Here is a 115,343-nt window from a genome sequence, read left to right as displayed (position 1 = left end):
AGCTGGCAACACCGGCTCGGCCAACGACTCGGGTGCCATCGACACCACTGCGCCGCTGATCACCGTCGATGCGCCTGCAATCAGCAACGACACGACGCCCATCATCACCGGCACGACCGATGCGCCGGTTGGCAGTACCGTTACGTTGACGGTTACCCAAGGCAGCACAGTTCTGACCACAACTGCGATCGTGGTAGCAGGCGGCACTTACTCGGTTGATGCACCGGCTGGCTTGGCTGAAGGCTCTTACACCGTCGACGCCACAGTTACCGACGCAGCCGGCAACACAGGCTCCGCTAATGACAGCGGCGCCATCGATACAACCGCTCCACTGATCACCGTTGATGCACCTGCCATCAGCAACGATACGACTCCAAACATCACCGGCACCACCGATGCGCCGGTTGGCAGCACGGTCACGTTGACGGTTACCCAGGGCAACGCGACCTTTACGGTCACTACACCAGTTTTGGCCGGCGGCACCTACAACGTCGAGCTGAATCAGCCATTGGCTGAGGGCCCGTATTCCGTTGATGCCACAGTCACCGACGCTGCCGGCAACACTGGCTCCGCTAACGACAGCGGTGCCATCGATACCACCGCCCCACTGATCACCGTCGATGCGCCTGCTATCAGCAACGACACGACGCCGACCATCACCGGCACGACCGATGCGCCAGTGGGCAGTACGGTCACGTTGACCATCACCCAAGGCGCTACCGTCCTGACCACGACAGCAATCGTGGTGGCAGGCGGCACTTACTCGGTTGATGCACCGGCTGGGCTGGCTGAGGGCTCTTACACTGTTGATGCTACCGTTACCGATGCTGCCGGCAACACAGGTTCGGCCAATGACTCGGGTGCCATCGACACCACCGCCCCACTGATCACTGTCGATGCGCCTGCCATCAGCAACGACACGACTCCAAACATCACCGGCACCACCGATGCGCCGGTTGGCAGCACGGTCACGTTGACGGTTACCCAGGGCAACACGACCTTTACGGTAACTACACCGGTTCTGGCCGGCGGCACCTACAACGTCGAGCTGAATCAGCCATTGGCTGAGGGTCCGTACTCCATTGATGCCACAGTTACCGACGCAGCGGGGAATACCGGTTCGGCTAATGACAGCGGCGCCATCGACACTACCGCGCCGCTGATCACTGTCGATGCGCCTGCCATCAGCAACGACACGACGCCGACCATCACCGGCACGACCGACGCGCCGGTTGGCAGCACAGTCACGCTGACCATCACCCAAGGCGCTACCGTCCTGACCACCACTGCGATCGTGGTGGCAGGCGGCACTTATTCGGTTGATACACCGGCTGGCTTGGCTGAAGGCTCTTACACCGTCGACGCCACAGTTACCGACGCGGCCGGCAACACAGGCTCCGCTAATGACAGCGGTGCCATCGATACCACCGCGCCGCTGATCACCGTTGATGCACCCGCAATCAGCAACGACACGACGCCGACCATTACCGGCACGACCGACGCGCCGGTTGGCAGCACGGTCACGTTGACGGTTACCCAGGGCAACACGACCTTTACGGTCACTACACCGGTTCTGGCCGGCGGCACCTACAACGTCGAGCTGAATCAGCCATTGGCTGAGGGCCCTTACACCGTTGATGCCATAGTCACCGATGCAGCCGGCAACACAGGTTCGGCCAACGATTCGGGTGCCATCGACACCACCGCCCCACTGATCACCGTTGATGCACCCGCAATCAGCAACGACACGACGCCGACCATCACCGGCACGACCGATGCGCCGGTTGGCAGCACGGTCACGTTGACGGTTACCCAGGGCAACACGACCTTTACGGTAACTACACCGGTTCTGGCCGGCGGCACCTACAACGTCGAGCTGAATCAGCCACTGGCTGAGGGGCCGTACTCCATTGATGCCGCCGTTACCGATGCTGCCGGCAATACCGGCTCGGCCAACGACTCGGGTGCCATCGACACCACTGCTCCGCTGATCACCGTCGATGCGCCTGCCATCAGCAACGATACGACGCCCATCATCACCGGCACCACCGATGCGCCAGTGGGCAGCACGGTCACGTTGACGGTTACCCAGGGCAATACCAGCTTTACCGTGACCACACCGGTTCTGGCCGGCGGCACCTACAACGTCGAGCTGAATCAGCCATTGGCTGAGGGGCCGTACTCCATTGATGCCACCGTTACCGATGCTGCTGGCAACACAGGCTCCGCTAACGACAGCGGTGCCATCGACACCACCGCCCCACTGATCACCGTCGATGCACCTGCCATCAGCAACGACACGACGCCGACCATTACCGGCACGACCGACGCGCCGGTTGGCAGCACGGTCACGTTGACCATCACCCAAGGCGCTACCGTCCTGACCACGACAGCAATCGTGGTGGCAGGCGGCACTTATACGGCTGATGCACCGGCTGGCCTGGCTGAGGGCTCTTACACTGTTGATGCTACCGTTACCGATGCTGCCGGCAACACAGGTTCGGCCAATGACTCGGGTGCCATCGACACCACCGCCCCACTGATCACTGTCGATGCGCCTGCCATCAGCAACGACACGACTCCAAACATCACCGGCACCACCGATGCGCCGGTTGGCAGCACGGTCACGTTGACGGTTACCCAGGGCAACACGACCTTTACGGTAACTACACCGGTTCTGGCCGGCGGCACCTACAACGTCGAGCTGAATCAGCCACTGGCTGAGGGGCCGTACTCCATTGATGCCGCCGTTACCGATGCTGCCGGCAATACCGGCTCGGCCAACGACTCGGGTGCCATCGACACCACCGCCCCGCTGATCACTGTCGATGCACCTGCAATCAGCAATGACACCACGCCCATCATCACCGGCACGACTAATGCGCCAGTTGGCAGCACGGTCACGCTTACGGTTACCCAGGGCAACACGACCTTCACGGTGACCACACCGGTACTCACTGGTGGCATCTACAACGTCGAACTGAATCAGCCATTGGCTGAGGGTCCGTACTCCATTGATGCCACAGTCACCGACGCAGCGGGCAATACCGGCTCGGCCAACGACTCGGGCGCCATCGACACCACTGCCCCACTGATCACCGTTGATGCACCCGCAATCAGCAACGACACGACGCCGACCATTACCGGCACGACCGATGCGCAGGTTGGCAGCACAGTCACGCTGACCATCACCCAAGGCGCTACCGTTCTTACCACCACTGCGATCGTGGTGGCAGGCGGCACTTATTCGGTTGATACACCGGCTGGCTTGGCTGAAGGCTCTTACACTGTCGACGCCACAGTTACCGACGCGGCCGGCAACACAGGCTCGGCCAACGACTCGGGTGCCATCGACACCACCGCCCCACTGATCACCGTCGATGCACCTGCCATCAGCAACGACACGACGCCGACCATTACCGGCACGACCGACGCGCCGGTTGGCAGCACGGTCACGTTGACGGTTACCCAGGGCAACACGACCTTTACGGTCACTACACCGGTTCTGGCCGGCGGCACCTACAACGTCGAGCTGAATCAGCCATTGGCTGAGGGCCCGTATTCCGTTGATGCCACAGTCACCGACGCAGCCGGCAATACCGGCTCGGCCAACGACTCGGGTGCCATCGACACCACCGCCCCACTGATCACCGTCGATGCGCCTGCCATCAGCAACGACACGACGCCCATCATCACCGGCACGACTAATGCGCCGGTTGGCAGCACGGTCACGCTTACGGTTACCCAGGGCAACACGACCTTTACGGTGACCACACCAGTTTTGGCCGGCGGCACCTACAACGTCGAGCTGAATCAGCCATTGGCTGAGGGGCCGTACTCCATTGATGCCACCGTTACCGACGCAGCCGGCAACACTGGCTCGGCCAACGACTCGGGTGCCATCGACACCACCGCGCCGCTGATCACTGTCGATGCGCCTGCCATCAGCAACGACACCACGCCCATCATCACCGGCACGACCGACGCGCCAGCGGGCAGCACGGTGACGCTGACCATCACCCAAGGGGCAACAGTTCTGACCACCACTGCGATCGTGGTGGCAGGCGGCACTTACTCGGTTGCTGCGCCGGCTGGCTTGGCTGAAGGCTCTTATACTGTTGATGCCACCGTTACCGATGCTGCTGGCAATACCGGCTCGGCCAACGACAGCGGCGCCATCGATACCACCGCCCCACTGATCACTGTCGATGCGCCTGCCATCAGCAACGACACGACTCCAAACATCACCGGCACCACCGATGCGCCGGTTGGCAGCACGGTCACGTTGACGGTTACCCAGGGCAACACGACCTTTACGGTCACTACACCGGTTCTGGCCGGCGGCACCTACAACGTCGAGCTGAATCAGCCACTGGCTGAGGGGCCGTACTCCATTGATGCCGCCGTTACCGATGCTGCCGGCAATACCGGCTCGGCCAACGACTCGGGTGCCATCGACACCACCGCCCCGCTGATCACTGTCGATGCACCTGCAATCAGCAATGACACCACGCCCATCATCACCGGCACGACTAATGCGCCAGTTGGCAGCACGGTCACGCTTACGGTTACCCAGGGCAACACGACCTTCACGGTGACCACACCGGTACTCACTGGTGGCATCTACAACGTCGAACTGAATCAGCCATTGGCTGAGGGTCCGTACTCCATTGATGCCACAGTCACCGACGCAGCGGGCAATACCGGCTCGGCCAACGACTCGGGCGCCATCGACACCACTGCCCCACTGATCACCGTTGATGCACCCGCAATCAGCAACGACACGACGCCGACCATCACCGGCACGACCGATGCGCCGGTTGGCAGCACAGTCACGCTGACCATCACCCAAGGCGCTACCGTTCTTACCACCACTGCGATCGTGGTGGCAGGCGGCACTTATTCGGTTGATACACCGGCTGGCTTGGCTGAAGGCTCTTACACCGTCGACGCCACAGTTACCGACGCGGCCGGCAACACAGGCTCCGCTAATGACAGCGGTGCCATCGATACCACCGCGCCGCTGATCACCGTTGATGCACCCGCAATCAGCAACGACACGACGCCGACCATTACCGGCACGACCGATGCGCCGGTTGGCAGCACGGTCACGTTGACGGTTACCCAGGGCAATACCAGCTTTACCGTGACCACACCGGTTCTGGCCGGCGGCACCTACAACGTCGAGCTGAATCAGCCATTGGCTGAGGGGCCGTACTCCATTGATGCCACCGTTACCGATGCTGCTGGCAACACAGGCTCCGCTAATGACAGCGGTGCCATCGATACCACCGCGCCGCTGATCACCGTTGATGCACCCGCAATCAGCAACGACACGACGCCGACCATCACCGGCACGACCGATGCGCCGGTTGGCAGCACGGTCACGTTGACGGTTACCCAGGGCAACACGACCTTTACGGTAACTACACCGGTTCTGGCCGGCGGCACCTACAACGTCGAGCTGAATCAGCCACTGGCTGAGGGGCCGTACTCCATTGATGCCGCCGTTACCGATGCTGCCGGCAATACCGGCTCGGCCAACGACTCGGGCGCTATCGACATTACCGCCCCGGTTCCGACCATCAACCTCGATGCCAACATTACGGCCGATGACGTGATCAACGGCACCGAAGCCGGGCAGCCGATCCCCGTAACCGGTACGGTCGGTGGCGATGCCAAGGTTGGTGATACCGTCACCTTGACCGTCAATGGCAACAGTTTCACCGGTCTGGTAGCAAACACCAGCGGCACCCTGGGTTTCAGCATCAATGTCCCCGGTGCAGACCTGATCGCCGATGCTGGCAAGACCATCACCGCCAGCATCAGCACGACCGACGCAGCAGGTAACATCGGCACAGGTTCAGACACTGAAGGCTACGGCGTCGACATCACGGCACCGACCATCACCGTCGATGCCCCAACCGTTAGCAACGACACTACCCCGAGCATTACCGGTACGACCGATGCGCCCGTTGGCAGTATCGTCACTCTGACCATTACCCAAAACGGTACGAGCTTCGCTTTCACTGCACCGGTTCTCGCTGACGGCACCTACACCGTTGATGTTCCACGAGCCCTGAGTGAAGGCCCATACGCCGTTGACGCTCAAGTTACGGATCCGGCCGGCAATACCGGTACTGCTACCGACACCGCCATCATCGACACCCTGGCCGGCACCACGGGTGCGGCTCCGGTCGTCACCATCACTGAAGATGCCAACAACGATGGTGTGATCAGCAGCGCTGAACTCAACGGTCCTATCGACGTACGCGTTGGCCTGCCGGCCGGTGCTGTCGCTGGCGACACCCTGATAATCACCAACGGCACCACGCCGCAGACCGTCACCCTGACTGCTGCGCAAATCACCGCTAGCTTCGTCACCACCACCTTCGCCAATCCTGGCGAAGGCAACAGCCTGACGGTGGAAGCCACGCTGCGCGATCAGTTCGGCAACACTTCCGAGAAAGGCACCGACAGCGCTCGCATCGACACCCTGGCCGGCACCACGGGTGCGGCTCCGGTCGTCACCATCACTGAAGATGCCAACAACGATGGTGTGATCAGCAGCGCTGAACTCAACGGTCCTATCGACGTACGCGTTGGCCTGCCGGCCGGTGCTGTCGCTGGCGACACCCTGATAATCACCAACGGCACCACGCCGCAGACCGTCACCCTGACTGCTGCGCAAATCACCGCTGGCTTCGTCACCACCAACTTCGCCAATCCTGGCGAAGGCAACAGCCTGACGGTGGAAGCCACGCTGCGCGATCAGTTCGGCAACACTTCCGAGAAAGGCACCGATAGCGCTCGCATCGACACCCTGGCCGGCACCACGGGTGCGGCTCCGGTCGTCACCATCACTGAAGATGCCAACAACGATGGTGTTATCAGCAGCGCTGAACTCAACGGCCCTATCGACGTACGTGTTGGCCTGCCGGCCGGTGCTGCCGCTGGCGACACCCTGGTAATCACCAACGGCGCCACGCCGCAGACCGTCACCCTGACTGCTGCGCAAATCACCGCTGGCTTCGTCACCACCACCTTCGCCAATCCTGGCGAAGGCAACAGCCTGACGGTGGAAGCCACGCTGCGCGATCAGTTCGGTAACACGTCGAACAAAGGCACCGACAGCGCTCGCATCGACACGCTGGCCGGGGCCACCGGGGCGGCTCCAACCGTAGAAATTCGTGAAGACATTAACAACGACGGCTTGATCGGGCAAAACGAGCTCAGCGGTGCTGTCGATGTACGGGTCGGGTTGCCGAACGGCTCTGCAGTCGGCGACACCATCCGCGTCACTGATGGCACGAGCACTCAGACCATCAAACTGACTGAAAATGACGTCAAGACGGGTCACATCGACACCACGTTCGCCAACCCGGGTGAAGGCAAGACCGTCACCGTCGAGGCGACGCTTCAGGATCAATTCGGCAACACGTCTGGCAAAGGCAGCGACCAGGCTCTGGTAAATACCGCACCTGTCGCCATCGACGATCCGGTTGGCAAAACCTACACCGTCAGCATCGGTGATCTGAATGCTGCCGGTTCACAGAGCAATAATTGGGCAGCGACAGACAGCAATAGCCTGAAAACCAGCATTGTGGCTCAAAACGGCAACGGTGAAAGTGCCGACTTGCTGCAACTGACGGTAGACCGCAACCAGAATGCGCTTGGCGTGGGCGGCACTCCACGGGCGCCGGGTTCACCAACCCCAGAGCAAATCGAATACTACAGCCAAACCGGCAAGAGCGAGTCAATCACGCTGAACTTCAGCGGCAACCTGAATCAGGCCGAGTTCACGGTCAGCCGACTCATTCCAGGAGAAGACGGTGGCGAGCAAGGCCGCTGGGTAGCGCTTTATCAAGGTGTGGAGGTGACCAGCGGCACCTTCCAGAATAGCGGTAACGGCACGGGCAAGTTTGCAATCGATACCGGGAACCAGATATTCGACAGCATTCGCTTCGAGGCCATCCCGACGGTCAACAACAGCACCGCCATCCAGGGAGACAGCTCTGACTACTTCCTGACCGGCTTCTCTGGCAGCGGTCCGGCGGCGGCCAACAGCACCTATGTCGTCAACGAGAGCCAGACGCTGACCATCAATCAGGGCAAAGGGTTGCTCAGCAACGACTCGGATAACGATACCGGGCAAACGCTGCAAGTCATCCAGATCAACGGCCAAAGCGTGCCTGCCAACGGCAAGGTGGCGCTGGCCACGGGCATGCTCACCATCAATGCCGACGGCAGCTTCAGCTTCGCGTCCAATGACAACAACCTGAAGTCTGGCGAGCTCAAGACCCAGACCTTCGAGTACACCGTAAGCGATGGCTATGGCGGCACCGCCACGGCGAAAGCCACCATCACCATTATCGGTACTGAAGTCGTCCCGACCATCGGCAGCGTCAGCGCAGCGGCCGACCCGCAAGGCCAGCAGGTCGACGAAAGCGATATTGCCGTCTTCACGGTCAAGCTCAGCAATGCCAGCAGCACGGCCACTACCTTCGACTTCGCGCTCAAAGCCGGTACGGCAACAGCTGGAACCGACTTCAGGACCGCTGCCGCGGATCTGCGGTTCAGCAATGGCGTCACTTACAACAGTGTCACTGGCAAGGTCACTGTGCCGGCTGGCGTCACCGAATTCACCGTAGGCGTTCCGACCATTGATGATGCCTCGAAAGAGCCGAACGAAGATTTCACGCTGACGGTCGGCGGTAAAGCCGGTACGGCGACCATCATCGACAATGACCTTGCCCCGACGATTACGCTGCACGCCAACATCACTGCCGATGACGTGATCAACAAGGCCGAATCGACTCAGGACATACCCGTTACCGGTACGGTAGGGGGCGATGCCAAGGTAGGCGACGCGGTCACGCTGACCGTCAATGGCAAGACCTTCACGGGCCTGGTCAGCGACACCAATGGCACGCTCGGCTTCAGCATCAAAGTGCCTGGCGCTGATCTGGCGGCCGATGCCGGTCGCACCATAAAGGCCAGCATCACCAGCAATGCTGACGGAAAAACAGGCACTGCCACGGTTACCGAAACCTACAGCGTCGACCTCACGCCTCCAGCGGCTGCAATTGATATCGTCAGAATCTCCGACGACACCGGCGCACCGGGAGACTTCATCACCCGCGACAGCAGCCTTACCGTAAGCGGCACCCTTGGTCCTCTGGGCTCTGGCGAGAAAGCCCAGATCAGCATTGATGGTGGCAAGACCTGGGTCGACTTGAGCGTCAACAACGGTGGGTGGAACTACGAAGACGGCCGCAGCTTGTCGTTGGGCGACCATACTTATCAAGTGCGGGTCATCGATGCGGCGGGCAACGTCGGTCAAACCGATACGCAGAAAGTTACCATCACCGCCAACCAGGATCCGCTTGCCGTGAACGATCCGGGCTCATCACTCGGGCTCACGGGGCAATATTATGCCTACCATGAAGGCGCGAATCTGGACGGCAGCAATCTCACGTCGCTGGCTCAGGTGCGTGCCTTTATCGGCACCCATTCGGCGGATGCGACATTCGTTGCGAATTCCATCAACTACAGCCTCGCAGAGGGTGACCTGGGGGGCGACAAGAATCTGCAAAAATTCCTTGGCTCCGATGCACCATCGCTGAATACCGACCCGGAAAACAGCAGCGATGCCATCATTCGCCTCAGCGGCACCGTTCAACTGCAGGCAGGTGAATACCAGTTCCAGGTGCGTGCAGACGATGGCTACAGCATTGCAATCGATGGCGTCGTCGTCGCCAAATTTGATGGCAACCAATCCCCCGCTGCTCGCGCAGGAGACAAATTCACCATCAGCGAAGCCGGCGCGCATACCATCGAGATCATTTATTGGGATCAGGGTGGCAATGCGGCTCTGCAACCGACGCTGAGCTTCAATGGCGGTGCCTACCAGCAACTGAGCAGCTTCTCTCCGGCACAGGCCAATCCGGCCCTGGTAACAGCCGAGGACCAAGCACTTACCATCTCGCCAAAAACACTGTTGGCCAATGACTCCGATGCCGATGGCGATAGCCTGAGCATCATCGCTGTCAGCAATGCCAAGCACGGCAGCGTGGCGCTGAACCCCGATGGAACCATCACGTTCACACCAACGGCTGATTACTTCGGCCCGGCATCGTTCAGCTATACGATCGCCGACGGCCATGGGGGAACCAGCACCGCAACCGTCAACCTGAATGTCACCGCCGTGAATGATGCACCTACGGTCATTGCCCGTGAGGTTCATGTCTCGGAGGAAGGCCTGCCAGGTGGGATTGCTGACGGCACGGGTGAAGTCGATACCACCGACGCACGAATCGTTTCCGGAAAAATGACCATTCAGGATGTCGACAGCACCAACCTGACGGTCACGTTGAGCGCCCCGACAAGCACCCTCACGTCTGGCGGGCAGAACATCACCTGGGTTGGCTCTGGCACCGCCCTGTTGATTGGTTACGTCGGCAGCGCCGCAGCGGGCAACGAGGCCGTTCGCGTCAACATCGACAACAGCGGCAACTACACGGTAACGCTGTCCAAACCGCTGGATCATGCCAGTGGCGGCGGTGAAAACCTGCTGAAACTGGGTGTCGGGGTAACCGTCAGCGACGGCGCCCTGTCCAGCTCTTCGACCCTGACCGTCAGCGTGGAAGATGACATGCCGAGCGGCGTGATATCGCGCACGCTGGACGTGCCCGTCGATACCATCGTCGTCAAGAATCTGCAAGGCGGCTGGATAAGCCCTGTGCTCGAATCAGGCTCTGCGATCACCGGTAGCAAGCTGGTCAATACCGATGGCGATAGCAAGATCGATGCGATCTACTGGGGAACCGACAGTAACAGCACCAGCTCTGGCTACACGCTGGTCGACAACCCGGCTCTGCTTGGCGGCCAGCAGGTTGCGGCGGGTTCTCTGTTCAAGATGGGCGACTTCACCCACATCAACAAACCGGTGTCGGGTTCGCCGCTGGACAAGGTCACCATGACCATGAACATGGACGTGGTCATCAATGGCACCCCCGTCAAGGTGGCATTCACCGTATTACTCGATCATACCGAAACACCGAACAGCAATGACGCAGTGGCCTCCCGAGACATCATCACCTTACCGAGCCAGGACATCACCGTCGAGCTGAACGGGCAAACGTATGTCTTCAGGCTGGAGGGGTTCAAAGACTCTAGCGGCAACATCGTCAACACCATTTATACCAACGAAAGCGCCAGCACCACTTACGAGCTGTACGGCAGCATCAACAGCACGCTGGTAATGCCAAGCGTTTCCGGTAGCGTGGCGCAAACCGCGGGTGCCGATGGCTTTGGCAGCGTCACCTGGGACAGTTTGAAAAATGATTACGGCACCCTGACCACCACCGCCGACGGGGGCTACAAATTCGTCCTCAACAAGGCAGGCTACGACCTGGTACAGGCTGGCAAACCGGTACCGAATCCCACCTTCAGCTATACCGTCAAGGACAAGGACGGTGATGCCTTCAACAGCACCCTGACCATCAAGCTGCAGGCCGACAAGAACTCGCTACCGGTGGCTAACGACAATTACGCTCAGGCGACGCTTGACGTGCAATACAGTAAAGAAAGCCAGGGTGCGGACCTTACCGTCACGGACCGTGGCGGCCTGTTCGCAGCGCCATCCAGCGGAACCCTCGGCTTTACCGTGTCGCAAGGCGGTATCGGCAAACTGACATTCAATGCAGCCTTCACCAGCGCCAGTGACAAACATACCTATACGCTTAAAGACGAGACCGGCAAGGATGTAGCCACGGGCGATCTGAAGAGCGGCAGCAACACCCTGGATAACCTGGCAGCGGGCAGATATAGCCTCGTGGTTGCGGTGCGCGATCAGACCGCCCTCAATTTCGCCGAGGCCAGCGCCGCGCTGAGAAACGTACTCATCACTACCACGCTGTTCACGCCGATCATCAATGCCGCCGCCGCAACCAGCGGCAATCTGCTCACCGATCCTAACAATCATGCCGGCAGCAGCAACGCCTGGGGCTCGGTAGACAGCCTCGGCCCGGAAGGCGCGATCATCAGCGCCATCGGTACTCATGGCGTGGCCAGCATTGGCGTGACAACGGTTCAGGGGCAATATGGCAGCCTGTCGATTTCGGCCAACGGCGCTTACACCTACACACCCACCTCGAGCCTGAGCGGTATTGGCAAGAGCGATGTGTTCACCTACACCCTGACCCAACCCGACGGCGATAGCGATAAAGCCACTCTGGTGATTGGCATCAGCGACAAGCCTTACGTTGCACCTACAGCCATTACCGGCAGCGGCTTGCTGAACGGCAGCGACGGCGACGACGTGATCATCGGCAGTGTCGGTTCCGACACGCTCAATGGCGGCGCTGGCAATGATCACCTGGAAGGCAAGTCAGGCAATGACACACTCAACGCAGGGGCTGGCAACGACATCCTGATTGGCGGTGAAGGCGATGACGTCCTTATTGGAGGCAGTGGCTCGGATACCTTCGTCTGGCATGCCGGTGATACGGGCAAGGATGTGATCAAGGACTTCACGCTCAAAGGTAACGAACGCGACACCATTGATCTGCGTGATCTGCTGCAGGGTGAAAACAGCACCAATATCACTGACTACCTGCGAGTGATCAGCACCGAAAAGGTGACCACGCTGGAAATCAGCAGCCAGGGAGAATTCGGCCATGGCGCTGCGGCCGATGTGACCATTACCCTGGAAAATAACGGTGCCCCGATAGACCTGTCCGGCTACGGCTCGAGCTCGTCGGACATGATCAACTCGCTGATCGCTCAAAGCGTTATCAAGGTCGACCAGTAATCGCTAAGCGCCCCGCCACACTTTCGTGGCGGGGCGCTAAGCTGTAGGCACAGGTTTCATCGGGAGAAGGTGCGTGTTCTATATAAAGCGTAATGCCGAAGGCGAGCTGCTGCGCGTGCAGCCCGAACCTTTCGAGGGAATGAACGGCGAGCTGCATGCCGACAGCGAGGAAGCCCGCGCCTGGTTTTCCAATCAGAACGTGGAAAACAGCCTGCTGCAGCTCAAGCAGAGCGACCTCGACATGATCCGCGTCCTTGAAGACCTGATCGATCTGCTGATCAAGAAAGGCGTGGTGCGCATCACCGACCTACCGGAAGCGGCCCAGAGCAAACTGATGGGCCGTAGCCGTGCGCGCGATGCGCTGGGCGGTGCCAACCGCCTGATCAATGAGGAGGAACGTGGCCTGATCTGATCAGGCCCAGGCCGCTGGCTCGCTGAACAGGCGGCCCTGCACGCCGCTGACCCCCATCGCCTGCAACACCTCCCATTCCCCACGGGTTTCCACCCGCTCCGCGATCAACGGCAGATCGATGCTGTTGGCCGCGCGCTGCATGGCTTCTATGAACAGGCGCTTGTCGCTTTCCTGGTCGATGCCGCGGATGAAGCTGCCATCCACTTTCAGGTAGGCAAGGCCCAACTTCGCCAGGTTGCCGATCATGCTGAAGCGGCCGCCAAAATGCTGCAGGCCGAGCTCCACGCCCAGACTGCGCAATTTGCGAGTGATCTCCTCGAGTTCGGCTGCCCCAGGCAGTTGCCCTTCATCAAGTTCCAGAATCAGGCGGCCGCTGACAGCCGGGTTCAGGCGTAAACGCTCGTAGATCTGCTGTAGCGCCTGCGGATCGCGCATGGTGATGCCCGAGAGGCTCAGCGCCAGCATCCCTTCGTGGTCAGGCAATTGCGCCAGCAAGGCATCGAGCATCACCAGGTCCAGGCGAGCGGTCCAACCGAAACGTTCCAGCCAGGGCAGGAAGCGCCCGGCGGCAATGGGTTCACCCTGCTCATCCAGCAAACGGGCCAGCACCTTGTTGTGCAACACCTGGGTCGGGTCCGCAGCGCTGACCACCGGCTGTACGTATTGCAGGAAGCGGCCCTGCTCGAGCGCGCTGTTCAGCAGGCGGTGCCAATCGTTGTGTTCATCACTCACGGCAGCCCGCTGGCGGTGCTCGACGAAGGCCCAGTGCGTGCGGCTCTGGCTGGTTGCCTCGGCGAGCGCCGCGTCAAGCGCGCTATAGAGCTCGCTGCTGGTAGCGCCGGCCGCAAAAGTGGTGATGCCGATATGGGCCACCGGGTGGCAATCACTGGCACCGGTCTGTTGCAACGAAAGCAGGCCGTTGCCCAGTTGCTCGGCCAACTGCTCGGCTTCCTGGCGATCGATACCTGCGGCCAGCAGCGCGAACTCGCCGCCACGGTTACGCGCCAGCAGGTAGCGCCCCTGGCTGACATGCTGCATTTGCTCGGCTACTGCTTTGAGGAGCTGATCGGTACGTTGCCCGCCAATGCGCTGGTTGAGGCCAATCAGATCATTGACCCGCAGCAGAAACAGCACGCCGCTGCTGGCGCGCTCGTCGCCCGTCAGGCGGGCCTGCAGGTCGAGGTCGAAATAACGTCGGTTGGCCAGGCCCGTCAAGCTGTCCTGATAGGCCTCGGCATGCAGCTTCTCGCTGCGCGACGCCTCCTCCTCGAACAACGCCTTGAGCTTCTCGACCATCTGGTTCATGGCATTGACCACGCGGCGAAACTCCGGCGTGCGTGGCAGGTTAGGTGCGCTGAGAAACTCCCGGCGAGCGATGGCATTGGACTGCTCGACCATATACTCCAGCGGCCGCAGCTGACGCCGCAGCAGCAGCACACCCAGGCCAATGCACAGCAGGCTGATCAGGGCCAGCCAGAGGAACGTGGCGTAGGCGGTCTGCCACAGCTTGGCGATGGCGAAATACGGATGGCTGACCACCTCCACCCGAGCCGCCTGGTTCCAGCCGTCGCTGACGATGGCATCGCCCTGGGCCGGCGCCAGATCCACCAGGCTGGCGAACCACTGGGGCGCACCGGCGTCAAGGTTAGCGCCGGTGCGCTCGGTCAGCACCTTCTCGTCCGTACCGATGACGCGAATACTCTCGAAATAGCCGCTGTCGAAAATCGAGCTGACCATCAGCTCAAGCATTGCAGGGTCGTCCAGGTACGAGCCGAGCGACAGGCCCAATGCCGTCGCGGCATCCTGGGCATGAGCGCGCAACTGGTTGACCTGCTGATCGCGCGAGCTCTCCACATTGACCACGACGCTTGCGGTGAAACTCACCAGCATCAGTACGCAGATAGCTACACACAACTGCTTGAACAGTGACATGAACGACTCCTCGCTACGCCTCAGGGAAACCCTTCGGCACGCATCTTCTTCAACAAATCCTGCCAGCGCGAAAGGCGCTTGCTGTCCCCTACCTGCTTGCCACCGGCTGGCCCCGGAACCCAAAGCCCTTCGGCATTGAAGGCATACACGGGCACCAGGTCACGCCGCTCGGTCGCCGGCTCGATGGCATCGATCAGGTTATCCAGCACCAGTGGCACGGAGGTGGGGGTCGGGTAATAGGTCAGTACCATGTGCGCCTGATTGAGGCGCACTGCCTTGACGTAGGTGATGCGCAGCTTTTCGCTCGGCACTCCCAGTTCACGCAGGCTGAAATACTTGGCGATGGCGTAATCCTCGCAATCACCAGCACCGCGCATCAGGGCTTCGACCGGGGTCGCCCAATAGTCGGCCACGCGCCAGATTTCCTGATCATCGCGAAAGCGCAGTTGCAGATTGAAGAACCGGTTGACGGCCTTTAGCTGCTCGGCCTCGCTGGCGTCGCGTTGCTCGTCGAGCAGCCGCTGCCAGGCGTCGATGCGCGGCTTGCCAGCGCCCAGTGGACCATAGAGCTGCTCGGCACGGGCGGCGATACGCTGGAAATCCCACTGTGCATGCAGACCGCCAGCCGCCAGTGACAGGGCGAGCAGGCACGCCACCAGCACGGGCCAGCGGTAACGGATAGAGGGAGCGCCAGAACCGCCGATGAGCACGACAATGCTTCCAGACAAGCAACCGCGTCATGGTGCGGCGCAACTGCCTAAAAAACAATTGCCCCGTGCCACCATGGCGGTTTTATAAACCTCGGAGTTGCAACCGAAGCAGGCACAAAAAACAGCCGAGAACCGCTATTCAGGGGGCTACGGATGGCCCAGGAGCCTGATTTTCACGCAGGGGACCGCCAAGCGATTGGTTGTCGACAGCGCCTCGAGGCGACGAATGACCTGATGCGCCGAAAGCGCATCAGGTACTGCACTCAACGCTCGCGGTTCCAGCCGCCGCCCTGGATGCGTTGGATACGCTGGGGCGCCTCACGCTGTTGCCACTGCAGCGGGGCGATACGCTGACGTTGTTGCTGCTGGTAATGATGGCGCTGGCCCTCCCAGCCGGGCCGCGGGGCCGGACGGTAATCGCGGCGATTGCGGTCATGGCGCTCGTGGTAGCGCGAATCATAACCGCCGTGCTGGTTGTAATAGCGAGGCGGCGGAGGTGGCGCGTAGTAACGCGGCTGGGAATGGTAGCGAGGCGGCGCATAGCGACGGTCGTAGCGGCGGTCTTCGTAAACGTAGACACGCGGCGCACCATAAACCTCGGTACGCTGCACGTGACCGCCGGGGTAGTACTGACGATCATAATCTCGATAACCACCGCCATAACCGCTGTCGCCGTAAGCGGCGCAACCGGTCAGCGAGAAACCCAACAACGCGACGAGCATGGATTTACGGATCATGGAGCGGCCTCCTTCGACCGCGAAACGCACATCGGCGGCTGCCGATGCCGGGACGAGTCCCAAACGATCAGACAATCTCGCGCGTGGCGAATCCACTCCACTCGTCGGTGAGTCGCTACAAATGATTTCAGACCACGGCCATCGGCCGGCACCACAGCAGTGCGCCGAAACCGCGCATCCTGGCTATCACGCGCACCATGAGAGCGCAGCTATCACCTGAGGAACTGCGGCGAACCACGACGTAGACGCCCTTCCACTCCCTGGCACGATCCTCGCTTATATCCCTCGGTGCAGGAACCCCTGGCAACGGCCAGGATAGCGGCATCACAATTTGCAATAGTCGACTAGGGTTCCGGTTCGCCAGCAGGCGGATGACTGGTCCGAGAGTTGACGACCTCCTCGAGGGGTTACACGGCGGGACAAAAGCCCGGGAGAACGCGCCCCCAGCGATGGGAGATGCCGCGCACTCCTGCCCGCCCTATCTCGAACTGGAGGTCTCCATGCGCAAGCCCCGTCTTTTCTCCGTTCTCGCCGCCGGTCTCGCGACTGTCCTTACCTTCAACAGCCAGGCAGCGCAGAAGGACAGCTTCAGCGTGTGCTGGACCATTTACGCCGGCTGGATGCCCTGGGAATACGCTGCCGCTGAAGGCATCGTCGACAAATGGGCGCAAAAGTACGGCATCAGCATCGACGTAGTTCAGATCAATGACTACGTGGAGTCGATCAACCAGTACAGCGCCGGCCAGTTCGACGGCTGCACCATGACCAACATGGATGCCCTGACCATTCCGGCCGCTGGCGGCGTAGACAGCACCGCGCTTATCGTCGGCGACTTTTCCAACGGCAACGACGGTATCGTGCTCAAGGGCGAGAAGAAAACCCTCGCCGACCTCAAGGGCCAGAACGTCAACCTGGTCGAGCTCTCGGTGTCGCACTACCTGCTGGCCCGCGGCCTGGAAAAAGCAGGGCTCAGCGAGCGTGACCTGAAGGTGGTCAACACCTCGGACGCCGACCTGGTAGCCGCCTTCACCACTGCGGATGTCACCGCTGTGACCACCTGGAACCCGCTGCTGGCGGAAATCGAAGCCACCCCCGGGGTGACCAAAGTCTTCGACTCCAGCCAGATCCCGGGCGAAATCATCGACCTCATGGTGGTCAACAGCGACACCCTCAAGGACAACCCGGCCCTCGGCAAGGCGTTGACCGGCGCCTGGTACGAAATCATGGCGACCATGGGCGACAGCGGTGCTGCCGGCAAGGCTGCTCGCGAGCACATGGCCAAGGCGTCCGGCACCGACTTGAAAGGCTACGAAGCGCAGCTCGCCACCACCAAGATGTTCTACAGCGCCAAGGAAGCCGTGGCGTTCACCAAGAGCCCGCGCCTGCCGGAAACCATGAGCAAGGTCGCCGCCTTCTCGTTCGACCATGGCCTGCTCGGCGAAGGCGCACAGAGCGCAGACGCCGTCGGCATGGCGTTCGCCAACGACGTGACCACCGGCGATCAGGGCAACCTCAAGCTGCGCTTCGACCCGACCTATATGCAGATGGCCGCCGACGGCCAGCTCTAGAAACGTGAGGCCGTCGAGGTGGGTGCCGGCTTCGCGCATCCACTCTCGCGTCACCCCGTGCTGTGCTCCACATACCGCATAACGAGATGCCCATGCGCCTGATCAACCGACATCCCGACCGTGCCGGCCGAATGCTGCTGGTGTTGCTGCCCTTCGCGCTGCTGCTGTTCGCCTACTTCATGGGCTCGGCGCAGCGCCTGGCGGACAACCCCAACGACAAGCTGCTGCCCAGCGCCAGCCAGATGATCGCTGCCGTCGACCGCCTGGCTTTCACCGAAGACAAGCGCACCGGCGGCTACGCCTTCTGGCAGGACACCGCCTCAAGCCTGACGCGCCTCGGCATGGGCATTGGCATCGCTGCAGCGGTCGGGCTATGCCTGGGCATCGCCGCCGGCATCCTGCCGCTGCTGAGGGCGCCGCTGTCACCGCTGCTCACCGTGCTGTCGATGGTGCCTCCGCTGGCGATACTGCCGATCCTGTTCATCGTATTCGGCCTGGGCGAGCTGTCCAAGGTGATGCTGATCGTCATCGGCATCACCCCGATCCTCGCCCGTGATCTGGAGCAGCGCGCCCGGGAGATTCCCCAGGAGCTGCTGATCAAGGCGCAGACCCTCGGCGCCAGCACCTGGACGCTGATCCTGCGGGTCGTACTGCCACAGTTGCTGCCACGCCTGCTGATCGCCCTGCGCCTGGTACTGGGCTCCGCGTGGCTGTTCCTGATCGCCGCGGAAGCCATCGCCAGCACCGATGGCCTGGGTTACCGCATATTCCTCGTGCGCCGCTACATGGCGATGGACGTGATCCTGCCCTACGTGGTGTGGATCACCCTGCTCGCCTGGCTGATGGACCTTGGTCTGCGTCAGCTGACGCGGCTGTGCTTCCCCTGGTACGAGGGGGCCAAGGCATGAGCGATAAAAAAAACAACGCCACAGACGCTTTCATCGAGGTGAAGAACGTCTGGCAACAGTACGGCGACCAGACCGTTCTGGAACGCCTGAACCTGTCCATCGCCGAAGGCGAGTTCTGTACGCTGGTCGGCGCTTCCGGCTGCGGTAAATCGACCTTCCTGCGCCTGCTGCTGGGCCAGGAACGCCCAAGCAAGGGCCAGATACTGCTCGACGGCCAGCCTCTGGCTGGCGAGCCAGATGCCAGCCGTGGCGTGGTGTTCCAGCGCTATTCGGTGTTCCCACACCTGAGCGTGCTGGACAACGTCGCCATCGGCCTGGAACTGCCCCGTGCGCCATTGCTCGGTCGCCTGTTCGGCGCAGCCAAGCGCGACGCACGCGAGCAGGCAGCTGCGATTCTCGGCAAGGTCGGCCTCGGCCATGCCCTGGACAAATACCCCAGCCAGCTATCCGGCGGCATGCAGCAGCGTCTGGCCATCGCCCAGGCGCTGATCATGAAACCTCGCGTGTTGCTGCTCGACGAGCCTTTTGGCGCACTCGACCCCGGCATCCGCAAAGACATGCACGCCCTGCTGCTCGAACTGTGGCGCGAAACCGGGCTGACGGTGTTCATGGTCACCCACGACCTGTCCGAAGGCTTCAGCCTCGGTACCCGCCTGATGGTGTTCGACAAGACCCGTATCGACCCTCACGCACCGAATGCCTTCGGTGCGCGCATCACCTACGACATCCCCCTGAATAGCGATCGCCGAAGCGCCATCGCAGCATTGCCGGCGCACCTTGCGCCTGCCCTGTAAGGAGACAGCAATGACAACTGCCCTCACCCTTCGCCCTACCCTTTATGAGGAAACCGTCCCCGGCGGTGGCCATACCTCGTTCGTCCTCAAGCGCGGCCAAGTGCTGCGCCTCACCGACATTGAAGGCGGCGCCAACGTCAGCCTGCTGCTGTTCAATGCCGCGGAGAAAAGCGAGCGCCTGAACCTGCCCGACACCCTGAAGGGCCAGCACACCGCCAAACTCACCGCTGGCCATTGCCTGTATTCGGACATGGGCAAGGTGTTGGCGGCCATCACCGCCGACACCTGCGGCTGGCATGACAGCTTCGGCGGCGTGCTCTCGGCCGATGAAGTTACCGAGAAATACGGCCAGGGCCGCTACCAGGAACTGCGCAACGGCTTCTTCCGCAACGGCGTGGACAATCTGCTGGTGGAAATGGGCAAGTGGAACCTGAACCTGCAAGACCTGCTGATGAACCTCAACCTGTTCAGCCGTGTGGACGTCGATGCCGACGGCGCCTTCCAGTTCCAGCCCGGCAACAGCCAGGCGGGCAGCTACATCGAGCTGTATGCGCCGATGGACACCCTGGTGGTGCTCACCGCCCTGCAACACCCGATGGACCCTAACCCTCAGTACGCACCCAAGCCGGTACAGCTGAGCTGGAGCAAGGTCGAGAGCGACGGTATCAGCGTGCTCTGCCGTACCTCGCGCCCGGAAAACGGCCGCGCCTTCCACAACACCGAACGCCACTACCTCTGAGGGTGCCGACATGAGCCTGATCGAAAGCAACCTGCATCCCGAGACCGCAGCGTTCCGCCACACCATCCCGGCGGGTGAGCCCTACCTGTTCGAGGTCAAGGCCGGGCAAACCCTGCGCCTGCACGACCTGGAGGGCAACCAGGCGATCGATACGCTGTTCTTCGCCGCCAGCAACCCGCGCGAACGCTTCGACCCGCAGCGCACCCTGCGCAAGCAGAACAACGTCTACCTCACCGCCGGCACGGTGCTCTATTCCAACCTCGGCAACCCACTGCTGACCATCGTCGCCGATACCTGCGGTCGCCACGACACCCTTGGCGGCGCCTGCGCCCAAGAGAGCAACACGGTGCGCTACGCGCTCGACAAGCGCTTCATGCACAGCTGCCGCGACAACTTCCTGCGTGCCAGCCTGCACGACGGTCGCCTGGAGAAGCGCGACATCGGCGCCAACATCAACTTCTTCATGAACGTACCGGTTACCCCGGACGGCGGGCTGACCTTCGAAGACGGCATCTCAGCGCCCGGCAAGTACGTCGAGCTGCGCGCCGAGACCGACGTGATCGTGCTGATCTCCAACTGCCCGCAGCTCAACAACCCCTGCAACGGTTGGAACCCGACCCCCGCGGAGGTGCTGGTATGGAACTGAGTCAACGCCTGCGCCGCTTCCTCCTGATGATCTGCCAGAGCCGCTCGGGGCAGTGCCTGGCAGCGCAGAACCGTAGGGCGGACGTCGCTCTTGACGTCCACCAAGACCGCGATACAGATCGGCCTACTTGAACAGCCAACGAACGACCTGATTCCAACCACGGACGACCGTGGCGCAGACCCATTACCGGCGGGACGGCCCGCCACGTTCAACGAGGCCGGAGCGCAGCAGCTTCGAACGGCCTCGGGAGCCGATATGTTCGAAAAACTTCTGATCGCCAACCGCGGCGCCATCGCCTGCCGCATTCTGCGGACCCTGCGCGAGCTCGATGTCAAAGGCGTCGCCGTCTACTCCGAGGCGGACGTAGCCAGTCTGCATATCCAGCAGGCCGACGAAGCTTTCTCCCTCGGTGACGGCCCGGCTGCACAGACCTATCTGGTGGTCGAGAAGATTCTCGCGGCCGCCAGAGCCTGCGGCGCGAAGGCCATCCACCCGGGCTACGGCTTTCTTTCCGAGAACGCCGCCTTCGCCGAGGCCTGCGAAAAAGCCGGCATCGCTTTCGTCGGCCCGACGCCCGAGCAGTTGCGCGTGTTCGGCCTCAAGCACACCGCTCGAGCGCTGGCCAAACAGCAGGGTGTGCCGATGCTCGAAGGCACCGATCTGCTGGAGAACCTCGAGGCCGCGCTGGTCGCAGGCGAGCAGGTCGGCTACCCCGTTATGCTCAAGAGCACCGCGGGCGGTGGCGGTATCGGGATGCGCGTGTGCCGCACGGGTGAGGAGCTGAGTGAGGCCTTCGAGGCGGTAAAGCGCCTCGGGCAGAACAACTTCAGCGACAGCGGCGTGTTCATCGAGAAATACATCCAGCGTGCCCGCCATCTGGAAGTGCAAGTCTTTGGCGACGGCCAGGGTGAGGTGATTGCCCTTGGCGTGCGCGACTGCTCGGTGCAGCGGCGCAACCAGAAGGTGCTGGAAGAAACCCCGGCACCCAACCTGCCAGCCGGCATGGCCGACGAGCTGTGCGCGGCGGCGATCAAACTGGCCAAGGCGGTCAGCTACCGCAGCGCCGGCACCGTCGAGTTCGTCTACGACAGCGAGGCGCAACGCTTCTACTTCCTCGAAGTGAACACCCGCCTGCAGGTCGAGCACGGCGTCACCGAGCAGGTGTGGGGTGTCGACCTGGTGCGCTGGATGATCGAGCTGGCGGCCGGCGAGCTGGCGCCGTTGAGCGAACTGGCCCAAGGGCTGGCGCCCAGCGGCCACGCCATCCAGGCGCGGCTGTATGCCGAAGACCCGGGCCGCGACTTCCAGCCCAGCCCCGGCCTGCTCACTGCCGTGCAGTTTCCCCCGGCTGACGGCCAGGCGCTGCGCATCGACACCTGGGTGGAAGCCGGCTGCGAGATTCCGCCGTACTTCGACCCGATGATCGCCAAGCTGATTGCCTGGGCGCCCACCCGTGACGAGGCCAGCGCCGCGCTGGATACCGCTCTGGCCGAGTCGGTGCTGTATGGCGTCGAGTCGAACCGCGACTACCTGCGCCAGATCCTCGCCGACGCTCCCTTTGCCAGCGGCTCGCCATGGACGCGTTGCCTGGAGCAACTGGTCTATCAGGCCAGCACCTTCGAGGTGCTGGCCGCCGGCACCCAGACCACCGTGCAGGACTTTCCCGGCCGTGTCGGTTACTGGGCCGTCGGCGTGCCGCCGTCCGGACCGATGGACAGCCGCGCCCTGCGCCTGGGCAATCGCCTGCTCGACAATGCCGAGGGCACCGCCGCACTGGAAATCACCATGAGCGGCCCGACCTTGCGCTTCAATACCGATGCGCTGGTGGCCATTACCGGCGCCGAGATCCCCGTGACCCTCGACGGCGTGATCCAGCCGCTAGATACCACGCTGCTGGTCAATGCCGGCAGCACCCTCGCCCTTGGCACCATTGCCGGCGCAGGGGCGCGCAGCTACCTGAGCGTGCGCGGTGGCGTGCAGGTACCCGACTACCTGGGCAGCAAGAGCACCTTCACCCTCGGCCAATTTGGCGGCCATGGCGGCCGCGCCCTGCGTGCCGGCGACGTGCTGCACCTGCTGCCGCTCGACAGCAGGCATGCTGGTACACAATTGCCCCGGGAGCTGTGCAGCGCACTGCCCATGGTGCGCACCATCCGCGTGATCTATGGCCCCCACGGCGCGCCGGAGTATTTTACCCCCGCCTATATCGACACTTTCCTGGGCACCGACTGGGAAGTGCACTTCAACTCCAGCCGAACCGGTGTGCGGCTGATCGGCCCCAAGCCCGAATGGGTACGCGAGAGTGGCGGTGAAGCGGGCCTGCATCCGTCCAACATCCACGACAATCCCTATGCCATCGGCGCGGTGGATTTCACCGGCGACATGCCAGTCATCCTCGGCCCCGACGGCCCCAGCCTGGGTGGTTTCGTGTGCCCGGTAACGATCATCGAAGCCGACCTCTGGCAGCTTGGTCAGCTCAAGGCCGGCGACAAGGTGCGCTTCGTGCCGGTGACCCTCACCGCCGCGCGCGAACTGGCCGGGGCAGGCAACCGCGAGTGTGCCGAGCTACGTGCCCAGCCGCCTGGCGAGGCGGTCGCGACGCCCGGCCTTGCCGCCGAGCTCGTTTCACCCGTGGTGCTGGATATCGGCGATGGCGACAAGCGCCTGGTCGCCCGTCTGTCCGGCGATACCCATCTGCTACTGGAGATCGGCCAGCCTGAGCTCGATCTGGTGCTGCGCTTTCGCGGCCACGCGCTGATGCAGGCGCTGGAGGCCAAACAGCTGAATGGCGTGGTCGACCTCACGCCCGGCATTCGTTCGCTGCAGGTGCACTACCAACCGGAAACCCTGCCGCTGCAGCGCCTGCTCGCCATCGTCGCTGGCGAGTGGGACGCCGTATGCGCCACCGGCGACCTCAAGGTACCGTCGCGGATCGTTCACCTGCCGCTGTCCTGGGATGACCCGGCCTGCCAGCTGGCCATCGACAAGTACATGACCACCGTGCGCAAGGACGCGCCCTGGTGCCCGAGCAACCTGGAATTCATCCGCCGCATCAACGACCTGGCCAACCTCGACGAGGTGTACCGCACGGTATTCGACGCCAGCTACCTGGTAATGGGCCTGGGCGACGTTTACCTCGGCGCGCCGGTGGCCACCCCACTCGACCCACGCCACCGCCTGGTCACCACCAAGTACAACCCGGCGCGCACCTGGACGGCAGAAAACTCGGTGGGCATCGGCGGCGCCTATATGTGCGTCTACGGCATGGAAGGCCCCGGCGGCTACCAATTCGTCGGCCGTACGCTGCAGATGTGGAACCGCTACAGGGAAGTCGCTGCCTTCGACGGCAAACCATGGCTGTTGCGCTTCTTCGACCAGATCCGCTTCTACCCGGTCAGCGCAGACGAGCTGCTGCGCATCCGTCGCGACTTTCCTCTGGGGCGCTTCGAACTGCGCATCGAAGACAGCGAACTCGCGCTGGCCGACTACCAAGGGTTTCTCAACGACGAAGCCGATGGCATCGCCGCCTTTCGTGACCAGCAGCGCAGCGCCTTCGCTGCCGAGCGGCAGCGCTGGATCGACTCCGGCCAGGCGCATTTCGAAAGTGACGAGGGCGCGACGGAGCCCACCGAAAACACGCCACTGGGCGACGGCCAGCACGGTGTCGACAGCCATATCGCGGGCAATCTCTGGCAGGTCCAGGTTCAGGAAGGGGCAACCGTGGCCGCTGGCGACGTGCTGGTGATTCTCGAATCGATGAAGATGGAAATCCCGCTCACCGCACCACTGTCCGGCGTCGTCCGCGAGGTGCTCGTGCAACCGGGCGCTGCGGTGCGTGCAGGCCAGCGCGTGGTGGTTATCGAGCAGGCCTGAAGCAAACCGTGGGGCGGTGGCTGACCGCCCCACAAGCGGGCATTTCCACCTGCCCACACGGCCCTGCTTGCGCCTCGACCGCACGCCCCATAGCATGGCGAGATTCCTAAAAGCAGCCAGCACGATGCCCTCACCTTCGCCCAAAACCGCCAGCCCTCGCTCGCTGGTGTTTCTTCTGCTCGTGCTGCTCGGCTGCGGTTTTATCGCCACTTCGCTGGCCAGCTACTACGCGGCCCTGGACTCGATCCGCGACGGCATCGTCAACAACGAGCTGCCGCTGACCTCGGACAACGTCTACTCGGAAATCCAGAAGGACCTGGTACGGCCCATCCTCATTTCCTCGATGATGTCCCGCGATACCTTCCTGCGCGACTGGGTGCTCGGCGGCGAGCAGAATGCCGAGCCCATGACTCGCTACCTGCAGGAAGTGCAGAGCCACTACGGCGCCGTCACCAGTTTTTTCGTCTCCGAACAGAGCAAGACCTATTACCAGGCCAAAGGCGTGCTGAAGAAGATCGACCAGCAGGCCGATCGTGACGCCTGGTACTACCGACTGCGCGACAGGCAGGAGCCCTACGAGATCAATGTCGATATCGACATGGCCAACGGCGACCGCATGACGGTCTTCATAAACTACAAGGTCTTCGACTATCAGCAGCGCTTCATCGGGGCCACCGGCGTCGGCCTGACGGTCGATGCCGTGGTGCAACTGATCGACGAGTATCAACAGCGCTATAACCGCCGCGTTTACTTCGTCGATGCCAACGGCCGCATCGTGCTCACGGGCGCCAACGGCGGGCCGCTGGGGGCGCGTATCGGTGACCAGTTGAGCGAGGTGCACGGCCTCGAAGGCCTGAACAGCAAACTGTCACACCCGCAAAGCGGCGACTTCTCCTATCAGGACCATGGCCACGGCCATTACCTCAACGTGCGCTTCATTCCCGAGCTGGACTGGTACCTGTTCGTCGAGACGCACGAGCATGGCGCACTGGCCAGCATCCGCCAGTCGCTGTACCTCAACCTGGCCATCTGGGCCGTGGTCACGCTGGTAGTGCTGCTGCTGGTGAGCCTGGTGCTGCGCCGCTATCAGGCTCGCATCACACTACTGGCGACCACCGACTCGCTGACCGAACTGCCAAACCGCCGCGGTTTCGAGCTGCTCGCCAACCAGGCCATCCAGGAAGCACGGCGCAGCCAAAGCCCCCTGTGTGCCCTGCTTCTGGACCTGGACGGTTTCAAGCAGCTCAACGACAGCCATGGCCACCTGGCAGGCGACGCCGTGCTGCGTGGCTTCGCCCAGCAATTGCGAGAGCGCCTGCGTCAGTCCGACATCACCTGTCGCTGGGGCGGTGAGGAATTCATCCTGCTGTTGAAAGACACCCCGCTCGACGCCGCCCGCCAACTGGGCGAGAAGATCCGCCAGCAAACCGAAAGCAGCACCTTCGAGTTCGCCGGCCAGACGCTGCACACCTCGACCAGCATTGGCCTCGCAGCGCTGCGCGACGGCGACGACCTGCAAGCACTGATCGCCCGTGCCGACCGCGCCCTGTACCGAGCCAAGCAGACAGGCCGCAACCGTCTGTGCGAAGAACCCCAATGAACAGCAGCCTTTGCCCTGTCTGCGGCCAGGCCAATAGCTGCGCGCAGGCCGCCAGCGATAGCCAGGTCGCGCATTGTTGGTGCTTCGAGGTAGAGATCACGCCACAGGCGCTAGACGATCTGCCTCCTGAAGCGCTGGATCTCGCCTGCCTCTGCCCTCGCTGCGCACAGGCGCGGCCAGCCCGGGAGCGCTGACTCACCATGCGCATCGACCGCCTGCTCGGCAACCTGCCACGTTTCAATCGCCAACATGCTCGCCGGCTGCTGGCTGAAGGCCGTGTACGCATCGACGCCCAGGTATGCCGCGACAGCCGCTACGACGTGCGCGTGTTCGATCGCGTAGAGGTCGATGGCGAAGTGGTGCAGGCGGGCAAGCCAGCGCGCTATTTCATGCTGCACAAACCGGTCGGCGTGGTCAGTGCCACCAGCCATCCCGAGCATCGCACGGTACTCGACCTGCTGGACGAGCCAGACAGGCACGAGTTGCACCTGGCGGGCCGGCTGGACCTCAACACCAGCGGCCTGCTGCTGATCACCAACGACGGCCTCTGGTCACGCCGCGCCACCGCGCCGGACGGCAGCCACGCCAAGGTCTATCGCGTCGAGACCGAGCAAGTCATCGACCCGGCGGCCGTCGAGGTGTTCGCCCAAGGTCTGTACTTCGCTTATGAAGACCTGACCACCCGCCCCGCCCTGCTGGAAATCCAGGCGCCGCACCATGCCAGACTGACGCTGCACGAAGGCCGCTACCACCAGATAAAACGCATGTTCGGCCACTTCCAGAACAAGGTCATCGGCCTGCACCGCCAGAGCCTGGGCGCCATCGTGCTAGACCCCGCCTTACCGCCCGGCGCCTATCGCACGCTCACCGATGCGGAAATCGCCAGCGTCTGACCAGCAATTGTCACTCGTGGCAAACGCCGCCAGCCACGCCACACACGCGATGCCTGCGCTTGCTGCGCAAAAGCGCCCACGCCCGGGAATCTTTCGATCCTGGCTTCCACCGCATCCGCTGATCACCAGATTCGCCAGCCGACATTGATTTGTCATGTCCAGGCGCTTTGCTAACCATTCGACATGCCCAGCTTGCGCCCTCGACCGTGCGCCGCATAACGCCAAATGCGCCAGGAGCAAAGACAGATGAAGCCTGCGACCGCTATCGTCAACGTCCACAACAGGTATAAGGTCTATACCGAGTTCCATGCCAACCCGGCGGCCAGGAAGACCATCGTTCTGGTCAATGGCTCGCTGGCAACCACCGCCTCCTTCGCACAAACCGTCAAGTACCTGGGCACCCGGTTCAACGTGGTGCTGTTCGACCAGCCCTACGCGGGCCAGTCCAGACCGCACAACCAGAACGATCACTGCATCGGCAAGGAAGACGAAGCGGCGATCCTGTTCGAACTGATCGCGCATTTCGACGCTCAGTACCTGATGTCCTTTTCCTGGGGTGGCATCGGCAGCATGCTGGCGCTGGTCGAACGCCCGGCCAGCCTGGAAAAGGCCGTGTTCGCCTCGTTTTCACCCATTCTCAACGAGCCCATGCTCGACTACCTGGGCCGCGCGCTGGTGTGTCTCAATCAGGGTGATGGCGACAAAATCGGCCACTTGGTCAACGACACCATCGGCCATTACCTGCCGTCGCTTTTCAAGCGCTACAATCACAAGCACATCAGCCGGCTCACGAGCCACGAATACCGGCAGATGCACGCCCACATCCAGCAGGTACTGCGCATGGGCGGCCACTGCCAGATGGCGAGCCTGGGCAGCATCGACATCCCGCTGCTGTTCATCAACGGCGAGCATGACGCCCACACCTCGCCCGCCGATGCCCGGCTGCTCGAACGGCACATTCGTGCCTGTCAGTTCGTCACGGTCGACAACGCAGGGCACTTCATCGACATCGAGCACAAGAGCGCCTGGCTACAAACCCAGAACGCCCTGTTCCGCTTCCTGCAGAGCAGTGGCAGCAGCCATACGCGCCAGAGCCGCCATCCCGACCTGCAGCACGCCATTGCCGTATGAGCACTGTAAAAAAGCGGGCCCGCGCCACTGCCCTGACATTTCTGACCGACGCGGGCTTCAATTTCCAGGCGACTTCCGGTATAAAGACGCACGCAAAAGCGGGCTTCGTATAATGGCATTACCTGAGCTTCCCAAGCTCATGACGAGGGTTCGATTCCCTTAGCCCGCTCCAGATCAGAAACATCAAAGCCCTGTTTTTACAGGGCTTTTTTGTGGGCGATTAAGAGTGTTAAGTGTTACGGCGTCGAGGTTCGCGGCAGATCATCCCGCTGGCTCGGCGCTCGCCCGTCTCCATCAGCCGTGGTTCTCCAGGGCCTGCGCCCGCTTCCAGCTTTCCAGAGCCGTCAGGCGCTGCAGGTAGGCCGCCACATTGGGATAGCGTTCACCCAGGCCCAGTTGCTGCACGACGGTGATCGCCACGAAGGCCAGCATGAAGTCAGCCCCGGACAGTGCGTCGCCAAGCACGAAGCGCCTGTCGGCCAGAAAGCTATCCAGATGCCCCAGCACCTTGTCGCACTCGGCCTGGGTATAGCCGTCCAGGAAAGACAGCTGGGTGCCGGTGCCCTGTTCGATCTGGGTGAAGATTTTCAGCAGCACCGGCACCATCGCCGAGCTTTCCGAAAAGTGCAGCCACTGCAGATAAGAAAGGTAATCGGGCGAGCTGAAATCAGGCTCCAGGCGCCGCGCGTAGCGGCGGATCAAGTATTCGACTATCGCCCCGGACTCAACCAGCAGCTGCCCGTCGATCTCGATGATCGGCGATTTACCCAGTGCGTGGATCCGCTTGAGAGAGTCCGGCGCCAGGTGGGTACTGGGGTTGCGCTGATAGCGAACCAGTTCGTAGGGCTCGGCAATCTCCTCCAGCAGCCACAGTATGCGCAATGAGCGTGAGGCGTTGAGGTGGTGCAGCGTGATCATGGGATGTCCTTTTTCAGGAAGCGGGCACCAGACGCAGACGGCTGAGCCACCTCAACGCGCCAGAAGACGCTACAAGAGGTTCAGCCGTACGCGGGTTACTGCAGTTGCGCCAGCAGTGCCTTGGCTGCAGCTTCGGAACTGGCAGGATTCTGCCCGGTGACCAGCTTGCCATCTTCGACCAGGTAAGACGCCCAATCAGGGCCCTTTTCATACTGGCCGCCGAGTGCCTGGAACTCGTCTTCGATCAGAAAGGGAACGACGTCGGTCAGTTCCACCGCAGCTTCTTCACTGTTTGAAAAGCCGGTGACGCGACGGCCCTTGACCAGCGGCGAACCGTCGGCGGCCTTGACGTGGCGTAGCACGCCCGGTGCATGACAGACAAAACCGATCGGCTTGCCGGCACGCTCGAAGGCTTCGATCAGGCTGATCGAGCGAGCCGACTCGGCCAGATCCCACAGCGGGCCGTGGCCACCCGGGTAGAACAGGGTATCGAAGTCGCCCTCGCTGACGCCGTCCAGTTTGACGGTGTTGGCCAGGGCCTGCTGCGCGGCCGGGTCGGCCTTGAAGCGCTGGGTATGCTCGGTCTGGGCGTCCGGCTGGTCGCTTTTCGGGTCCAGCGGCGGTTGGCCACCGGCGGGCGAGGCCAGCACCACCTCGGCGCCTGCGTCCTTGAACACGTAGTAAGGCGCGGCAAATTCCTCGAGCCAGAAGCCGGTTTTCTTGCCGGTGTTGCCAAGCTGATCGTGGGAAGTCAGCACCATCAATACTTTCATGTCGTTCCTGCCTGTGGCGTTAGTGTTCTGGTTAGTGGGCTAAAAAGGCCGGGAGTGCCCCAAGCTTTTCACGATGCGCGCAACGCAACGTATGGCGTAGCGTTCTGACGCAGACGTGTAGGCAATAACGGGCACGGGTCCGGCCGGCCGCTGGCATCGATTACCTGCCACCGAAACGAAAATGGGGCAGCTACCTTCGTAGCTGCCCCATTTGTCTGTCATTACCTGGCGGGCTCGTTCCCGCCAGGTAGTTGGCAGCTCATCGCCCGCCTCGCCTGCCAATCAGCGCTTGTCCTTGCGCTTCTTGTCGGCCTTCTTGTGGTGACTCATCAGACGGCGCTTCTTGTTCACCTGCCGATCGGTGAGGGTGTTCTTGTTGCCCTCATACGGGTTTTCGCCGCCTTTGAACTCGATACGAATCGGCGTGCCGACCAGCTTGAGTACGCGCCGGTAGGTGTTTTCCAGGTAGCGGATATAAGACTTGGGCACCGCATCGACCTGATTGCCATGAATCACGATCAACGGCGGGTTGGCACCACCCAGGTGGGCGTAGCGCAGCTTGATACGACGGTTGTTGACCATGGGCGGTGCATGCTCACGCACGGCATCTTCGAGGATCTGCGTCAGGCGGTTGGTCGGCCAGCGGGTGATCGCCGACTGGAACGAGGCCTGTACCGACTTGTACAAATGGCCGACGCCGGTGCCATGCAGCGCGGAGATGAAGTGGATGTCGGCGAAGTCGACGAAGAACAACCGGCGTTGCAGCTCGGTCTTCACGTAGTCGCGCTCGCTGGGCTCCATGCCATCCCACTTGTTCAACGCGATGACCAGGGCGCGACCGCTTTCGAGCACGAAACCGAGCAGGTTGAGATCATGGTCGACCACACCTTCACGGGCGTCCATGACGAACACCACGACGTTGGAGTCCTGGATGGCCTGCAGCGTCTTGACCACCGAGAACTTCTCCACTGCCTCGAAGATCTTGCCGCGGCGGCGTACACCGGCGGTGTCGATCAGCGTGTACTTCTCGTCGTCACGCTCGAACGGGATGTAGATGCTGTCACGAGTGGTACCGGCCTGGTCATAGACGATGACCCGGTCTTCACCGAGCATGCGGTTGACCAGGGTCGACTTGCCAACGTTGGGCCGGCCGATGATCGCCAGCTTGATGCCGTCCTTTTCGCTCGGGCCGGGAATACGCTTGGGTTCTTCGCCCTCGGCAACAATTTCGGGCTCTTCGCCGTCTTCCGGCTCGCCGGCATCCTTGGGGAAGCTGCCCAGCGCCGCTTCGAGCATCTGGGTGATGCCACGGCCATGGGCGCCGGCGATAGGCAGGGCTTCGCCCATGCCCAGTGGTGAGAATTCGGCGCGGGCCAAATCAGGGTCGAGGTTGTCGACCTTGTTGACCACCAGGAAGCTGCGCTTGTTGCGCTTGCGCAGGTGCTCGCCAATCATCTGGTCGGAGGCGGACAGCCCGGCACGGGCGTCGACCAAAAACAGCACGGCGTCGGCTTCCTCGATGGCCTGCAGGGACTGCTCGGCCATCTTCGCATCGATGCCTTCTTCGTCACCGGAGATGCCACCGGTGTCGATCACGATATAGGTACGCCCCTGCCATTTGGCCTCGCCGTACTGGCGGTCGCGGGTCAGACCCGAAAGGTCACCGACGATCGCGTCGCGGGTGCGGGTCAGGCGGTTGAACAGGGTGGATTTGCCGACGTTCGGCCGACCCACCAGGGCAATTACGGGAACCATTCGGCTCTCCACTTCGTTATTTCAGAAAATACAAAAGCCGCTGCACAGGCAGCGGCCACAAATCGTGCACTGGCAAAAGCGGGCGCTCGGCGATACCGAGCGCCCGCCTCCGCGGCTTACTTGATGGTCAGCGCCACCAGTTTGCCGCCGTTGCCAAAGGCATACAGCCAGTCGCCGACGACCAGCGGACGGGCACGCAGCCCATCGCTGTCAATACGGGTGCGACCGACGAAGCGACCGTCAACCTGGCTGATCAAGTGCAGATAGCCCTCGAAATCGCCAAAGGCGACGTAGCTGGAGAACACAGCGGGAGCCGACAGTTGGCGACGCGCCAGGGCATCATTGGTCCACAGGGCGGAGGCCGAGCGTTCGTCGACGCTTTCCACGGTGCCGCTGGCCAGGGTCACGTAAACGTTGCCGAAGCCCTGGGCGACGCCCATGGAGCTGGAGGCTTCGCGCTGCCACAGCACGCGGCCGCTTTCCAGATCCAGGGAAGCCACACGCCCCTGGTAGGTCACTACATACAACTGGCCACCGGAAAGCAGCAGACCGCCGTCGATGTCGACGATACGGTCCAGCTCGGAACGCCCTTGCGGAATGGCGACACGTTGTTCCCAGACCGGAATGCCACGCTGAGCATCCAGGGCGATCACCTTGCCACTGGACAAGCCGGCGATGGCCAACTGGTTGGTCAGTACCGGGCTGCCGGTGCCGCGCAGGGTCAGTACCGCCGGGGTGTTTTCGAAGATCCAGCGTTGCTGGCCGCTGTAGGCGTCCAGAGCAACCAGGGTGTCGTCCTGGGTCTGCACCAGCACGGTGTCGCTGCTGATGGCCGGCGCCGACAGCACTTCGCTCGGCACCCTGGCGCGCCATTTTTCTTCACCGCTGGACGAATCCAGAGCGATCACTTCACCCTTGAGGGTGCCGATCACGACCATGCCGTAACCAGCCGCGACGGCGCCGGAAACCGGTACTTCGAGCTCTTTCTTCCAGGACACGTCACCGGTGGTGCGCTCCATGGAAACGATCAAGCCATTGATATCCGCGGCAAAGATCTGCTCGCCGTCGACCACAGGCTCGAGCATGTTGTAGATCTCGCCCTGCCCGTCACCAATCGAACGGCTCCACTCCTTTTGCAGCTTCACCTCTTCCTTGAAGTCGGGCAGCTCGGCTGGCGGCAGTTCTTTCTTGCTGTTGCTGCTGCAACCGACGACCAGAACGGCCAGGGCCAGCAGTGCGGCATTCTTCCAACGCATCACGTCATGCATCCCCTTTGGCCAAGTCGTCGATCTTCATCTGCAAGCCGCCCACGGCGGCCTCCTCAGACAACGCACCCTTGGCTTTTACGTAAGCAGCGTGGGCGTCGTCGGTGCGGCCCAGCTTGGCCAGCAGATCGCCTTTGAGTTCTTCGCGGCTGGCCAGGTAGGCCTGGTCGGCGTCGCCATCAAGCAGCTTCAGGCCTTCCTCGGCCTTGTCCTGAGCGGCCAGCACACGGGCCAGGCGCTGGCGAGCGAGCTCGCCGAGGGTGTCGTTGGCAGGCTTGTCGACCACGCTGCGCAGTTCAGCGGCGGCGTCATCGAGCTTGCCGGTCTCGACCGCGACCTTGGCCACGAACAGGCTGCCGTACTGTGCGTACTGGGTGCCGCCGAAATCGTTCTTCAACTGCCCGGCCAGCGTTGCCACTTTGGCTGCATCGGGCTGACCGCTCGGGGTCAGGGCCGCTTCGAGCAATTGCTGATAGACGATCGAAGCGCCCTCGGCCTGATTGCTCTGGTACTTCTGCCAGGCCTGCCAACCGAACACGGCGATCAGCGCCAGAGCACCACCAGCCAACAGCGGCTTGCCGTTACGCTGCCACCAGTCTTTCAGGCCGGCCAGTTCATCATCATCGCTATTCAACGCCACCCCAGATACTCCTTAATCGCTAAATCGCTCAAGCCTGCTTGATGCAGGACGCCAGATGGCCGGCCAGATCCGACCAGGCAATGCTTTGTTGTTCGCTGTCATCGCGCAAAGGTTTGCAACCTACCACGCGCTTGGCCAGTTCGTCCTCACCCAGAATCAGAGCATACAGGGCTCCGCTCTTGTCGGCCTTCTTGAACTGGCTCTTGAAACTGCCACCACCGGCATTGACCAGCAGGCGCAGCCCCGGCACTTCATTGCGCAGGTTCTCCGCCAGGGTCAGTGCCGCCAGCTCGGCAGCCTCGCCAAAGGCGCAGATGAAAGCGTCTGCCGGGCGATTCAATTGCGCGGGTACGCGCTGCAGGGTCTCCAGCAGCAACACCAGACGCTCGACACCCATGGCGAAGCCGACACCCGGCGTCGGCTTGCCGCCGAACTGGGTGATCAGGCCGTCGTAGCGGCCGCCGGCACAGACAGTGCCCTGGGAGCCGAGCTTGTCGGTGACCCACTCGAACACCGTACGGCCATAGTAATCCAGGCCGCGTACCAGCTTTGGGTTGATCTCGTAGGCGATGCCGACCGCATCGAGACGAGCCTTGAGGCCCTCGAAGTGCAGCCGGGATTCTTCGTCCAGGTAATCGTGCAGCGTCGGTGCGTCGGCAAGCAGCGCCTGGGTGGTCGCCACTTTGCTGTCGAGGATGCGCAGCGGGTTGGTGGTCAGGCGCCGCTGGCTGTCTTCGTCGAGCTGGTCGAAACGTTCTTGCAGATAGGCCACCAGGGCCTCGCGATACACCGCACGGGCTTCGCTGGAGCCCAGGCTGTTGAGCTGCAGGGTGACTGCGTCGCTCAGGCCCAGTTGCTTCCACAGACGCCAGGTCAGGGTGATCAGTTCGGCATCGATGTCTGGCCCAGGCAGGTTGAAGACTTCAACGCCGATCTGGTGAAACTGCCGATAGCGGCCCTTCTGCGGCTTCTCGTAGCGGAACATCGGGCCCGCGTACCACAGCTTCTGCACCTGGCCGCCGCCGGTCATGCCGTGTTCGAGCACCGCACGCACGCAGCCAGCAGTACCTTCCGGGCGCAGAGTCAGGGATTCGTTGTTGCGGTCGAGGAAGGTGTACATCTCCTTGTCGACCACATCGGTGCCTTCGCCGATACCACGGGCGAACAGTTCGGTGAACTCGAGGATCGGCAGGCGTATTTCCTGGTAGCCGTAGCTGTCGAGCAGCGTTGCCAGGGTAGTTTCCAGGTAACGCCAGGCCGGGGTCTGCTGCGGCAGAATATCGTTCATGCCACGAATGGCTTGCAGGGACTTGCTCACTTGTTTTCCTTAGGCACGGATCAGCCGCGCACGATCACTGCCGCGTCGGCTGCGACCTTCTCGGCCGCCCTGGCACGAATCAGCCTTTCCAGCTCATCGACCAGGTTGGTGTTGGTCAGCTTCGAGACAGGCTTGCCATCGATATAGACCAGGTTGTTCGGGCTGCCGCCGGTGAGGCCGATGTGCGCCTCCTTGGCCTCGCCGGGGCCGTTGACCACGCAGCCGATCACCGCGACGTCCAGCGGCACCAACAGGTCCTCGACGCGGGTCTCAAGCTCGTTCATGGTCTTGACCACGTCGAAGTTCTGGCGCGAGCAACTCGGGCAGGCGATGAAGTTGATGCCCCGCGAACGCAGGCGCAGCGATTTGAGAATATCGAAGCCGACCTTGATCTCTTCCACCGGATCGGCCGCCAACGAGATACGGATGGTGTCGCCGATACCATCGGCGAGCAACATGCCCAGTCCCACCGAAGACTTCACGGTACCGGAGCGCAGGCCGCCGGCTTCGGTGATGCCCAAATGCAGCGGTTGCTCGATCTGTTTGGCCAGCAGGCGGTAGGCCTCCACGGCCATGAACACGTCGGAGGCCTTCACGCTGACCTTGAAGTCAGGAAAGTTCAGGCGGTCGAGGTGTTCCACGTGACGCAACGCCGATTCGACCAGCGCTTCCGGGGTCGGCTCGCCGTATTTCTTCTGCAGGTCTTTTTCCAGCGAGCCGGCGTTGACGCCGATGCGGATCGGGATGCCCTTGTCGCGGGCGGCCTCGACCACCGCCTTGACGCGGTCTTCACGGCCAATGTTGCCAGGGTTGATGCGCAGGCAATCCACCCCCAGTTCGGCCACGCGCAGAGCGATCTGGTAGTCGAAGTGAATATCCGCCACCAGTGGCAGGTTGACCTGTTGCTTGATCCGCCCGAAGGCCTCGGCAGCGTCCATGTCCGGCACGGACACGCGGACGATGTCGGCACCGGCGGCTTCGAGACGGCGAATCTGCTCGACGGTAGCGGCGACATCGTTCGTGTCGGTGTTGGTCATGCTCTGCACGGCGATGGGCGCATCGCCCCCGACCGGAACCGAGCCGACCCAGATTTTGCGGGACAGACGACGTTTGATTGGCGATTCACCGTGCATATTACTGTCCACCTAACTTCAAGCGTGCGGTCTCACCGGAGATGTGCGGCGTCACGTCGACCGCAGCGCCGTTGTAGCTGACCTGCGCACCACGGGCAAAGCCCAGGCGCAGCTCGAGTGGAGCGCGGCCCCGTGCGTCGAGGCTGTCGCCGGCGCGTTTCAGGCCGCTGGCAATGACTTTGCCGGTAGCATCGGTGACCTGAACCCAGCAGTCGGCCGTGAACCTCAGGCTTAGCAGGCCCTCACCGGCGGCAACCGGTGCCTGAGGCTGAGCGGTCGCGGCAGGTGCCTGGACCGCAGGCGCAGCCGGCACTGCAGGTGTGGCTGGCATGTTTGGCGCCGCGGGCTGGGCAGGCGTGGCGGCCGGGTCAACCGGAGCCGCCTGGCCGGCCGGCGGGTTCTGCTCCAGCAATTCACTGGCGGTGGCTTCCGGCGCGCTGCTGGCGACATTGCCAGACTGCTCGGCCGGTACGTTAGGCAGCGGCAATTCGGTGCCCTGGCTCTGGGCTTCCGCCACGGCCTGATCTTCCGGCTCGTCGAGCGGGTGGATCTGCGTGCTGCCGTCGGCGCCATCGACTTCGACGTGACCCATGCCGACATTCTTCAGGTCGTCGAGCTGCCAGCCCTGATCCTGCCACCAGTAGAAGCAGGCTCCACCAACACCGAGCAGCAGCAGGAAGCTGACCAGCCGCAGAATACTCTGCGAGTAACGCGTCGGCTCTTCGATGCGGCCAAGGGCGTGCACACTGCTGCCGGTGGCATTGCTGCCGGTGAACTGATCGAAATCGGCAACCAGAGGCGCCTGCTCCAGGCCCAGCAGTTTTGCGTAGGCACGGATGTAGCCGCGGGCGAAGGTATTGCCCGGTAGCTTGTCGAACTCGCCGGCCTCCAGTTGGGTCAGGCGGGTAGGCGTAAGATTGAGCTGGGTCGCCACTTCGGCGACCGACCAGCCCCTGCTCTCGCGCGCAGCACGCAGCGCTTCACCAGGATTGACGCGATGAGCTGCTGCAACTTCAGGTTGGGCCGCTTTCATCTTTGCTCCGACAGATATTGCTGATATTCCGGCGTACCGGGATAAAGACGTTTCAACTGCAAGCCGATGCTGGCGGCGCGGTCACGATCCTCGAAAATCGTCGCCAGGCGCGCACCAAGCAGCAGGCTTCGCGCGTTTTGTTCGGCGATGGCGCTGTAGGCATCGTAATAACTACGTGCCGGCACGTACTGCCTATCTTCGTAGGACAGGTTGGCCATTTCCAGCAGCGCACGCGGCTGACGGCTGTTGAGGCGCAGCGAACGTTCGAAATAGGTTTTCGCCTGCTCGCGCTGCTTGAGCATCATGGCGGTCATGCCCATGTTCTCGAAGACCCGCGCACGCTCGGGATAGAGGCTGTCCTCGGCGGCCAGGCTGTAGCGCTCCATCGCTTCCTTGTAGCGTTTCTGCTCGAACAGGAAACCGCCGTAGTTGTTCAGCAGGCGGGCGTCCCTGGGATTGCTCGACAATGACTTGCGAAAATGCTCGTCGGCCAGTTTCGGCTCCATCTCACGCTGGAATACGAGGGCCAGTACGGCATGCGCGTCAGGAGCGGAAGAGTCGATGTCCAGGGCGTTTTTCAACGGCACCTTGGCCGGTCCCGTTTCACCCTGCTGCAGGTAACCAATGCCGAGCTGGACGAAAGAGTCGTAAGCCTTCTTGCGGCCTTCGGACGTTTTCATCGGGTCGACATCACCGGTCGAGACACAGCCGGTGAGCAGACTGACACTCAGCAGAAACAGCAGGGAACGCAGCACGGTCATGGAGATCCTCTCAGGTACGGCTGGCGGTGGGACGCGGTGCATCCGCGTCGCCGCTCAGTTGGCGCACGGCGATGTAACGCTCGCTGCGGCGGGTACGGTCCATGACCTGGCCAACCAGTTGCCCGCACGCCGCGTCGATATCTTCACCACGAGTGGTGCGCACCGTGACGTTATGCCCGGCTTTTTGCAACAGTTCCTGGAAGCGGCGAATGGCGTTGTTGCTCGGGCGCTCGTAACCGGAGTGGGGGAACGGGTTGAACGGAATCAGGTTGATCTTGCAGGGGATGTTCGCCAGCAGCGCGACCATTTGCTCGGCATGCTCGAGTTTATCGTTCACGTCCTTGAGCAGGGTGTACTCGATTGTCAGCACACGTTTCTCGCCCAGGCCTGACACGTAGCGCTTGCAGGCAGCCAGCAGCATGTCCAGCGGGTACTTCTTGTTGATCGGCACCAACTGGCTGCGCAGCTCGTCATTGGGTGCGTGCAGCGACAGCGCCAGGGACACGTCGATCACCTCGGCCAGCTTGTCGATCATCGGCACCACACCGGAGGTCGACAGGGTCACCTTGCGCTTGGAGATGCCGTAGCCGAGGTCGTCCATCATGATTTTCATGGCGGCGACGACGTTGTCGAAGTTCAGCAGCGGCTCGCCCATGCCCATCATCACCACATTGGTGACGGCGCGGTCGATCTTCGCCGGCACGCTGCCGAACGATTTGCAGGCGATCCACACCTGGCCGATGATCTCGGCCGCGGTAAGGTCGCTGTTGAAACCCTGCTTGCCCGTGGAGCAGAAGCTGCAGTCCAGAGCACAACCGGCTTGCGAGGAAACGCACAGGGTGCCACGCCCGCCCTGGGGGATGTACACGGTTTCCACGCAACTGCCCGATGCCACGCGTACGACCCACTTGCGCGTGCCATCGGTAGAAATATCTTCGCTGACCACTTCTGGCCCGCGAATGTAGGCAGCGGCCTCGAGCTTCTCGCGCAAGGCCTTGCCAACGTTGGTCATGGCGGCGAAATCATCGACGCCAAAGTGGTGAATCCACTTCATGACCTGACCGGCACGGAAGCGCTTTTCCCCGATGCTGTCGAAGAATTGCTCCATTTCCGGCTGGGTCAGGCCCAGCAGGTTGATTTTGCCGTTCGTGTCGGTCATGACGTCACCTTCGCACGCTTCGCCTTAGCGAATGCGGGCGTTTACCTCAGTAGCGGAGAAGAAGTAAGCGATTTCGCGAGCAGCGGACGCTTCCGAGTCGGAACCGTGAACGGCATTCTCGTCGATGGAAACGGCGAAGTCGGCGCGGATGGTGCCGGCAGCCGCTTCTTTCGGGTTGGTAGCGCCCATCAGCTCACGGTTCTTGGCGATGGCGTTTTCGCCTTCCAGTACCTGGACGATAACCGGACCGGACGTCATGAATGCAACCAGGTCCTTGAAGAAGCCGCGCTCGCTGTGCTCAGCGTAGAAGCCGGCCGCTTCACGCTCGGACAGTTGCAGTTGCTTGGAGGCAACGATGCGCAGGCCGGCTTTCTCGAAACGAGTGGTGATCTCGCCGATGACGTTTTTAGCGACGGCATCAGGCTTGATGATGGAGAAGGTACGTTGAACAGCCATGTGAAACTCCAGAAACGGTGATTAAAGCCAAAAATTAAACCCGCGAATTATACGCGGGTTCCAGTCAAAAGCATAAGAGCGGAGCCACTGTTACAGCCCCTCTTTGCACGCCCGGGCCGCCAGTAGCCGCCCGGAATGATCATTGCGCTTCTTCGATCCAGGCAGCCTGAATGGCTTCCAGCACCTTTTCGCCACCACGCTGAGGGTCGTCGGAAAACTCCGGCAGCTCGACCACCCAGCGGTGCAGCTGGACAAAATTCACGTAACGAGGGTCGACATCCGGCTTGCTGTCGGCGAGCTGGATGGCGATTTCGAGAACATCAACCCATTTCAGGCTCATGCTGGGCTTCCTGATCAGTGCGGCGCTTCGGCGGCATGGTTGAGCGAATACTTGGGAATTTCGACCGTGATGTCATGCTCACCGACGATCGCCTGACAGGCCAGGCGCGACTGCGCTTCCAGACCCCAGGCCTTGTCGAGGTAGTCTTCCTCGAGCTCGTCGGCTTCGTTCAAGGAATCGAAGCCCTTGCGCACGATGCAGTGGCACGTGGTGCAGGCGCACACACCACCACAGGCACTTTCCATCTCGATATGGTGCTCGTGGGCCAGCTCCAGAATCGACGTACCGGCCTGCGCCTCGACCGCCAGCCCCTGCGGGCAGAATTTCTCGTGAGGCAGAAAAGTTACCACGGGCATCAGTTATTCCTCGATCTCATTCAGGCTACGCCCGGCCAGCGCGGCTTTTACCGTCGAATTCATGCGCCGGGCTGCAAAGGCATCGGTCACCTGCGACAGACGCTTGGTCTGCTGCTCGATGGCCAGGCCATCGGTGCCCGTCAATAATTTACGCAACTCCTGCATCTGCAGATCGATCACCAGGCGCTCTTCGGCATCCAGCAGCCGCTCACCGTCGACCTGCAACGCACCTTCCACGGCCTCGAGCAAACGCTGCGCGTCGACCTGCTGCTCGCGCAGGACACGGGCTGCCTTGTCGCCACCGGCGTGCTGGAAGGAGTCTTGCAGCATGCGCGCCACCTCACCATCGGTGAGGCCGTACGAGGGCTTGACCTGAATACTGGCTTCAACGCCGGAGGCCAGCTCGCGGGCGCTGACGCTCAGCAGGCCGTCGGCGTCCACCTGGAAGGTCACGCGAATCTTCGCCGCCCCGGCCACCATCGGCGGAATGCCACGCAGCTCGAAACGCGCCAGGGAGCGGCAATCGCTGATCAGCTCGCGCTCACCCTGCAGCACATGGATCATCATGGCGCTCTGGCCATCTTTGTACGTCGTGAATTCCTGCGCACGGGCCACCGGAATCGTGGTGTTGCGCGGAATCACCTTCTCCATCAGCCCGCCCATGGTTTCCAACCCCAGGGACAGCGGAATGACGTCCAGCAACAGCAATTCTTCACCATCGGCGCGGCGGTTGCCGGCCAGGGCATCGGCCTGAATGGCGGCGCCGATGGCGACCACTTGATCAGGGTCGATATCGGTCAGCGGCTGGCGCCCGAAAAGTTCGCCGACAGCCTCACGCACACGGGGTACGCGTGTCGACCCACCGACCATGACCACGGCGCCCACTTCATCGAGCTCGATACCCGAGTCACGCACCGCACGGCGGCAGGCTTTCAGGCTGCGCGCCACCATGGGTTCGATAAGCGCCTGGAACTCGGCACGGGACAACACACCACGCCATTCGCCATGAGCAACCTCGATGCTCTCGGCATCGGTGAGTGCTTCCTTCGCGGCGCAAGCCGTCTGCAGCAAGCTGCGCTGGGCTCCTGGCTCGATATCGGCAGACAGGCCGGCCTGCTCGACGATCCAGCCGGCAATGGCGTGATCGAAATCATCGCCCCCCAGGGCGCTGTCGCCGCCGGTAGCCAATACCTCGAATACCCCGCCGGTCAGGCGCAGGATGGAAATGTCGAAGGTGCCGCCGCCCAGGTCATAGATCGCCACCACGCCTTCGGCGTTCTGATCGAGCCCATAGGCAACCGCAGCAGCAGTGGGTTCGTTCAGCAGACGCAGCACGCTCAGACCGGCCAGACGCGCGGCGTCCTTGGTGGCTTGGCGCTGGGAGTCGTCGAAATAGGCCGGCACGGTTATCACCGCGCCAACCAGCTCACCACCCAACGTGGCCTCCGCGCGCTGGCGCAATACCCGCAGAATATCGGCGGACACTTCCACGGGGCTCTTCAACCCCTGCACGGTGTCGATGAACGGCATATGCGACTCGCCGGCGACGAAGCGGTAAGGCAACTGCTCACCCAATTGCTTGACGTCAGCAAGGCCGCGCCCCATCAGGCGCTTGACCGAGAGGATGCTGTTGAAGGGGTCGCTGGCAGCGTCGCGCCGGGCCGCTTCACCAACCTCGACACGATCAGCGTGGTAGCGCACGGCCGAAGGCAGAATCAGGCGCCCCTCACTGTCCGGCAGCGGCTCGCTGACGCCGCTGCGCACGGCCGCGACGAGGGAATTGGTGGTGCCCAGGTCAATGCCGACAGCCAGACGACGCTGGTGGGGTTGTGGGCTCTGTCCGGGCTCAGCAATCTGCAATAAAGCCATAGGTAGTCGGTGCTTATCTGGGTATCAGGCACGGCCACGGCAGCCGTACGTGCATTAATCGTCGAGGCGCTCTTCCAGCTGGCGCACCTCGTGGGAAAGCTTGTCGAGGAACTGCATGCGGCGCATCAGGCGTTCAGCCTCTTCTCGGCGCGCATTGTCCTCCCAAGCCTCGGCAAAACGTTCGTTCAGCTCCTGCTGGGCGATCTTCAGGCGGCCCTTGAAAGCGGCCACACCAGCCAGATCGGCCTCGTCCTGCAGGTCTTCGAGCTCCTCACGCCACTGCATCTGCTGAAGCAGAAAGTCAGAATCCTGCACAGTGACTTCCAACGGCAGCTCCGGGCCTCGCATCGCCAACAGGTAACGCGCCCGCTGCGAATCGCTCTTGAGCGTGCGATAGGCCTCGTTGAGGCTCGCCGAGCGCTCCAGCGCCAGGCGCTGTTCACGCTCGGAGGCATCGGCGAAGCGATCCGGATGGACGCTACGAGCCAGCTCGCGATAACGCGTGGCCAACTGATCGAGATCCAGGCGAAAGCTCGGCTGCAACTCGAACAGGGCGAAATGGCACGGACCGGAACTGTTCATCAGATGTTGAAGCTTTCGCCACAGCCACATTCGCCACGGACATTAGGGTTGTTGAACTTGAAGCCCTCATTCAACCCTTCCTTGACGAAATCCAGCTCTGTGCCATCGAGGTACACCAGGCTCTTGGGATCGATGATCACCTTGACGCCATGGCTCTCGAACACCTGGTCTTCGCCGGCGGTTTCGTCGACGAACTCCAACACGTAGGCCAGACCGGAACAGCCCGTGGTGCGGACACCCAGGCGGATACCCTCACCCTTTCCGCGCCCATCCAGGGAACGCTGAATATGCTGGGCGGCAGCCTGAGTCATGCTGATAGCCATCGACCAACCTCCTTAAAGCAGACCTTTCTTCTGTTTGTAATCGCGCACCGCCGCCTTGATGGCGTCTTCGGCGAGAACGGAACAGTGAATTTTCACAGGCGGCAGAGCCAGTTCTTCGGCAAGCTGGGTATTGCTGATGGTGACAGCCTCGTCCAGGGTCTTGCCTTTCATCCACTCAGTCGCCAGAGAGCTGGAGGCGATGGCGGAGCCACAACCGTAAGTCTTGAACTTGGCGTCTTCGATAACGCCAGCGTCGCTGACCTTGATCTGCAGACGCATCACGTCGCCGCAAGCCGGCGCGCCGACCATGCCGGTGCCGACGTCAGGATCTTCCGCGTTCATCTTGCCGACGTTGCGCGGGTTCTCGTAGTGGTCGATGACCTTTTCGCTGTAAGCCATGTTATCAATCCTCTTTCATCAGGCGCCGCTCACTGGCAGCTTTTAGTGTGCTGCCCATTCCACCTTGGAAATGTCGACACCTTCTTTGAACATATCCCAGAGCGGCGACAGTTCGCGCAGCTTGGTGACGGCCTCGCGTACTTTCTCCGCGGCGTAGTCGACTTCCTCTTCGGTGCTGAAGCGGCCGAAGGTGAAGCGAATCGAGCTGTGTGCCAGTTCGTCATTGCGACCCAGGGCGCGCAGCACGTAGGAAGGCTCCAGGGACGCCGAGGTACAGGCCGAACCGGACGACACCGCCAGGTCCTTGAGGGCCATGATCAGCGACTCGCCTTCCACGTAGTTGAAGCTGAGGTTCAGGTTGTGCGGCACACGGGCAGTCATGCTGCCGTTGACGTACAGCTCTTCCAGGTCCTCGACGTGTTTGAAGAAGCGGTCGCGCAGAGCCGTAACCTTGGCGTTCTCCGCAGCCATTTCTTCTTTGGCGATACGGAAAGCTTCACCCATGCCGACGCACTGGTGAGTCGCCAGAGTGCCGGAACGCATGCCACGTTCGTGGCCACCACCGTGGGTCTGCGCCTCAAGGCGAATGCGCGGCTTGCGGCGCACGTACAGAGCGCCGACGCCTTTCGGGCCGTAGGTCTTGTGCGCCGAGAAGGACATCAGGTCGACCTTGAGGTTTTGCAGGTCAATCTCCACCTTGCCGGTCGACTGGGCGGCGTCGACGTGGAAGAACACACCTCGGGCACGCAGCATCTCACCGATCGCGCCGATGTCGTTGACCGTACCGATTTCATTGTTGACGTGCATGATCGACACCAGCGTGGTGTCTTCGCGCAACGCAGCCTCGACCATCGCCGGGGTAATGAGGCCATCTTCACGGGGATCGATGTAGGTGACTTCGAAGCCTTCACGCTCGAGCTGACGCATGGTGTCGAGCACCGCCTTGTGCTCGATCTTCGAGGTGATCAGGTGCTTGCCTTTGCTTGCATAGAAGCTGGCAACGCCCTTGATGGCGAGATTGTCGGATTCGGTGGCACCGGACGTCCAGACGATTTCGCGCGGGTCTGCATTGACCAACTCGGCGACCTGACGACGGGCGTTTTCCACCGCCTCCTCGGCTTTCCAGCCAAAGACGTGGGAACGCGAAGCCGGGTTGCCGAAGTTGCCTTCATTGGTCAGGCATTCGATCATTTTTTGCGCAACGCGTGGGTCGACCGGCGTTGTCGCGGAGTAATCCATGTAGATCGGCAATTTCATTTCGGTATCTCCTAATCAGGTATCAGGCCGGCGCCTTGCGTACTCAATCGACGGTGGACGCTTCAATCTTATCCAGTTGGTGCACCCTGCCATTGCTGTTGCAGCGACGCTGGTCCTGGCGCTGCGCGACCTCCTGCACCTCGCTGCGCGTGACCAGGTCGGCCAGGCTGATGCCGCTGAGGAACTCGTGGATCTGCTGGCTCAGGTCACACCACAAATGGTGGGTCAGGCAGATATCACCGGAGTGGCAACCGCCCTGCCCCTGGCAACGCGTGGCGTCGACGGATTCGTTGACCGCATCGATCACTTCGGCGACCTGGATGCCCTGCATGTTGCGCGACAGCTGATAACCACCACCCGGACCGCGCACACTGGACACCAGGCTGCCACGGCGCAGCTTGGCGAAAAGCTGCTCGAGATAGGAAAGAGAGATGCCCTGGCGCTCTGAAATATCGGCGAGGGATACCGGCCCGTTCTGGGCATGCAGAGCCAGATCGAGCATGGCAGTCACGGCATACCGGCCTTTGGTAGTCAGTCGCATGAAGGGTTACCAAGCAATCACAATGTGCCGCGATTATCCTATTTCCGAGTATTTGAGTCAACTATAAGACCGAGTAAAACACTCAGGTTTAGGTGTCGCGACGGGCTGGAGCGGCGCCGGATCATAGCAAAGCCATAGCCGGCACGCATCAGGCGGCCGGCTTGCCGCCCTGCCCCTTGCAAACCCCGTCGAAGTCCTCGGCACGCAACTCGGGCAGATCCTTGGCGCAGTAATCGCTGCCGAGTGCGCCCAGCGCCTCGCACATGCCCTCCAGGCGGTGGTCGACCGCATGCAGATGATCGAGCAATTGCGCGATTGCCCGCGCCACCGGATCGGGCATGTCCTGGCTGACGCCGTAGGCATCGAAGCCGAGCTTGTCCGCCATCGCCTGGCGCTGCGCCTCGAGCGCACTGTCGTCCTTGACGATGATTTTGGCCGGAATGCCGACCGCCGTCGCGCCGGCCGGCACCGCCTTGGTGACCACGGCGTTGGATCCGATCTTGGCACCCGCACCGACGGTGAACGGGCCAAGCACCTTGGCACCGGCACCTACCACCACGCCGTCTTCGAGCGTCGGGTGACGCTTGCCCTTGTTCCAACTGGTGCCCCCCAGGGTCACACCCTGATAGAGCGTCACGTCGTCGCCGATCTCCGCGGTTTCGCCAATGACGATACCCATACCGTGATCGATGAAGAAGCGCCGGCCGATCACCGCACCCGGGTGGATTTCGATGCCCGTCAGCCAACGACTGAAGTTCGACACGCTGCGCGCCAGCCACTTCCAGCCGGCGCCCCACAACACGTGAGCGGCGCGGTGCAACCAGATCGCATGCAGACCGGGGTAACAGGTGACCACCTCGAACGCATTGCGCGCCGCCGGATCACGGTGGAAAACCCCCTGGATATCTTCCCGCATGCGCTCAAACATCAGTTTTTCCCCGCTTATGGTGCTCGCCGCGCGCCGCCTTGAGGGTTTCGGTCAAAACGCCGCGCAAGATATTCATTTCCAACCTGGTCACGCTGCTGCGCCCATACAGGCGACGCAGGCGACTCATCAGATGACGCGGATTGGCCGGATCGAGAAAACCGATCTCGACCAGCGATTTTTCCAGGTGCCCATAGAACGACTCCATTTCGTCGGCGGTGACCGGCTGCTCACCGTCGTCGGCAGCGACCTCCGGGCGCGGCGCCGCAAGCGGCGCATTGTCCAGCGCCAGGGCGCTCATCCGAACTTCGTAAGTCAGCACCTGTACGGCAGCAGCCAGGTTCAGCGAGCTGAATGCCGGGTCAGAGGGAATATGCACATGGAACTGGCAACGCTGCAGCTCTTCATTGGTGAGGCCGGCATGCTCGCGGCCGAACACCAGCGCCACCTCGGCCCCCTCGAGCACCTTGCTCACGGCCGCCACGCCACACTCGCGCGGATCGATCAGCGGCCAGGGAATGCGTCGCTCACGGGCACTGGTCCCGAACACCAGACTGCAACCGATCAAAGCATCCTCAAGGCACGACACCACTTGGGCGCCGTCCAGGATATCCGTGGCACCGGACGCACGCACCACCGCTTCCTCGCTGGGAAACTGCCGCGGCTCCACCAGCACCAGCCGCGACAGGCCCATGTTCTTCATGGCACGTGCCGCGCCGCCGATATTGCCGGGATGACTGGTATTGACCAGTACCACTCGAATGTTCTGCAGCAAGAGGACACGCCCGCATCGGATAAATAAGGTGACAAATCTTACAGAAGCCCCCTGCTTTATGCCACGCGGGCACCGACGGCACTTCAAGCGAGATGCTTTTCTGCTAGAATGGCCGGCTTTATTACGACCCCAGGTGAACTTCCATGCAGCCCATGCTGAATATCGCGCTGCGCGCAGCCCGTAGCGCCGGTGAAATGATCTTCCGCTCAATCGAACGCCTGGACGTCATCTCCGTAGATGAAAAGGACGCCAAGGACTACGTTACCGAGATCGACCGCTCTGCCGAGCTGATGATCATCCAGGCCTTGCGCAAGGCCTACCCGACCCACGGCTTCCTCGGCGAGGAAGGCGGACTGCTCGAGGGCAGCGGCGAGGGCGCCGACTATCAGTGGATCATCGACCCGCTCGATGGCACCACCAACTTCATTCGCGGCGTCCCGCATTTTGCCGTCAGTGTGGCCTGCAAATACCGCGGCCGCCTTGAACATGCGGTCATCATCGACCCGGTGCGCCAGGAAGAATTCACCGCCAGCCGCGGCCGCGGCGCGGCCCTGAACGGACGCCGCCTGCGTGTAAGCAACCGCAAAAGCCTGGAAGGCGCCCTGCTGGGCACCGGCTTCCCGTTCCGCGACAGCCAACTGGACAACCTGGAGAATTATCTGGGCATGTTCCGCAGCCTGGTCGGCCAGACCGCAGGCGTGCGCCGCGCCGGCGCAGCCAGCCTGGACCTCGCCTACGTGGCCGCAGGCCGTTTCGACGCCTTCTGGGAGTTCGGCTTGTCCGAATGGGACATGGCTGCTGGCGCCCTGCTGATCCAGGAAGCAGGCGGCCTGGTCAGCGACTTCAGCGGTGGCCATGAATTCCTCGAGAAGGGCCAGATCGTGGCCGGCAACACCAAGTGCTTCAAGGCCGTGCTGACAGCGATCCAGCCGCACCTCTCGGCCTCGCTCAAGCGTTAATAGCGACGCCCTCGAGAAACCGGCCTGGCGCCGGTTTTTTATTGCCCATAAAAAAGGCGCTCCGCAGAGCGCCTTTTCTACATCCGCCTCACGGATTACTCACTCGCCTCGGAATCGGCCAATACCAGCTTACCGTCGCGAACCGGGATCTTGCTGCCGGGCTCTTCATCCATGCGAACCTTGCCGACCTTGCCATCCAGATCGTACTTCACGTCATAGCCAACGATCTTCTCGCTGGAGTCGGTGACGGTCTTGCAACGCGTCTCTGTGGTGCTGTAGGTATCGCGGCCCTGCATACCTTCCTGCACCTTGTTGCCGGCATAGCCGCCACCCACGGCGCCTGCGACGGTAGCGATCTTCTTGCCATTGCCGCCGCCCACCTGGTTGCCGAGAAGGCCACCGACTACCGCACCGATCGCTGTACCGGCGATCTGGTGCTGGTCCTGAACCGGACGCTGGCGGGTAACGGCCACTTCACGACACTCTTCGCGTGGCGTTTTGATGGTTTCGGTCACTGGTTTGACCGCCAGCACCTCTGCATACTGAGGTCCGCCGCCGACCAAACTGTAGGTCGCAACAGCGCCACCCGCAGTGACACCAACAGCACCCAACACAGCTCCAACCAACAACGACTTGTTCATGCGAACCTCCTGATCACAACTGCAGCGCCCTTGCGCTTTACTCCCTGCCTTGGAAACGCAAAACGGGCGACAAGTTCCCTTGTCGCCCGTCTATATCCACTGCAAACGCGCCGTGCGCCACACCCTCACGGGCGGTCGTCGGCACCCTCGGCGGTGGCCACTGGAGGAATCAGATCCTCGCTGGTCAGCTTCAGCCAGATCAGCACCGGAGCACTGATGTAGACCGACGAATAAGTCCCCACCACCACGCCGATAAGCAGCGTCAGTGCGAAGCCGCCGAGGCTGTCGCCACCAAAGATCAGCAATGCGATCAACGCCATGGCGGTCGACAACGAAGTGGCCATGGTGCGCAGCAAGGTCTGGGTAACCGACACGTCGATGTTCTCGACAATGTCGGCCTTGCGCAGCACGCGGAAGTTCTCGCGGATACGGTCATAAATGATGATCGTGTCGTTGAGGGAGTAGCCGATCATGGCCAGCACCGCCGCGAGCACCGTCAAGTCGAACGGCACCTGGAAGAACGCCAGGATACCCAGCGTCACGATGATGTCGTGCGCCAGCGAGCCGACGGCGCCGATGCCGAACTTCCACTGAAAGCGAAAGGCCAGGTAAAGCAGGATGCCGCCGAGCGCCAGCAGCATGGCCAGGCCACCCTGATCACGCAGCTCTTCACCCACTTGCGGGCCGACGAACTCGACACGCTTGACCTCGAAGGAAGTGGTGTCGATCTTGCGCAGCGCGGCTGCCACTTCATTGCCCAGATCGGCCGAATCACCAGCCAGGCGCACCAGCACATCGGTGGTCGAGCCGAAACTCTGCACCACGGCGTCGGTGTAGCCCGCCTGACCCAGCTCACGCTTGATCAGCTCGAGATCTGCCGGCTGCTCGTAGGACAGCTCGATCAAGGTACCGCCGGTGAAGTCGAGGCCGAAGTTCAGCCCGTGCTTGAACAGGCTGCCAAGGCCAATGAGGCTGATGACTACAGTGATGGCGAACGCAAGGTTGCGTATCGCCATGAAAGGAATGCGAGATGGTAACTTCATGTTCTCACCTTAAATCCACAGTTTCTTGAAGTTACGGCCACCGAAAATCAGGTTGACCATACCGCGGGTGAACATGATCGCGGTAAACATCGAGGTGATGATGCCCAGCGACATCGTCACCGCAAACCCTTTCACGGGCCCGGTTCCCAGTGCGAACAGAATTGCACCGACCAGCAACGTGGTCAGGTTACTGTCGAGAATCGCCGAGTAGGCACGGTCAAAACCTTCGTGGATGGCACGCTGCACCGAAAGGCCGTTGGCCAGTTCCTCGCGTATTCGAGAGAAGATCAGCACGTTGGCGTCCACAGCCATGCCCAGCGTCAACACGATGCCGGCAATCCCCGGCAGGGTCAGCGTCGCACCGATGACCGACATCAGGCCTACCAGCAAGACCAGGTTGAACGCCAGGGCCACGGTTGCCAGCACACCGAAGAAGCGGTAGATGGCGATGATGAACAGCGACACGAAGACCATCGCCCACTCGGTGGACTCGATACCCTTGACGATGTTCTCGGCACCCAGGCTCGGGCCGATGGTGCGCTCTTCGGCAAAGTACATAGGCGCGGCCAGGCCACCGGCGCGCAGCAGCAGCGCCAGCTCGGACGACTCGCCCTGGCCGTTCAGACCGGTGATACGGAACTGACTTCCCAGTGGCGACTGGATGGTCGCCAGGCTGATGATCTGCTTCTCTTCCTGGAACGAATCGAGGCGCACTTCCTGCTCGACACCGTCGACCATCTGTTTGACATAGCGAGTCACCGGCCGTTGCTCGATGAAGATCACCGCCATGCTGCGCCCGACATTGCTGCGAGTCGCGCGATTCATCAGGTCGCCGCCGTGGCCATCCAGACGAATATTCACCTGTGGACGGCCATTTTCGTCGAAGCTGGCCTGAGCGTCGGTAACCTGGTCACCGGTGATGATCAGCTCGCGCTCGAGCCCCACTGGTGGACGACCTTCCTCACGGAAACCGAACTGCTCGGTGGTGCCGCGCGGCGCGTTCGGATCGGCCGCCAGGCGGAATTCGAGGTTGGCGGTCTTGCCGAGAATACGCTTGGCTTCGGCCGTATCCTGCACGCCCGGCAGCTCGACCACGATGCGGTTGGCGCCCTGGCGCTGGACCAGCGGCTCGGCAACGCCAAGCTCGTTGACCCGGTTGCGCACGGTGGTCAGATTCTGGCGGATCGAGTATTCGCGAATCTCGGCGATCTTGGCTGCCGTCAAGGTCACGCGCAACACCTGCTGGCCGCCACGTTCCTGGGCATTCAATTCGAAATCGGTGAAATCCTTGCGGATCAGTTGCTGGGCCTTCTCCAGGGTTTCGCTGTCGGCGAAGCCCAGCTGAATGGCATCGCCCTGCTGCGGCATGCTGCGATAGCGTACGCGCTCCTTGCGCAGCAGGCTCTTGAGCTCGCCTTCATAGACCTGGCGGCGCACGTCCAGGGCCTTGTCCATATCGACTTCAAGCAGGAAGTGCACACCGCCGGACAGGTCGAGGCCAAGCTTCATCGGGCTGGCACCCAGGCTGCGCAGCCAATCGGGGGTAGTCTGCGCCAGGTTGAGCGCGACCACGTAGTTGTCGCCTAGCGTCCTGCGCACGACGTCCTTGGCCGGCAGCTGGTCGCCCTGCCTGGTCAGGCGCACGAGGCCGCTACGACCTTGCTCGCCAACGCTCGCGGCCTTGACCTCGATACCGGCATCGCTCAGCGCCTTGCTGACGCGATCGAGATCAGCCTGTTCGATGGCCTGCGCCGAGCTGGCCCCACTGATCTGAATGGCCGGATCATCAGGGTAGAGATTGGGTGCGGAATAAATCAGGCTGATGCCGAGTACGGCCGCGATCAGCAGGTATTTCCACAGAGGGTATTTGTTGAGCATGAATGACGCCGCCCGCTTATGACGCGGGGCGCAATCTGCGCCCCGCGGGATGGATAAAACTGGAACAGAGACTTAGCAGAGCACTGAAAAACCTAGGCGAGGCAACCAGCACAAGGCCGATGGCGGCCCGACAGATACAGGCGAGGATGCGGAGTTTACGGATGTAAATGAGCATTCCGAGCCTGTATCCAACGCAGCGATGGCAACGCAGGTAGTTCTTCAACCGTTATCAGATGGCTTTCAGCGTGCCCTTGGGCAGGGTGGCCGCAACGGCTGCTTTCTGGATCTTCAGCTCGACGGTGTCGGACACCTCGATCACCACGAAATCGTCGCTGACCTTGGAAACCTTGCCAGCGATGCCACCGGAGGTCACGACTTCGTCACCCTTCTGCAGATTGCCGAGCAGGTTCTTGTGCTCCTTGGCGCGCTTGGCCTGGGGGCGCCAGATCATCAGGTAGAAGATGACCAGGAAGCCGACCAGGAAGATCCACTCGAAACCGGTACCAGCCGGGCCGGCAGCACCAGCGGCATCAGCGTAGGCAGCGGGAATAAAAAAGCTCATTTGACACTCCTGTTGGAAGTTCTTTTAACGATCGGAAAATCAATTCAGCGGCGGCGTTGGCAGGCCGCGCCGAGCATAGAAGGCATCGACAAAGGCGGCCAATGTACCTTGTTGAATTGCCTCGCGCAAACCAGCCATAAGGCGCTGGTAATGACGCAAGTTGTGGATTGTATTCAACATGCTGCCCAGCATTTCGCCGCACTTGTCCAAATGATGCAGATAAGCACGCGAGAAATGTTTGCAGGTGTAACAGTCGCAGGTCGGATCCAGCGGCGAGTCGTCATGACGGTGAAACGCGTTGCGGATCTTCAACACGCCCGTATCGACAAACAGGTGGCCATTGCGCGCATTGCGCGTCGGCATTACGCAGTCGAACATGTCCACGCCACGGCGCACACCCTCGACCAGGTCTTCCGGCTTGCCGACGCCCATCAGGTAGCGCGGCTTGTCTACAGGCATCTGCCCGGGCAGGTAATCGAGCACCTTGATCATTTCTTCCTTCGGCTCGCCCACCGACAGCCCGCCGATGGCCAGGCCATCGAAATCCAGTTCGCTCAAACCTTCCAGCGAGCGCATGCGCAGGGTTTCGTGCATGCCACCCTGGACGATGCCGAAGAGCGCCGCAGTGCTTTCGCCATGGGCGACCTTGGAGCGCTTGGCCCAGCGCAGCGACAGCTCCATAGAGGTCTTGGCGACGTCGAGCTCGGCCGGATACGGCGTGCACTCGTCGAAGATCATCACGATGTCGGAACCCAGGTCGCGCTGCACCTGCATCGACTCTTCAGGCCCCATGAACACCTTGGAGCCGTCGACCGGCGAGGCGAAGGTAACGCCCTCCTCCTTGATCTTGCGCATCGCGCCCAGACTGAATACCTGGAAGCCGCCGGAGTCGGTGAGGATTGGCCCCTGCCACTGCATGAAGTCATGCAGGTCGCCGTGACGCTTGATGACTTCGGTGCCAGGGCGCAGCCACAGGTGAAAGGTGTTGCCCAGGATAATCTGTGCACCAATGGCTTCGATGTCGCGTGGCAACATGCCTTTTACCGTGCCATAGGTACCGACCGGCATGAAGGCCGGCGTCTCGACCACCCCACGGGGAAAGGTCAGGCGGCCACGACGGGCCTTGCCATCGGCGGCCAGCAGTTCGAAGGACATGCGGCAACTGCGCGTCATAGGTGTTCCTCGGGCCCGCGCGGCGCGGGATTGCGGGTGATGAACATGGCATCACCGTAACTGAAGAAGCGATAACCCTCGGCCACCGCCTGGGCGTAGGCTGCCATGGTTTCCGCATAGCCGGCGAAGGCCGACACCAGCATCAGCAGGGTCGACTCGGGCAGATGGAAGTTGGTCACCAGAGCATCGACCACGTGCAGGGGCCGGCCGGGGTAGATGAAGATGTCGGTATCACCACTGAACGGGCGCAGCTCACCATCGCGCGCGGCGCTCTCCAGCGCCCGCACACTGGTGGTGCCAACCGCGACCACGCGCCCGCCACGTGCCCGACAGGCAGCCACGGCGTCGACCACGGCAGCGTCCACCTGCAGCCATTCGCTGTGCATCACGTGGTCTTCGATACGCTCGACGCGTACCGGCTGAAAGGTACCGGCGCCGACATGCAGGGTGACGAATGCGGACTCGATGCCCTTCTCGGCGATAGCGGCCAGCAACTCGCGGTCGAAGTGCAGGCCGGCAGTGGGCGCCGCTACCGCACCGGCATGCTGGGCGTAGACGGTCTGATAACGCTCGCGATCGGAGGCTTCATCAGCGCGGTCTATATAAGGAGGCAACGGCATGTGGCCGACACGCTCGAGCAAGGGCAACACCGCCTCGTCGAAGCGCAGCTCGAACAGCGCATCGTGACGCGCCACCATCTGCGCCCGGGCACCGCCATCGAGGAGAAGGGTCGAGCCAGGCTTCGGCGATTTGCTGGCGCGCACATGCGCCAACACCCGGTAATCATCGAGCACTCGCTCGACCAGCACTTCGAGCTTGCCGCCCGAGGCTTTCTGGCCAAACAGCCGCGCGGGAATCACCCGGGTGTTGTTGAACACCATCAGGTCACCGGGGCGCAGGTATTCGAGCAGATCGGCGAAGTGCCGGTGAGCGAGCGCACCGCTGGCGCCGTCGAGAATCAACAGCCGACTGGCGCGGCGCTCGGCAAGAGGATGGCGGGCGATCTGTTCATCGGGCAGATCGAAATGAAAGTCGGCAACGCGCATGGTGGAAAAGGTGTCATCTTGCAGGGCGGAGCAGCTTACCGGATTTCCCTTACGCTGACCACGCAAGTGCATTGACCAATGGCAACTTGCTCCCTATACTGCGCCGCCATTGTGCCCCGGTGGCGGAACCGGTAGACGCGGCGGATTCAAAATCCGTTTTCGAAAGAAGTGGGAGTTCGAGTCTCCCCCGGGGCACCATATATCCTTCAACTGTTACCTACTTGTGACAGTTCGCACCAAAGCTGTGCTGCGCGCCGCCTCTTCGCGCAATCAATTAGCCATTATAAAAACCAACTTGGAACTCGCCTTAAAGCCTCACGAATCCTACGTGGGATTATGCGTGCCCGAGGGGTTGGCATTTGCTTCAGAGTTAGCGTAGAGTTCATTCACTGTGTTTGCATGGGTCGCCGAGAATCGTGACCTGATGCAGTAGATCGCTCAAGATCCGCTACATCCCGTTCGACTTCCAACACTCCTTGCAACCAGTCTTCAGTCCTCTACACATGGAGGCTGTCATCAACTCTAGTTCCAAGGAAAAGAGACATGTCGAATCGTCAGAACGGTACCGTCAAGTGGTTTAACGACGAGAAAGGTTTTGGTTTTATCACTCCAGAAAGCGGTCCGGATCTGTTCGTACACTTCCGCGCTATCGAAGGTAACGGCTTCAAGAGCCTGAAAGAAGGCCAGAAAGTTAGCTTCGTTGCTGTACAAGGTCAAAAAGGCATGCAGGCTGACCAGGTTCAAGTCCAGGAATAAGCCGCTGCTTTTAAAAACCCCTGATGCTTATCAGGGGTTTTTTTATGCCTGCAATTTATTATCGCCCGGTTATCTCTTTTGATCGCGAGCCACCCATGCCGAGACACGCACTGCGCCCGCCAGGCACCTTCCCCACCGCCGGCCTGAGTCGCCGCCTGGCGGCCATGCTCTATGACAGCTTCCTGTGTATCGCCCTGCTGATCGTGGTCACCTTCATCTACAAGCTGGTGCAAATGGGCATTTATGGCGAAGCGCAACTGCGCCAGTGGTCGGAAGCAGGTGCGCTGGATGGCGATCCACTGCTGTCCACAGTACTGCTGCTCAGCCTGTTCGGCTTCTTTGCCAAGTTCTGGACCCACAGCGGTCAGACGCTGGGCATGCAGGTGTGGGGCATACGCGTGCAGAATGCAGACGGTACCGCGATCAGCCTCTGGCAGGCGCTGCTGCGCTTTCTGATCGCAATCGTCTCATGGTTGCTACTGGGCGCAGGCTACCTGTGGATACTCCTCGACAAACAGAAACGCAGCTGGCACGACTGCTATTCAGACAGCCGTATCGTGCAGCTACCGAAAAACGTCCATCGCCCGTAACGCCGGCCTGAACCAGCGCCGCAGCCCGGGAAGGAGAAGGATAGCGCCTCTCGCCAGGCGAGAGGCGTGCCTGGTCAGCCCGCCCGGCGCAGCAGCCAGACACCCGCTACCGCACAGATACCCGCCGGTATCAGCACCGCGAACAGCGGCGAGAAGCCGAATACCAGGCTAGAAGGCCCAAGCAGATCCTGGGCGATGCGAAAGACGAAACCAACCAGCACGCCCGTGAAAACGCGCTGACCCAGGGTCACCGAACGCAGCGGCCCGAAGATGAAGGAAATTGCCATCAACACCAGCGCAGCCGTCACCAGCGGTTGCAACACCTTGGTCCAGAAGGCCAGCCAGTACTGACCATTATTGAGCCCCTGCTCCTTCAGGTAGTGGATGTAGCGCCACAGGCCGGTCACAGAAAGCGCCTCCGGCTCAAGCACCACGGTGCCGAGCAACTGCGGATTGAGCTCGATATCCCAGCGCTCGCTCGGCTGCTTGAGCACCTCGGTACGGCGTTCGAGAAAACGCGTGGTGGCGACATCTTCCAGCTGCCAGTAACTGCCCTGGTAGGTGGCACGACGAGCGAAGCTGGACGATTCAAGGCGACGCTGGTCATCGAAACGGTATCGCGTCACGCCGAATAGCACGCCATCGGGCTGCACCGCGTTGATGTGCACGAACTCCTGGCCCTGGCGGTGCCACATGCCCCGCCTGGCTGTTTGCGCCTCGCCGCCGCCCTGAGCCATGGCACGACCGGCCTGGGCCTGATTCTCGCTCCAGGGCGCCACGTACTCGCCAATCAGGATGCCGACCAGCATCAGCGCCAGCATGGGCTTCATCACACCCCAGACGATACGCCCGATGGACACGCCAGCAGCGCGCATGATGGTCAGCTCGCTGTTGCTGGCCAGGGTACCCAGGCCGATCAGGCAGCCGACCAGTGCCGCCATCGGCAGCATGTCGTAGATACGCCGTGGCGCGGTAAGGAACACGTACCACAGGGCGTCGCCCAGGCCGTAATTGCCCTCTATGTCACCCAGCTCGTCGATGAAGGCGAACAGCAGGGCTAGGCCGACGATGATGCCCAGTACAGCCAGGATGGCGAACAGCACCTGAGCGCCAATGTAACGATCCAGCTTAACCACGAGCACTCTCCCGACGACTTACCAGCTTCAGCCGCATCGGCTCCCAGTACAGCAGGGCCAGGCCGATCAGCAGGAACAACAGATGCACGCCCCACAGCCCGACCACGGGCGGGATGCGCCCCTTGTCGAGCGCGCTGCGCGCCGCAACCAGCAAGCCAAGGTAGGTCATGTACAGCAAGATCGCCGGCAGCAGCTTGAGGAACCGGCCCTGACGCGGATTGACCCGCGACAGCGGCACCGCCATCAGCGTGACGATGAATACCAGCAAGGGAATGGACAAGCGCCACTGCAGTTCCGACTGCAGCCGCGGATCGTCGCTGCCGAACAGCTGCGAGGTGGGGATAGCCTCCCGCTCGCTGATATCGGCGGTAACCGATGGTTTGGGCAGCAACACCCCATAGGTGTCGTACTGCACCACGCGGTAATCGGCCTGACCGGGGTTGCCGTCATAGCGATAGCCGTTTTCCAGGATCAGGTAACGGCTGCCGTCGGCATGCAATTCCTGGCGCCCTGTCTCGGCCACCAGCACGGTGATGCCGCGCTCCTTGTCGCCATCACGCGACAGGCGCTTGTCGGAAATGAAGATGCCGCCCAGTTCAGTGCGGTCTTCCGAAAGCTCCTGGGTATAGGTGACCCGCGAGCCGTTGCGCATGGACTGGAAACGCCCCGGTACCAGGGTGTCGAATTCGGTCAGCGCATCCTGCTCGTTGAAGATCTTGGCAACCTGGGAGACCCCCTGGGGCGCCAGGCCCATGCTCAGCCAGGCCACCAGCAGCGCCACCACGGTGGCCGGTGCCAGGCTGTAGATGAACAGTCGCTGCTGGCTCATGCCGGTGGCCGACAGCACTGTCATCTCGCTGTCGAGGTACAGCCGCCCATAGGCCAGCAGGAACCCCAGGAACAGCCCCAGGGGCAGGATCAGCTGCAGGAAACCAGGCAGGCGAAAGCCCATGATCAGGAACAGCACCCCCGGATCGAGTATGCCTTGGGCCGCCTGCGCCAGGTACTTGATGAAGCGACCGCTCATGATGATCACCAGCAGCACGGCACTGACCGCGCTCAGGGTAACCAGAACCTCTCGGGACAAATATCGGAAGACAATCAAACAGACACTCCAGGGTTGTCAGGCTCAGGCGGCTGTGCTCAAACTAGCCGCACTGCATGCTGGCACGCGAATCAAGCGAACCGGCCGAAAAATTGTCGTCATTATCCTGTATTCGCGACTCGTTGTCTTGGGGACACCACGCATGGAATTTATTGTCAAAAGCGCTCGCCCGGAAACATTGAAAACCGCCACGCTGGTCATTCCCGTCGGTGAGGGAGCAACCCTCGGCGCAACCGCCAAGGCGGTCGATGCCGTAAGCGGCGGTGCCATCAGCACCCTGCTCAAGCGCGGCGACCTGACCGGCAAGGCAGGCCAGACCCTGCTGGCGCACAGCCTACCGAACCTCAAGGCCGAGCGCGTGCTGCTGGTCGGCATCGGCAAGGAGGCCGAACTGTCTGACCGCCAACTGCGCAAAATGATCGCCGCCGTTTATGGCGTACTGAAGAATCTCGGTGGCAGCGATGCCCTGCTCGCTCTGCAGGACGTCTTGGTAAAGAACCGCGACGCTTACGGGACTGCCCGCCTGGTGGTGGAAAGCCTGGCCGACGCCGGCTACCAGTTCGACCGATTCAAGAGCCAGAAGGCCACGCCGGGCGCCTTGAAGAAAATCACCCTGATCACCGACAAGGCCGACACTGCCGCCGTCGAGCGTGCCACCCGCGAGGCGCGTGCCATCGCCATCGGCATGGCGCTGACCAAGGACCTCGGCAACCTGCCACCGAACATCTGCCACCCCAGCTACCTCGCCGAGCAGGCAAGGGAGCTGGGCAAGGCGCACAAGAACCTCAAGGTCGAAATTCTCGATGAGAAGAAGCTCCAGGCGCTTGGCGCCGGGGCCTTCCTTGCCGTAGGCCAGGGCAGCGACCAACCCCCACGAATGATCGTGATGCAGTACAACGGCGGCAAGAAGGGCGACAAGCCACACGCCCTGGTGGGCAAGGGCATCACTTTCGACACCGGCGGCATCAGCATCAAGCCGGCTGCCGGCATGGATGAAATGAAGTACGACATGGGCGGCGCCGCCAGCGTGTTCGGCACCCTGCGTGCCGTACTGGAGCTGCAACTGCCGATCAACCTGGTGTGCCTGCTGGCCTGTGCCGAAAACATGCCCAGTGGCGGAGCAACACGCCCCGGCGATATCGTCACCACCATGAGCGGGCAGACCGTGGAAATCCTCAACACCGACGCCGAAGGCCGCCTGGTGCTGTGCGACACCCTGACTTACGCCGAACGCTTCAAACCGCAGTCGGTGATCGATATCGCTACCCTCACCGGCGCCTGCATCGTCGCCCTGGGCAGCAACGTCTCGGGCCTGATGGGCAACGACGACGAACTGGTCAACCAGCTTCTGGCCGCCGGCCGCCAGGCCGATGACCGCGCCTGGCAACTGCCGCTGTACGACGAATACCAGGAACAGCTGGACAGCCCGTTCGCCGATATCGCCAACATCGGCGGGCCGAAAGCCGGCACCATCACCGCCGGCTGTTTCCTGTCGCGCTTCACCAAATCCTACAAGTGGGCGCACCTGGATATCGCCGGCACGGCCTGGGTCAGCGGCGGCAAGGACAAAGGCTCCACCGGCCGCCCCGTGCCCCTGCTCACGCAGTACCTGCTCGATCGCGTACAAGCCTGACCCCGGCTGGATCCGATGGCGGCCCCTCGGCCGCCATCGGCAATCGCGGTGAGCGCACCTCGATTGCTGCCGCTCACATCGCTTTTCGCTTGAAGCTTGCCGCTTGAAGCCCGACACTTCGCCTATGCCCCGAATCGAATTTTATGTCCTGTCGTCAGCCACCCCGGCCGAACGTCTGCGTACTGCCTGTCAGCTCGCCGGCAAAGCCTGGCGCCATGGCCTGCCGGTATTCCTGCGCGCCAGTGACGCCGCCCAGTGCAACGAGCTCGATGAGCTGCTGTGGCGCGCTCGCCCGGAAAGCTTCATCCCCCATGATCTGCATCAGCACGAGCCGAAATCCCCGGTGGTGATCGGTGTCGATGACGTGCCCGCAACCGCGCAGGGTGTGTTGATCAACCTCGGCAGCACGCTCAGCCCGCACATCGAACACTTCAGCCGGGTGATCGAGATCGTCAATCAGGAACCCGCCCTGCTGACCGCCTGCCGGGAGAACTTCCGCAGCTACCGTCAACGGGGCTATGATCCCAAACGTGTCGAACTGTAAAACGCCCCCATGGACAACCTGACCCCACCGCACAAGCCCGGCGCCCTGCTGAACGATCTCGAGTCGATTCGCGAGTTGCTGGATGACGACCTCGATCCGCCTCTGCTGACCGAAAAATTCGATGCCGACGATATTCCCCTGCTCTGCGAAGTAGTGGCTGACGCGGCACCCGTCCCCAGCCTGCAGCCGGTCGCTGCCACGGCGGCGGTTGCCGGCATGGCCTCGGAGCACGAGTTGCGCCAGACCGTGCAGCGCGCCATCGGCCGGGACAACGAGATCAACCGCCTCGACAGTGAACTGCGCGCCGCAGCGCAATTGTTGCTGCAGGATGTGATCGATGATTTCGTGCCGCAGATCGAAGCCGAACTCAAGCGCCGCTTGCAGGCCCGCCTGCACCGCCTGCTGCCCCCGCGCCGCTGATCGCGGCTTGCCCTGACGCCATTTTCCCGCTCGACCGATAGCCGCGAGAGCGGAGGAAAACTGCACGGCGGTTGGTTATACTGCTCGGCTTTTCCGATCAGACGCCAGAAGGGTCCCGCCGCGCATGGACAAGACCTACCAGCCCCACGCCATCGAAACCGCCCTGTACGAAAACTGGGAGGCGAACGGCTACTTCGCTCCGCAGGGTTCCGGTGAGCCCTACACCATCATGATCCCGCCGCCCAACGTGACCGGCAGCCTGCACATGGGCCACGGCTTCAACAACGCGATCATGGATGCGCTGATCCGCTTCCGCCGCATGCAGGGTCGCAACACCCTGTGGCAACCGGGCACCGATCACGCCGGCATCGCCACGCAGATGGTGGTAGAGCGCCAACTGGGCGCCCAGGGTATCGATCGTCATGATCTGGGCCGTGAGAAATTCCTCGACAAGGTCTGGGAATGGAAAGCCGAGTCCGGCGGCACCATTACCCGGCAGATCCGCCGCCTGGGCTCGTCGGTGGACTGGTCGCGCGAGCGCTTCACCATGGATGAAGGCCTGTCCGAAGCGGTCAAGGAAGCCTTCGTGCGCCTGCACGAGGACGGCCTGATCTACCGCGGCAAGCGTCTGGTCAACTGGGACACCAAATTCCACACCGCCATTTCCGACCTGGAAGTGGAAAGCCACGACGAGAAAGGCCACCTGTGGAACCTGCGCTACCCCCTGGCCGACGGCAACAAGACCGCCGAGGGCAATGATTATCTGATCGTTGCCACCACCCGCCCGGAAACCGCACTGGGCGATGCCGCCGTCGCCGTGAACCCACAAGACGAGCGCTACAAGGCGCTGATCGGCACCTACGTCGAGCTGCCATTGGTAGGCCGCCGCATCCCGATCATCGCAGACGATTACTGCGACCCGGAATTCGGCACCGGCTGCGTGAAGATCACCCCGGCTCACGATTTCAACGACTACGAAGTCGGCAAGCGCCACAACCTGCCGCTGATCAACATCTTCGACCATGACGCCAAGGTGCTGGCCGGCGCGCAGATCTTCAACATCGACGGCAGCGTCAACGCCCTGCTCGATGCCAGCCTGCCTGCCGAATACGCCGGCCTGGATCGCTTCGAAGCGCGCAAGCAGATCGTCGCCGCGTTCGACGCCCTGGGCCTGCTGCAAAGCATCGACGACCACGCCCTGAAAGTGCCGAAAGGCGACCGCTCCGGCACCATCATCGAGCCATGGCTGACCGATCAATGGTACGTGTCCACCAAGCCGCTGGCCGAAAAAGCCATCGCGGTGGTCGAGAACGGTGACATTCAGTTCGTGCCCAAGCAGTACGAGAACATGTACTTCAGCTGGATGCGCGACATCCAGGACTGGTGCATCAGCCGCCAGTTGTGGTGGGGCCATCGCATTCCGGCCTGGTACGACCAGGCAGGCAACGTGTACGTCGGCCGCGACGAGGCCGAAGTTCGCGCCAAGCATAACCTCGGCGACCTGCCGCTGCGCCAGGACGACGACGTGCTCGACACCTGGTTCAGCTCCGGCCTGTGGACCTTCTCGACTCTCGGTTGGCCCGAGCAGACCGACTTCCTGAAGACCCATCACCCGACCGACGTGCTGGTCACCGGTTTCGACATCATCTTCTTCTGGGTCGCCCGGATGATCATGCTGTCGACCCACCTGACCGGACAGATCCCGTTCAAGACCGTCTATGTACATGGCCTGGTGCGCGACGGCCAGGGCCAGAAGATGTCCAAGTCCAAGGGCAACGTCCTTGACCCACTGGATATCGTTGACGGCATCGACCTCGAAACCCTGCTGGCCAAACGCACCAGCGGCATGATGCAGCCCAAGCTCGCCGAGAAGATCGCCAAGCAGACCAAGGCCGAGTTCCCGGAAGGCATCGCCAGCTACGGCACCGACGCCCTGCGCTTCACCTTCTGCTCGCTGGCCACCACGGGCCGTGACGTGAAATTCGACATGGGCCGTGTCGAGGGCTATCGCAATTTCTGCAACAAGCTGTGGAACGCCGCGAACTTCGTCATCGAGAACACCGATGACCAGGACACCGGCATCAACGGCGAAGCCGTTGACCTGTCGCCGGTCGATCGCTGGATCATCTCCGCCCTGCAGCGTTGCGAACAAGACGTCACCCGTCACCTTGACGCCTTCCGCTTCGACCTGGCCACTCAAGCCCTGTACGAATTCGTCTGGGACGAGTACTGCGCCTGGTACCTGGAACTGGTCAAGCCGGTGCTGTGGGACGAGAACGCCCCGCTCGAACGCCAGCGCGGTACTCGCCGCACCCTGGTGCGCGTGCTGGAAGTGATCCTGCGTCTGGCGCACCCGTTCATGCCGTTCATTACCGAAGAAATCTGGCAGCGTATCAAGGGCAAGGCCGGCGTCAGCGGCGAAACGCTGATGCTGCAACCCTGGCCGGTGGCCAATGAAAGCCGCATCGACGCGGCGGCCGAGGGCGACATCGAGTGGGTCAAGCAGTTGATGCTTGGCGTGCGACAGATCCGTGGCGAGATGAAGATCTCCATGGCCAAGCGCATCGACGTGATCCTCGCCAACGCCAATGGCGAAGACCTGCGTCGCCTCAACGACAACGCCCCGCTGCTCAACAAGCTGGCCAAGTTCGAGTCGGTAAAGGTACTGACAGCCGGTGAACAAGCGCCGATGTCTGCCACCGCTCTGGTCGGCGACATGCAAGTACTGGTGCCGATGGCCGGGCTGATCGACAAGGAAGCCGAACTGGCGCGCCTGGACAAGGAAATCCAGCGTCTGGAAGGTGAAGCCAAGCGAGTCGGTGGCAAGCTGGCCAACGAAGGCTTCGTCGCCAAGGCGCCGGCCGAAGTACTGGAGAAGGAACGCGCCAAGCTGGCCGAAGCCGAACAGGCGCTGGCCAACCTGGTGGAGCAGCGCGGCAAGATCGCCAGCCTGTAACAGGCTGCTGGAAGCTAGCTCGGCGTTGGCTTCCTGCGTCGCGCACTAAAGAGAACGGCCCGCCGCGGTGAAACCCGGCGGGCCGTTTTCGTTTATGGGCATGCCGACGGGGTTCAGGCAGTATGCTCGCGACTCCTTACCTGATCGGGCGATGCAAATGGACGTGAGCAAGACCAAGACCAGTTTCTACCGCCGCCTTTACGTAGCCTGGCTGATCGACAGTGGCGCCGCCGATAGCGTGCCGGCCCTGATGGCCGCCACCGGCATGCCGCGGCGTACCGCTCAGGACACCCTGAACGCGCTGGAGGAGCTGGATATCGACTGCCGGTTCCAGCAGCAGGATGGTGAGCGCAACAACGCGGGCCATTACATGATCCGCGACTGGGGCGCCATCGACAAACGCTGGATCGCCGCCAACCTGCAGCAGATCAAGGCGGTGCTTGGCTATCCCTGAGAGACTATCCATTACCCGGGCACAGCCCTCTGCTGGCTGCCGGGCCAGTACGGAACATCAGGGCAAGGAGCCTGAATGAACATTGAACTGCTGATGGTGCTCGGCCTGCTATTCACCGCCGTGGTGCTGTTCGTCATCAATAAACCGCGCATGGACGTGGTCGCGCTGATGATGCTCGTGGCACTGCCGCTGACCGGCGTACTGAGCATTCAGGAAACCCTGGCCGGCTTCGCCGACCCCAGTGTGATCCTCATCGCCGCGTTGTTCGTGATCGGCGAAGGCCTGGTGCGCACCGGCATCGCCTATCGCCTCGGCGACTGGCTGGTGAGCAGAGCTGGTAGCAGCGAAACGCGCCTGCTGGTACTGCTGATGGTGGCAGTCGCCGGGCTCGGCTCGGTGATGAGTTCGACCGGCGTGGTGGCGATCTTCATCCCGGTGGTGCTTGGTGTGGCCGCGCGCCTGAAGATTGCTCCCGGCCGGCTGATGATGCCGCTGGCGTTCGCCGGGCTGATCAGCGGCATGCTGACCCTGGTCGCCACGCCGCCGAACATGGTGGTGCACAGCGAACTGCTGCGCGCCGGTCTGCCGGGCTTCGATTTTTTCAGCTTCACCCCCATTGGCCTGACCATCCTGGTACTCGGCGTGCTGTACATGCTCGCCACCCGGCGCTGGCTGCAACGTGACGATAGCGGTGACGAGACGGCCCCGCCGCGCCTGACCCTGGCCGATCTGGCCCAGAGTTACCGGCTCAGTGAGCGCGAACGGCGCTTGCAGGTGCGCGCCGACTCCCCACTGGCCAATCAGGCCCTGGATGAACTGAAACTGCGTTCGCAATACGGCATCAACGTGATCGCCGTGGAGCGCCAGCGGCAGTTTCGCACCCTGCTGCTGATGGCCACCGGCAATACCCAGTTGCAGCCCGGTGACGTGCTGCTGGTCGACCTGGCCAGCCCGGCCATCGCCCTGCTCGGCGCCTATGACGAGCTCGGACTCGAAGCCCTGCCGCTGGGTAACTCCTACTACGGCGTGCACTCCCACGAGCTGGGCTTGGCCGAAGTGGCCTTACCGCCGGAGTCGCACCTGCCGGGCAAGACCATCCAGGAGCTCGGCCTGCGCAGCCGCTACAAGCTCAACGTGGTCGGCCTGCGCCGCCATGGCGAGGCGCTGGAGGGTGTGCTGGTCGACGAGAAACTGACCCACGCCGATACGCTCCTGGTGGCCGGCAGCTGGAAGCAGATTCATCACCTGCAGAGCCTCAACCGTGATTTTCTGGTCCTCAGCCTGCCGGCCGAGGTCGACGAGGTGGCGCCCGCCGCGCGCAAGGCGCCCTATGCGCTACTGAGTCTGGCGGTGATGGTTGGGCTGATGGTCAGCGGCCTGGTGCCCAACGTCATGGCCGCGCTGATCGGTTGCCTGCTGATGGGCGCCTTCCGCTGCATCGACATGCCCAGCGCCTACCGGTCGATTCACTGGCCGAGCCTGATCCTCATCGTCGGCATGCTGCCCTTCGCCCTGGCCCTGCAGAAAACCGGTGGTATCGACCTGGCGGTCAACGGCCTGGTCGGTGCGCTGGGGGAGTCCGGGCCGCGGGTGATCCTGGCCAGCCTGTTCGCGGTCACCGCGCTGATCGGCCTGTTCATCTCCAACACCGCCACAGCGGTGCTGATGGCCCCGGTGGCGATCGCCACCGCTCAGGCATTGGGTGCCTCCCCCGTCCCGTTCGCGATGACCGTGGCCCTGGCCGCCTCGGCTGCCTTCATGACACCGATCTCCTCACCCGTGAACACCCTGGTGCTGGGGCCGGGCCAATATCGCTTCGGGGATTTCGTGCGCATCGGCGTGCCGTTCACCGTGCTGGTGATGATCGTCAGCGTGGTGATGGTGCCGTGGATATTCCCGCTGTAGTTCAATGTGAGGAACAACGGCGGGTTCGTGGCGAGCGCAGACGTAGGGTGGATGACGCTCTTTTCATCCACCATTGCGATCGGTGGACGGGTCGGGCCGCGTAGGTGAGGCGTCGTCCACCCTACGACTGTGGGAGCGGGCCGTGCCCGCGAATAATCACGGGCATGGCCCGTTCCCACAATGAATCACCGAACGTCTGCTTTTGCCTTGAAACGCCCGCTATGCCGCTCGAAAGAAGCGCCGCTTGGCTCGGTTCAACCAGCCGTCTTCGGTCTTGTCGGCGGCCAGCTTACGCAGGTTTTCGGTAACGGCAGCCACGTAGTTCTGGTCATCGTTGCGGATATGGCCGAACAGCCAACGACCGAGCAGGCTGCGCAACTCGTCAGAGACGTCCTCGCCCTGTTTGAAGCGCGTGCGGTAGTCGTCGACCCGATTGATGAATACCTGGTGCACCCGCTTGTGGGCCTTGGTGAATACGTAGCCGGCCTCCTCGAGCATCGCCTCCTCGAAGGCGAAGTGCGAGGTGGTGTAGTCCATGAGCTCTTCGATCACCTGCCCCACGCCCTCGCCCGTACCTTGCTGTTGCGCTTCGTACAGCTCGTTGATCATATCGACGATGCGCCGGTGCTGGCCGTCGATCACGGCGATCCCGGTGTTCAGGTCATCGCTCCAATGGAGATAGGCCATCTGCGGCCTCCCTGTGATATCCCTAGATGACGTCAGTCTAGGGCTGTCCAGGTGGCGCGACCTTGATCTGGGTCAGTGCGCCTCCGAACGCCAACCGTTGGCCGGCTGCTGCTTTCAGTGCGCCGCAGCAAGCCGGCAAGCACGCCACCGGCGGCTGTGGGAAAATGCCCCACCGCCCTTTGTGTGATCCATCAGCATGCCAGCCAAACGCCCGCCGAAACCGCCTGCCTCGCCAACTGACAAAGCTCAGCTGCACCCGCGCAACCGCCACCAGGGGCGTTACGATTTCCCGGCGTTGATCAAAGCCAGCCCCGAGCTGGCGGCGTTCGTGATCATCAACCCGTACGGTAACCAGAGTATCGACTTCGCCAACCCGGCGGCGGTGAAGGTCTTCAACCGCGCCCTGCTCAAGCAGTTCTACGGCATCGCTCACTGGGACATCCCGGCGGACTACCTGTGCCCGCCGATTCCCGGGCGTGCGGACTATTTGCACTACCTGGCGGATCTGCTGGCCAGCGACAACGGCGGTGAAATTCCCAGGGGCGCAGCGGTACAGGCGCTGGACATCGGCGTGGGCGCCAACTGCATTTACCCGCTGCTGGGTACCTGTGAATACGGCTGGCGGTTCGTCGGTGCAGACATCGCGCCGCCGGCCATCGCGTCGGCCAGGGCCATCGTGCAATCCAATCCTGGCCTGAGCGAGCAGATCGAACTGCGCCTGCAGCCCGACGCGGGACATATTTTCGCGGGGTTGCTGCAGCCTGGAGAGCGCTTCGAAGTAACGGTGTGCAACCCGCCCTTTCACGCCTCGGCTGACGAAGCCACCAGCGGCAGCAAACGCAAATGGCGCAATCTGGGCAAGCTCGATCCCAAGCGCAAGTTGCCGGTGCTGAACTTCGGCGGCCAGGCAGCCGAGCTGTGGTGCCCCGGCGGTGAAGCGGCGTTCGTCGCCCGACTGATTCGGGAGAGCGCCGAGCACGCTGGACAGGTGCTGTGGTTCAGCACGCTGATTTCCAAATCCGGCAACCTGCCGGGCGTGTACGCCGCACTCAAGAAGGCAGGCGCGCTGGAAACCCGTACGGTGGAAATGAGCCAGGGCCAGAAGCAGAGCCGCTTCGTGGCCTGGACCTTTCTGAATAGCGAGCAGCGTCAGGCGTGGTTGGGCAATCGCTAAATACGTTCGCGCCGCAACAACATCAGCGCCAGCGCAGCCACCCATAGAAGCGATGCACCGTAATTGATGCGTTGGTAAAGGCCGAATCCATGGCCGCTTTCCAGCGCCCCGGCCATCAACGGCAAGGTGCCGAGTACCAGCAACGTGCACAGCAGCGATAGCCAGGAAAAACCGCGTGAGCCGAGCAGACGACGTCCCAGGTAAACCCACAGCGCACTGGCCAGCAGCAGGCTGAGCGCCATGGCCAGCCCTGCGAGGTTATGCAGATTCTGGCTGGCCGACGGCGCCTCGGGAGCGCAGCCTGCATCACAGGAAAAGTAACCAGTACCGAAGCTGCCCAGGCCATGCACGACGATCAGCATGCCACTCAACCGCGCCCAGCGAGTGTCGAAACTCAGCGCAACGGCGACGCCGAAGACCATGAACAACGCGCCCAGCGGGAAGTTATTGATCAGCGGTGACAGGCTCTGGGTAGGTGCACCGTGAGCACCAAGCAGGCTCATGGCGTGGTCTAGATGGCTATAGCCGGGATAGAGCGCACCGGCCAAGGCCACGCCCAACGTCAGCCAGAGCGGTGTGATGAGGCCAGCCAGATAGCCGATGGAAAGCATCCTTTGCGATTGCATGCGAGAGTCCTTTGCGCCGGTGAGGTCTGGCAATGACGCACCTGATCCGACAAGTGACACACCTCATCTCGGCTCTGCCCGTCGACTGCGCAGCCCGAACTGCAGCCTCGTGCGGATTTTTCGTCCATAATCGCCGCCCTCGAAAAGCTGCCGGGTGACCTCCGGCCCTGAAAGGTAGACCGACATGCTGCGCATCACCGAACTGAAACTGCCCCTCGACCACGCGGACGATGCCATTCGCCCTGCCCTCGTAGAGCGCCTGGGTATCGAGGACAGCGAGCTGCTCGAACTCAGCGTGTTCAAGCGCAGCTACGATGCCCGCAAGAAGTTCGGTGACATGCCCTTCATCTACACCCTCGATTTCAGCGTGCGTGACGAAGCCGCGCTGCTGGCGCGCCTGAGTAATGACCGCAACCTTGGCATCGCCCCGGATGTGCGCTACAAGCCGCTGACCATCGCTGCCGAGCAGCAGCCGGCACAGCGCCCGCTGGTGATCGGCTTCGGCCCGTGCGGCATTTTCGCCGCCCTGCTGCTGGCGCAGATGGGCCTCAAGCCGATCGTGCTGGAACGAGGCAAGGAAGTGCGCCAGCGCACCAAGGACACCTGGGGCCTGTGGCGCAAGAACGTGCTCGACCCTGAGTCCAACGTGCAGTTCGGCGAGGGCGGCGCGGGGACCTTTTCCGATGGCAAGCTGTACAGCCAGATCAAGGACCCCAACCACTACGGCCGCAAGGTGCTGGAAGAATTCGTCAAGGCCGGCGCGCCGGAGGAAATCCTCTACGTCAGCAAACCGCACATCGGCACCTTCCGCCTGACCGGCGTGGTCGCCACCATGCGCGAGGAAATCAAGGCGCTGGGCGGTGAAGTGCGTTTCCAGCAGCGCGTCAGCGATGTGCTCATCGAAGACGGCCAACTGGTAGGCGTGGAACTGGAAAGCGGCGAGCAGATCCACAGCCGCCACGTCATTCTGGCCCTCGGCCACAGCTCCCGCGACACCTTCCGCGCGTTACACAAGCGCGGCGTGTTCATGGAAGCCAAGCCGTTCTCGGTGGGTTTCCGTATCGAGCATCCGCAATCGCTGATCGACCGTGCGCGTCTCGGCAAGTACGCCGGGCACCCGAAGATCGGCGCCGCCGACTACAAGCTGGTGCACCACGCCAAGAACGGTCGCTCGGTGTACAGCTTCTGCATGTGCCCAGGCGGCACCGTGGTCGCCGCCACCAGCGAGCCGCACCGCGTGGTGACCAATGGTATGAGCCAGTACTCGCGCAATGAGCGTAACGCCAACGCCGGTATCGTCGTCGGCATCACGCCCGAGCAGGACTACCCCGGCGGCCCGCTGGCGGGTGTCGAGTTGCAGGAACGCCTGGAATCCCATGCCTACGTGCTGGGTGGCAGCAACTACGAGGCGCCCGGGCAACTGGTCGGCGATTTCATCGCCGGCACGCCGAGCACCGCGCTGGGCAGTGTCGAACCGTCCTATAAACCGGGCATCCGCCTGGGCGATCTGGCGCCAGCGCTGCCCGACTTCGCCATCGAGGCTATCCGTGAGGCACTGCCGGCCTTCGGCAAGCAGATCAAGGGCTTCGACCTGCACGATGCGGTACTGACCGGCATCGAGACGCGTACCTCCTCGCCGTTGCGCATCACCCGAGGCGAAGACCTGCAAAGCCTCAACGTGCGCGGACTGTTTCCTGCCGGGGAAGGTGCGGGCTATGCCGGCGGCATTCTGTCCGCGGGTGTCGACGGAATTCGCGTCGCAGAAGGGCTGGCCCGCGCGTTACGCGAGCAGCAACCTGGCTGACCGAGCGCCAACCGCGCTCGGCATCGTCGCCGAGGCGGCTTTCGGCGATGCAGCGCTGCCTGCCGCAATTTCCTGCCCTATGGCTTCAGTACACCGGCCAACGTCGGCAGCGGTTGAAATCTGGCCTGGCTCCGTGAGTTGTATGGCCAGCGGCTGGAGCGCCGGCAAAGCGGCTCAGCCGCCACGGCGGCAGCCGGCAGCCGGCTTCAGGACTCCCAGGGCCGCCCGCGGGTACGACGCACCAGTTTGACCTTTTCCTGCATCGCCGATTTGGCGAGCATGTGGGCGCTGACCGGCGCCGTGATGAACAGGAACATGACGATCAACAGCTCGTGCAAGCTGAGACCCTCCTCATGGTTGCCGAAGAAAATCATCGACGCCACGATCATGCTGCCGACCCCCAGGGTCGTGGCCTTGGTCGGGCCATGCAGACGCGTGAAGAAGTCCGGTAGGCGGTACAACCCGATGGCGCCGATCAGGGCAAAGGAAGAACCTACCAGCAGAAAAAATGCGACCAGTGCTTCGATCCAGAATGGCATTGCAACTCTCCTGTTCAGTCGATGATTTCGCCGTGCATCAGATGTTTGCCCACCGCTACGGTACCGACGAAACCCATCACCGCGATCAGTAGCGCCGCCTCGAAAAACAGATCCGACTTAAGCCAGATGCCGAAAATAACGATCAGGGCCAGCGCGTTGATGTACAGCGTATCCAGGGCCAACACCCGATCCGGCATATCCGGACCGCGTACCAGGGTGATGACGTTCAACGCCGTGGCAAGCCCCATCATTGCCAGGCACAGCAGGATCACGTAGCCGAGCATGCAAATATCTCCATCAACGGCGCCTCATAGCGACTTTTCACCTGAGCGACCAGAGAGTCCTCATCGGCAACGTCCAAACCATGCAGCAACAGGGTTTTGTGGTCCGGGCTGAGCCCCGAAGACACCGTACCCGGTGTCAGCGAGAGGATGCAGGCCAGCACCGAAAGTACGAACTCGTCTTCGATCTCCATCGGCACCTCGACGAAGGCCGGCCGCAGTTTCTCGGTAGAGCCGAGCACCAGGCGCGCGACGTGCAGGTTGGCGACCAGAATGTCCCAGAGCACCATCAGCATGTAGCGGCACAGCAGACCGGGCCGGCGCACACGTGGCACGTCGAGCATGAAGCCGCTGCACAGCAGGGCGATGCCCCAGCCAAGGAATGCGCCCAGCACGAGATGACCGACGCTTGGCGCATTGACCAGCAACAACCACATCACCGTCAGCAGCACACTGAGCATGGGGTGTGGGAACAACCGGGACAGGCTCATGCACCACCTCCTCTGACGATCTGCAGATAGCTGTCGACGTCCAGCAACTGCTGGGCCGTCGCCTGTGCATAGGCGGCTATGGGCTGCGCAGCGACCACCAGCAATGGCCCGCACGCCAGCAGGGCAATGGCGGCCACCGTGCGAATCCAGTCGAACTCAGCGCTCGGCGCAGGCGTTGCCGAGCAGCGCCAGAACAAGGTCGTACCGGCGCGCGTCAGGGCGATGATCATGCCCAGCCCGCCGAACAGTACTGCGGGCCACAGGACCCAGGCCTGCCAGACGGTCTCCACCGAACGCAAGAGCATCAGCTTGCCCAGGAACCCCGAAAAGGGCGGCAGCCCGGCCACCGAAATGGCGCCAATGAAAAACAGTGCGCTGAGCAGCTTGGGTGTCAACAGCGGCGGTCCTTTGCGAAGTTTCAGGCCCAGTTCACCGCGTTGCCGCGCCACCAGATCAGCCAGCAGAAACAGCCCTCCGCAGACCCAGGTGCTGTGCACCAGGTAATACAACGCCGCACTCATGCTCTGCACGGTACCGATGGCAACACCCGCGAGCAACGTACCGACCGAGACGATAACCAGGTAGCCGATCAACCGACCCAGGGTTCGCGCTGCCAGGGCGCCGATCACGCCGAGCCCCAGGGTGAGCGCTGCCAGTGGCCACAACAGGTGGTCGACCAGCTTCGCCAGTTCGCCCGCCTCGTTTCCGAACACCAGAGTGAAGAAGCGGATCACCGCGTACAGCCCGACCTTGGTCATGATCGCGAACAGTGCCGCCACCGGCGCGGTGGCCGCTGAGTAGGCGTTGGGCAGCCAAAAGTACAAGGGCAGAATCGCGCCTTTGAGCGCGAATACGATCAACAGCATGTAGCCGGCAGCGGCGAGCAAGGGCTGACTGTCAGCTTCGACCAGCGACACCTTCAGCGCCAGGTCGGCCATGTTCAGAGTGCCAAGCAGGCCATACAGGATGCCTATGCCGATCAGGAAGAACGACGAGGCGACCAGGTTGAGCACCACATAGTGCAGGCCCGCCTTGATGCGCTTCGGCCCGCCGCCATAGACCAGCAGCGAGTAAGAGGCGATCAGCAGGATCTCGAAGAATACGAACAGGTTGAACAAGTCACCGGTGAGGAACGCACCGTTGATGCCCAAAAGCTGGAACTGCATCAGGGCATGGAAATTAGGCCCACGCTCGTCATCGCCGCGTATTGCATAGAGCACCGCAAAACCGGCCAGCACCGCGGTCACCAACAGCATCATCGCCGCCAGGCGATCGAGCAGCAGCACGATGCCGAACGGCGCCTGCCAATTGCCCAGCGCATAGACCTGCAGCGCACCCGAGTCGGCCTGCAGCACCAGCCAGACGCTCAGCGGCAGCAGCGCCCAAGTGGCCAGCATGGAGATCCAGCGCTTGGCGGTCAGCGACAGTTGCGAGCTGATCAGCAGCAGACTGCCGGTGAACATCGGTATCAGGATGGGCAGGATCAACGCATGATTCATCAGCGCGGCTCCTCGCCATCGACATGATCGGTACGCAGATCACCCAATGCGCGTAATGACAACACCACCACGAAGGCGGTCATGGCGAAGCCGATGACGATGGCGGTCAGCACCAGCGCCTGGGGAAGCGGATCGCCGTGTTCGGCACTCTTGCCGATCACGGCCGGCACGCCGGTGCCCAGACGCCCCATGGCGAACAGGAACAGGTTGACCCCGTAGGAAATGAGGGTGAGCCCCATCACCACCGGAAAGATGCGTGCGCGCATCAACAGGTACACACCTGTAGCGACCAGTACACCAAGGGTTATCGCGAACAGAGCTTCCATCAAAGTACCTCCTTGCTCGATTCGTCCTGACTCACGTGGCCGATATTGGAGAGGATCAGCAGCGTGGAACCGACGACCGCCAGATACACGCCCAAGTCGAACAGCAGCGCGGTGGCCAGCTCGAACTTGCCGATCAGTGGCAGGTGAAAATAGTCGAAAGCGGTGGTCAGGAACGGCGCACCGAACGCCAGGCTACCAAGACCGGTAAGCAAGGCGATCATCACCCCGAGGCCGGCGATGCTGTGGAAACTCCACGGTATGCGCCGCTGTGTCCACTCCACCCCGTGCGCCACGTACTGCAGGATCAGGGCAATCGCCGTGATCAGGCCGGCGATGAACCCACCGCCCGGCAGGTTGTGCCCGCGCAAGAAGATGAATGCCGACACCAGCAGCGCCATCGGCAACAGCACGCGCGCGATGTTGTCGAGAATCATCGGGTGGCTGTCTTGCGACCACAGCTTGCCGTTGGGATCGGTATGCGGGTGTGGCAGGTGCAGCCCTGAAAGCAGCCCGTAGATGCCCACAGCCGCGATCGCAAGCACCGCGATTTCTCCCAGCGTATCGAAGCCGCGGAAGTCGACCAGGATCACATTGACCACATTGGTCCCGCCGCCGCCACTGACGCTGTTCTCAAGGAAGAACGAGGAGATGCTGTCGTACGGCCGGGTCATCACTGCATAGGCCAGCAGCGCCACCACGATACCCGCGCCCCCAGCCAGCAAGACATCGCGCAGACCGCGCAGGCTGCTGGACTCCATGGGCGTGCGATCCGGCATGAAGAACAGCGCGAGCACCAACAGGATGATGGTCACCACCTCGACCGAGAGCTGGGTCAATGCCAGATCTGGTGCGGAATAGCGGGCGAAGGCCAGCGCCACCATCAACCCTGCGCAGCTCAGGGTCATCAGCGCCTTCAGACGGTTGCGGTGGAACACCACGGTAAGCACCGCCATCAGCCAAAGCACCACCATACCCAGCACGGTCAGGCCATCCAGAGGTGACAGTGGCACGTCCCCGCCCAGCGAGTCCATGGACGACAGCGCCACGGTCACAAGCACCAATACGCTGCATAGCAAAAATGCGATATAGCGCTGCAGCGACCCGCTCTCGAGCAGCCTGGTGATCCAGCGTGCTCCCTTGACCAAACGGCTGACGAGGAGCTCGAACATTTCCTTGGCGTCGACCTCGGGCATGCCGTTGTACCAGCGGTACAGCGGCTCGCGGCAGGCGTAGACGATGATGCCGCCAATCAGGGCGATCACGCTCATGCCCAGCGGCAGGTTGAAACCGTGCCAGATCGACAGGCTGTAAGAAGGAAGCTCGCCGCCCAGCGTGGCCGTGGCTGCAGATGCCAGCAATGGCGCCACGGTGTAGGCCGGCACCATCCCCACCAGGAGGCAGAGGAACACCAGTACCTCCACGGGAATCTTCATGTAGCGCGGCGGTTCATGCGGCGGGTACTTGGGCAGATCCTTCGGCTCGCCATTGAAGAACACGTCGTGGATGAAGCGCAGTGAATAGGCGACCGAGAACACCCCGGCCAACGTCGCGGCGGCGGGAATCATCCAGTTGAAGATGCCAAGCAGATCCTGGTTGAGCGTCTCGGTGAAGAACATCTCCTTGCTCAGGAAACCGTTCAACAGCGGCACCCCGGCCATTGCCGACGCCGCCACCATGGCCAATACCGCGGTGTGGGGCATGTATTTCCACAACCCGGCGATGCGCCGCATGTCGCGGCTGCCGGTTTCATGGTCGATGATACCCGCGGCCATGAACAGCGAGGCTTTGAACGTCGCATGGTTGATGATGTGGAACACCGCCGCCACGGTGGCGAGCTCGGTATCGAGGCCGAACAGCAGGGTAATCAGGCCAAGATGGCTGATCGTCGAATAGGCCAGCAGCCCTTTGAGATCGTGCTGGAACAACGCCATGATCGCCCCGAATACCAGGGTTGCCATGCCGGTCATGCTGACCAGGTAGAACCACAAGTCGGTACCGGCGAGCGCGGGATAGAAACGTGCCAGCAAAAACACCCCGGCCTTGACCATGGTGGCCGAGTGTAGATAGGCCGACACCGGCGTAGGCGCCGACATCGCCTGCGGCAGCCAGAAATGGAAGGGGAATTGCGCCGACTTGGTGAAGACACCGATCAGAATCAGGACCAGGGTCAATGGATACAGCGCATGGCCGCGAATCACATCACCGGCGGCCAGCACCTGAGTCAGCTCAAAGCTGCCGGCGATATTGCCGAGCAGCAGAATACCGGCCAGCAGCGCCAGGCCGCCGCCGCCGGTTACGGTCAGCGCCATGCGCGAGCCGCGTCGGGCATCCGAGCTGCCGCTCCAGAAACCGATCAGCAGGAAAGACGACAGGCTGGTCAGTTCCCAGAACACCAGCATCAGCAGCATGTTTTCCGACAGTACCACGCCCAGCATGGCGCCCATGAACAGCAGCAGGTATGCGAAGAAGCGCCCCATCGGCTCCTGTTTGCCCAGGTAATAGCGGGCATAGAGAATCACCAGCAGGCCGATGCCGAGGATCAACAGCGCGAACAGGAAACCAAGACCATCCAGGCGCAGGCTCAGGTCCAGGCCCAGATCGGAGAGCCACGGGTAGCGAACCACCTGCAATTCGCCGGCGAATACCGCCGGCTGTTCCAGCCACAGCAGAACCAGCGCCGCGGCCGGGGCGATCGCAGCGGCCAGCGCGCAGAGCGAGCGCCCCATGCGGTCCGCCAGCAATGGTAAACAGATGCCTAAAAATGGTAAGGCGATAATCAGCGCAAGCGCCATACACTAAACCCCTTGTACAACCCCGCCTTGTAGCCAGACGGCCAGTTAGTGTGTGCCAGAATGCCGGCCGTGATAAGCGCCGGCCGATCCCTGCGATGGTGTGCGTGATGCCAACCCGGCAGGCGGAGTAGCCGCCCTTGGTAGTCGGACCCCAACTCAATGGCGTCACCGTAATCAGGTGCCAGCGTAGTGCGGCACGCTGTAACTGACTGGCGAAACCCGCGCGGCGTTCGACTTGTTTTCAGCGTGAACTGCCGCAGCGCCCGCGCCGGAAAATGCAGGCGCGATTGTGCTTAACTATCGACTCGACGTCATGGATAGAATTATTACTAAAACTATCTTGCGCACCGGTTGCACATAGCCGTCGCAGGCGCTCTAGAACGGCCCATGCGCAACGACGTGCATTAAAAAGGCCGAATCGGTAAGCCGATTCGGCCATTGTGGCATCGCACTTAACGACGCAACGCGTCGTCGGCGAATTTACTAGTGGGTTACCCGGCTAGTGCCATTGACGGTCAGGATGCGCACACGCTCGCCAACGCGGAAGATCTGATTTTCCTCAACGGCCTGGACATAGGCGCGCATGCTGCCATCGTCTTCACGCACGGTGATCTCGACACCCTGCGTACGGGTGATACCTTCCTCGGCAGCAGCGCCCAGCAAGCCACCTGCCACGGCGCCAATCACCGCTGCCACCGCCGAGCCACGGCCGCCGCCGACGCCACTGCCGGCAACGCCACCGATCACGGCACCAGCGCCGCCACCGATGGGCGTCTTGGTACCTTCGATCTTCACCGGGCGCAGGGATTCGATGGTGCCCATACGCACGGTCTGCACCGCACGCGCTTCATCGCGTGAATAGCTGTCGCCGGTCAGGCTCGATGCACAACCGCCAAGAGTGAGCGTCGCTGCAGCCAACAGGACAACGAAAATACCAGGTTTATGCATGACGATTCTCCAGACGGGGACTGATAACGCTATGACAGCACAGTCGCCAGGACGCTCACTGTGATTGTCGACAAATTGCGTCCTTCGTTCAGCAACGGTACAGGGTCACTAAAGGGCAAAATGCCGAGCGAAATGCGCGTGCAAACCGCGACCGGAGGGATTGTCACCGCCCCGCCATGGTGCGCGCAAGACTCATGCGCATCACCGGGCCTTCGAGAATCAGCGCCGTGCCGCTTGTGCGAGGCGCCAGAAGCGCGCCAGATCGGTAGCGCGCGCCTCCAGTTCCTCGGCGGCGTGGGCACAGGCATGCGCCAGGCTGATCGGCCCGGGCGCCAGGCTGAACGCCGCCTCGATCCCTGCCTCGCGCACCTGCTGATAGCCCTCACCTAGGCTGCCGGCCAGGGCGATGACCGGGACATCCTGTGCCCGCGCTATCCGCGCGACACCAACCGGCGTCTTGCCGTGCAGGCTCTGGGCATCTAGCCGGCCCTCGCCGGTAATCACCAGATCGGCGCCGGTGACGGCTTCTGCCAATCCCGACAATTCGGCCACCAGCTCGATACCGGGCCGAAAGCGCGCGTCGAAGAATGCCCTGGCAGCAAAACCAAGCCCACCGGCCGCGCCCACGCCAGGTAGCTCACTGAAGTCTTCGCCCAATGCCTCGCCCACCACTTCGGCCATGCGCGCCAATGCCGCATCCAGTTCTCTGACCTGCTCGGGGCTGGCGCCCTTCTGCGGTCCGAAGACCGCCGATGCCCCACGCGGCCCGCACAGAGGATTGTCCACATCCGCCGCCACGTCGACCTGCACGTCCTGCAGCCGCCTGTCGAGGGCACTGAGATCGACACGCTGCAAGGTGGCCAGTGCCGCACCGCCAGGCCGCAATTCATTGCCACCGGCATCGAGAAAACGTGCACCAAGCGCGCGCAGCAGCCCGCTGCCACCATCATTGGTGGCGCTGCCGCCGAGGCCAAGAATGATCCGCGTGGCACCAGCATCCAGCGCGGCGCGAATCAACTCGCCGGTGCCGTAGCTGCTGGTCACCCGGGCGTCGCGCTGCGCGCTGGGTACCCAGTGCAAGCCGCTGGCTGCAGCCATCTCGATGACTGCAGTGCCGTCACCCAGCCATCCCCAGTGGGCCTGCACGGGTGTGGCGAGAGGGCCTTGCACCGTCAGTTCGCGGCGCTCGCCGCCAGTGGCTGCCAGCACGGCGTCCACTGTGCCCTCGCCGCCATCGGCCATGGGGCATAGCGCGATCTCGGCGTCCGGGTAGACAGCGAGCCAGCCGCGGGCGATGGCCTGGGCAACCTCGGGCGCACTCAGGCTCTCCTTGAAAGAATCAGGAGCAATGACGATTTTCATGGAGATAACCTCGAAAACGGCGGGACGCCCGAAGGCGCCCCGGAGGGAGACGACTTACAGCAGCACCAGGCTGAGTAGCCACACGGTGAGCATGCCGACCACGCCCTGGATCAACGTAGCGACGGTTTGCGCGCGATAAGCCACAGCCACCGGCATGCGGCTGAATTGGGTAACCACCCAGAAAAAACTGTCGTTGGCGTGCGACACGGTCATCGCACCCGAGCCGATCGCCATGACGGTCAGCACACGCCCCATTTCGCTATCCAGGCCAAGCTGCGGCAGCAGCGGAGCGACCATTGCAGAGGTGGTCACCAGGGCCACGGTGCTCGATCCCTGGGCAGTCTTAAGCGCAGCCGCGACGAGGAACGGCATGAACAGCCCGACGCCCAGCGCCGACAGCGTGCTACCCAGATAAGCGCCGAGTGGCGATGCACTCAATACCGCGCCAAACGCGCCCCCGGCACCGGTAATCAGCAGGATCGGAGCGGCAGACACGATACCTTCGGCGACGCGGTCATGCAGATTCTGACGCTTGCCGTTGCCCTTGAGCAGCGTGCAGGCCAGCGCCAGGCCGATCAACAGCGCGATTACCGGCTGACCACAGAAGCGCAGCAGGGTCAGAATTTCACCCTCACCGAACGGCTTGCTCGGAAACACCGCGATAGAGCCCAGGCAGATCAGCAGAATCGGTACGAAAATGGGTGCGAATGCCTGCGCAGCGCTGGGCAACTTGCCATATTTGGCGCGCAGGTCGGCAAAGTCCTCGGCGCTGGGCAGCGGCGTGCCGTCGTCCACCAGGGCGATGTCCTTGTCAACGAAGCGATTCGCCCACCACATGCCCGCCAGAGCGGTCACCATGGCGACGAACAGGCCGACGGCGATCACCAGCCCCAGGCTCGACTCCAGCCCCAGGTTGCCAGCAGCGGCAATCGGCCCTGGCGTCGGCGGCACGAAGGTGTGGGTGGCATAAAGACCGGTCGCCAGCGCCACGCTCATGGCTACCACCGAGACCTTCATACGCGCGGCCAGGGCGTTCTTCAGCGAATTGAGGATGACATAGCCGGAATCGCAGAACACCGGAATCGATACCAGGTAACCGATGATCGACATGGTCAGCGTCGGAAAGCGCTCGCCGAGCAGCTTGATCACCGTCTCGGCCATGGTGATCGCCGCACCGCTGCGCTCGAGAATCACCCCGATGATGGTGCCCAGGACGATAACGATACCGATGTTGCCGAGGATGCCGCCAAAGCCGGTGGCAATGGTCTTGACGATATCCTGATGGGGCAGCTGATAGGCGAAACCCGCGATCAGGGCTGCCGCCAACAGGGCGAGAAAAGGATGCAGTTTCAGACGGGTAGTCGAGAGCACGATGAACGCGATCAATGCGACCAGGATCAGAACCAGAGCCATGCCGGTGTCCTCATTGTTGTTATGGTTGGGTGCCGCTGCTGCGCATTGTCACCCAGCGGCGCATGCCGACACCCTGTTCACCCGCACAATAAGCCTGGCGCCAGGCTGAACATTTATTGTGCAGACGCCACATGAGTATGCCTAGGCAGTTGCCTCTATCAGGCCCAGCCCCAGGGACAGCTGCAAGCGCCGATCGAGTCGCGTCAGTTCCACGCCGCTCAGCTCGGCGATACGCTCGAGGCGATAGCGCAAGGTGTTGCGATGAATACCCAGCGCCGCCGCGCAGCTCTGCACCTGACCATCATGCAGGCACCAGGCTTCCAGGGTCTGGCGCAGCACGCCGTTGCCGTCGTGGGCCAATACCTGCTTCAACGGCGCCAGCCAGCCCTGCAACAACCAGCTGTTGCGCTGGGCGTGAAGCAGCGTTGGCAGGCGATGCTCCTCCAGCGAGACCAGGCGCAGCGCCGGATGACGCGCCCGTGCGAACGCCTGCAGATCGCGCAGCGCCAGGCAAGCCTGGCGCAGTTGCCCGAGCGAGTGCACCGGGTCGCTGACCAGCAGACGAGCGACGCCCCAGCCGCGCTCGTCGGCGCTTTCGAGCCAGTGGGCATCAACACGGCCCGCCAGCGGGCGGCACCAGAGCAGCTCGCGCATGCCCAGGGGCGCGCACAGGTGCTCGTGCTTGCCAGCCAGGGCGCCGAGCAGGCGCGCCTGCTGCGCCAGCGGTTCCCCCTGCTCCTGCAGTTCCAGCAGGCACACCTGACGCGGCCAGCCGAGCGCCAACCCCTGGCGCTCGGCATCCGCAGCCAGAGTACCGAGCGGCACTGCCGGGTCGAACAGCAGGCGCAACCAGGCATCTAGTTGATGCCGCTGCCAATGCCGCTCGGCCTGCAACTGGCGCTGCTCGACAAGCATCTCCGCAGCCATGCGCACCAGCTCGGCGTAGGGGCGCACCACTTCCGGTGCTCCGGTGATGCCGAGCACGCCGATCAGGTCATCGTCATACAACAGAGGCAGGTTGACCCCAGGGCGAACGCCGCGCAGACAGGTGGCGGCCTGTTCGTCGATCTCCACCACACGGCGGTTGGCCAGCACCAGTTGCGCGCCTTCATGGCGGGTATGCAGCCGCGCTGCATCACCACTGCCGATGATCATGCCCTGGGCATCCATCACGTTGATGTTATAGGGGAGGATCGCCATGGCCCGGTCAACGATGTGCTGGGCCAGGGTGGAATCAAGTTCGAGCATGCTACGGCCTCCGCGAAGGAAGCCGCCATTGTAGGCGCAACGAAGAGGCCCACGACATGCACGCGTGGCAATGGGCGACCGTCAGGGTGCCAGGCGCTGGCGCAGCCAGGTGTCACCTTCGTGGAGGTAGGCGAGACGGTCGTGCAGCCGGCTGGCACGGCCCTGCCAGAACTCGATGCGCTCGGGCAGCAACCGGTATCCGCCCCAGTGCGGCGGGCACTCGGGAGCCTGGTCGGCGAAGCGCTTTTCGGCCTCGGCCAGCAGCCCTTCAAGCTCGCCGCGGTCACGGATCACCCGGCTTTGTGGTGAGGCCCAGGCGCCCAGGCGGCTGCCCAGTGGGCGCACCTGGAAGTAGGCATTGGATTCGGCAGCCGACACCCGCTCTACCCGCCCCTCGATCCGTACCTGGCGCTCCAGCGTCGGCCAGAAAAAGGTCATCGCCGCAAACGGGTTGGCCTGCAACTGCTCGCCCTTGGCGCTCTGGTAATTGCTGAAAAAGGTGAAACCCTGCTCGTCGAGCCCCTTGAGGAGCAGCACGCGGCAGTGCGGCCGGCCGTCGGCATCAACGGTGGCAAGGGTCATGGCGTTGGGTTCTACGGGAAGCTGCTCGGTGCTCACCGCGTCGGCGAACCAGCTCTTGAATAGCGAGAGAGGCTCCAGGGGAGCCTGCTCCTCGCTCAGGCCGTCACGGGTGTAGTCACGGCGCATGTCAGCCAGGGTCTGAGTCATGAGAAAGCTCTCGGAAGCGACAAAGGCCCTAGCTTAACGGGGTAACGCTTATTTGGCTTGATCCGCGGCAACCACTTTCTTGGCATCGGCAAGCTTGGTGGCGCCTTTTGCGGCAGGTTTCTCGGCGGATTTGGCGACGGCCTTGGCAGCAGGTTTGGCTGCCGGCTTGGCGGAAGCCTTGGCCACTGCCTTGGCAGCAGGCTTGTCGGCTACGGCGACCGCGGTGGCTTCGGCGGCTGCCGGTGCAGGCTGGCTGTACTGCGCGATCAGGGCCTTCAATGTGTCCTGGCGGGTCAGCAGAATTTCCACGCGGCGATTGAGCTCACGGCCATTGGCACTGTCGTTGGCAGCGCGCGGCATGTCCGGGCCCATGCCCTTGACCATCAGACGATCCTGCTTGAGGCCGCTGAGGCGAAAGATCGCCGTGAAGGCACGGGCGCGCTCGTGGCTCAGCTCACGGTTGGTTTCCAGCGCACCGCTGCTGTCGGCGTGCCCCAAGACCAGGACGCCGACCTTGGCGTCTTTTTCCAGGACTTTGGCGACGCGCGTGATAGGGCCCAGGGTAACCGGCAGTAACATGCCAGGGCGATCAGGGTTGAAGGAACCCTTGACCGGCGCGGTGACGACCAGCAGGTTCTCGCGACGCTCCATTTCGAAGTTGCTGCCCTTGATGGCTTCGCGCACCAGTGGCTCGTATTCGTCCAGCCAGGCCTGGGTCACCTCGGGGGGCGGCATCGGGGCCGGTTTCGGGTCTTCCTTCTTCTCGAACAGGGAGCAACCTGTCAGCAATACGCAAAGCGCCAGTGCGCAAGTCTTGTAGGAAAGCATCGGTCATCCACATCCAATCAGTCGAAGTCGCCCGGGTGATCCGGAGTCAAAAGCTAAAAGCCATAGTGCGCAACAGTTTAGCGGCGGTTCTTAGAAACACTCACATAAGATACCTGCAAGTTTCTGTGCCCGCGGATCCATTAAGACGAACGGCCCCAGGTTATTGGTAACGAAACCTACCGCCACATCACGTTGTGGGTCGGCAAAGCCGGTCGAGCCTCCCGCGCCAGGGTGGCCAAAGGCACCCGGCCCCATGCCATAGGTGGCATTGGTCACGGCGGGCTGATCGAGCATGCAGCCGAGGCCAAAACGCGTCGATGTCAGCAGCGTCCTGTCCTCACCGACACTGTGCTCGCGTGTGAGTTCAGCCAGCAGCTCGCTGTCGAGCAGGCTGCCGTCGAGCAGGCCCGTGTAGAAACCGGCCAGGCTGCGGGCATTGCCGTGCCCGTTGGCTGCGGGCTGCTGCATGCGCCGCCACTCCGGTTTATTGGTGCTGGTCATGATCGACGGCGGATTGGTGAAAGCCCGTGTACTCAGCGCCTGGGCGTCGCTCATCATGGTCTTGAGCAGACGCTGGGCGGCGGCATCACCCACATTGCCCTTGCCCCGGCTGATGGTCGCGACGCGGTGAAACTCCTCATCGGCCAGGCCAACGTGAAAGTCCAGGCCGAGAGGCCTGGCGGTGCGGGCAACGATCGACTCGCCCGGGCCACGCCCTTCGACACGTCGTAACAGTTCCCCGACCAGCCAGCCGTAGGTGATCGGCGCGTAACCGTGCCCATCTCCCAGGGCCCACCAGGGCGCTTCGGCCGCCAGCGCGGTCGTCATGGCCTGCCAGTCATAAAGGGCTTCGGCCGGCAGGCTCCCGCGTATCGCTGGCAGGCCGGCCTGATGGCTGAGCAGGTGACGCAGGGTGATGCGCTCCTTGCCGGCAGCGGCGAACTCGGGCCAGTAGCGCGCCACGGGGGCGTCGAGTTCGAGCTTGCCTTCGGCCACCAACTGCAGGGCCGTCACGGCGGTAAAGGGTTTGGTGCAGGAAAACAGATTGAGGATGGTATCGCTGTGCCAGGCCTGCTGGCCGTCCCGGTCGGCGACACCGGCCCAGATGTCCACCACGGTCTCCCCACCCACCTGAACGCAGAGCGCTGCACCGCGCTCCTGGGGATCATCGAAAAACGCGGCAAAGGCATCCTTGACAGCTTCGAACTTGAGGTCGAAGTAACCCTGAATCTGCACACGCTGCTCCTGTTGAGGCGGCGCCAGGCAGGCCTGGCGCCGAGAGTTTAGGGCTTGGCCGCCGCGCCGGGCTGAGGCGCTGCTTCGGCCGGTGTTTCGCTGGCCGGTTCGTCGCCGGCAGGTGCGGCTGGGCTGGGGGCGTCCTTGGCTGCGTCCTTCAGTACCAGGGGCGGTACGCCCAGGTTGGCCTGGCGCACCGCCTTGACGAAACCGTCCCAGGGGCGGTCAGTGATGCCCACCAGGCCGAGGTGACCGTTCTCGCCGTCGAGCAGGCGACCGGTTACCGGCTGATCGAGGAACTGGAACCAGTGCACGCCGACGATCTGTGGCTCTTCCAGGGCTTTTTCCAGGAAATGCGCGTACGCCGGGCCGCGTTCCTCTTCCTTGTAGACCTCGGCAACGCCACCCCAGAACGGACCGCGGTCACGAGAACCGAAGTGAAATTCGGTGACCAGCATCGGCTTGTCGAGCTGGCGCAGGGTCTCGAAGTCATACCCGTGCTGCGGCTCGCGGGTGTAGAAGTTGAAGCTCAGCACGTCGCAATACTCGGCGCAGGCTTCCACGGCTTCGGGAATGCTCGCGGAGAAACGACCGCCCAGCAGCAGGTGGTTGGGCGTGTGCCAATCGAGCGAATCGGCGATGGTCTTGAAATAGGTATCGGCAAACAGGCGCAGAAAACGCTTCATGTCGTTTTCGATCGCCGGGTAAGCCGGATTGATCGGCGGCGCCTGGAAACCGGGGTCCTCCATCAATTCCCAGGCTTTCAAGTCGATACCCCAGGCCTTGGAAAGCCCTTCCTGATTGCGGTATTTGTCCCGCAGTTGCTTGAGGAAGGCACGCTTGGCCGGCACGTCGGTGGTCAGTCGCAGGGTCGCGTAGGCCAGGGCGTAGCGCGACAGCGGGTCGTCGGCCGGACCGGCCCAGGCCAGTTCGTTGTCGGCGTAGTAGCCCATCACCCAGGGATCATCGCGATGATCCCGGGTGGCGATGGCGATGGCGCGCTCGGCGGCCATGGCGAAACGCGGGTCGAAGGGATCGGGCATGCCGCCCCACCAGTCGATACCGGTGCTGATGGTCGCGTAATCGCCGTGAATGGACAGCGGAATGCTGTAGGGCATGCGCTTGTCGAGGGCGAAATCGTTATCGCTCCAGTTGCCCAGGGTATTGAAACCCCATGCCTGCAGGCGATTCTGCGCACGCTCGCGCCATACCTGCGGCTCCTGCGCACCATAGGTGCGCTGCAGGTTGGCACCGTAGAAATCGTACCAGCGGCCGCTGTCGAACACGCGGCCGCGGTTTGCGCCGGTCTCGGACTGGCTGTCGGCGCTGCCATAGAACGCCGCCAGGGGCTCGCCCTCGGCCGGCAGCGCGCTGAACATCTTTTCACGGCCCTCGATGTAGGTCTGGCTCTGCGAACCAATGACCGTGTTAACCCCCAGCGAATAGAAGGGGTTGCCCTCAGGGGTGACCAGGAACCAGCGCCCGCCGCGCTTCTCGGTGCGGAAAAACCCGCTGGCTTCGAAGGATGGGCCGCCGATCCAGCCGCCGTACATGTCCTGGGCCGGGCGGTCAGCCAGCCAGGCCTGCAACTGTTTGTCTTCCTGAGCCACGCCCTGGCGCAGCTGGTCGTCGGTCTTGATCTTGCCGGGCCAGTCACGGCGGGTGAACTGACCATAGCTGTCGACGATGCCGAGGTAGGCATCGTCCAGGTCCTCGCTGCCGCTTACACCGAAGCGGCCCAGCAGCAGATGCTGGGCGGCCTGGGGGTTGGGAATCGACAGGGTGACGGCGGTGACGTTGGCAGCATCGATCTCTCCGCTCACGGTTTCCGCCAGCAACAGCAGGCGGCCCTCGTGACGCCAGGGCATCAGGGCGCCGGCACGCATGCCCTGGGCACGGGGCGAAGTGGCGCCGAGCGGCACCAGCAGTGTCTGCGCAGGCCCGGCCGGCAGGGCGATCTGGGTGGTGAGACGCTTGCCGTCGGCACTCTCGATGGTCACGTCGACGGTCAGCGCCCAGCCCATGGCGTTCTGCACGCGAAGGTTCATGGCGCTCGACCCGGACCAGTCCCAATTGCCGCCCTGCGGGGTCAGGCGTAGGGTCGGTCGCTCGCTCGGGTTGAAGGTGGCACGCCTCAGGATCTCGCCTTCGGCGGCGCTTTCCGCGGTGATGCTGGGCAGGTAGGCATTGTCGCCAGCGACCTGCACCGCATCCATCGGCCTGACGAAGTTGAACAGTTCCTGGCGGTCCGCGGCGTTACCCAGCAGGGGCAGGCCGAGCAGCGCGATCAGCGCCATACGACCCATCGCCTGGGGCGGGCGAGGACGGGCTGCGGCGATGCACAGTGACAGTACTTTGGAAACCAGACCCTTGGTGGCTAAGCGCGCTTCGCACTGCACCGAACGGTCTGCCGACAGCAGCCAGGTGTTGACCTTCAAGACCCCTTCTCCCCGCAACTCGACAGTTATGAATGGCCCGTGACAATCCCGTCACGCGCTCTTTTCGCGCCTCACGCGCGAAGGCGCAATAGTGCGCCAGATGGGGGCTCGACCGCAAAGCCCGCATGTCGATTTAGCGGCACCTGGAGGGTGTTTTTTGTGCTGCACCGATGAAGCACGCAGGCAGCGCAACGGGGCTCAGGAGATTTCCCGACGAAACGGCGGCAGCGCGTTGAGGATCGCCTTGCCGTAGCGCTGGGTGACCACACGGCGATCCAGCAGGGTGATGGTGCCGCGATCCGCTTCGGTACGCAGCAGGCGCCCGCATGCCTGAACCAGGCGCAGAGACGCATCGGGCACGGAAATCTCCATGAACGGGTTGCCGCCACGCGCCTCGATCCATTCCGCCAGCGCGGCCTCGACCGGGTCGTCCGGCACGGCGAAGGGAATCTTGGCGATCACCACATGTTCGCAGTAGGCACCTGGCAGGTCGACACCCTCGGCGAAACTGGCCAGGCCGAACAGCACGCTTTCCTCGCCGCTGTCGACCCGTGCCTTGTGCTTGTTGAGCGTTTCCTGCTTGGACAGGTTGCCCTGGATGAATACCCGCTTGCGCCAGTCGCGCTCCAGGCCATCGAACACGTCCTGCATTTGCCGGCGCGAGGAAAACAGCACCAGCGTACCTCGTGAACCCTGCACCAGCCCTGGCAGTTCGCGGATGATCGCGGCCGTGTGTTCGGCGGCATTGCGCGGGTCGGCCTTGAGATCCGGCACTCGCAGCACGCCCGCATCGGCGTGGTGGAAGGGGCTCGGCACCACGGCGGTAACGGCCACCTTTGGCAGCCCGGCACGCATGCGGTAGCGGTCGAAGGTGCCCAGGGCGGTGAGCGTCGCCGAGGTCACCAGGGCACCGTAGGCCACGTTCCACAGGTTGCGACGCAGGGTCTCGGCCGCCAGGATCGGACTGGCATTGACCTCGATATCGAACAGCGCACCGCTCTCGGCCAGGGTCAGCCACCGCGCCATCGGCGGGCTGTCTTCCGGGTCTTCGCTGGTGAACGCCAGCCACAGTTCCCAGGTACCCTGGGCGCGCGCCAGCAGGCTGCCGAACAGCGGGTACCACTCCTCGGCCTGATGGCTGGCGATGCCGATACTGGTTTCTCCATCCATGGCTTCCTTGAGCCGCTCGGTCACCCCAGTGAACAGGTCGGTGAGCTTGGAAAAACCCTTTTTCAACTCCAGGCCCAGCTCGATCAGGTGCTCGGGCACCACGCCCCCGACGAAGCGATGACGCGGGCGCTCACGGCCCTCCATGTCCTCACCGGGCTTGAAGTCGGCAACCTGCTCGCAGGCGCTGAACATGAACTGCTGGTGCGTCTTGAGCTCACGCGCGAGCTCCGGCACCTGCTCGATCAACCGGCCGAGGTCGCCCGGCAAGGGATGCTGGGCAAGCAGCTTGCCGAGGTTCTTGGCGATCTGCTCCAGCCAGTCGGCGGTGGAGCGCAGCCGGGTGAAATGAGCGAAATGGCCGATGGCCTTATCCGGCAAATGATGGCCTTCGTCGAACACATAAAGGGTGTCACGCGGGTCAGGCAGCACCGCACCGCCGCCCAGGGCAAGATCGGCGAGCACCATATCGTGGTTGGTGACGATCACGTCGACCTTGCCCATTCCCTCGCGGGCCTTGTAGAAGGCGCACTGACCAAAGTTCGGGCAGTGGCGGCTGGTGCATTGGCTGTGGTCGGTGGTCAGCTGTGCCCAACGGCTGTCTTCGAGCTCTTGCGGCCAGCTGTCACGGTCGCCGTCCCATTTGTTGCCGGCAAGCTTCTCGATCATGCTGGTGAAGAGCTTCTGGCCCTCCTCGTCCACATCGATGCGAAAGCCTTCTTCTTCGAACAGCTGCGCAGTGGAACTCTGCGCCTGGCCTTCCTGCAACAGCACGTCGAGCTTGGACAGGCACAGGTAGCGGCCCCGCCCCTTGGCCAGCGCGAAGCTGAAACTGAGGCCGCTGTTGCGCATCAGGTCCGGGAGATCCTTGTGCACGATCTGCTCCTGCAACGCGACGGTCGCCGTGGCGAGCACCATGCGCTTGCCGGCGGCCTTGGCGATCGGAATGGCCGCCATGCTGTAGGCCACGGTCTTGCCGGTACCGGTACCCGCTTCCACCGCCACCACGGCGGGCTCGCCCAGGCGGCGGCCCTCGTCGTCGGTCTTGATGGTGCCGAGCACCTTGGCGATTTCGGCGATCATCAGGCGCTGGCCGTAACGCGGCTTGAGCCCCTTGGACTCGAGAAAACGGCTGTAGGCGCCCTGGATCTGGGCTTTGAGTTCGGTACTGAGCATTAAGGATTCGAGTTAAAAAGGCTGGATATATTTTCAGTGTTCGCAAACGGCCGCTATCATAACGCGCCAAACGCCGGCGCGCTGACTCGCTTGCTGAAACCGGATGAAGAGCAGCGCCCTGGCAGACATACTGAAACCCGAGCCCTGCCGCCTTCCCTGTGCGGCGAGCAGCGTCCGCCAGGCGGCGCATGGCGCAGAGGGTTCGACCGGAGTGCCTCAATGCAACCTTATTCCTTCATCTACACCCTGCACCTGCTTGCGGCGCTGATCTGGGTCGGCGGCATGTTCTTCGCCTGGATGGTACTGCGTCCCGCCGCGATGAGCGCACTGCAGGCGCCCGAGCGGCTGACCCTGTGGCTGGACGTGCTGCGCCGTTTCTTCGTCTGGGTGTGGGTGGCCGTGCTGTTGCTGCCCATTAGCGGCATCGGCATGCTGCAGATGGGTTTCAGTGGCTTCGACGGCGCGCCGCGTTACGTGCACGTGATGATCGGCCTGTACCTGGCAATGCTTGCGCTGTTTCTGCGCATCCAGGCCCTGCAGCTACCAACGTTGCGGCGCGCGGTGCACGATCAGGACTGGCCTGCCGGCGGTGCGGCGCTAGGCCGGATTCGCCGCCTGGTGGCCATCAATCTGCTGCTGGGCCTTACTGTGGTGGCAATCGCCGCGGCTCGCCCGAGCCTGTGACCAGGGCCTGAAATCAGGCCCTCGGGGTCAGAAGCGCACCACATCCAGGCGCCCATTACGCCCGGCGGCACCGGGTTGCCCGGCGATTCCCGGCAAGCCATCGCGGGCGCCACGGGTGCTGTAGATCCAGCAACCCTTGCTCGCCCCGCCGCTGCCTGCCTTGCCTGCGCCCCCGGCAGGGCCACCCGCGCCGCCGTCGAGACGTGCCTGCAGGTGCTCGATGGGGAAATCCGCAGGGACTTCCATACGCACCTGGCCGCCAGGCGCGCCAGGCTGCCCATCGGTGCCGTTCTGACCGTTATGGCCCGTGCTGGCCTGACCCCAGAGACAACCGCCCGGCTTGCCGTCGGCGCCATCGAGCCCTGCATAACCGGCCGTCCCGCGGCCGCCGCGGGCGTCGATCAGCCACTGCTCGGTGGTGACCGTCTGCAGGCGAATGATCAGGGTGCGCCCGGGTATCGCCGGTTGCTGCGCGGTCCCCGGCGCGCCAGGCGCACTGATCTGCGCGCCGGACGCGATCTCGCCGGAAACGATGTCCAGGTGCAGGCGTTCGCTGGAGGGAGCAATGGCGATCTGAGCGTTGTGGCCCAGGTACAGATCGGCGATGCGCAACTCGGTCACCCCGACCGGGATAAGCAGCGTGCCGTTATCGGCGACGGCAAGACGATCCAGTTGCAGCACGCTACCTTGTGCGGGCAGGCGCATGAAATGATGGGAGTCGACTTCGATGACCGCCTCGGCCACTGCCAATAACGGGCAGCACAACGCTGCAACCAGCAACACCTTACGCATGGGCCGTTTCCTCCAGGCTGCCCGGCTGCGCCGGCAAATCGGCAGCAGGCAGAGTCCACATCTCAAACATCCCGAACGCCAGTACCTTGGCCCGCGCCATGGCGGCATTGGGCTGCGCTCGCAGCACAGGGTTGAACAGCACCAGCTCGGCGGCATGCAACGCCAACACGGCAACGCCGGCGAACATCAGCAACTGCGCGAAGGGTTGAGCGTAAGGTGTGATCAGGTTGACCACCACGACGCACCAGAACAGTGTCGCCAGGAGTTTGCCCAGTACCGCGATAGTCTTCATTGCCCGCCCCCACAGCTTGTTGTTGGGCGGCACATTACTGTGTTTGCGGGTTCACAGGCCAGAGGGCGAAACGAAAACGATGCCCATTGCGTGACATCATGTTCCTGACCGGCGCAAGGCCGGTCAGGATCTGTGCGAACGTCTGGGCCGGCTTATGGCCGGGCTTCGACTTCCGCTTCCACGCGACGGTTGATCGCACGGCCTTCTTCGGTGGCGTTGTCGGCAACCGGACGGCTTTCACCATAGCCGACTGCGTTCACGCGGGTACCGCCGACGCCGTACTGATTGACCAGCACTTCACGTACGGCATTCGCACGGCGCTCGGACAGCGCCTGGTTGTAAGCGTCGGTACCGACGGAGTCGGTATGGCCTTCAACCACGGTGGAAGTTTGCGGGTATTGCTTCATGAAATCAGCCAGGCTCTGGATGTCGCCAAGGCTTTCCTGACGGACCTGAGACTTGTCGAAGTCGAACTTGACGTCCAGCTCCACACGCACCGCCTCGGCCACCGGCTCGGCGACCACGGGTTGCTCGACGACGGTCTCTTCAACCATCACCAGCTCTTCCTGACCGTCGGCGCCGTGTACCCAGCAATAGGCTGCGGCGAAGCCAGCACCGATTACCGCACCACCACCGGCCCAGGCCGAGCTTTCGATGGCGCCCAACGCAGCACCACTGACGCCACCCACTGCGGCACAGGTCGGCCAGTCGGATTTCTGAACGCCAGCACACCCCGTCAGAAAAGTGGACGCAATGATCAGGGGTACCGCTTTCCTTGTAATACTCATATGCAAGTCTCCTAATGGGAATCGGCGCAAAACCGACACTCTGGATTAAAGACGCCCGTTTTAGAATCTGCCAGACAGCCTTACGACAGCCGAGCAGAACGAACAGTTCTAGTTGATTGCAGCCGCGCGGGGTAGTCTTTTGTGATTCCTTCGAGGTTTTCGATGAGCCACATCACGTCCCCCCGCACACCGCAGCAGTCACTGGCCGCTCTACTGCAACGTTATGCACCCAAACGACTGCTGTTGATCGGTGCCAGCGAACAACCGGCAGTCAATGCCTTTCGGCAGGCACACCCACAGTGCCTGGTTGCCCACTGCGCCACCGGTGCGCTGCCCACCGAACTGGCCGGGCAGCGTTTCGATCTCGCGATCGTGGTCGATTGCCTGGAGCACATCCCGAAGCGAGAAGGGCTGCAACTGCTCGGAGGCATACGCAATTTGAATGCCAGCCGCATGGCCGTGCTGGTGGACCTACAGGCCAGCGGCTGGAAGGACACCGACTTCTTCGCCCTCGCCCTGCATGTCAGCGAACGCTTCGCGCGAGATGAGCAGGTGCTCAGCCTGTTCACCTACGACCTGCTCGAATACAAGCAGGCGCCCGATTGGCTGAACGCCAAGTTCTGGGCCAACCCGGAGAATTTTGGAAAATACTGGTGGTAACGATGGTGACCCAGCCCTCGCAGGCTGGCTGCCCGTGCGGCAGCGGCGATTCACTGGCGGACTGCTGCGGCCGCTATCACGACGGCATGCCGGCGCCCTGTGCGCAGAGCCTGATGCGCTCGCGCTATAGCGCCTATGTCATCGGCAACATCGACTACCTGGTGGCCACCTCGTTGCCGGCGCAACAGGCAAGCCTGGACGTGGACAGTATTCGCGCCTGGAGCCTGCAAAGTACCTGGCTGGGCCTCGAGGTCGAGCACTCGGAACTGCTGGGCGGTCAGCCCGAACATGCCCGGGTGACGTTCGTGGCGCGCTGGCACGATCAGACCGGCGAGCATAGCCACCGAGAACGCTCGGCCTTCGTGCAGAACCAGGGGCGCTGGTACTTCATCGATCCGACCGTGGGCCTGCATGCCGGCCGCAACGACCCCTGCCCCTGCGCCAGCGGCCAGAAATTCAAGAAGTGCTGCGCCGGCTATCTATAAGGCGCGCACGCCTCACACCAGCTTGAGGTGCGACGTATCGGGTGCCGGCGCGGCAGGTTGTGTCTTCGCCTGGCCCATGTCGCTGCCCACCGGCGCCAGGCTGAATTGCGAGAGATCCAGCGCTGGCGCTGCCACCTCGGTGGGCAGGTCCTGCAGGTCCGCGCCCAGCGCAGCGACACCGAAGTCCGGCGCATCGACACCGGCGAATGCGGCCATGTATTCGTCGCGCGGCGCCACCTGCAAGCGCCCCTGAGGCTGGCCGGCGGGCTCGGCCGCTGGTGGCGGCGCCAGCTCGATTTCCTCGATGACCGGCACGTCGGTGTCGATTACCTCGACCCGTGCGCCGGCGCGCTCCAGGGTACTGCGGTACTTCTCGGCAGCGGCTTCGTCCAGGTTGTTCTTGATCACCACCCGCCGTCCGGAAAACAACTGGGCGATACGCTGCGCGTCAGCCTGGAACAGCTTCGCCAGGTTGCCCTGTACGGTCTCCAACTGGGCACCAGGCACCAGCTCTCCGGAAAATGCAATTTCATACCGCGCCATCACCAGGCTCCTTTTGCTCGATTCCTGTCGCCGCTTCTGCCACGGCAATAAAACCTAAATGCATACAGGCCAGTATGACGCAGCTTTTCGCGAGCATACGAGAGTCGGTCTGCATTTCCCTCTTTCCACCGCTCGCCATGAATTGACGTCCCCCCCTAGGGCAGCCAAGCGGTCTCTTGATACACTGAGGGTTCAAACGGAGTATGAAATGTTTTCTCAGGCGCAAATGATAAGAATTCTTAGCCTACTGGTATTCCTTGGTCTGGGCGCGGTATCGAGCGGTTGCTCGACCTGGCTTTCGGACGATTTCGAAGACCCCGATGTACGCCTCGTCAATGTCGATGTCGTGCGGGCAAAGCTGCTGGAACAGCGCTTCGTGCTGCGCTTTCGCATCGACAACCCCAACGACGTCAGCCTGCCGGTACGTGGCCTCAACTACGTGGTGCACCTCAACGACGTGAAGCTGGCCGAGGGTGAGTCGGAAGTCTGGTTCACCGTGCCCGCCAAGGGTCATACGGAGTTCGACGTGCCGGTACGTACCAACCTGTGGCGCCACGTTCGCCAGGTAGTCAAGTTGCTGGAGCAGCCGGATCAGCCCATCAGCTACCGCCTGCAGGGCCAGGTGAAAACCGGATTATTCTTTGGCCGCCGCGTGCACATGTCGCGCAATGGCGAGATAATTCCCGGTCAATATCTACCGGAGTAGCCGCGCATGACCCAGCAACCCCACGTCCATGGCCCTGACTGCAACCACGATCACGATCACGATCACGATCACGGACATGACCACCACGGCCATGTCCACGGCCCGCATTGCAACCATGCCCCTCAGGAGCCGGTGCGCAACTCTCTGAAAGACGTCGGCCGCAACGATCCCTGCCCGTGCGGTAGCGACAAGAAATTCAAGAAGTGCCACGGTGCCTGATCATCTGCTGATCCTGCTCGCAGCCGTCGTCGTCATCGCCCTCGCCGTGTACGCAGCCCAGCTGTGGCGCAAAGTCTGGGCCAGGCAGCGTCAGCAGGCAGAAGCACTCACCTCGCAGCGCCAGCGCTTGCACGATGATTTGCGGGTACTGGCCAGTTCGTTGCTCGAGGGCCAGCTGCCGCTGATCGAGGGCGCGATCCGCATAAAGGTGCTGCTCGACAACTACGACAGCAGCCTGAGCCTGGCCCCGCAGACCCAGGTCTTTCAGCAGTTGTATGACGCGACTGTCGATGTGCCCACCCATGAGAACTGGAAAGCCCTGAGCCGCGATGAGCGTCGCCAACATGAGGCGCGCTTCGCCGAGCTGAGCGTGGCACACGATCAGCAGGCCCGCGAGGCTGCCCGCTGGCTACTCGACGAAGGCCTGGCCAACCGCCTTTAGCGCGTGCCGACAGCGGCGCGCCTCCGTGCCGCTGTGTTTACCGACGACCAGTGCCACTCCTGGCACCGCGCCCCTTGCCAGGCGCCATGCCGCTCACTACCTTTAGCGCCATTCGCGCCCGGGCATCCGCCCACCGCCCTTCTACCAGGAGTCCGCCGCATGCTGCCGCGCGCTTTCCGCCCTCTCGCCACCCTGAGTTTCGCCGGCCTCATCACCGGTATGGTTGCGCTGAGCGGTTGCCAGTCCCTGCTCGACAGCCGTTACCGCGCCAGCGTGCCGCCGGACCAGGGGTCGTTTCGCGTCCAGGGCCTGGCGCAGACCGCCTCGGTGCGGCGCAACCCGCTTGGCATGCCGCTGATCGAAACCCACACCTTCCACGACGCCCTGTTCACCCTGGGCTACGTGCATGCCGGCGACCGCCTCAGTCAAATGGTCAGCATGCGCCTGATGGCCGAAGGTCGCCTGGCGGAAATGGCTGGCCCCGGGGTGCTGGAAATGGACCGGTTCATGCGCGCGGTCAACCTCAGAAAGAGCGCCGCGGTGCTCTACAAGAATGCCTCGCCGCGCATGAAGGCGTTCTTCGAGGTCTATGCTCGGGGCGTCAACGCCTACCTGTTCCGCTACCGTGACAAGCTGCCGATGGACCTGGCCGAGGCCGGCTACCGGCCGGCTTACTGGAAGCCGGAAGACTCGGTGCTGATTTTCTGCCTGCTCAACTTCGGCCTGTCGGTAAACCTGCAGGAAGAGATCGCCGCCCTGACCCTGACCCAGAAGGTAGGCGCCGAGAACCTCGCCTGGCTGTTGCCCACCTACCCGGATGAGCCGTTGCCGTTCGAGGAGGCCGACAAGCTCAAAGGGCTCTCCCTGAGTGGCAGCATTGCGGGCCTGCAGGCGGTGAAGCGTGCAGCCGCTCAGGTCTCCGAGCGGCACATGCTCGGGGTCGCCGCCTCGAACAACTGGGCCATTGCGCCGTCGCGCAGCCGCAGCGGCAAGAGTTTGCTGGCCAACGACATGCACCTGCCAATCGCGCTGCCCTCGGTGTGGAGCTTCGTGCAGATTCGCGCACCGAAATTCCAGGCCTCGGGCGTCACCGTTGCCGGCATGCCGGCGGTGGTGGCCGGCTTCAACGGCAAGCTGGCCTGGGGCATGACCATGGTCATGGGTGACAACCAGGACCTGTTCCTCGAGCAGGTTAAACGCCAAGGCAATCGCCTCTTGTACCTCGCCGATGGCAAATGGCAGCCGGCCAGCGAACGCCAGGAAACCTTCTTCATCAAGGGCCAGAAACCGATTCGCGAAACGGTATACGAAACGCGCCACGGCCCGCTGCTCAACAGCGTGCTCGGCGAGCGCAAGCATGCGCTGCAACCGCTTGAGCTGCAAAGCGGCTACGGCCTGGCGTTACAGACCACCCAGTTCGAGGACGATGCCAGCCTGGATGCGTTCTTCAACCTGTCGCGCGCGCAGTCGGTCGAACAGGCCTTCGAGGCCGCCAGGGAAATCCGCGCCATGCCGCTCAACCTGGTATTTGCCGACGCCGAGCATATCGGCTGGCAGGTCACCGGGCGCTTTCCCAACCGCCGCGAGGGCCAGGGCCTGGTGCCGTCGCCGGGCTGGGACAGCCGCTACGAGTGGGACGGTTTCGCCGACCCGATGCTCCACCCTTATGACCAGGACCCACAGCAGGGCTGGCTGGGCAGCGCCAACCAGCGCAGCGTGCCGCGCGGTTACGGTATGCAGCTCTCCAACTCCTGGTACGCACCGGAGCGCTACGAGCGCCTGGCGCAACTGGCCGGCAGCGGCCGCCACGACACGCCAAGCATGATCGCCATGCAGTACGACCAGACCTCGCCCTTCGTCGCCAAGCTGCAGGGCATGTTCGAAGCGCAGAGCATGGCCGAACCGCTGCGCCAGGCGATCGACCGCCTGCCCGAGGCCCAGCGCGGCAAGGCACGTGAAGCGCTCAGCCGGCTGATGGCCTTCGACGGCAAGCTCTCGGCAAGCTCGGCCGATGCCGCGGTGTATGGCGCCTTCCTGCACCAGAGCGCCCGGGAAATCTTCCTAGACGAACTGGGCCCGGACACCTCGCCAGCCTGGCGGGCTCTGGTGAACGCCAGCAACCTGTCCTATTCGGCCCAGGCCGACCATCTGCTAGGCCGTGAGGACAGCCCCTTCTGGAACGACCTGCGCACCACATACAAGGAAGATAAACCGGCAATACTGGCCCGCAGCCTGGCGGCCAGCATCGAGCTGCTCGAACAGCGCCTGGGCTCTGAGCGCACCGCCTGGCAATGGGGCAAGCTGCACAGCTACGAATGGCTGAGCGGCAGCACACAGATGGCGCCACACCTGAGCGCCTCCCAGCGCGCCAGCATCGGCTCGCTCAAGGGCTACCTCGATCGCGGCCCCTACCCGGCCGGCGGCGACCACAGCACGCTGAACGTCTCTGCCTACAAAATGGGGCAGGATTTCGCCACCTGGCTGATCCCGAGCATGCGGATGATCGTCGACTTCGGCCGCGAGGAACCGATGATCGGCCTCAACAGCTCCGGCCAATCCGGCAACCCGGCCAGCCCGCACTACGCCGATGGCATCGACGCCTGGCGACGTGCGCAATACCTGAGCCTGCCGATGTTGCAGCAGAACCTGGAGAAGAGTTATGGACGCAAACGCCTGCTGCTGACCCCTTAACGCACAGCCAGGGTGCGCACCGCACCAATACTGCGCAGGACGGTAGCGGAAACGGGCCGAATCAGCCGCCGCCAATCCGGCTTCGTCGAGGCCGCTGGCGGCGCGCCACGAACGGCCAGGCGCAAAACCCCGCGGCCTACGGCACGCCGCCCCACCGATGCAGCGGATGGCACCTGCTCCGCGCCCACCTGCGCAAAGGTGCTGAAGCACTTGGCACACTCCCTGCTCTATGTCCTTGCAGACATAGAGCACGCCGCCCGGCGGCGAGGCTCCCCGAAACGAATCGGGAACGGACAAAGGCGTCCTTGCACCCACGGTGCAGGACGCCTTTTTTGTTTACCGCGATTCATTCAGGGCCACGGAGGTAGCGGATGAAACGATTGAAACTGGTGATGATCGGCAACGGCATGGCCGGCGTGCGCACCCTGGAAGAGCTGCTGCGGATCGCGCCGGACCTCTACGACATCACCGTGTTCGGGGCCGAGCCGCACCCCAACTACAACCGCATCATGCTGTCGCCAGTGCTGGCAGGCGAGCAGACCTTCGATGACATCGTGCTCAACGAACTGAGCTGGTATGCCGAACACGGCATCCACCTGTTGCTGGGCCGCAAGGTGGTGGAGATAGACCGCATTCGTCGCCGGGTGATCGCCGACGATGGCAGTAGCGCCGGCTATGACCGTCTGCTGATCGCCACCGGTTCGCGGCCGTTCATGCTGCCCATCCCGGGTAATACCCTGGAGGGCGTGATCGGCTACCGCGACATCGCCGATACCCGCTGCATGCTCGACAGCGCCAACCTGCACCGCCGGGCGGTGGTCATCGGCGGCGGCCTGCTGGGCCTGGAAGCCGCCCACGGCCTCAGGCTGCGTGGCATGGACGTGAGCGTGGTCCACAACGGCGCCACCCTGCTCGAGCGCCAGCTCGACGAGCACGCTGGCAGGTTGCTGCAGAGCGCCTTGGAACGACGCGGCCTGCACTTCGCCCTCGGCAAGCAGACCGAGGCGCTGCTCGGCAACCCTGAGGGCCGGGTCAGCGCCGTGCGCTTCAGCGATGGCGAGCAACTGCCCGCCGACCTGGTGGTGATGGCCGCTGGCATTCGCCCCAACATCGAACTGGCGCAGCGTGCCGGCCTGCCCTGCACGCGTGGCATCCTGGTCAACGATACCCTGCAGAGCTTCGACCCGCGCGTGTATGCGGTAGGCGAATGCGTCAGCCACCGGGGTATCGCCTACGGCTTGGTGGCGCCGCTGTTCGAACAGGCGCGGGTATGTGCCAGCCACCTGGCCATGCAGGGCTTTCGACGCTACCTCGGCTCGCTGACGTCGACCAAGCTCAAGGTCACCGGCATCGACCTGTTTTCCGCGGGCGATTTCGCCGGTGGCCCGGACACCCAGAGCATCGTGCTGGACGATCCGCTCGCCGGCATCTATCGCAAGCTGGTGCTGAAAAACGAGGTACTGGTAGGCGCCTGTCTGTACGGCGACACCTCTGGCGGCGCCTGGTACCTGGAGCTGATCCGCGAAGGCCGCACGGTGGCGGATATCCGCAACCTGCTGATGTTTGGCGAGGACGCGGTGAACAGCCTGCCAGCCACCGGCGGCGCCGAGCCAATTCTCTTGCAGGGAGCAGCCTGATGGGCGCTCTAGAACTCGCTGGCGCAACGCAAATCACTGCCTCGACCTGCTGCTATTGCGGCGTCGGCTGCGGCGTGCTGATCGAGCATGACGACGAGCGCATCCTCGGCGTCAGCGGCGACCCGGCGCACCCGGCGAACTTCGGCAAACTGTGCAGCAAAGGCGCCTCGCTGCACCTGACCGGAGATCTCGCCGCACGTGCCCTGTACCCCGAACTGCGTTTGGGCAAGGGGCTGGCGCGCAGCCGCACGACGTGGGACACGGCGCTGGACCACGCCGCCCAGGTGTTCGCCGAAACCATTCGTGAGCACGGCCCGGACAGCGTCGCGTTCTATATCTCCGGGCAACTGCTGACCGAGGATTACTACGCCTTCAACAAGCTGTCCCGCGCTCTGGTGGGCACCAACAACATCGACAGCAACTCGCGCCTGTGCATGTCCTCGGCCGTGGTCGGCTACAAGCGCAGCCTGGGGGCCGACGCGCCGCCCTGCTCCTACGAAGACATCGAACAGGCCGATACGCTGCTGATCATCGGCAGCAACATGGCCTACGCCCACCCGATCCTGTTTCGCCGCCTGGAAGCGGCCAAGGCCGGCAACCCGCAGATGAAGGTCATCGTCGTCGACCCACGGCGCACCGATACCTGCGACCTTGCCGACCTGCATCTGGCCATCGCGCCCGGCAGCGACGTCGCGCTGCTGCACGGCGTGCTGCACCTGCTGCTGGAACAGGGGCGCATCGATCATGCATTCATCGCCGCGCACACCGAGGGCTTCGAGGCCCTGCAGAGCCTGGTTGCGGACTACCCACCCGCGCACGTGGCCGAGCTGTGCGCGATCAGCGAAGCGGACCTGCGCTGTTGCGCCGACTGGATCGGTCGCTCGCCACGCTTTCTGTCGCTGTGGTGCATGGGCGTCAACCAGTCCACCGCAGGCACCGCGAAGAACGCGGCGATCATCAACCTGCACCTGGCCACCGGGCAGATCGGCCACGTCGGCAGCGGGCCGTTCTCGCTCACCGGCCAGCCAAATGCCATGGGCGGTCGGGAAACCGGCAGCTTGTCCAATTTGCTGCCCGGTCACCGTGAGGTCGCCAACCCCGAGCACCGTGCCGAAGTCGCCGCTTACTGGGCCGTCGACACGCTGCCGCAAACGCCGGGGCTGAGCGCCATCGAACTGTTCGAGGCGGTGGGCAACGGCACGATCAAGGCGTTGTGGATCGCCTGCACCAACCCCGCCCAGTCGATGCCGGATCAGCACAGCATTCACAAGGCTCTGAGCGACTGCCCTTTCGTGGTGGTGCAGGAAGCCTTCTTCACCACCGAAACCTGCCGCTACGCCGACCTGCTGTTGCCCGCCGCCAGCTGGGGTGAAAAGGAAGGCACCGTAACCAATTCCGAGCGCCGCGTCAGCCGCGTGCGCCGCGCGGTGCCGGCGCCTGGCGAAGCACGCGCGGACTGGTCGATCACCTGTGATTTCGCCCGCCGCCTGGAAAGCCGTCTGCCGGGCGCACCGACCGCACGGTTCGCCTTCGAGCATGCCGAGCAGTTGTTCGAGGAATACAAGGTGCTGACGCGCGGCCGCGACCTGGACCTCAGCGGCCTCGGTTACGCCCTGCTGGAAGCCCGCGGCCCGCAGCAATGGCCCTTTCCCGAAGGTGCACATGGCGGCACGCCGCGCCTCTACGGTGATGGCCGCTTTCCCAGCCCCAACGGCCGCGCACGCTTTATCGCCGAGGCGTACCAGCCCGCCAAAGAGCAACGCGACGGCCAATACCCGCTGACGCTCAACACCGGCCGCCTGCGTGACCAGTGGCACGGCATGAGCCGCACCGGCACCGCGGCGCGGCTGTTCGCCCATGTCGAAGAACCGCTGCTCGACCTGCACCCGCAAGACATGGCGCAGCGCCACCTGCAGCCCGGCCAACTGGTCGAGGTGAGCAGCCGCCGCGGCGCGCTGGTGGTGCGCGTGCAATCCGACAGCAGCCTGCAGCCCGGCCAGGCATTCCTGCCGATGCACTGGGGTGACCGCTTTCTCAAGGGCCTGGGCATCAACGCGCTGACCTTGCCCGCATTCGATCCGCTGTCCAAGCAGCCAGAGCTCAAGCACGCCGGTATCGACGTGCAGCCCATCGACCTGCCCTGGACCTTTCACGCACTGATCGAAGGTGACGTTCAACAACGTCTGCAAGCCCTGCGTCCGCTCTGCGACACCTTCGCCTACGCCAGCTTTGGCCTCGCCGGCCGTGAGAGCTCGGCGCTGGTGATGCGCGCTGCCCACCATCACGCACCTGCTGCAGCGCTGCTCGCACAGTTGCAGCACACCCTGAGCCTGGACGAATCGGTGGTCCGCTACGACGACCCCTGTACCGCGCCGGGCTGCATACCCGTTCACAAGCGGGTGCGCATCGAAAACGGCCGCCTGACCGGCTTCTCCCTGAGCGGCGAAACCCGTGCTCGCGGCTGGCTGCGCGAGCTCTGGCAAAACCGCACGCCACTCGACGACGACAGCGGCCGGGCTCTGCGTCGCTGGCTGCTCGCACCGCTGGAAAGCCCCCCGGGCGAGGCTCGCCAGCCGACAGGCAAGACGCTGTGCACCTGCATGAACGTCAGCGAGGCCGCTGTGCGCGAAGGTATCGAGCGCGGTTGCGACCTTGTCGCCCTCAAACAACATCTCGGCTGCGGCACCCAGTGCGGCTCTTGCGTACCGGAAATCAAGCGCCTGCTGGCGCTACAGACCATCGAAGCCTGACAAAGATCAGGTCGACTGAACGAGGAATACCCTGATGAACCCAAGCGTATGGCTGATCGGCGCCGGCCCCGGCGACCCGGAACTGTTGACCCTCAAGGCGGTGCGCGCGCTCGGCCTGGCCGACGTGGTGCTGATCGATGACCTGGTCAACCCGCTGGTGCTGGAGCACTGCCCCGGCGCGCGGGTGATTCGCGTCGGCAAACGCGGTGGCTGCCGCTCCACACCGCAGGCGTTCATTCATCGGCTCATGCTGCGCTACGCCCGTCAGGGCAAGGTGGTGGCACGCCTCAAGGGCGGCGACCCGTGCATCTTCGGGCGTGGTGGCGAAGAGGCCGACTGGCTGGCCGCGCGCGGCGTGCACTGCGAGATCGTCAACGGCATCACTGCCGGCCTGGCCGCCGCGACTCAATGTGGTATCTCGCTGACCCTGCGTGGCATTGCCCGCGGCGTGACCCTGGTCACCGCGCACACCCAGGATGGCAGCTCGCCCAATTGGCAGGCACTGGCCCAGGGTGGCACCACTCTGGTGGTGTACATGGGCATCGCCACCCTGGCCGACACCCGCCAGCACCTGCTCGATGCGGGCATGGCGGCGCATACCGCGGTGGCGATGATCGAGAACGCCTCGCTGCCGGATCAACGCGAATGCCGCAGCACGCTGCAGGCGATGGCTGACGACGCCCACGCATTCGAACTGAAAAGCCCGGCCATCCTGGTCATCGGCGATGTGGTAGGCGCCGCCATCGAGGCCGCGAGCGCGCTCGAGATGCGCAGCGCCTGAACCCTGACGATCGTTCGGTCAGCGTAACTGGACTGCTATTTGCACTGTTTTAGTTCACCGTACTGCCTGAAAGACTGCCGCCATGCCTGACACCACCATGCCCGCCGCCCTGCGTTTCATGCTCGCCGCCCGCCGCTGTGAGCTGCAGGGCCTGGAAAGCCTGTCCTTCACCTGCCAACTGGTCACCCACGTGAGTCAACTGGTGCATCAGCTGCAGAAAGAACGGGGCTATTCCAATATTTATCTGGGCAATCAGTCGAGCCATTACCTGCACCAACTTGATGCACACAGCGCCGAGTCAGCCGCCGTCGAGCAGCAGGTGCACGCCTGCTTCATGGCCATGGACACCGCGCAAGTCAATACCGCGGATCGCGCCCGCCTGTTCAACCGCATCGCCTATGTACTGCATGGCCTCGACGAGTTGCCCGGCCTGCGCCGTCGCATCCGTGAACTGGAACCTGCTCCGCGCCAGGCCACGCAAGCCTTCACCCGGCTGATCGGTGGGTTGCTGGCGGTGGTATTCGAAGCGGCCGATACCGCCGTCGATCCAGGCATCACCCGGCTGCTGGTGGCGATGTTCAACTTCATGCAGGGCAAGGAGCTGGCCGGCCAGGAGCGCGCCGCCGGCGTCGAAGGGTTCTCGCGCGGGTATTTCGATGCCGAGCTGCACGAACGCCTGCAGCATCTTGAAGAGGGCCAGGAGCGCTGCTTCGAAGTGTTCAGCGAGTTTGCCGACGCCGAGGCTGTGGCGCTGTGGCAGCAGATCCAGGGGGGCGATACCGTCGCCCAGGTGATCAGCCTGCGTGGTGTGGCCAAACGCACGTCGGCGAATGCCACGGTGGACCCGAGCCTTTGCGAGGTGTGGTTCGAGCTCAATACCCGACGCATCGATGCCATGAAGGATGTCGAGAACCATCTCGCCAATCGCCTGCTGGCGCATTGTCGCAGCAGCATCGCCGAAGCCCACGCCGACCTCGACAACCACCGCACACTGCTCAAGCGTCTGGCACAGATGGACGTCGGCAGCGACCAGGCCCTGCTGTTCAGCGTGCACAGCAGCACCCTGGACAGCGCGCCACAGGACTCGGTAGGCAACCACCTGGCGCGCTCGGTGCTCGACCTGCTGCACGAGCAGAACCAGCGCCTGCAGCGGGTCAGCGATGAGCTCAAGGAAACCCGTGAGACCCTCAACGAGCGCAAGCTGATCGAGCGCGCCAAGAAGCTGCTGATGAACGACTATCGACTCAGCGAAGAAGACGCCTATGCCCGCCTGCGCCAGTCCGCCATGGAGCGCAGCATGCGCCTGGTCGATGTCGCGCAGAGCCTGCTCGCGTTTGCCGCGCGCAAGGCACAGGACGCCCCGCGCGCCCACGGGAACAAGCGTACCTGAGCGGCACGCGCCCCGGCTTTGCTGATCACGGTGATCGACCGCAGGCCAGGACCTGCCCCGGCGCGCCCCCACTATGCATAGCACTGCGCCAACGGCGGTCCGGCTGCGGGCCCGGCGATGTGCGAGCCTGCGACCATTCATGCACCTGCTCCGCGCACACCGGCCCATCGACGCCCTGCTGCTGTGCGGTGGCGGCACTGGCGACGGGCGAGCGGGTTATTTTCGCAATCCGCTGATACAGACTGAAAAGCGTTGCCACTCAAGCAGTTAACCTTCCTGGTCAGGCACGCAGGGCAGCGCCGCAGCTCCGCCACGCCATGCACTGACAGTGCTGGCATGCAACCTGCTATGACCCTGTCAGGGAGGCAGGCCCTGCCCCTTCACAATCCGAACTGGACAACGGCGTCCACCCTCGTCGCAGCCCGAGCTGCCGCGAGAGTGGGCGCCGTTTTTTTATGCGCGCCTTTGGGGAAACGATATGGACGACACGCCACGTACACTGCAGAGCCACGACGACAGCGCTGATCAGCCGCGCCGTACTTTCCTCAAGCAGTCCATGGGCCTGCTCGGCGGCAGCGCATTGATGAGCCTGCTGCCGGCAGGCCTGAGCAGCGCAGTATGGGCTGCCGGCACCGACGGTCTGGAGACCACCACCGCCAAGCTCGGCTTCATCGCCCTCACCGATGCCGCCCCGCTGTTCGTGGCCGAAGAGCTGGGCCTGTTCGCCAAACACGGCATGACCGGCGTGGAAGTGCTCAAGCAATCGTCCTGGGGCACCACTCGCGACAACCTCGTGCTGGGTTCCGGCAGTGGCGGCATCGACGGCGCCCATATTCTCACGCCAATGCCCTACCTGATGGCGGCCGGCAGGATCACCACCAACAACACGCCGCTGCCGATGGTTCTGCTGGCGCGCCTGAACCTCAACGGCCAAGGCATTTCGATCAGCAAGGAATACCAGGACCTCAAGCTCGGCACGGACGCCAGTGCCTTCAAGCAGGCGGTCGCCGCAAAACAGGCCAAGGGCCAGAAGATAGCCGCAGCCATGACCTTTCCCGGCGGTACCCACGACCTGTGGCTGCGCTACTGGATGGCGGCCGGTGGCATCGAGCCCAATAAGGACCTGCCGACCGTGGTGATCCCGCCACCGCAAATGGTCGCCAACATGAAGGTCGGCAGCATGGATGCCTTCTGCGTGGGCGAGCCCTGGAACGCGCAACTGGTCAACCAGGACATCGGCTACAGCGCGCTGACCACCGGCGAGCTGTGGGCCAACCACCCTGAAAAAGCCCTGTCGCTGCGCGCCGACTACGTAGCCGCCAACCCCAACGCCACCCGCGCACTGCTCAAGGCGGTGATGGAAGCGCAGATGTTCTGCGACGCGGCGGCAAACAAGGAGAAAGTGGCCGAAATCTGTGCCAAGCGCCGCTGGATCGGCGCGCCTGCCAAGGACCTGCTGGCGCGTCTGCAGGGCAATATCGATTACGGCAACGGCCGCGTGGTGGAAAATAGCCCGCATGTGATGCGCTTCTGGAGCGAATTCGCCTCCTACCCGTTCCAGAGCCACGACCTGTGGTTCCTCACCGAAAACAAACGCTGGGGTTACCTGCCGAAGGATTTCGACAGCCAGGCGCTGATCGACACCGTCAACCGCGAGGACATCTGGCGCCAGGCGGCGGCCGAGCTGGGGGTGCCCGCCGAACAGATTCCGCAGGGCAAATCCCGCGGCATCGAGACCTTCTTCGACGGCAAGACCTTCGATCCACAGAACCCGCAAGCCTATCTCGACAGCCTGACGATTTCGTCCCTGGCCTAACCGGAGAAACGCCATGAATGCGCCCGTCAAACCGCTTGCCGTGCCGGCCGGCATCCTCGCTCCGAGCTGGCTGAAGCGGCTATCTACCACGCTGATGCAATCGGTGCTGCCACCCCTGGTGATCACCGCCGCGCTGATGCTCATCTGGCAACTGCTGTGCAGCGGCGCCAACGCCGCACTGCCACCGCCCACCCAAGTCATCGAAGACACCTGGGAGCTGATCATCAATCCGTTCTATGACAATGGCGGCACCGACGTCGGCATGGCCTGGCAGCTGCTCGCCAGCCTGGAGCGCGTAGCGTATGGCTATGCCCTCGCAGTGGTGGTGGGGGTGGCTCTCGGCGTGCTGGTCGGCCAGTCGACCTGGGCAATGCGCGGCCTCGACCCGCTGTTCCAGATCCTGCGTACCGTACCGCCGCTGGCCTGGCTGCCGCTGTCGCTGGCCGGCTTCAAGGACAGCCACCCTTCGGCGCTGTTCGTGATCTTCATCACCGCGATCTGGCCAATCATCATCAATACCTCGGTGGGCATCCGCAATATCCCCGAGGACTACCGCAACGTCGCCAAGGTACTGCGCCTCAACGGCGTGGAGTACTTCCACAAGATCATGCTGCCGGCCGCGGCGCCATACATCTTCTCCGGCCTGCGCATTGGCGTCGGCCTGTCGTGGTTGGCAATCATCGCCGCAGAGATGCTGATCGGTGGCGTGGGCATCGGCTTCTTCATCTGGGATGCATGGAACGCCTCGCGCATCAGCGACATCATTCTCGCCCTGGTCTACGTCGGCGTGGTCGGTTTCATACTCGACCGCCTGGTGCTGTTCGTCGGCAATCGCATCACCCGTGGCACATCGGCCTGAGGAGACAGACATGAGCAAGCATTACCTGAGCATCGAAAACGTGGAAAAGTACTTCGAGCGTGACGGCGTCAGCTCCCACGTCCTGAATCAGATCAATCTCAACGTCGAGCGTGGCGAGTACATTTCGATCATCGGCCACTCCGGTTGCGGCAAGTCGACGGTGCTGAACATCGTCGCCGGCCTGACCGATTCGAGCAGCGGCGCGGTGATCCTCGACGGCCGCGAAGTCCGCGGTCCCGGCCCGGATCGCAGCCTGGTGTTCCAGAACCATTCGCTGCTGCCCTGGCTGACCGTGCAGGAGAATGTCGCCCTGGCCGTGGACAAAGTGTTCAAACGCACCAAGAGCAGGGCCGAGCGCCGCGAATGGACGCTGCACCATCTGGAGCTGGTGAGCATGGGCCACGCCCTGCACAAGCGACCCAGTGAAATTTCCGGCGGCATGAAACAGCGCGTCGGCATCGCCCGTGCGCTGGCCATGGAACCCAAGGTGCTCTTGCTCGACGAACCCTTCGGTGCCCTCGACGCCCTGACCCGCGCCCACCTGCAGGACGAGGTGATGCGCATCCAGAGCGAACTGCACAACACGGTGATGATGATTACTCACGATGTGGACGAAGCCGTGCTGCTGTCCGACCGCATCGTGATGATGACCAATGGCCCGTCCGCGACCATCGGCGAGATCCTCACCATCGATTTGCCGCGCCCCCGTGACCGTATCGCCCTGGCAGATGACCCGCGCTACAACCATTACCGGCATGCGGTGCTGAGCTTCCTGCATGAGAAACAGCGCAAGATCGAGCCGCTGGGTGCACGCCGTAGCGCAGCAGCGCAGGCGGCCGACAAGCAGCGCGCTCGCGCCTGAAGCCTTGCGGAGCAAGCAGGGAGCGCCTCGTCGTCAGTCGCGGGCAATGCCCGTGATGGTGATACCGAAGCGCTCTTCCAGGCGCACCGCGGGCGTCTGCTCTTCACGCGGCTGCTCCTTGGGTTCCAGTTTCTCCAGGTTTTCTTCAGCCCACTCCAAAAGCCAGGTCGCCGCCTCTTCCACACTCGGCTTTTCGTTCGACTCGACCTTCAGAACCTCGGCCGCCTCGTTTCGGCTGTACGTGATAATCCATTGACTCATCGTGGTTGTGTCTCCAGCGGATGGCTAGGGGTCGACACGCGTACCGGCGTGCCGTGGCTAATCATGTAGACCTGCCGGCCCCGAACAGTTCGCCCTATAAATCCAAGGGAACTTCACCTCGCCTCGCCACTCAGAAACCGTGCATCGATTGATTTCTCCGGGCGCTGAAGGCGCCCATTTTTTTGTCTGCGATTTGCCTCGGCATGCGCATCACGGGCACAAAAAAGCCGGGAATCCCCGGCTCCTTTCAATCGAACTCGACGCGCCCTGTCAGGCCCTCGGCAAGGTCACGCCGCGCTGGCCCTGGTACTTGCCGCCGCGATCCTTGTACGAGACCTCGCAGGCCTCGTCAGACTCGAGGAACAGCATCTGCGCGACGCCTTCGTTGGCGTAGATCTTGGCCGGCAGCGTGGTGGTGTTGGAGAACTCCAGCGTCACGTGGCCTTCCCATTCCGGCTCCAGCGGCGTGACGTTGACGATAATGCCGCAGCGCGCGTAGGTGCTCTTGCCCAGGCAGATGGTCAGCACGTTGCGCGGAATGCGGAAGAATTCCACGGTGCGCGCCAGGGCGAACGAGTTCGGCGGGATGATGCAGACGTCGCTTTTGACGTCGACGAAGCTTTTTTCGTCAAAATTCTTCGGGTCGACGGTGGCCGAGTTGATATTGGTGAACACCTTGAATTCGTCGGCACAGCGCACGTCGTAGCCGTAGCTCGACACCCCGTAGGAGATCAGTTGCTGACCGCCTTCGTTGCGCACCTGGCGCTCAACGAACGGCTCGATCATGCCGTGTTCCTGGGCCATGCGGCGAATCCACTTGTCTGATTTGATGCTCATGGCAGGGCGTCCTGAAGGTCTGTACGGTGAAAAAGTGAAGGCATCTTACCGGGCCGGGCGGTCCGGTTCAAAGCCTCTCGACAAGGGCCTTCGGGCAAGGCTGCGACGACAAGAATGCAAGGAAATCGCAGAAAGACTTACAGACCATTCGCACTTAGCGAGAAAAGCGGGTATGGTGATCCCACTGTGCTGCATGTGTCACCGCGAATCGCTACATGATGCCTAGATTTCGATCCAAACATCGTCCGACTCCTAGTACTCGTTGCACTCAGTCCCGGCCTGGTTTTATCCAGGGCTGTTAATTATTTAGATATTAGGAGACATCACATGTCCAATCGTCAGAATGGCACCGTTAAGTGGTTCAACGATGAGAAAGGCTACGGCTTCATCACTCCGCAATCCGGTGACGACCTGTTCGTACACTTCAAAGCTATCCAGAGCGATGGCTTCAAGAGCCTGAAAGAAGGCCAGCAAGTTTCCTTCGTGGCCACTCGTGGTCAGAAAGGCATGCAAGCTGAGGAAGTTCAGGTTATCTAACCTGCTCTTTCTATAAAAAACCCCGCTTCGGCGGGGTTTTTTTATGCCTGCGATTCCTGGCAAACAGCTTATTCGGCGGTGCGCCTGCCCTGGGCTGGGCAGGCGCACCACCACGATCAATCGTCGGCGATGACGATCGTCGGCATGACCTGCGCAGCCGCTGCGCTGGAGGCGATGCGTGCGCCAACCTGGCGAGCCACCTGCTGATAGAGCATGGCGATCTGGCTTTCAGGATCGGCGATGGTGGTCGGCCTGCCACCGTCCGCCTGCACGCGAATCGCCATCGACAGCGGCATGGAGGCCAGCAGGTCGACACCGAACTGGGCGGCCAGCTTCTCGCCGCCGCCCTCACCAAACAGGTGCTCGGCGTGGCCGCAGCTGGAGCAGATGTGCACGGCCATGTTCTCCACCACACCCAGTACCGGAATGTTCACCTTGCGGAACATCTCCACGCCTTTCCTGGCATCCAGCAACGCCAGGTCTTGCGGCGTGGTGACGATGACCGCGCCAGCCACTGGTACCTTCTGTGCCAGGGTCAGGTGGATATCGCCGGTGCCGGGCGGCATGTCGATCACCAGGTAATCGAGATCATCCCAGGCGGTTTGCGTGACCAGCTGCAGCAGCGCCCCGGAAACCATCGGGCCACGCCATACCACCGGCGTGTTGTCGTCGGTCAGAAAGGCCATCGACATCACCTGCACACCGTGGGCCTCAAGCGGCACGAACCACTTTTGCTCACGTACCTGGGGCCGCGTGCCTTCAGGGATGCCGAACATGATGCCCTGGCTGGGGCCATAGATGTCTGCATCGAGAATGCCGACCCGAGCCCCTTCGCGGGCCAGCGCCAGCGCCAGGTTGGCAGCGGTGGTCGACTTGCCCACGCCGCCTTTGCCGGATGCCACGGCAATCACGTTCTTGACGTTGGCCAGGGCCGGCACTTGCGCCTGAGCCTTGTGCGCGACGATCACGCAGTTCACTTCTACACTGGCGCTGCGCACGCCTTCGAGGCGCTCGATGGCCAGTTGCAGCAGTTGAGCCCAGCCCTGCTTGAACAGGCCTGCGGCGTAGCCGAGCTCCAGCTTCACGCTGACCTGGCCGTCCTGCACGTCGATGCTCCGCACGCAGCCTGCGCTGAGCGGATCCTGATCGAGGTGGGGGTCGGTGTACTGGCGCAATACGGCTTCGACCGCAGCGCGGATATCAGCGCTCATGCTTGGCTCCGGAGATGGCAGGAAAGGCGCCTATCCTACCCGAGCTGCCGGGCTGATGCAGACTGGCGGCCACATGGGCCGCCAGCAGGCAGGATCACTGCACGGGCTGGCCGGGCAGCGGCTTGAGATTGACTTCCACACGACGATTCTGCGCACGCCCCTCGGCCGTGGCGTTGTCGGCGATCGGCTGATCCGGACCGGCACCGCGGCTCGACAGGCGCGTGCCATCGATGCCCTGAGCGGTCAGGTAGCTTGTCACGCTTTGCGCACGACGCTGCGACAGCGCCATGTTGTGCTGGCGGGAACCGGTGCTGTCGGTGTACCCGACGATCTCGATGCTGTTGTTCTGGAACTGCTTGAACGAGGTCGCCAGGTTATTCAGCGGTGCATAGAAGCTGGAGGCGATCTCGGCAGAGTCGGTAGCAAAGGTGATGTTGCCCGGCATGATCAACTTGATGTCGTCGCCCTGGCGCTGCACCTCCACGCCGGTGCCTTCCATGCTGCGGCGCAGCTCGGCTTCCTGGCGATCGGCGTAATAGCCGTAACCGGCGCCTGCCGCACCGGCGAGCACCGCGCCGATGGCAGCACCCTTGCCGCGGTCGTCATGGTTGACCGCCGCGCCGACCGCCGCGCCGGCCAGGGCCGCCAGGCCGCCGTAGGTCGCGGTGCGGTGGCCACCACCACTGGCCGCACCGCCGCCAGCGTTGTCATAAGGATTGCTCGAGGCACAGCCAACCAAAACGGCCAGGGCGGTGGCACAGGCAAGCGGACGCAGAACTGCAGGCATGGTTGATCTCCTTGCTGGGAGCGGAAGGTCCCCTTTGGAACCTGCCTGCGCCGCTAAATTCCAGTCGAAGCCAGGGCTATTTGCCGGGTCGCTGCCCAGGCTGGCCGGAACGCGCTCGCTTACTTTATAGTGACCGACCTCCCTCCACCCGATGACAGCCTGACAATGTCCCAAGCTCGCCAGATTCTCGTTACCAGCGCCCTGCCCTACGCCAACGGTTCGATCCACCTTGGCCACATGCTCGAGTACATCCAGACCGACATGTGGGTGCGTTTCCAGAAGCTGCGCGGCAACCAGTGCATCTACGTGTGCGCCGACGACGCCCATGGCTCGGCGATCATGCTGCGCGCGGAGAAGGAAGGCATCACCCCCGAACAACTGATCGACGGCGTGAAGGCCGAGCACAGCGGCGACTTCGCCGACTTCCTGGTGGATTTCGACAACTTCCACTCCACCCACTCGGCGGAAAACCGCGAGCTGTCGGAGTCGATCTACAAGGCGCTGCGCGACAACGGCCACATCGCCACTCGCTCGGTCACCCAGTACTTCGACCCGGAAAAAGGCATGTTCCTGGCTGATCGTTTCATCAAGGGCACCTGCCCGAAGTGCGCGACGCCGGACCAGTACGGTGACAACTGCGAGAAGTGCGGCGCCACCTACGAGCCCACCGAACTCAAGGACCCGCGCTCGGCAATCTCCGGCGCCGTGCCGGTGCTCAAGGATTCCAAGCACTTCTTTTTCAGGCTGCCGCAGTTCCAGGACATGCTCCAGCAGTGGACCCGCAGCGGCACCCTGCAGGAGTCGGTGGCCAACAAGCTCGCCGAGTGGCTCGACGGCGGCCTGCACGAATGGGACATCAGCCGTGATGCGCCCTACTTCGGCTTCGAGATCCCTGACGAGCCGGGCAAGTACTTCTACGTCTGGCTGGATGCGCCGATCGGCTACATGGCCAGCTTCAAGAACCTCTGCGCGCGACGCCCGGAGCTGGATTTCGATGCATTCTGGAACAAGGACTCCAGCGCCGAGGTGTACCACTTCATCGGCAAGGACATCGTCAACTTCCACGCTCTGTTCTGGCCGGCCATGCTCGAAGGCGCCGGCTACCGCAAGCCGACCGCCATCAACGTGCACGGCTACCTGACGGTCAACGGCCAGAAGATGTCCAAGTCGCGCGGCACCTTCATCAAGGCGCGCACCTACCTGGATCACCTGAACCCCGAATACCTGCGTTACTACTACGCTGCCAAGCTCGGCCGTGGCGTCGATGACCTCGATCTGAACCTCGAGGACTTCATCCAGAAGGTCAACTCGGACCTGGTCGGCAAGGTGGTCAACATCGCCAGCCGCTGCGCCGGCTTCATCCACAAAGGCAACGCCGGCGTGCTGGTTGCCGCCAACCCGGAGCCCGAGCTGTGGAACGCCTTCCAGAGCGCCGCGCCGAGCATCGCCGAGGCCTACGAGAGCCGCGATTTCGCCCGTGCCATGCGTGAGATCATGGCCCTGGCCGACCGCGCCAACGCCTGGATCGCCGACAAGGCGCCGTGGTCGCTGGCCAAGCAGGAGGGCAAGGCCGACGAGGTGCAAGCGATCTGCGCCCTGGGCGTGAACCTGTTCCGTCAGTTGGTGATCTTCCTCAAGCCGGTATTGCCGAAACTGGCCAGCGACGCCGAGGCCTTCCTCAACGTTGCACCGCTGACCTGGAGCGACCTCGCTACACCGTTGACAGGCCATCAGCTCAACCCCTTCACTGCGCTGCTCAGCCGTATCGAACCGGCCAAGGTTGACGCCATGATCGAAGCCTCCAAGGAAGACCTGGCCGCCACCGAAGCCTCCACGGGCAATGGCGAGCTGAAGAAAGACCCGCTGGCCGCCGAGATCGCCTTCGACGCCTTCGCAGCGGTCGACCTGCGTATCGCGCTGATCGAGAAATGCGAGTTCGTGGAAGGTGCCGACAAGCTACTGCGCCTGACCCTGGACATTGGCGACGAGAAGCGCAACGTGTTTTCCGGCATCAAGAGCGCCTACCCGGACCCGAGCAAGCTCGAAGGCCGCCTGACCCTGTACGTGGCCAACCTGGCGGCACGCAAGATGAAGTTCGGCGTGTCGGAAGGCATGGTCCTGGCCGCAGGTCCTGGTGGTGAGGAAATCTACCTGCTCAGCCCGGACAGCGGCGCCAAGCCGGGCCAACGGGTCAAGTAACAGCCGCCCCGACGCTTTCCGGCGTCGGGGTGATAGCACTTGCAGGATGAACCGGCGCATTCGACATCGGACGCCGGCGCCCTGATGCCGCCACGGAAAGCACCGGGCAACTATCGCCAAATTCTCTCGAGGTACACGGATGTTTCTCAGCCGCCCCCCGCTGCTCACCCTCTTTGCCTTCCTGTTGATGCTTGGCGGCTGTTCGCCATCCGGTGACAGCCGTTCGCCCGCGGGGGCCGCGTTGCTGGGTGAAACCGCGCAGCAGGGCGCGTTTCTGGCCTACGAACACAGCGTCGGCATTCGCTTGCCGCTCGAGCAGGTCGAAGCGCGCCTGGCGGCCGTGCGTGAAGCGTGCAGCAGCCAGCGTTTCGGCCAGTGCGACCTGCTGGCCATCGAGCAGAGCCAGGGCAATTACCAGGCCGCCAGCATCACCGTGCGCATCGCGCCGGCGGGCGTCGAACCGCTGGTCGGTTTCGCGGGCGAAGGTGGCGAACTGCAAAGCCGTCACACCCGCGCCGAGGACCTCGCCCAGGCCGTGAGCGATACCGAACAGCAACGCCAGCGCCTGCAGCGCCAACAGCAAACCTTGCTGCAGTACCAGGCTCGCAACGACCTGAGCGTCAGCGACATGCTCGCCCTGGCGCGCGAACTGGCCGAGGTCGAGGTTCAGCTGGCGGGCGCTGCACAGCAGTCGGCCCAGCAGCAACGCCGCCTGACCACCAACCTGCTGACGCTCAGCTTCAGCACCGAGGGTGAGCCGGTCGGGCGCCTGGCGCGCATCGGCGAAGCCGCCACTGGCATGCTCGACAACGCCACCGAGGGCGCCACTGAAGCCCTCAGGCTGCTTGGCTATGGCATTCCGTTCGTGATCATCCTGTTCCCGCTCGCCCTGCTGGTGCGCTGGCTATGGCGCAAGGCCAGCCGTGCCCGCAGCGCCTGAATGAGGTTCGCATGACCGTGCCGCTGTACCGGGCACGGCGCATGCCGGATAATGCAGGGCTACCGTTTCAGCCAGACCCGCTCCACCGATGATCGACTTCCGCAACGTCCACTGCCGGCGCCTGAATGGCCTGACGCTACTCGTCCGCCGCGGCGTGCACCGGCCGTGAGCAGCGCCGTGCGCATTGCCGCCATCGATGCCCTGCTGCCACAGACGCAGTGCGGCAAGTGCGGACACCCGGGCTGCCAACCCTACGCGGAGGGCATCGCTGCCGGTGAGGCGATCAACAAGTGCCCTCCGGGCGGCACCGCCACCATCGCTGCGCTCGCCAACCTGCTGCACGTGCCGGCGCTGCCCCTGGCCTTACCGGAGACACCCGCGCAGATCGCAGTGATCCGCGAGGCCGAGTGCATCGGCTGCACCAAGTGCATTCAGGCGTGCCCGGTGGATGCCATCGTTGGCGCCGCCAAACTGATGCACACCGTGATAACCGACGAATGCACCGGCTGCGAGCTGTGCATCGCGCCCTGCCCGGTGGACTGCATCGACCTGATTCCGCTCGCCGCGCCGCAGGCCACGATCCAGCGTCAGCGCGCCGACCAGTTTCGAGCGCGGCACCAGGCCCGCCTCTCGCGCCTGGCCCGTGACGACGCACGCCGGCGCGCCGCACGCAACGCCACGCTCGCGCCGCCCAGCGCTGAAACAGTGGCGGCCGTGCCAACGGCGAACGATCAAGCCGCACGCATCAAGCGTCTGAAAATCGACGCGGCAATGACCAAAGTCGCCTACGAGAAGGTTCGCAAACAGGTGGCCGCATATCCCGACTCCCCCTTTGCCATGCAGCTCGATGCCTTGCAGCGCGCCAGCGAGCTGGCGGCCGCTGCCCTGCATGCTGCGCAGAGCGTGCCTGGAGTGCCTGTAGCCAGCGCAACCACCAGCGCTGAGGGCGCACTGAAGAAAGCCAGGAGCGAAGTCGCCAGCCGCCGTGCCGCGATGCTGTCCGGCGAGCGCCGCGGGGTTGGCGAGGCCATGCTGAGCAGGCTGCGCGCCGACTACGCGGCGGCTCAGCAAGCCCTGCACGACGCCGAGCAGCAGTGCGACAAGCCGGCGCCACAAAAGGTGCTGCTCGACACCGCCGGGCGGGGCGCCGAGCTGCGTCAGCTGAAAACCGACCTGGCCTATGCACGCGCGGCGCTGAGCAAGCTGCAACGCAGTGCAGACGCCGATGAAGCAACGCTCAACGCCGCCCTTGAACGCCTTGCTACCGCCGAACA

At 63.0% G+C, this 115,343-nt stretch carries 96 protein-coding genes, 2 tRNA genes, 2 pseudogenes and 1 riboswitch (2 of these 101 running past the window's edge); of the genes and pseudogenes, 43 read left to right on the top strand and 57 right to left on the bottom strand.

Annotated elements, in window-relative coordinates:
• Positions 1-12,814: the 3' portion of an Ig-like domain-containing protein gene (locus tag ACZ0AV_RS20170; RefSeq protein WP_499152668.1), read on the top strand. 2,447 nt of this gene lie to the left of the window's left edge; only the last 12,814 of its 15,261 coding nucleotides appear in the window; its start codon lies beyond the left edge, outside the window; the stop codon is at positions 12,812-12,814.
• A 73-nt stretch (positions 12,815-12,887) separates the two neighbouring features.
• On the top strand, positions 12,888-13,226 hold the full coding sequence (locus tag ACZ0AV_RS20165) for a tryptophan synthase subunit beta (RefSeq protein ID WP_499152667.1): 339 nt from the start codon (positions 12,888-12,890) through the stop codon (positions 13,224-13,226).
• Here ACZ0AV_RS20165 and lapD read toward each other — a convergent pair whose 3' ends face one another.
• The 3 genes from lapD to ACZ0AV_RS20150 form a co-directional block, all read right to left on the bottom strand.
• On the bottom strand, positions 13,227-15,158 hold the full coding sequence (gene lapD, locus ACZ0AV_RS20160) for a cyclic di-GMP receptor LapD (protein ID WP_499152666.1): 1,932 nt from the start codon (positions 15,156-15,158) through the stop codon (positions 13,227-13,229).
• A gap of 20 nt (positions 15,159-15,178) precedes the next feature.
• The gene (gene lapG / locus ACZ0AV_RS20155; protein ID WP_499153412.1) at positions 15,179-15,838 is read right to left on the bottom strand and encodes a cysteine protease LapG; all 660 of its coding nucleotides are present in this window, start codon (positions 15,836-15,838) and stop codon (positions 15,179-15,181) included.
• Positions 15,839-16,131: 293 nt separating this feature from the next.
• Complete coding sequence (locus tag ACZ0AV_RS20150) at positions 16,132-16,605, bottom strand: hypothetical protein (protein ID WP_499152665.1); 474 nt, start codon at positions 16,603-16,605, stop codon at positions 16,132-16,134.
• Between the two features lie 333 nt (positions 16,606-16,938).
• A riboswitch (guanidine-I (ykkC/yxkD leader) is annotated at positions 16,939-17,041 on the top strand.
• Between the two features lie 64 nt (positions 17,042-17,105).
• On the opposite strand from ACZ0AV_RS20150, the gene ACZ0AV_RS20145 reads away from it, so the two are divergent.
• From ACZ0AV_RS20145 to ACZ0AV_RS20095, 11 genes are all read left to right on the top strand, one after another.
• Complete coding sequence (locus tag ACZ0AV_RS20145; RefSeq protein WP_499152664.1) at positions 17,106-18,173, top strand: putative urea ABC transporter substrate-binding protein; 1,068 nt, start codon at positions 17,106-17,108, stop codon at positions 18,171-18,173.
• Between the two features lie 92 nt (positions 18,174-18,265).
• Positions 18,266-19,081: an ABC transporter permease gene (locus ACZ0AV_RS20140; protein WP_499152663.1), complete on the top strand. Its 816-nt coding sequence runs from the start codon at positions 18,266-18,268 to the stop codon at positions 19,079-19,081.
• Entirely contained in the window at positions 19,078-19,875 is a 798-nt protein-coding gene (locus tag ACZ0AV_RS20135; protein ID WP_499152662.1) for an ABC transporter ATP-binding protein, read from the top strand. Before ACZ0AV_RS20140 ends, ACZ0AV_RS20135 begins: the two co-directional genes overlap by 4 nt.
• A gap of 10 nt (positions 19,876-19,885) precedes the next feature.
• Positions 19,886-20,614: an urea amidolyase associated protein UAAP1 gene (locus ACZ0AV_RS20130; RefSeq protein WP_499152661.1), complete on the top strand. Its 729-nt coding sequence runs from the start codon at positions 19,886-19,888 to the stop codon at positions 20,612-20,614.
• 10 nt (positions 20,615-20,624) lie between these two features.
• Entirely contained in the window at positions 20,625-21,260 is a 636-nt protein-coding gene (locus ACZ0AV_RS20125; protein WP_499152660.1) for an urea amidolyase associated protein UAAP2, read from the top strand.
• Positions 21,261-21,515: 255 nt separating this feature from the next.
• Positions 21,516-25,133, top strand: a complete 3,618-nt coding sequence (gene uca, locus ACZ0AV_RS20120) for an urea carboxylase (RefSeq protein WP_499152659.1) — start codon at positions 21,516-21,518, stop codon at positions 25,131-25,133.
• Positions 25,134-25,257: 124 nt separating this feature from the next.
• On the top strand, positions 25,258-26,733 hold the full coding sequence (locus ACZ0AV_RS20115) for a sensor domain-containing diguanylate cyclase (RefSeq protein WP_499152658.1): 1,476 nt from the start codon (positions 25,258-25,260) through the stop codon (positions 26,731-26,733).
• Positions 26,730-26,927, top strand: a complete 198-nt coding sequence (locus ACZ0AV_RS20110) for a cysteine-rich CWC family protein (RefSeq protein WP_499152657.1) — start codon at positions 26,730-26,732, stop codon at positions 26,925-26,927. The genes ACZ0AV_RS20115 and ACZ0AV_RS20110 overlap by 4 nt, the downstream gene beginning before the upstream one ends.
• Positions 26,928-26,933: 6 nt before the next feature.
• Positions 26,934-27,626, top strand: a complete 693-nt coding sequence (locus ACZ0AV_RS20105; protein WP_499152656.1) for a pseudouridine synthase — start codon at positions 26,934-26,936, stop codon at positions 27,624-27,626.
• Between the two features lie 246 nt (positions 27,627-27,872).
• Positions 27,873-28,757: an alpha/beta fold hydrolase gene (locus ACZ0AV_RS20100; RefSeq protein ID WP_499152655.1), complete on the top strand. Its 885-nt coding sequence runs from the start codon at positions 27,873-27,875 to the stop codon at positions 28,755-28,757.
• A gap of 98 nt (positions 28,758-28,855) precedes the next feature.
• Positions 28,856-28,929, top strand: a tRNA-Gly gene (locus ACZ0AV_RS20095).
• Positions 28,930-29,051: 122 nt separating this feature from the next.
• On the opposite strand, the gene ACZ0AV_RS20090 is transcribed toward ACZ0AV_RS20095, so the two are convergent.
• From ACZ0AV_RS20090 to trmJ, 21 genes are all read right to left on the bottom strand, one after another.
• Positions 29,052-29,675, bottom strand: coding sequence for a glutathione S-transferase family protein (locus tag ACZ0AV_RS20090; RefSeq protein ID WP_499152654.1), 624 nt, complete (start codon positions 29,673-29,675; stop codon positions 29,052-29,054).
• A gap of 95 nt (positions 29,676-29,770) precedes the next feature.
• Positions 29,771-30,448 (bottom strand): type 1 glutamine amidotransferase domain-containing protein, encoded by a 678-nt coding sequence (locus tag ACZ0AV_RS20085; protein ID WP_499152653.1) that lies wholly within the window; start codon positions 30,446-30,448, stop codon positions 29,771-29,773.
• 282 nt (positions 30,449-30,730) lie between these two features.
• Positions 30,731-32,203, bottom strand: a complete 1,473-nt coding sequence (gene der / locus ACZ0AV_RS20080) for a ribosome biogenesis GTPase Der (protein ID WP_499152652.1) — start codon at positions 32,201-32,203, stop codon at positions 30,731-30,733.
• A 116-nt stretch (positions 32,204-32,319) separates the two neighbouring features.
• Positions 32,320-33,471, bottom strand: coding sequence for an outer membrane protein assembly factor BamB (gene bamB, locus ACZ0AV_RS20075; RefSeq protein ID WP_499152651.1), 1,152 nt, complete (start codon positions 33,469-33,471; stop codon positions 32,320-32,322).
• The gene (locus ACZ0AV_RS20070; RefSeq protein ID WP_499153411.1) at positions 33,464-34,102 is read right to left on the bottom strand and encodes a tetratricopeptide repeat protein; all 639 of its coding nucleotides are present in this window, start codon (positions 34,100-34,102) and stop codon (positions 33,464-33,466) included. Before ACZ0AV_RS20070 ends, bamB begins: the two co-directional genes overlap by 8 nt.
• 34 nt (positions 34,103-34,136) lie before the next feature.
• The gene (gene hisS, locus ACZ0AV_RS20065; RefSeq protein ID WP_499152650.1) at positions 34,137-35,426 is read right to left on the bottom strand and encodes a histidine--tRNA ligase; all 1,290 of its coding nucleotides are present in this window, start codon (positions 35,424-35,426) and stop codon (positions 34,137-34,139) included.
• Positions 35,427-35,446: 20 nt separating this feature from the next.
• The gene (gene ispG, locus ACZ0AV_RS20060) at positions 35,447-36,559 is read right to left on the bottom strand and encodes a flavodoxin-dependent (E)-4-hydroxy-3-methylbut-2-enyl-diphosphate synthase (RefSeq protein ID WP_092365460.1); all 1,113 of its coding nucleotides are present in this window, start codon (positions 36,557-36,559) and stop codon (positions 35,447-35,449) included.
• A gap of 1 nt (position 36,560) precedes the next feature.
• Positions 36,561-37,592, bottom strand: a complete 1,032-nt coding sequence (locus tag ACZ0AV_RS20055) for a RodZ domain-containing protein (RefSeq protein WP_499152649.1) — start codon at positions 37,590-37,592, stop codon at positions 36,561-36,563.
• On the bottom strand, positions 37,589-38,353 hold the full coding sequence (gene pilW, locus ACZ0AV_RS20050; RefSeq protein ID WP_499152648.1) for a type IV pilus biogenesis/stability protein PilW: 765 nt from the start codon (positions 38,351-38,353) through the stop codon (positions 37,589-37,591). The genes ACZ0AV_RS20055 and pilW overlap by 4 nt, the downstream gene beginning before the upstream one ends.
• Before the next feature lie 10 nt (positions 38,354-38,363).
• The gene (rlmN, locus tag ACZ0AV_RS20045; RefSeq protein WP_499152647.1) at positions 38,364-39,512 is read right to left on the bottom strand and encodes a dual-specificity RNA methyltransferase RlmN; all 1,149 of its coding nucleotides are present in this window, start codon (positions 39,510-39,512) and stop codon (positions 38,364-38,366) included.
• A gap of 24 nt (positions 39,513-39,536) precedes the next feature.
• Positions 39,537-39,968, bottom strand: a complete 432-nt coding sequence (gene ndk, locus ACZ0AV_RS20040; RefSeq protein ID WP_042555298.1) for a nucleoside-diphosphate kinase — start codon at positions 39,966-39,968, stop codon at positions 39,537-39,539.
• 139 nt (positions 39,969-40,107) lie between these two features.
• Complete coding sequence (iscX, locus tag ACZ0AV_RS20035; protein ID WP_013792386.1) at positions 40,108-40,308, bottom strand: Fe-S cluster assembly protein IscX; 201 nt, start codon at positions 40,306-40,308, stop codon at positions 40,108-40,110.
• A gap of 14 nt (positions 40,309-40,322) precedes the next feature.
• Complete coding sequence (fdx, locus tag ACZ0AV_RS20030; RefSeq protein ID WP_499152646.1) at positions 40,323-40,664, bottom strand: ISC system 2Fe-2S type ferredoxin; 342 nt, start codon at positions 40,662-40,664, stop codon at positions 40,323-40,325.
• Between the two features lie 3 nt (positions 40,665-40,667).
• Complete coding sequence (gene hscA / locus ACZ0AV_RS20025) at positions 40,668-42,533, bottom strand: Fe-S protein assembly chaperone HscA (protein WP_499152645.1); 1,866 nt, start codon at positions 42,531-42,533, stop codon at positions 40,668-40,670.
• Positions 42,534-42,587: 54 nt separating this feature from the next.
• Complete coding sequence (gene hscB, locus ACZ0AV_RS20020; protein WP_499152644.1) at positions 42,588-43,115, bottom strand: co-chaperone HscB; 528 nt, start codon at positions 43,113-43,115, stop codon at positions 42,588-42,590.
• Positions 43,115-43,438, bottom strand: a complete 324-nt coding sequence (gene iscA, locus ACZ0AV_RS20015) for an iron-sulfur cluster assembly protein IscA (RefSeq protein ID WP_070883323.1) — start codon at positions 43,436-43,438, stop codon at positions 43,115-43,117. Before iscA ends, hscB begins: the two co-directional genes overlap by 1 nt.
• A 12-nt stretch (positions 43,439-43,450) precedes the next feature.
• On the bottom strand, positions 43,451-43,837 hold the full coding sequence (iscU, locus tag ACZ0AV_RS20010) for a Fe-S cluster assembly scaffold IscU (protein WP_070883324.1): 387 nt from the start codon (positions 43,835-43,837) through the stop codon (positions 43,451-43,453).
• A gap of 42 nt (positions 43,838-43,879) precedes the next feature.
• Positions 43,880-45,094 carry an IscS subfamily cysteine desulfurase gene (locus tag ACZ0AV_RS20005; RefSeq protein ID WP_499152643.1) on the bottom strand — a complete coding sequence of 405 codons (1,215 nt, stop codon included), beginning with the start codon at positions 45,092-45,094 and terminating at the stop codon, positions 43,880-43,882.
• Positions 45,095-45,137: 43 nt separating this feature from the next.
• Positions 45,138-45,635, bottom strand: a complete 498-nt coding sequence (iscR, locus tag ACZ0AV_RS20000; protein ID WP_499152642.1) for a Fe-S cluster assembly transcriptional regulator IscR — start codon at positions 45,633-45,635, stop codon at positions 45,138-45,140.
• Between the two features lie 148 nt (positions 45,636-45,783).
• Positions 45,784-46,563: a serine O-acetyltransferase gene (gene cysE, locus ACZ0AV_RS19995; RefSeq protein ID WP_499152641.1), complete on the bottom strand. Its 780-nt coding sequence runs from the start codon at positions 46,561-46,563 to the stop codon at positions 45,784-45,786.
• Positions 46,556-47,335 carry a tRNA (cytosine(32)/uridine(32)-2'-O)-methyltransferase TrmJ gene (gene trmJ, locus ACZ0AV_RS19990; protein WP_499152640.1) on the bottom strand — a complete coding sequence of 260 codons (780 nt, stop codon included), beginning with the start codon at positions 47,333-47,335 and terminating at the stop codon, positions 46,556-46,558. The genes cysE and trmJ overlap by 8 nt, the downstream gene beginning before the upstream one ends.
• A 143-nt stretch (positions 47,336-47,478) precedes the next feature.
• Here trmJ and suhB point away from each other — a divergent pair, with 143 nt between their 5' ends.
• Entirely contained in the window at positions 47,479-48,294 is an 816-nt protein-coding gene (gene suhB, locus ACZ0AV_RS19985; RefSeq protein WP_499152639.1) for a type III secretion system regulator SuhB, read from the top strand.
• 95 nt (positions 48,295-48,389) lie between these two features.
• Here the strand turns inward: suhB and ACZ0AV_RS19980 are convergent, their stop codons facing one another.
• From ACZ0AV_RS19980 to queA, 6 genes are all read right to left on the bottom strand, one after another.
• The gene (locus ACZ0AV_RS19980; RefSeq protein ID WP_499152638.1) at positions 48,390-48,935 is read right to left on the bottom strand and encodes a glycine zipper 2TM domain-containing protein; all 546 of its coding nucleotides are present in this window, start codon (positions 48,933-48,935) and stop codon (positions 48,390-48,392) included.
• A 125-nt stretch (positions 48,936-49,060) separates the two neighbouring features.
• A complete protein-coding gene (secF, locus tag ACZ0AV_RS19975) occupies positions 49,061-49,978 on the bottom strand; it encodes a protein translocase subunit SecF (RefSeq protein WP_499152637.1) in 918 nt (305 codons plus the stop codon).
• Positions 49,979-49,987: 9 nt separating this feature from the next.
• On the bottom strand, positions 49,988-51,856 hold the full coding sequence (gene secD, locus ACZ0AV_RS19970) for a protein translocase subunit SecD (protein WP_499152636.1): 1,869 nt from the start codon (positions 51,854-51,856) through the stop codon (positions 49,988-49,990).
• Positions 51,857-52,085: 229 nt separating this feature from the next.
• The gene (gene yajC / locus ACZ0AV_RS19965; RefSeq protein ID WP_499152635.1) at positions 52,086-52,418 is read right to left on the bottom strand and encodes a preprotein translocase subunit YajC; all 333 of its coding nucleotides are present in this window, start codon (positions 52,416-52,418) and stop codon (positions 52,086-52,088) included.
• A 39-nt stretch (positions 52,419-52,457) separates the two neighbouring features.
• Positions 52,458-53,573 carry a tRNA guanosine(34) transglycosylase Tgt gene (gene tgt / locus ACZ0AV_RS19960; RefSeq protein ID WP_499153410.1) on the bottom strand — a complete coding sequence of 372 codons (1,116 nt, stop codon included), beginning with the start codon at positions 53,571-53,573 and terminating at the stop codon, positions 52,458-52,460.
• Positions 53,574-53,587: 14 nt separating this feature from the next.
• Positions 53,588-54,637 carry a tRNA preQ1(34) S-adenosylmethionine ribosyltransferase-isomerase QueA gene (gene queA / locus ACZ0AV_RS19955; protein ID WP_499152634.1) on the bottom strand — a complete coding sequence of 350 codons (1,050 nt, stop codon included), beginning with the start codon at positions 54,635-54,637 and terminating at the stop codon, positions 53,588-53,590.
• 113 nt (positions 54,638-54,750) lie between these two features.
• Here queA and ACZ0AV_RS19950 point away from each other — a divergent pair.
• From ACZ0AV_RS19950 to ACZ0AV_RS19940, 3 genes are all read left to right on the top strand, one after another.
• Positions 54,751-54,835, top strand: a tRNA-Leu gene (locus tag ACZ0AV_RS19950).
• Positions 54,836-55,180: 345 nt separating this feature from the next.
• Positions 55,181-55,393 (top strand): cold-shock protein, encoded by a 213-nt coding sequence (locus ACZ0AV_RS19945; RefSeq protein WP_010486675.1) that lies wholly within the window; start codon positions 55,181-55,183, stop codon positions 55,391-55,393.
• A 95-nt stretch (positions 55,394-55,488) separates the two neighbouring features.
• A complete protein-coding gene (locus ACZ0AV_RS19940) occupies positions 55,489-55,983 on the top strand; it encodes an RDD family protein (RefSeq protein ID WP_499152633.1) in 495 nt (164 codons plus the stop codon).
• Between the two features lie 74 nt (positions 55,984-56,057).
• Here the strand turns inward: ACZ0AV_RS19940 and lptG are convergent, their stop codons facing one another.
• A complete protein-coding gene (lptG, locus tag ACZ0AV_RS19935) occupies positions 56,058-57,119 on the bottom strand; it encodes an LPS export ABC transporter permease LptG (protein WP_499152632.1) in 1,062 nt (353 codons plus the stop codon).
• Positions 57,112-58,224, bottom strand: a complete 1,113-nt coding sequence (gene lptF, locus ACZ0AV_RS19930) for an LPS export ABC transporter permease LptF (RefSeq protein ID WP_499152631.1) — start codon at positions 58,222-58,224, stop codon at positions 57,112-57,114. The genes lptG and lptF overlap by 8 nt, the downstream gene beginning before the upstream one ends.
• Positions 58,225-58,366: 142 nt before the next feature.
• On the opposite strand from lptF, the gene ACZ0AV_RS19925 reads away from it, so the two are divergent.
• The 6 genes from ACZ0AV_RS19925 (at position 58,367) to ACZ0AV_RS19900 (ending at position 66,136) form a co-directional block, all read left to right on the top strand.
• Positions 58,367-59,857, top strand: coding sequence for a leucyl aminopeptidase (locus ACZ0AV_RS19925; protein WP_499152630.1), 1,491 nt, complete (start codon positions 58,367-58,369; stop codon positions 59,855-59,857).
• A gap of 124 nt (positions 59,858-59,981) precedes the next feature.
• Positions 59,982-60,401 (top strand): DNA polymerase III subunit chi, encoded by a 420-nt coding sequence (locus ACZ0AV_RS19920; protein WP_499152629.1) that lies wholly within the window; start codon positions 59,982-59,984, stop codon positions 60,399-60,401.
• Between the two features lie 9 nt (positions 60,402-60,410).
• Positions 60,411-60,821 carry a DNA polymerase III subunit chi gene (locus tag ACZ0AV_RS19915; protein ID WP_499152628.1) on the top strand — a complete coding sequence of 137 codons (411 nt, stop codon included), beginning with the start codon at positions 60,411-60,413 and terminating at the stop codon, positions 60,819-60,821.
• Positions 60,822-60,945: 124 nt separating this feature from the next.
• The gene (locus ACZ0AV_RS19910; RefSeq protein WP_499152627.1) at positions 60,946-63,777 is read left to right on the top strand and encodes a valine--tRNA ligase; all 2,832 of its coding nucleotides are present in this window, start codon (positions 60,946-60,948) and stop codon (positions 63,775-63,777) included.
• Between the two features lie 157 nt (positions 63,778-63,934).
• Positions 63,935-64,231, top strand: coding sequence for a winged helix-turn-helix domain-containing protein (locus ACZ0AV_RS19905; protein WP_499152626.1), 297 nt, complete (start codon positions 63,935-63,937; stop codon positions 64,229-64,231).
• Positions 64,232-64,306: 75 nt separating this feature from the next.
• Entirely contained in the window at positions 64,307-66,136 is a 1,830-nt protein-coding gene (locus tag ACZ0AV_RS19900; RefSeq protein ID WP_499152625.1) for an SLC13 family permease, read from the top strand.
• A gap of 219 nt (positions 66,137-66,355) precedes the next feature.
• Here ACZ0AV_RS19900 and ACZ0AV_RS19895 read toward each other — a convergent pair whose 3' ends face one another.
• Positions 66,356-66,823, bottom strand: a complete 468-nt coding sequence (locus ACZ0AV_RS19895; RefSeq protein ID WP_499152624.1) for a bacteriohemerythrin — start codon at positions 66,821-66,823, stop codon at positions 66,356-66,358.
• 196 nt (positions 66,824-67,019) lie between these two features.
• On the opposite strand from ACZ0AV_RS19895, the gene rlmF reads away from it, so the two are divergent.
• A complete protein-coding gene (gene rlmF, locus ACZ0AV_RS19890) occupies positions 67,020-67,997 on the top strand; it encodes a 23S rRNA (adenine(1618)-N(6))-methyltransferase RlmF (RefSeq protein WP_499152623.1) in 978 nt (325 codons plus the stop codon).
• Here rlmF and ACZ0AV_RS19885 read toward each other — a convergent pair.
• Positions 67,994-68,623 carry a DUF998 domain-containing protein gene (locus tag ACZ0AV_RS19885; protein WP_499152622.1) on the bottom strand — a complete coding sequence of 210 codons (630 nt, stop codon included), beginning with the start codon at positions 68,621-68,623 and terminating at the stop codon, positions 67,994-67,996. The genes rlmF and ACZ0AV_RS19885 overlap by 4 nt on opposite strands.
• A gap of 184 nt (positions 68,624-68,807) precedes the next feature.
• On the opposite strand from ACZ0AV_RS19885, the gene ACZ0AV_RS19880 reads away from it, so the two are divergent.
• Positions 68,808-70,427: an NAD(P)/FAD-dependent oxidoreductase gene (locus tag ACZ0AV_RS19880; RefSeq protein ID WP_499152621.1), complete on the top strand. Its 1,620-nt coding sequence runs from the start codon at positions 68,808-68,810 to the stop codon at positions 70,425-70,427.
• Between the two features lie 206 nt (positions 70,428-70,633).
• Here ACZ0AV_RS19880 and ACZ0AV_RS19875 read toward each other — a convergent pair whose 3' ends face one another.
• The 15 genes from ACZ0AV_RS19875 to dinG form a co-directional block, all read right to left on the bottom strand.
• Positions 70,634-70,966 (bottom strand): Na+/H+ antiporter subunit G, encoded by a 333-nt coding sequence (locus tag ACZ0AV_RS19875; protein ID WP_499152620.1) that lies wholly within the window; start codon positions 70,964-70,966, stop codon positions 70,634-70,636.
• 14 nt (positions 70,967-70,980) lie between these two features.
• The gene (locus ACZ0AV_RS19870) at positions 70,981-71,250 is read right to left on the bottom strand and encodes a K+/H+ antiporter subunit F (protein ID WP_499152619.1); all 270 of its coding nucleotides are present in this window, start codon (positions 71,248-71,250) and stop codon (positions 70,981-70,983) included.
• On the bottom strand, positions 71,235-71,738 hold the full coding sequence (locus tag ACZ0AV_RS19865; RefSeq protein WP_499152618.1) for a Na+/H+ antiporter subunit E: 504 nt from the start codon (positions 71,736-71,738) through the stop codon (positions 71,235-71,237). Before ACZ0AV_RS19865 ends, ACZ0AV_RS19870 begins: the two co-directional genes overlap by 16 nt.
• On the bottom strand, positions 71,735-73,237 hold the full coding sequence (locus ACZ0AV_RS19860) for a monovalent cation/H+ antiporter subunit D (RefSeq protein ID WP_499152617.1): 1,503 nt from the start codon (positions 73,235-73,237) through the stop codon (positions 71,735-71,737). Before ACZ0AV_RS19860 ends, ACZ0AV_RS19865 begins: the two co-directional genes overlap by 4 nt.
• Positions 73,237-73,563 carry a Na+/H+ antiporter subunit C gene (locus ACZ0AV_RS19855; RefSeq protein ID WP_499152616.1) on the bottom strand — a complete coding sequence of 109 codons (327 nt, stop codon included), beginning with the start codon at positions 73,561-73,563 and terminating at the stop codon, positions 73,237-73,239. Before ACZ0AV_RS19855 ends, ACZ0AV_RS19860 begins: the two co-directional genes overlap by 1 nt.
• Positions 73,563-76,355 carry a monovalent cation/H+ antiporter subunit A gene (locus ACZ0AV_RS19850; protein WP_499152615.1) on the bottom strand — a complete coding sequence of 931 codons (2,793 nt, stop codon included), beginning with the start codon at positions 76,353-76,355 and terminating at the stop codon, positions 73,563-73,565. The genes ACZ0AV_RS19855 and ACZ0AV_RS19850 overlap by 1 nt, the downstream gene beginning before the upstream one ends.
• Positions 76,356-76,838: 483 nt before the next feature.
• Positions 76,839-77,303 carry an outer membrane lipoprotein gene (locus ACZ0AV_RS19845; RefSeq protein ID WP_499152614.1) on the bottom strand — a complete coding sequence of 155 codons (465 nt, stop codon included), beginning with the start codon at positions 77,301-77,303 and terminating at the stop codon, positions 76,839-76,841.
• A 219-nt stretch (positions 77,304-77,522) separates the two neighbouring features.
• Positions 77,523-78,665, bottom strand: a complete 1,143-nt coding sequence (locus ACZ0AV_RS19840; RefSeq protein ID WP_499152613.1) for a glycerate kinase — start codon at positions 78,663-78,665, stop codon at positions 77,523-77,525.
• Positions 78,666-78,719: 54 nt separating this feature from the next.
• Positions 78,720-80,078: a GntP family permease gene (locus ACZ0AV_RS19835; RefSeq protein ID WP_499152612.1), complete on the bottom strand. Its 1,359-nt coding sequence runs from the start codon at positions 80,076-80,078 to the stop codon at positions 78,720-78,722.
• Positions 80,079-80,219: 141 nt separating this feature from the next.
• Positions 80,220-81,326, bottom strand: a complete 1,107-nt coding sequence (locus ACZ0AV_RS19830) for a sugar diacid recognition domain-containing protein (RefSeq protein WP_499152611.1) — start codon at positions 81,324-81,326, stop codon at positions 80,220-80,222.
• Positions 81,327-81,407: 81 nt separating this feature from the next.
• Positions 81,408-82,055 carry a pyridoxamine 5'-phosphate oxidase gene (gene pdxH, locus ACZ0AV_RS19825; protein ID WP_499152610.1) on the bottom strand — a complete coding sequence of 216 codons (648 nt, stop codon included), beginning with the start codon at positions 82,053-82,055 and terminating at the stop codon, positions 81,408-81,410.
• 48 nt (positions 82,056-82,103) lie between these two features.
• On the bottom strand, positions 82,104-82,883 hold the full coding sequence (locus ACZ0AV_RS19820; protein WP_499152609.1) for an OmpA family protein: 780 nt from the start codon (positions 82,881-82,883) through the stop codon (positions 82,104-82,106).
• Positions 82,884-82,973: 90 nt separating this feature from the next.
• Positions 82,974-84,119 (bottom strand): serine hydrolase domain-containing protein, encoded by a 1,146-nt coding sequence (locus ACZ0AV_RS19815; RefSeq protein WP_499152608.1) that lies wholly within the window; start codon positions 84,117-84,119, stop codon positions 82,974-82,976.
• Positions 84,120-84,166: 47 nt separating this feature from the next.
• Positions 84,167-86,425 (bottom strand): beta-agarase, encoded by a 2,259-nt coding sequence (locus tag ACZ0AV_RS19810; protein ID WP_499153409.1) that lies wholly within the window; start codon positions 86,423-86,425, stop codon positions 84,167-84,169.
• 330 nt (positions 86,426-86,755) lie between these two features.
• Positions 86,756-88,900 (bottom strand): ATP-dependent DNA helicase DinG, encoded by a 2,145-nt coding sequence (dinG, locus tag ACZ0AV_RS19805; protein ID WP_499152607.1) that lies wholly within the window; start codon positions 88,898-88,900, stop codon positions 86,756-86,758.
• A 219-nt stretch (positions 88,901-89,119) separates the two neighbouring features.
• Here dinG and ACZ0AV_RS19800 point away from each other — a divergent pair, with 219 nt between their 5' ends.
• Positions 89,120-89,584, top strand: a complete 465-nt coding sequence (locus ACZ0AV_RS19800) for a CopD family protein (protein WP_499152606.1) — start codon at positions 89,120-89,122, stop codon at positions 89,582-89,584.
• 27 nt (positions 89,585-89,611) lie between these two features.
• Here ACZ0AV_RS19800 and ACZ0AV_RS19795 read toward each other — a convergent pair whose 3' ends face one another.
• The 3 genes and pseudogenes from ACZ0AV_RS19795 to ACZ0AV_RS19785 form a co-directional block, all read right to left on the bottom strand.
• A complete protein-coding gene (locus tag ACZ0AV_RS19795) occupies positions 89,612-90,376 on the bottom strand; it encodes a collagen-like protein (protein WP_499152605.1) in 765 nt (254 codons plus the stop codon).
• Complete coding sequence (locus tag ACZ0AV_RS19790; RefSeq protein WP_499152604.1) at positions 90,369-90,668, bottom strand: DUF1145 domain-containing protein; 300 nt, start codon at positions 90,666-90,668, stop codon at positions 90,369-90,371. Before ACZ0AV_RS19790 ends, ACZ0AV_RS19795 begins: the two co-directional genes overlap by 8 nt.
• A gap of 152 nt (positions 90,669-90,820) precedes the next feature.
• Positions 90,821-91,177: pseudogene (locus ACZ0AV_RS19785) on the bottom strand (OmpA family protein); the annotation flags it as partial.
• A gap of 441 nt (positions 91,178-91,618) precedes the next feature.
• On the opposite strand from ACZ0AV_RS19785, the gene ACZ0AV_RS19780 reads away from it, so the two are divergent.
• Together ACZ0AV_RS19780 and ACZ0AV_RS19775 are read left to right on the top strand one after the other, a co-directional pair.
• Complete coding sequence (locus tag ACZ0AV_RS19780; RefSeq protein WP_499152603.1) at positions 91,619-92,116, top strand: DUF6231 family protein; 498 nt, start codon at positions 91,619-91,621, stop codon at positions 92,114-92,116.
• Between the two features lie 2 nt (positions 92,117-92,118).
• Entirely contained in the window at positions 92,119-92,601 is a 483-nt protein-coding gene (locus ACZ0AV_RS19775) for a YchJ family protein (protein WP_499152602.1), read from the top strand.
• 12 nt (positions 92,602-92,613) lie between these two features.
• On the opposite strand, the gene ACZ0AV_RS19770 is transcribed toward ACZ0AV_RS19775, so the two are convergent.
• Positions 92,614-93,144 (bottom strand): hypothetical protein, encoded by a 531-nt coding sequence (locus ACZ0AV_RS19770; RefSeq protein ID WP_499152601.1) that lies wholly within the window; start codon positions 93,142-93,144, stop codon positions 92,614-92,616.
• A gap of 208 nt (positions 93,145-93,352) precedes the next feature.
• Between ACZ0AV_RS19770 and ACZ0AV_RS19765 the strand changes: the two genes are divergently transcribed.
• The 11 genes from ACZ0AV_RS19765 to ACZ0AV_RS19715 all read left to right on the top strand — a co-directional run bounded on the left by ACZ0AV_RS19765 (position 93,353) and on the right by ACZ0AV_RS19715 (position 107,297).
• Entirely contained in the window at positions 93,353-93,850 is a 498-nt protein-coding gene (locus ACZ0AV_RS19765; protein ID WP_092365722.1) for an LEA/WHy family protein, read from the top strand.
• A 6-nt stretch (positions 93,851-93,856) separates the two neighbouring features.
• Positions 93,857-94,069: an SEC-C metal-binding domain-containing protein gene (locus ACZ0AV_RS19760; protein ID WP_499152600.1), complete on the top strand. Its 213-nt coding sequence runs from the start codon at positions 93,857-93,859 to the stop codon at positions 94,067-94,069.
• Positions 94,062-94,511 carry a DUF2489 domain-containing protein gene (locus tag ACZ0AV_RS19755; protein ID WP_499152599.1) on the top strand — a complete coding sequence of 150 codons (450 nt, stop codon included), beginning with the start codon at positions 94,062-94,064 and terminating at the stop codon, positions 94,509-94,511. The genes ACZ0AV_RS19760 and ACZ0AV_RS19755 overlap by 8 nt, the downstream gene beginning before the upstream one ends.
• 219 nt (positions 94,512-94,730) lie before the next feature.
• Positions 94,731-97,202 (top strand): penicillin acylase family protein, encoded by a 2,472-nt coding sequence (locus tag ACZ0AV_RS19750; RefSeq protein WP_499153408.1) that lies wholly within the window; start codon positions 94,731-94,733, stop codon positions 97,200-97,202.
• A gap of 371 nt (positions 97,203-97,573) precedes the next feature.
• Complete coding sequence (locus ACZ0AV_RS19745; RefSeq protein ID WP_499152598.1) at positions 97,574-98,839, top strand: NAD(P)/FAD-dependent oxidoreductase; 1,266 nt, start codon at positions 97,574-97,576, stop codon at positions 98,837-98,839.
• Positions 98,839-101,589, top strand: coding sequence for a nitrate reductase (locus tag ACZ0AV_RS19740; protein ID WP_499152597.1), 2,751 nt, complete (start codon positions 98,839-98,841; stop codon positions 101,587-101,589). The genes ACZ0AV_RS19745 and ACZ0AV_RS19740 overlap by 1 nt, the downstream gene beginning before the upstream one ends.
• A 34-nt stretch (positions 101,590-101,623) precedes the next feature.
• Entirely contained in the window at positions 101,624-102,370 is a 747-nt protein-coding gene (gene cobA / locus ACZ0AV_RS19735) for a uroporphyrinogen-III C-methyltransferase (RefSeq protein WP_499152596.1), read from the top strand.
• An 82-nt stretch (positions 102,371-102,452) separates the two neighbouring features.
• Positions 102,453-103,760 carry a nitrate- and nitrite sensing domain-containing protein gene (locus ACZ0AV_RS19730; RefSeq protein ID WP_499152595.1) on the top strand — a complete coding sequence of 436 codons (1,308 nt, stop codon included), beginning with the start codon at positions 102,453-102,455 and terminating at the stop codon, positions 103,758-103,760.
• Positions 103,761-104,238: 478 nt separating this feature from the next.
• Complete coding sequence (locus ACZ0AV_RS19725) at positions 104,239-105,576, top strand: CmpA/NrtA family ABC transporter substrate-binding protein (RefSeq protein ID WP_499152594.1); 1,338 nt, start codon at positions 104,239-104,241, stop codon at positions 105,574-105,576.
• Between the two features lie 13 nt (positions 105,577-105,589).
• Positions 105,590-106,435: a nitrate ABC transporter permease gene (gene ntrB, locus ACZ0AV_RS19720; RefSeq protein ID WP_499152593.1), complete on the top strand. Its 846-nt coding sequence runs from the start codon at positions 105,590-105,592 to the stop codon at positions 106,433-106,435.
• 10 nt (positions 106,436-106,445) lie between these two features.
• Positions 106,446-107,297: an ABC transporter ATP-binding protein gene (locus tag ACZ0AV_RS19715; protein WP_499152592.1), complete on the top strand. Its 852-nt coding sequence runs from the start codon at positions 106,446-106,448 to the stop codon at positions 107,295-107,297.
• Between the two features lie 33 nt (positions 107,298-107,330).
• On the opposite strand, the gene ACZ0AV_RS19710 is transcribed toward ACZ0AV_RS19715, so the two are convergent.
• A complete protein-coding gene (locus ACZ0AV_RS19710; protein ID WP_499152591.1) occupies positions 107,331-107,558 on the bottom strand; it encodes a hypothetical protein in 228 nt (75 codons plus the stop codon).
• 270 nt (positions 107,559-107,828) lie between these two features.
• Entirely contained in the window at positions 107,829-108,395 is a 567-nt protein-coding gene (gene dcd / locus ACZ0AV_RS19705; RefSeq protein ID WP_070882290.1) for a dCTP deaminase, read from the bottom strand.
• 327 nt (positions 108,396-108,722) lie between these two features.
• Between dcd and ACZ0AV_RS19700 the strand changes: the two genes are divergently transcribed.
• Positions 108,723-108,932, top strand: coding sequence for a cold-shock protein (locus tag ACZ0AV_RS19700; protein WP_042555234.1), 210 nt, complete (start codon positions 108,723-108,725; stop codon positions 108,930-108,932).
• A gap of 116 nt (positions 108,933-109,048) precedes the next feature.
• On the opposite strand, the gene apbC is transcribed toward ACZ0AV_RS19700, so the two are convergent.
• Positions 109,049-110,143 carry an iron-sulfur cluster carrier protein ApbC gene (gene apbC, locus ACZ0AV_RS19695; protein WP_499152590.1) on the bottom strand — a complete coding sequence of 365 codons (1,095 nt, stop codon included), beginning with the start codon at positions 110,141-110,143 and terminating at the stop codon, positions 109,049-109,051.
• A 94-nt stretch (positions 110,144-110,237) separates the two neighbouring features.
• A complete protein-coding gene (locus ACZ0AV_RS19690; protein ID WP_499152589.1) occupies positions 110,238-110,930 on the bottom strand; it encodes a YiaD family glycine zipper/OmpA-like lipoprotein in 693 nt (230 codons plus the stop codon).
• Between the two features lie 165 nt (positions 110,931-111,095).
• Here ACZ0AV_RS19690 and metG point away from each other — a divergent pair, with 165 nt between their 5' ends.
• From metG to ACZ0AV_RS19675, 3 genes and pseudogenes are all read left to right on the top strand, one after another.
• Complete coding sequence (gene metG / locus ACZ0AV_RS19685) at positions 111,096-113,129, top strand: methionine--tRNA ligase (protein WP_499152588.1); 2,034 nt, start codon at positions 111,096-111,098, stop codon at positions 113,127-113,129.
• A 139-nt stretch (positions 113,130-113,268) separates the two neighbouring features.
• Entirely contained in the window at positions 113,269-114,069 is an 801-nt protein-coding gene (locus ACZ0AV_RS19680) for a DUF4349 domain-containing protein (protein ID WP_499152587.1), read from the top strand.
• 192 nt (positions 114,070-114,261) lie between these two features.
• Positions 114,262-115,343: pseudogene (locus ACZ0AV_RS19675) on the top strand (RnfABCDGE type electron transport complex subunit B); its annotated part runs 31 nt beyond the window's last position; the annotation flags it as partial.

The sequence above is a fragment of the Pseudomonas sp. AC532 genome (assembly GCF_979258965.1).
Note: the sequence above shows the minus strand (reverse complement) of the source record. Positions and strands in the feature narration are given on the sequence as shown.

What these genes read in the sequence shown, in the direction of transcription:
- lapD (WP_499152666.1), bottom strand. Translation starts at nt 15,158, where the DNA reads ATGTCACTGTTCAAGCAGTTGTGTGTAGCTATCTGCGTACTGATGCTG.
- ACZ0AV_RS20150 (WP_499152665.1), bottom strand. Translation starts at nt 16,605, where the DNA reads ATGATCCGTAAATCCATGCTCGTCGCGTTGTTGGGTTTCTCGCTGACC.
- ACZ0AV_RS20145 (WP_499152664.1), top strand. Translation starts at nt 17,106, where the DNA reads ATGCGCAAGCCCCGTCTTTTCTCCGTTCTCGCCGCCGGTCTCGCGACT.
- ACZ0AV_RS20140 (WP_499152663.1), top strand. Translation starts at nt 18,266, where the DNA reads ATGCGCCTGATCAACCGACATCCCGACCGTGCCGGCCGAATGCTGCTG.
- ACZ0AV_RS20135 (WP_499152662.1), top strand. Translation starts at nt 19,078, where the DNA reads ATGAGCGATAAAAAAAACAACGCCACAGACGCTTTCATCGAGGTGAAG.
- ACZ0AV_RS20130 (WP_499152661.1), top strand. Translation starts at nt 19,886, where the DNA reads ATGACAACTGCCCTCACCCTTCGCCCTACCCTTTATGAGGAAACCGTC.
- ACZ0AV_RS20125 (WP_499152660.1), top strand. Translation starts at nt 20,625, where the DNA reads ATGAGCCTGATCGAAAGCAACCTGCATCCCGAGACCGCAGCGTTCCGC.
- uca (WP_499152659.1), top strand. Translation starts at nt 21,516, where the DNA reads ATGTTCGAAAAACTTCTGATCGCCAACCGCGGCGCCATCGCCTGCCGC.
- ACZ0AV_RS20115 (WP_499152658.1), top strand. Translation starts at nt 25,258, where the DNA reads ATGCCCTCACCTTCGCCCAAAACCGCCAGCCCTCGCTCGCTGGTGTTT.
- ACZ0AV_RS20110 (WP_499152657.1), top strand. Translation starts at nt 26,730, where the DNA reads ATGAACAGCAGCCTTTGCCCTGTCTGCGGCCAGGCCAATAGCTGCGCG.
- ACZ0AV_RS20105 (WP_499152656.1), top strand. Translation starts at nt 26,934, where the DNA reads ATGCGCATCGACCGCCTGCTCGGCAACCTGCCACGTTTCAATCGCCAA.
- ACZ0AV_RS20100 (WP_499152655.1), top strand. Translation starts at nt 27,873, where the DNA reads ATGAAGCCTGCGACCGCTATCGTCAACGTCCACAACAGGTATAAGGTC.
- ACZ0AV_RS20090 (WP_499152654.1), bottom strand. Translation starts at nt 29,675, where the DNA reads ATGATCACGCTGCACCACCTCAACGCCTCACGCTCATTGCGCATACTG.
- ACZ0AV_RS20085 (WP_499152653.1), bottom strand. Translation starts at nt 30,448, where the DNA reads ATGAAAGTATTGATGGTGCTGACTTCCCACGATCAGCTTGGCAACACC.
- der (WP_499152652.1), bottom strand. Translation starts at nt 32,203, where the DNA reads ATGGTTCCCGTAATTGCCCTGGTGGGTCGGCCGAACGTCGGCAAATCC.
- bamB (WP_499152651.1), bottom strand. Translation starts at nt 33,471, where the DNA reads ATGCATGACGTGATGCGTTGGAAGAATGCCGCACTGCTGGCCCTGGCC.
- ispG (WP_092365460.1), bottom strand. Translation starts at nt 36,559, where the DNA reads ATGCACGGTGAATCGCCAATCAAACGTCGTCTGTCCCGCAAAATCTGG.
- ACZ0AV_RS20055 (WP_499152649.1), bottom strand. Translation starts at nt 37,592, where the DNA reads ATGAAAGCGGCCCAACCTGAAGTTGCAGCAGCTCATCGCGTCAATCCT.
- pilW (WP_499152648.1), bottom strand. Translation starts at nt 38,353, where the DNA reads ATGACCGTGCTGCGTTCCCTGCTGTTTCTGCTGAGTGTCAGTCTGCTC.
- rlmN (WP_499152647.1), bottom strand. Translation starts at nt 39,512, where the DNA reads ATGACCGACACGAACGGCAAAATCAACCTGCTGGGCCTGACCCAGCCG.
- ndk (WP_042555298.1), bottom strand. Translation starts at nt 39,968, where the DNA reads ATGGCTGTTCAACGTACCTTCTCCATCATCAAGCCTGATGCCGTCGCT.
- iscX (WP_013792386.1), bottom strand. Translation starts at nt 40,308, where the DNA reads ATGAGCCTGAAATGGGTTGATGTTCTCGAAATCGCCATCCAGCTCGCC.
- fdx (WP_499152646.1), bottom strand. Translation starts at nt 40,664, where the DNA reads ATGCCCGTGGTAACTTTTCTGCCTCACGAGAAATTCTGCCCGCAGGGG.
- hscA (WP_499152645.1), bottom strand. Translation starts at nt 42,533, where the DNA reads ATGGCTTTATTGCAGATTGCTGAGCCCGGACAGAGCCCACAACCCCAC.
- hscB (WP_499152644.1), bottom strand. Translation starts at nt 43,115, where the DNA reads ATGAACAGTTCCGGTCCGTGCCATTTCGCCCTGTTCGAGTTGCAGCCG.
- iscA (WP_070883323.1), bottom strand. Translation starts at nt 43,438, where the DNA reads ATGGCTATCAGCATGACTCAGGCTGCCGCCCAGCATATTCAGCGTTCC.
- iscU (WP_070883324.1), bottom strand. Translation starts at nt 43,837, where the DNA reads ATGGCTTACAGCGAAAAGGTCATCGACCACTACGAGAACCCGCGCAAC.
- ACZ0AV_RS20005 (WP_499152643.1), bottom strand. Translation starts at nt 45,094, where the DNA reads ATGAAATTGCCGATCTACATGGATTACTCCGCGACAACGCCGGTCGAC.
- iscR (WP_499152642.1), bottom strand. Translation starts at nt 45,635, where the DNA reads ATGCGACTGACTACCAAAGGCCGGTATGCCGTGACTGCCATGCTCGAT.
- cysE (WP_499152641.1), bottom strand. Translation starts at nt 46,563, where the DNA reads ATGTTTGAGCGCATGCGGGAAGATATCCAGGGGGTTTTCCACCGTGAT.
- suhB (WP_499152639.1), top strand. Translation starts at nt 47,479, where the DNA reads ATGCAGCCCATGCTGAATATCGCGCTGCGCGCAGCCCGTAGCGCCGGT.
- ACZ0AV_RS19980 (WP_499152638.1), bottom strand. Translation starts at nt 48,935, where the DNA reads ATGAACAAGTCGTTGTTGGTTGGAGCTGTGTTGGGTGCTGTTGGTGTC.
- secF (WP_499152637.1), bottom strand. Translation starts at nt 49,978, where the DNA reads ATGAAGTTACCATCTCGCATTCCTTTCATGGCGATACGCAACCTTGCG.
- secD (WP_499152636.1), bottom strand. Translation starts at nt 51,856, where the DNA reads ATGCTCAACAAATACCCTCTGTGGAAATACCTGCTGATCGCGGCCGTA.
- yajC (WP_499152635.1), bottom strand. Translation starts at nt 52,418, where the DNA reads ATGAGCTTTTTTATTCCCGCTGCCTACGCTGATGCCGCTGGTGCTGCC.
- tgt (WP_499153410.1), bottom strand. Translation starts at nt 53,573, where the DNA reads ATGTCCTTCGAACTGCTGGCCGCCGATGGCAAGGCCCGTCGTGGCCGC.
- queA (WP_499152634.1), bottom strand. Translation starts at nt 54,637, where the DNA reads ATGCGCGTTGCCGACTTTCATTTCGATCTGCCCGATGAACAGATCGCC.
- ACZ0AV_RS19945 (WP_010486675.1), top strand. Translation starts at nt 55,181, where the DNA reads ATGTCGAATCGTCAGAACGGTACCGTCAAGTGGTTTAACGACGAGAAA.
- ACZ0AV_RS19940 (WP_499152633.1), top strand. Translation starts at nt 55,489, where the DNA reads ATGCCGAGACACGCACTGCGCCCGCCAGGCACCTTCCCCACCGCCGGC.
- ACZ0AV_RS19925 (WP_499152630.1), top strand. Translation starts at nt 58,367, where the DNA reads ATGGAATTTATTGTCAAAAGCGCTCGCCCGGAAACATTGAAAACCGCC.
- ACZ0AV_RS19920 (WP_499152629.1), top strand. Translation starts at nt 59,982, where the DNA reads ATGCCCCGAATCGAATTTTATGTCCTGTCGTCAGCCACCCCGGCCGAA.
- ACZ0AV_RS19915 (WP_499152628.1), top strand. Translation starts at nt 60,411, where the DNA reads ATGGACAACCTGACCCCACCGCACAAGCCCGGCGCCCTGCTGAACGAT.
- ACZ0AV_RS19910 (WP_499152627.1), top strand. Translation starts at nt 60,946, where the DNA reads ATGGACAAGACCTACCAGCCCCACGCCATCGAAACCGCCCTGTACGAA.
- ACZ0AV_RS19905 (WP_499152626.1), top strand. Translation starts at nt 63,935, where the DNA reads ATGGACGTGAGCAAGACCAAGACCAGTTTCTACCGCCGCCTTTACGTA.
- ACZ0AV_RS19900 (WP_499152625.1), top strand. Translation starts at nt 64,307, where the DNA reads ATGAACATTGAACTGCTGATGGTGCTCGGCCTGCTATTCACCGCCGTG.
- ACZ0AV_RS19895 (WP_499152624.1), bottom strand. Translation starts at nt 66,823, where the DNA reads ATGGCCTATCTCCATTGGAGCGATGACCTGAACACCGGGATCGCCGTG.
- rlmF (WP_499152623.1), top strand. Translation starts at nt 67,020, where the DNA reads ATGCCAGCCAAACGCCCGCCGAAACCGCCTGCCTCGCCAACTGACAAA.
- ACZ0AV_RS19885 (WP_499152622.1), bottom strand. Translation starts at nt 68,623, where the DNA reads ATGCAATCGCAAAGGATGCTTTCCATCGGCTATCTGGCTGGCCTCATC.
- ACZ0AV_RS19880 (WP_499152621.1), top strand. Translation starts at nt 68,808, where the DNA reads ATGCTGCGCATCACCGAACTGAAACTGCCCCTCGACCACGCGGACGAT.
- ACZ0AV_RS19875 (WP_499152620.1), bottom strand. Translation starts at nt 70,966, where the DNA reads ATGCCATTCTGGATCGAAGCACTGGTCGCATTTTTTCTGCTGGTAGGT.
- ACZ0AV_RS19870 (WP_499152619.1), bottom strand. Translation starts at nt 71,250, where the DNA reads ATGCTCGGCTACGTGATCCTGCTGTGCCTGGCAATGATGGGGCTTGCC.
- ACZ0AV_RS19865 (WP_499152618.1), bottom strand. Translation starts at nt 71,738, where the DNA reads ATGAGCCTGTCCCGGTTGTTCCCACACCCCATGCTCAGTGTGCTGCTG.
- ACZ0AV_RS19860 (WP_499152617.1), bottom strand. Translation starts at nt 73,237, where the DNA reads ATGAATCATGCGTTGATCCTGCCCATCCTGATACCGATGTTCACCGGC.
- ACZ0AV_RS19855 (WP_499152616.1), bottom strand. Translation starts at nt 73,563, where the DNA reads ATGGAAGCTCTGTTCGCGATAACCCTTGGTGTACTGGTCGCTACAGGT.
- ACZ0AV_RS19850 (WP_499152615.1), bottom strand. Translation starts at nt 76,355, where the DNA reads ATGGCGCTTGCGCTGATTATCGCCTTACCATTTTTAGGCATCTGTTTA.
- ACZ0AV_RS19845 (WP_499152614.1), bottom strand. Translation starts at nt 77,303, where the DNA reads ATGCATAAACCTGGTATTTTCGTTGTCCTGTTGGCTGCAGCGACGCTC.
- ACZ0AV_RS19840 (WP_499152613.1), bottom strand. Translation starts at nt 78,665, where the DNA reads ATGAAAATCGTCATTGCTCCTGATTCTTTCAAGGAGAGCCTGAGTGCG.
- ACZ0AV_RS19835 (WP_499152612.1), bottom strand. Translation starts at nt 80,078, where the DNA reads ATGGCTCTGGTTCTGATCCTGGTCGCATTGATCGCGTTCATCGTGCTC.
- ACZ0AV_RS19830 (WP_499152611.1), bottom strand. Translation starts at nt 81,326, where the DNA reads ATGCTCGAACTTGATTCCACCCTGGCCCAGCACATCGTTGACCGGGCC.
- pdxH (WP_499152610.1), bottom strand. Translation starts at nt 82,055, where the DNA reads ATGACTCAGACCCTGGCTGACATGCGCCGTGACTACACCCGTGACGGC.
- ACZ0AV_RS19820 (WP_499152609.1), bottom strand. Translation starts at nt 82,883, where the DNA reads ATGCTTTCCTACAAGACTTGCGCACTGGCGCTTTGCGTATTGCTGACA.
- ACZ0AV_RS19810 (WP_499153409.1), bottom strand. Translation starts at nt 86,425, where the DNA reads ATGGGTCGTATGGCGCTGATCGCGCTGCTCGGCCTGCCCCTGCTGGGT.
- dinG (WP_499152607.1), bottom strand. Translation starts at nt 88,900, where the DNA reads ATGCTCAGTACCGAACTCAAAGCCCAGATCCAGGGCGCCTACAGCCGT.
- ACZ0AV_RS19800 (WP_499152606.1), top strand. Translation starts at nt 89,120, where the DNA reads ATGCAACCTTATTCCTTCATCTACACCCTGCACCTGCTTGCGGCGCTG.
- ACZ0AV_RS19795 (WP_499152605.1), bottom strand. Translation starts at nt 90,376, where the DNA reads ATGCGTAAGGTGTTGCTGGTTGCAGCGTTGTGCTGCCCGTTATTGGCA.
- ACZ0AV_RS19790 (WP_499152604.1), bottom strand. Translation starts at nt 90,668, where the DNA reads ATGAAGACTATCGCGGTACTGGGCAAACTCCTGGCGACACTGTTCTGG.
- ACZ0AV_RS19780 (WP_499152603.1), top strand. Translation starts at nt 91,619, where the DNA reads ATGAGCCACATCACGTCCCCCCGCACACCGCAGCAGTCACTGGCCGCT.
- ACZ0AV_RS19775 (WP_499152602.1), top strand. Translation starts at nt 92,119, where the DNA reads ATGGTGACCCAGCCCTCGCAGGCTGGCTGCCCGTGCGGCAGCGGCGAT.
- ACZ0AV_RS19770 (WP_499152601.1), bottom strand. Translation starts at nt 93,144, where the DNA reads ATGGCGCGGTATGAAATTGCATTTTCCGGAGAGCTGGTGCCTGGTGCC.
- ACZ0AV_RS19765 (WP_092365722.1), top strand. Translation starts at nt 93,353, where the DNA reads ATGTTTTCTCAGGCGCAAATGATAAGAATTCTTAGCCTACTGGTATTC.
- ACZ0AV_RS19760 (WP_499152600.1), top strand. Translation starts at nt 93,857, where the DNA reads ATGACCCAGCAACCCCACGTCCATGGCCCTGACTGCAACCACGATCAC.
- ACZ0AV_RS19750 (WP_499153408.1), top strand. Translation starts at nt 94,731, where the DNA reads ATGGTTGCGCTGAGCGGTTGCCAGTCCCTGCTCGACAGCCGTTACCGC.
- ACZ0AV_RS19745 (WP_499152598.1), top strand. Translation starts at nt 97,574, where the DNA reads ATGAAACGATTGAAACTGGTGATGATCGGCAACGGCATGGCCGGCGTG.
- ACZ0AV_RS19740 (WP_499152597.1), top strand. Translation starts at nt 98,839, where the DNA reads ATGGGCGCTCTAGAACTCGCTGGCGCAACGCAAATCACTGCCTCGACC.
- cobA (WP_499152596.1), top strand. Translation starts at nt 101,624, where the DNA reads ATGAACCCAAGCGTATGGCTGATCGGCGCCGGCCCCGGCGACCCGGAA.
- ACZ0AV_RS19730 (WP_499152595.1), top strand. Translation starts at nt 102,453, where the DNA reads ATGCCTGACACCACCATGCCCGCCGCCCTGCGTTTCATGCTCGCCGCC.
- ACZ0AV_RS19725 (WP_499152594.1), top strand. Translation starts at nt 104,239, where the DNA reads ATGGACGACACGCCACGTACACTGCAGAGCCACGACGACAGCGCTGAT.
- ntrB (WP_499152593.1), top strand. Translation starts at nt 105,590, where the DNA reads ATGAATGCGCCCGTCAAACCGCTTGCCGTGCCGGCCGGCATCCTCGCT.
- ACZ0AV_RS19715 (WP_499152592.1), top strand. Translation starts at nt 106,446, where the DNA reads ATGAGCAAGCATTACCTGAGCATCGAAAACGTGGAAAAGTACTTCGAG.
- ACZ0AV_RS19710 (WP_499152591.1), bottom strand. Translation starts at nt 107,558, where the DNA reads ATGAGTCAATGGATTATCACGTACAGCCGAAACGAGGCGGCCGAGGTT.
- dcd (WP_070882290.1), bottom strand. Translation starts at nt 108,395, where the DNA reads ATGAGCATCAAATCAGACAAGTGGATTCGCCGCATGGCCCAGGAACAC.
- ACZ0AV_RS19700 (WP_042555234.1), top strand. Translation starts at nt 108,723, where the DNA reads ATGTCCAATCGTCAGAATGGCACCGTTAAGTGGTTCAACGATGAGAAA.
- apbC (WP_499152590.1), bottom strand. Translation starts at nt 110,143, where the DNA reads ATGAGCGCTGATATCCGCGCTGCGGTCGAAGCCGTATTGCGCCAGTAC.
- ACZ0AV_RS19690 (WP_499152589.1), bottom strand. Translation starts at nt 110,930, where the DNA reads ATGCCTGCAGTTCTGCGTCCGCTTGCCTGTGCCACCGCCCTGGCCGTT.
- metG (WP_499152588.1), top strand. Translation starts at nt 111,096, where the DNA reads ATGTCCCAAGCTCGCCAGATTCTCGTTACCAGCGCCCTGCCCTACGCC.
- ACZ0AV_RS19680 (WP_499152587.1), top strand. Translation starts at nt 113,269, where the DNA reads ATGTTTCTCAGCCGCCCCCCGCTGCTCACCCTCTTTGCCTTCCTGTTG.